The following is a 113,625-nucleotide window of genomic DNA, read 5'->3' on the forward strand; positions in this document are numbered from 1 at the left end:
GCGAGCAGCTTCGACGTCGCCGCCACCATCAGCGCGCGCGCGCTGACGGCCACCCTCAGCAACGCCGGCGTCAGCAAGGTCTACGACGGTTCCACCAGCAGCAGCCTGCTGCCCACCTATCACCTCACTGGCCTGATCGGCGGCGACCTCGACGCCAGCATTGCTGCCAGCGGCGCCCTCTACGATACCGCCCACGTGGCCAGCGCCAGCAAGGTGACCGTCTCTGGCCTGGCGGTCGGCGCCATCGCCGGCAGCCAGGGCTCGCAGGCCAGCGACTACGCCTTGACTTCGAGCAGCGCCGAGGTGGCGGCGGCAATCACGGCGCGCACCGTTACCCTCGGCGCTGGCAAGACCTACGACGGCAATACCAGCCTGACCGGCGCCGTCAGCATCGGCACCGGCGTGGCGGGCGAGACGCTGGCCTACAGCGGCGCGCTCGCCAGCAACGCCAATGTGGCGACCGCTGGCAAATCAATCAGCGCGATCACGCTGGCCGACGCCACCGGCCTGGCCAGCGATTACCGCTTGCCGCTGCTCGACGCGGCCCACGCAGCGCTGACCATCACGGCGAAAACCGTGGCGCTGGCAGCGAGCAAGACCTACGATGGCAGCAGCAGCCTGACGGCTGCGGTGAACATCACCACCGGCGTGGCCGGCGAACTGCTGGCATACAGCGGCGCCGTCGCCAGCGACGCCAATGTGGCCGTCGCCGGCAAGACCATCAGCGCCATCACCCTGCTCGATTCGGCCACCGCCCGCGCCAGCAATTACGCCTTGCCGGCGCTGGCCGCCGCGCCGGTGACGATCACGCCTTTCATCGTCAACTTGACAGCTGCGCGCGCCTACAACGGCAGCACCGTGGTCGATGCGTCGGTGTTCAACTTTGGCATGCTGCCGCACAGCGAGACGCTCGGCCTGACGGGCAGTGCCAGCATCGTCGACCAGCACGTCGGCAGCGCCAAGGCCGTCAACCGCGGCAGCCTGGCGTTGGCCGATGGCACTGGCCTGGCCAGCAATTACACGCTGGCCGGCGGCGTTGCCAGCGCCACCATCGAGCAGGCGCTGCTGACGGTGTCGGCCAGCGTCGCCAGCCGCCGCTACGACGGCAGCACCAGCGCCACCCTGACGGCTCTGGCGCTGGGCGGCGTGGTCGATGGCGAAACATTGCGCGTGGTGGCTGCCGGCGGCGTCGCCTTCGACGACAAGAATGCCGGCGCCGCCAAACGCGCCACCATCAGCGGCATCACGCTGCTCGATGGCGCAGCCGGTGCCGGCCGCGCCAGCGACTACACGGTCGTCGGCAGCGCCGCCACCAATGCCGCCATCGGCCGCGCCGACCTGACGGTCGCTGGCGTGGTGGCGCTCGACAAGGTGTATGACGGCAGCACTGCCGCCACCATCAATGTCAGCGGCGCGGTGCTCAGCGGCGCGTTGCTGGGCGACGACCTGCACGTGGGCGCCATCAGTGGTGTATTCGCTGACAAAAACGCTGGCCTTGCCAAGGCCGTCACCGGCAGCGCCTTTGTCCTGACCGGCGCCGACAGCATCAACTACAGCCTGGTCCAGCCGGCTGGCCTGAGCGCCAGCATCGTGCCACGCAGCCTGGCGGTGACGGCGGCGGCGCTGGACAAGGTCTACGATGGCAGCGTGGCCGCCGCCGTCAACCTGCTCGACAACCGCATCGCCGGCGACCGCCTGAGCGTGGCGGCCAGCGCCGCTTTCCTCGACAAGAACGCCGGCATCAACAAGTTCGTCAGCGTCAGTGGCATCAGCCTGTCGGGTGTTGACGCCGCCAACTACAGCGCCAACAGCAGCACGGCGTCGTTTGCCAGCGTGGCGCGGGCCAATCTGGCGGTGACGGCGGCGGCGCAGTCGAAGCTCTACGACGGCAGCAGCGCCGCCAGCGTGGCCCTGCTCGACAACCGGGTGTTGGGCGATGTGCTCGGCCTGTCCTACGGCAGTGCCGCCTTCGCCGACAAGAACGCCGGCGTCGGCAAGACGGTGACCGTCAACGGTATCAGTCTGAGCGGCGCCGATGCCGGCAACTACAACGTTGGCAGCAGCGCCCTTGGCCTGGCCGATATCGGCAAGAAGGTCTTGACCGTCAATACCGTTGGCCAGTCCAAGGTCTACGATGGTGGCACCAGCGCCAGCGTGACGCTGGGCGACGACCGCATCGGCGGCGACGCCCTCAGCCTCAGTTATGTCAGCGTGGCCTTTACCGACAAGAACGTCGGCGCTGCCAAAGCGGTGACGGTCAGCGGCATCGTCGCCAGCGGTGCTGACGCCGGCAACTACAGTGTCGCCAGCAACGCCAGCACCAGCGCCGCCATCACGCCGAAAAGCCTGACGGTGCGCGCCACCGGCGGCAGCAAGGTCTACGACGGCAACACCACGGCGCCCGTCACGCTGGCCGACAACCGACTCGCCGGCGACAGCCTGGTGCTGGCGGCGAACGCCAGCTTCAGCGACGCCAGCGCCGGCAGCGGCAAGGCGATCGGGGTGAGCGCGATTCGCGTGAGCGGCAGCGACAGTGGCAACTATGCGCTCTCCAGTAGCGTGGCCAGCGCCGTCGGCGCCATCACGCCGCTCGCTGACGTCTGGATCCTGCCGTCGCCGATGCCAGCGCCGGCAGCGCTGCCCGGTTCTACCACGGTGAGCACGGTGAGCACGGCGGCGCTGCCGGCGCTGCCGCTACCACTGGCACCGGCAGCGCCGCTGCCAGCCATGCCGGATGCCGCGGGCGAGACGCCATTGTCGCTGCCGGCCGGGCTTGACGACGCCGACGACCGTCAGCGCGAGGGCGTGGCGATGGCGGCAGCACCGATGGCTCGTCCGTAATCTGGCAACGCAATTTCCGCCAGCGGCCTCGCAAGGGCCGCTGGCCAACTGATTGAAGTAGCTGAAGTAGCACGATGCAAAGGAATTTTATGAAAACGAAGATCATTCAAGGGGCAAACCTGCTCGCCGTTGGGGTCGCCCTGGCCCTGGCCGCTTGTGGTGGTGGTGGTGGTGGTGGCGGCAGCGGCGGCGGCACGGCCAGCGTGCCTGTCACGCCGGCACCGGTGACGCCGGTGACCGACGCCAACGCCCAGGTGCCGCTGGCGCCGGCACCGACCTATCTGGCCGCCAGTGGCAATGCCGCCGTCTACACGGAAGTCAATACCGTGCGCAGCAGCATAGGTTCGGGACAGCTGACCCAGAATGCACCGCTCGATGCGGCCGCGCTGGCACACTGGAACTACATCAACACCGACGACGGCTCGCTGCTCAAGTCACACACGGAGACGGCCGGCGTGGCCGGCTTTACCGGCGTCGATCCGACCGCGCGTGCGCTCGCTGCCGGCTACCGCGGGGTGGTGGCCGAATCGATGTTCGGGCAAAATCTGGCTGCCGACGCCTGGGGTAGCTGCGCGGATGCCTGGGCCAACAGCGTCTATCACGTCGCCGTGCTGTTTTCGAATGCGCGCGACATCGGCATGGCCGCCGGCACCACCAAGGCCTATCCGGCCTACGGCAAGTACACCGTCTGCGTGCTCGAGGTGGGGGTCGCCACGGGCGCAGCCGAACAGCTGCCGCCTGAAGGCACGGTGCGGGTCTATCCGTACGCCGGCCAGACTGGCGTGCCGCTGGTGTTTTTCAACCATACCGAGTCACCCACGCCGCTGCCGGCGTTCGCCGAACTGGGCGCGCCCATTTCGCTCAACTTCAAGGCCAAGCCGGCCACCACGGCGCCGGCCATCATCATCAGTGTGCTCAATGTCGCCCCCACTGCCGGCGGCGGCGCGCTCGATGTGCGCATCCTGGTCAACAATATGGCCAGCAACGGGCCGGCGGTGACGCCCGACAGCAACCAGGATATCTATACGGCCACGCTGGTGCCGACCGCGCGCCTGACGGCGTCGACCAGCTATACCGTCACGTTCGCCGGCACCGTCAATGGCAAGGCCGCCGCCAAATCGTGGTCGTTTACGACGGCGGCGAACTAGTGTGGTGAATCAGCAAGTGTTTGCTGTGTAGGAGAGGGGGCAAGCAGCCTCACTAAACGGCGTGAAGGCCGGGCTTGCTGTTAGTTGCGGTTCGGATTGTTCGGGCGCGCATCGTCGCGGTTGCGCACGCCGTCGCCGTCGTTATCGCCGCGTGCCCAGTTACCGCGCGACATCTGCCATTTGCCATCGCGTTCGGCCCAGGTCGGCTGGTTGTAACGGTAGCCGCGGCGTTCGCGCACCCAGCTGCCCTTGGCCCAGACGTAATGGTTGTTGCGCCATTCCCAGTGACCGTTTTGCCATGCGTAGCCGCGGCGCGCTGGCGGTGCCACTTCATTGCGCGGCGGCGGCGGCGCCTGGCGCACGATGACGACGGCCGCTGCGGCCGGTGCGGTGACGGCGACGCCGGCGCCAAATGATCCGGCGATTATGGTGGCGAGCAAGATTTTCTTGATCATGATGTCTCTCCTTGAGTGGGTGTACCAACGTTATAAAACGTTCTCAGGCACAGGTATGTGCGCTGCCGCGCTTTCGCCTGTAACAGTTGCTACGGTAACATTCTTGTAACAATTGGACAGCTTCTTACTGTGTCACCAGGCTGGCAAAGCGCGCCAGGTCGACATTGCCGCCGCTGACGATGATGCCCACCCGCAGGCCGGCCACTGGCACCGCGCCGCACATGGCGGCAGCGGCGCCCAGGCAGCCGGTCGGTTCGACCACCATCTTCATGCGCTCGGCGCAGAACTTCATGGTCTCGACCAGCTGGGCGTCGCTGACGGTGACGATGGTATCGACGTCGCGCCGGATCACGTCAAAATTGTGGGCGCCCAAGTGGGTCACCATGGCGCCGTCGGCGATGGTGGTGGGCACGGCGATGGTCACCACGGCGCCGCTGCGCAGCGACTGCTGGCCATCGTTGCCGGCTTCCGGCTCGACCCCGATGACGCGGCAGGCGGGGCTCATGGCGCGTGCGGCCAGCGCCGAACCGGCCAGCAGGCCGCCGCCGCCAAGGCACACCAGCAGCACATCGAGCGGGCCGGTTTCTTCGAACAGTTCCATGGCGGCGGTGCCCTGGCCGCAAATGACGTCGCGGTGGTCGTACGGTGGCACCAGGGTCATGCCACGCTCGTGCGCCAGGCGGCGGCCGATTTCTTCGCGGTTTTCCGTGTAGCGGTCATACACGATCACTTCGGCGCCGTAGCCGCGGGTGGCGTCCACCTTCAGGGCGGGGGCGTCGTGCGGCATGATGATGGCGGCCTTGATGCCGGCCAGCCGGGCCGCCAGTGCGATCGCCTGCGCATGGTTGCCCGACGAGTAGGTCAGCACGCCTGCGGCGCGCTGGGCGTCGCTAAAGCGCGCCAGCGCATTGCAGGCGCCGCGAAATTTAAAGGCGCCGGTGCGCTGGTAGTTTTCGCACTTGAAAAACAGCTGCGCCCCGGTGCGCTCGTTGGCGGTGCGCGAAGTCAGTACAGGGGTGCGGTGGGCGATGCCGGCGATGCGGGCGGCGGCGTCCTCGACGTCGCTAAACTGCAGTGGGGTCATGGGACAATCCGGTAGTCGAAAGAAGCTGCAGTATAAACCGCGGCCCTGGCCCCGGCCCTGACCTTACACCACCGCCATCGCCAGCCCGATATGCAGGCCGCCGCCGTCGCGGTTACGCACGCTTAACGTGGCCTGGTGGCGCAGCACCACGCGCTCGACGATGGCCAGACCCAGGCCGGCGCCATTCGCCTGGCCGCGCGCGGTGTCCAATCGGGTAAACGGTTTTAATAGTTGTTCGATCTGCGCTGCCGGCACCCCTTCGCCGTGGTCTTCCAGCGCGATCACGGCGCGCCTGCTGCCGCCGATGACCCGCACATGGCAGCCGATGTCGATCTCGGTGTAGCTGGTGCCGGGCGTGACGCCGTAGCGGCGGGCGTTTTCGATGATGTTATTAAAGACCCGGCGCAGGTCGGTGGCGTTGGCCATCACCACCACCTCGGCCTCGATATCGGTACGCACGCGCATGCTGGGGATGCGCTCGGCGGCGCGGGCGACGTCGGCCAGCAGCTCGCTCATATTGACCGGCACGAAGCTCGACGTCTCGGTCGGCTTGGCGTAGTCGAGGAACTGGCCGATGATGGCGTCCATCTGGGCGATATCCGATTGCATGCCTTCGCGGGCGTCTTGCGACAGCTGCGCCATTTCCACTTCCAGCTGCATGCGCGTGAGCGGGGTGCGCAGGTCGTGCGAGATGCCGGCCAGGATCAGCGCGCGGTCGGTTTCGACCCGCTGCAGGTCGTCGACCATCTGGTTGAAACTGCGGTTCGCTTCGATGATCTCCTGCGCCCCCTTTTCGGGCAGGGCCGCCGGCCGTTTGCCCTGGGCGATGGCGCGGGCGGCGGCGGTCAGGCGCGCCAGCGGCAGGTTGATCAGGCTGGAAATGAGCGCCGCGCCCAGCAGCGAGAGCACACCGACCACGCCGGCCCAGCCCAGCCACTGCACGCCCGACAGCCCTGACAGGCGCTCCCGTTCGAGCATCAGCCAGTATTCATCGCCGTCGATTTTAAAGCTGATCCAAAAGCCGGTGGTGCCGTTGACGTTGCTGGAAAAGCGCGTGTCCTTGCCCAGCTTTTGCTTGATCAGTGCTTCGATCTCCGGCATCAGCGGGCTGTCCGGCGGCGGCTCGACGCTGTCGGTGGGCAGCAGCGGCAGCACGCGGATGCCCTCGTTGCTGACCAGCTCAAAGAGCAGCTCGGTGCGCAGGTCGGGCGCCGAGTGGGTCAGGGCGGCGTGGGTGATGGTGACGACGGAGATGACCAGTTCGGCCGTCTGCTCGACCTGCGGGCCGCGCTGGACCGCGCTGATCATGGCGATCCACGAACCCATCGACAGGGTCGTGAGCAGGCCGAGCAGAAGGAAGGTGCGCCAGAACAGGCCGCTCTTGAACCAGCTCAAACGGGGTGCACGCACGGGCAGGGCGTCGGCGGACAACACTAGCGCGGCTGACCTTCCGGGATGAACACGTAACCGAGACCCCAGACGGTCTGGATGTACAGGGGCGAGGAGGGATCGGGTTCGATCAGTTTGCGCAGGCGCGAGATCTGCACATCGAGGCTGCGGTCAAACACTTCGTATTCGCGCCCGCGCGCCAGCTCCATCAGTTTTTCGCGCGACAGCGGCTGGCGCGCGTGGCGGGCGAACACTTTGAGGACGGAAAATTCACCGGTGGTCAGCGGCACGGTCTCGCCGCTTTTTTTCAGGGTGCGGGTGCCCAGGTCGAGCACGAACTGGCCGAACTCGAAGGTTTGCGGGGTTTCCGATGGCGCGCCGGGAATTTCGTCGGGACCCTTGCGGCGCAGCACGGCGCCAATCCGCGCCACCAGTTCGCGCGGGTTGAACGGCTTGGGCAGGTAATCGTCGGCGCCCATTTCGAGGCCGACGATGCGGTCGACGTCTTCGCCCTTGGCGGTGAGCATGATGATGGGCGTCTGGTCGCCGGCGCCGCGCAGACGGCGGCAAATCGACAGACCATCTTCGCCGGGCAGCATCAGGTCGAGCACCAGCAGGTCATAGCGCTCGCGCAGCCACAGCTTGTTCATGGCGGTGGCGTTTTCGGCGGTGACGACGGCAAAGCCCTGTTCTGTTAAATAACGGCGCAGCAGGTCGCGCAGGCGGACGTCGTCGTCGACCACCATAATCTTGGCAAGGTGACCATTGCCTGTAGTCACCGTTGTATTGTTGCTCGAATTTGAAGGTTGAATCATGGTCATGAGCCTGCTGGAATTGTCATAGTGGTAGCGCTATGGTAACGTCTTATCGCCGTGCAAACAGCGTTGCTTTTAGGTCATTACATACTGTTACAAACTTTACCCAATCTGCCTTATGCCTGCCATCGAATCGACCTACACTGGGGCTATAGCGCAAGTAATGGATACAAGTAATGGCTACCAAGCTTATATGGTAATGCGGCATCGCGGAAGAGGGACACTATGAAAATCGCGCCATCGGAGATTTGGGCACCAGCAGGAACCGGGTTCACCGGCAAGCTTGGCTTGCTGCGCGCGTTGTTCATTGGTGTAGTGCTGGCCGGCGCCGGCGGCGTCAGCCATGCTGGCGGCGCTGATCAGCGCGACTCGAGGGACCAAGCGCGCGATCAACCGCGCGACCAGCGTGATCGCCCGCAGTCGCCGCAGCCATCACGCGAGGCGCCGCAGCAACGGGGCGACGGCCGCGCGTACGAGTTGCGTGCTGACGACGCCCGCCGCTTGCAACAGGCGCAACAAATGCAACAAGCGCAGCAAATGCAACAATCACAGCAAATGCAACAAATGCAGGGCGCGCAGCCGCAGGAGAGCCGCCGCGGCGGCCGCCTGACCCCGGACGAGCGCCGCGAGTTGCGGCGCCAGATCAACGAAGCAGGTATGGACCTGTATCCGAACGCACCGCGCCGTTAATTGCGATCCCTGCCTCGACCAGTGCCCGCGCTGGTTGCCTCCTCAGTGCTACAAAAGCAACATACTGCTGTCTATCCCTGCGCTTGATGGTGCCCTTGCCGCACGCCTCGTGTTACGCTACGAAAACTTGTAGTAAGAAAAACTAACTAACCGATTGAGCAATGTCATCGGATTCGGAGCGTCACTGTGTCGATGGTTTCTCTGGCAGCAGCAAGGCACTATCCGCCGGTGGGCGGACTCGATGCGATTGGTCTTGAACACTGCATTTACAGGCAGGAGGACGGCATCTACGCCGATTGGGCGGCGCTCGGCCAGAGTTGCATGGCCGCCTACGAATACCTGATGCGCGGCAATTTTTACTTGACCGGGATCGACTACGGCGCGCTGCTCGAAGCGCTCTATGAGCTCGGCACTGATGGGGCCGCCGGCCCGCTGCGGCTGGCCAGCGGCATCGACAGCTTCGAGGCCGCGCGCCGCGCGCTGTACGGGCAGGTCAGGCTGACCGATGGCGCGGCCGAATACCTGTTTGAAGCGGCCAGCGCCGCCACCCCCGCCAGCGCACTGACGGTCGACGAATTCGTCGCTCACCTGTGGAGCCAGGGGGTGCGCTTCGGCCTCGACGTCGAGGCCATCGGCGCGGCGATCAGCGCCATGGCCGCTGGCGACAGCGCGTTTGTCACGGTGGCACGGCGCCGCCTGCCGCAGCCAGGCCAGGATGGCCGCATTGTCGAGGTGGCAGCCGAGCTGCACCGCAGCGATGCGCCCCGCCAGCTGGCCAGCGGCAAGCTCGATCTGATGGCCTTCCAGAACCGCTTCCCGCAAATCAAGGCTGGTTCCCGCCTGCTGCAAAAGCTGCCGGCGCGCGCTGGCGTGGCCGGGGTCGAACTGTCGGGCGCGCGCGTGGCCGCCGCCGTCCCGGCCGAAGTGGAGTTGGCGCCGATGGTGGGCGAGGGCACGGCCATCGCGCTTGGCGCTGACGGCCAGTTCCTGGTCGCCCAGCGGACCGGCTATCTCGACCTCGATCCGGCCACCGGCAAGATCGCCATCAGCGACAAGATCATCAGCCGCGATGGCGTCTCGTCGCGCACCACCGGCAACCTGCAGTTAAGCGGCGACTACGAAGAATTCGGCGAGGTGCAGGAAAAGCGCGTGATCGAAGGCGAGGGCATTACCATCCACGGCGACGTGTATGGGCACCTGATCTCGCGCGGCGGCGCCATCGTATTGCGCCGCAACCTGGTCGGCGGCGCCGCCACCAGTGCGCATGGCGCCATCCGCATTCTCGGCCTGGCGTCGAACGCGACGATCGAGTCGCGCCGCGGCGACGTCCTCATTGATCGCGCCGACCACTGCATCATCGTCGGCGCCCGTGTGCGCGTCGAGCACGCGGTCAATTGCGAGATCCTCGGCGACGAGGTGCGCGTCGCTCGCGCCGAAGGCTGCGCCATTGCCGGCCGCCGGGTGATCGCCGACCAGGTCGGCCCGCGCAAGCAAAGCGACATGCTGGTGTTCGCGCTGCGCCCCGACAGCAGCGAAATCGACAAGCTGCTGGCGCTGATGCGTGCGCGGCTCGACAATTTTGCCGCCAGCGCCGCCGCCCTGCAAGAACAGATGGATGCCATGACCGGCCAGCCGGAGGTGCGCAAGTACATGCTGCTGGCCTCGAAAATTCGCAAGAAAGAATTGACCCTGACGACCGAGCAGCTGCCGCAGTTTCAGAAAATGGCGCAAGCGCTGGGGCCGGCCCTGAAAGCCATCGCCAGGGTGTCGCTCGACTTGAAGGCCGCCACCACCGAGCGCGATGCCGGCCAGGCGCTGGTCGACCAACTGTTCGAGCAGCGCCGCAGTTGCGATACCGCGGCGCAGGTGGAAATTACCAGCGTCAGAGGCGAGACCGTGGTGCGCACCATGAAGTACGATCCGAATGCTGGCCTGCCGCACGATATGGCGCTCAAGGATGTCAAGCTGCGCCTGCGCGGCAGCAGCGCCGGCGCGCTCATTTTCGCCGGCAGCGCTGGCACGGTGGCGTGGAGCAGCTGAACCGAATGACGGCCCTTGGACTGCTGAACTGCTGAACTTGCTTAATCCTGCACCTTGCCGCGCAGCGCCTTGGTGGCGCCACTGCGCGTCTTCGATTCCAGCCGCCGCTGTTGCGAGCCGCGCGTGGGCCGGGTGGCGCGCCGGATCAGCGGTGCCACCGCCACGCTGTCGACCAGTTCCTGCAAGCGGCGCAAGCCGTCGGCCTTGTTTTGCTCGAGGCTGCGCGATTGCTGCGCCTTGAGCACCACCACGCCGTCGCGGGTGATACGGCTGTCATGCAGCGCCAGCAGCCGCTCTTTGACCGCCGCTGGCAGCGACGACGGCGCCACCGCAAAACGCAGGTGCACGGCGCACGAGACCTTGTTGACGTTTTGCCCGCCCGGCCCCTGGGCGCGGATGGCGGTGAACGCCACTTCGGCGGCGTCGATGGCGGGGCCGGCCATCTCAGGCAGCGGGGCTGGCGCCGTCGACGGCTGGCGTCTCGAGGCTGGCCAGCAGGCGGTAGGCGTTGCCCGCATACGGCGGCAGGCTGCCAAACAGGGCCGGATCGTTCAACAGCGCGCGCTCGTGCTCGACCAGGGTGCGCAACTGGCCGAGGTAATCGGTGACGGTCAGCAGGCGACCCAGCGGCGACACTTGCGCGCCTTTTTTCACACCGCCCTGTTCGCCAATCGCACGGGTGACGCTGTCGGGAAATTTCCATTCGATGCCGATGGCGCAGGACAGGCTCCTGGACTGGCGCAGCAGTTCGGCGCAAAACAGTTCCGAGCCCAGGCTGCGGTCGTCCTTGGCGATCTGGTCCATCAGGCGCAGGGCGACGATCAGGCCGACGTGCTGCACCAGTCCGGCCAGGAAGGCCTCGAAGGGATCGATGCCGAGCGCCTCGGCCAGCTGGCGGTTGGCCACCGCCACCCGCTCGGACAAATCCCAGATGCGCGGCGCCAGGCGGCGCGTGTAGTGGCCCGAGTGCATATCGATGATGGGGCGGAAGGCGACGCTGGTGATCAGGTGGCGCAAGCCTTGCTGGCCGATTACCATCACCGCGTGCTCGACGCTGGCGATCTGGGTACCGGTACCGGTCAGCGAACTGTTGGCCATGCGGATGACGGCGGCGACCAGCACGACGTCGCCGGATATCGTGCGCGCCAGCTGGGCCCCCGAAAAATTATCGCTGCGCAGGCTTTGCAGCAGCTGCGGCAGCATGCCCGGCATGCGCCGCACCAGCGCTTCGCCTGATTGCTGGGCATTGACGATGGCGCTGAGGGCGTCGAGCACCTGCACTTCGAGCTCGCTGGTGTCGAAGGCAGCGTCGCCGACGGTGTCGAACAGCCATTGGTGGTACAGATGATTGACGCGGTCGAGCTGGTCGAAGGAAACCACGGCGCGCGGCGCCGGCCGCGCGGGCGGCAGCGATACCTGCGCTGGCGCGGCTGGCGGCACCGCTGGCGCGCTGTGATCGCCCGCACTGCTGCGGCCCTTGCCGGAAAATAAACGCTGCAGCCAATCGAGCATCGGTGTCCTTTTTGTTAAGCAATGTTATCGACCAAATATGGCAGGCGCATTGTATCGCCTCGCCGCTGGTAGATGGTGTACGGAAATGTTGAGTACTGTCAATTTCGTACGACGCGATGGGATTAGCATGGGAATTTGCTATCGCAGTGTTTTCAGAACGAAAGGTTTGCCATGACAGTTGCCAGCGCCTGCAGCGGCCGCACCCAGTATCTGCGTTTCCAGCTTGGCGGTCTCGAATATGGTCTTGATTTTAGCAAGGTCAAAGAATTGCGCGTGCTCAAATCGCTGGAACGCTTCGCTTCGGAAGGCGAGATCATCAGCGGCGTGGCGGTCTCGCGCGGGGTCATCATGCCGATTGTCGACATGCGCGTGGCCGTCGACGGCGCGCGCCGGGCGGCCGATCCGCTGACCGATGTCATCATCCTGCAACTGTGCAATAGCGTGATGGGCATGGTGGTCGATGGCGTCACCGATGTGGTGTGGCTCGATGCCGCCGAGATCGAGTCTATCCCCGGCGCGGCGGCGGTCGACTATCTGCTGGGGCTGGGGGTGTGCGAGGGCCGCCGCCTGATCCTGGTCGACATCGATAAGCTGATGTCGATCCGCAAGGCGGCGCCCGCCGGCGCCGTGCAGGCGGCCTGACGGGCTCCTGCAGCGTGCCCGGCGTCAGGCGGCAATGCTCTCGAGCTGCTCCTGCAACACCAACCATTCCGCTTCAAGCTGCGCCAGGTCCTTGGCGAAAAAACTCTGGTCGGCCAGCAGCTGCTTCAACTTGGCCTTGTTGGCGGCGTCATAGATGGTCGATTCGCCCAGCTTGGCGTCGACTTCACCCTTCTGGCCGTTGCGCTTGGCGATCTGTTCTTCCAGGCGCTTGAGCTTGCCTTCGATGGGTTTTTTGAGGGCGGCGACCTTTTGGCGCTGCTCCGCTTCCACCCGCTTTTGTTCCTTGGTATTGACCGCTGGCACGGCACTGGCCGCGCTGGCGGCCGGCACGCTCGACTGTACGGGGAAATCGGTCTTGTTGTCCTTGCCGGCCGCTGGCAGCACGCTGGTGCCCTTGCCCAGCTTGGTCTGGAACAGCCAGTCCTTGTAGTCGTCGAGGTCGCCATCGAACGGTTGCAGGCGACCGTCGGCGACGATGATGAATTCGTCGGTGGTGGCACGCAGCAGGTGGCGATCGTGCGACACCACCACCAGCGTGCCTTCGAACTGCGCCAGCGCCATGGTCAGCGCTTCGCGCGTTTCCAGGTCGAGGTGGTTGGTTGGTTCATCGAGCAGCAGCAAATTTGGCCGCTGCCAGACGATCAGGGCCAGTGCCAGGCGGGCTTTTTCGCCGCCGGAGAAGGGCGCAATCGAGCTGGTGACCATGGTGCCGGGGAAGTTGAAACCACCGAGGAAGTTGCGCAATTCCTGCTCGCGCACGGTGGGGGCGATTTTCGCCAGGTGCCACAGGGGCGATTCGTCGTGGCGCAGCATTTCCACCTGGTGCTGGGCAAAATAGCCAATCGACAGGCCCTTGCCAATGGTGGCGTCGCCGCACAAGGGGGCGATTTCGCCAGCGATGGTTTTGATCAGGGTCGATTTGCCGGCGCCGTTCACGCCCAGCAGGCCAATGCGCTGGCCGATTTGCAGCGAAAACTTGATGTTCGAAACGATGGTCTTGGCGCCCACCTTGTCGCCATGCTCGTCGAGCAGAAGATAGCCGGCGTCGACCTTGTCCATCACCAGGAGCGGATTGGGCGCGGCCAGCGGCTCGCGAAATTCGAAGGAAAATTCGGCCGCGGCGCGCAGTGGCGCCAGCTCTTCCATTTTGGCCAGCGCCTTCATGCGGCTTTGCGCCTGGCGCGCTTTCGACGCCTGCGCCTTGAAGCGGTTGACGAAGGACTCCAGGTGGGCCCGCTGGCGCACCTGCTTTTCGAGGGTGCCGGCGGCGAGGATCATCTGGGCGGCGCGCTGGCGCTCGAAGCCCGAGTAATTGCCCGAATAGCGTTTGAGTTTGCGTTCGTCGATGTGAACGATGACGTTGCAGATCTCGTCCAAAAAATCGCGATCGTGGGAGATGATGATGAGCGTACCGGCATAGCGCTTCAACCAGTCTTCCAGCCAGATGATGGCATCGAGGTCGAGGTGGTTGGTCGGTTCATCGAGCAGCAGCAGGTCGGACGGGCACATCAGTGCCTGCGCGAGATTCAAGCGCATGCGCCAGCCACCGGAAAAGCTGGCGATTGGCTGCTGCATCTGGTCGAGCGAAAAGCCCAGGCCCAGCAGCAGCTGCTCGCCGCGCGAGATCACCGTATAGGCGTCGGCGTCGGCCAGCGCGCTGTAGATCTCGCCAATTGCAATGCCGTTTTCCGTGGTCGCTTCTTCGCCTTCCAGGCGCGTCAGTTCCGCTTCGAGTTTGCGCAGGTTGACGTCGCCATCGATGGCGTAGTCGAGCGCAGCGCGTTCGAGTGGCGGGGTTTCCTGCGCCACGTAGGCCATGCGCCACTTGGCGGGAAAGTCGATCTCGCCCTGATCCGCGTGAATTTCGCCGCGCAGCATGCCGAACAGGCTCGATTTGCCGGCGCCGTTGGCGCCGATCAGGCCGATCTTGTCGCCCGGGTTGAGGGTCAGATCGACACTATCGAGCAGCGGCTTGGTGCCGCGCATCAGGCTGACGTTAATAAAGCGGATCATGCGGTTCTTTTCTTAAAGTGGCTGGGGCAGCCGGTTTACTGAATCACTGCGCTGAATCACTGCGCTGAATCACTGCGCTGAATCACTGCGCTGAATCAATGATTGCTCAATGAATGATTGCGTTGCTGTTGCAACTGCTCGGCCGTCAGCATGAACACCATGTCGTCACCGGCGCTGGTGGTGATCCAGGTCAGGCCCAGGTGGCCGAAGGCCGCTTCAGCGTAGTCGCGCTCGTTGCCGATTTCGACCAGCAGGATGCCCTCTGGCGTCAGGTAATCAGGGGCGCCGGCGACGATCTTGCGCACCAGGTCCATGCCATCGTCGCCGCCGGCCAGGCCGATTTGCGGTTCGTGCAGGTATTCGGGCGGCAGCGCCGCCATCGACGCTGCATTGACGTAGGGGGGATTGCTGACGATCAGATCGTATTTTTTGAATGGCACATTGGCGTACAGGTCGGAGGCGATCGGGTTGACCCGACCTTCCAGGTGGTAGTCGCCGATATTGCGCGCGGCCACTGCGAGAGCGTCGCTGGAAATATCGATGGCGTCGACCACGCTGTTGGGGAAGGCGTCGGCCATCATGATCGCCAGGCAACCGGAACCGGTACACAGTTCCAGGATATTGCTGACGTCAAAGGCATCGGCCACCCACGGCGAGAACGATTCGGGGATCAGCTCGGCGATGAAAGAGCGCGGCACCAGCACCCGTTCATCGACATAGAAGGCGTAGGTGCCCAGCCAGGCCTGGTGTGTGATGTAGGCCGCCGGCACCCGCTCGCTCGCACGGCGCTCGATCACCGCCAGCACCTGGTGCACTTCGGTGGGCAACAGGGTGGCATCGAGAAAGGGGTCGAGCTTGTCGAGCGGCAGGTGGAGGGTGTGCAGGATCAGGTAAGCCGCTTCGTCGAGGGCATCGCTGCTGCCATGGCCGAAGAACAGGCGGGCGGCGTTGAAGCGGGTGACGGCGTAGCGCAGCAGGTCGCGCGGCGTGGTGAAAGGCGTGCTGAAGGGCGTGATGGTCATGACGGGGTCCAGGGTCTCGGTCGGGGCGCTCAGGCCAGCAGGTTTTCCAGCGTGCGCCGGTAAATGTTCTTCAGCGGATCGATGAAGCGCACTTCGATGTGTTCATCGATCTTGTGGATGCTGGCATTCGGAGGGCCGCATTCTATCACCTGCGGACAGATGCGGGCGATGAAGCGGCCGTCGGAAGTGCCGCCCGAGGTCGACAATTCGGTGCGCAGACCCAGCTCGGCTTCGATGGCGGCGGCGACGGCGTCGACCAGGCCGCCGCGCGCGGTCAGGAAGGGCAGGCCGGACAGGGTCCAGTCGAGCGTGTAGTCGAGACCATGGCGATCGAGGATGGCGTGGACGCGCTGGCGCAGCTCGTCGGGCGCGCTGGCGGTGGAAAAACGGAAGTTGAAGTCGAGCACGACGGCGCCGGGAATGACGTTGTTGGCGCCGGTGCCGCCGTTGATGTTGGAGATTTGCCACGAGGTGGGCAGATAGTAAGCGTTGCCCTGGTCCCAGCGTTCGGCCACCAGTTCGGCCAGCGCCGGCGCGGCCTGGTGAATGGGGTTGCGCGCCAGTTGCGGGTAGGCGACGTGGCCCTGCACGCCGTTGATGGTCAGGTGCCCCCCCAGCGAGCCGCGGCGGCCGTTCTTGATGGTGTCGCCCAGGGTGGCGTGGGCGGTCGGTTCGCCCACCAGGCAGTAATCGGGGTGTTCACCGCGCTGTTCGAGGTGCTGGCAAACGAGGGCGGTGCCGTCCTGCGCCGCGCCTTCTTCATCGCTGGTGATCAAAAAGCCGATCGAACCGCGGTGGTCGGCATGGTTGGCGACGAATTCCTGGCACGCCACCACCATGGCGGCCAGCGAGGTCTTCATGTCGGCGGCGCCGCGCCCATACAGCTTGCCGTCACGCAGGGTGGGCACGAACGGCGCCGAGCCCCACTGGGCGGCGGGACCGCTGGGGACGACGTCGGTGTGGCCGGCAAACACGAACAGGGGCGACTGCGTGCCGCGCCGCGCCCACAGATTGGTGACGCCGTTGGCGACGATGGTGTCGCAGATGAAACCGAGTGGCGCCAGCAACGCGATCAGGCGCTGCTGGCAGCCGTGGTCGTCGGGAGTGACCGAGGGCAGGGCGATCAGGTCCATCGCCAGCGCAAGGGTGGGTGACTGCTGGAGCACGGCCGTCATGCGGGGGCGGCAGCCGCGGCCTCAAACAGCGCGGCGTAGCGCCCGGCCGTGAAGCCCACCTGCAGGACGCCGGCGCCAGCGAGCACGGGACGCTTGATCACCGAGGGCTGGGCCAGCATCAGGGCCAGCGCGCTATCCTGGTCCAGTACGGCGGCCCTGGTCGCGTCGTCGAGCTTGCGCCAGGTGGTGCCCTTGCGGTTGACCAGCACGTCCCAGTCGGTGTGCGCCAGCCACCCGCGTACCACGACGGCGTCAAGGCCGTGTTTTTTGAAGTCGTGAAAGGCAAATTCGTGGCCGTGATCGGTCAGCCAGGTGCGGGCTTTTTTGACTGTGTCGCAGTTGGGGATGCCGTACAGGGTCAGAGTCATGGAATGGGCTATCGGGTTCGCTGAAGGGGTATCACACCAGCGTGCAGGATACCATAGCGCCACCCCATGCCGGGGGCATGGGGTGGCTTGCTCGGGTGCTACGCCAACCTCAGCGCCAACGTCAGCGCAGCTGGCAGTTACGGCGCCAGCCGGCCTTCGATCGAATCGTCGAGCGTCTTGCCGAGCGCGGCGCCGATCAGCATCTTGACGCCGGCGACGGCGCTGCCATGCTTGTTGTCCCAGTAATAGCCAGCGCTGGGCGTGACGCGGATGGCGGTGATGCGGGGATCATGGTCGCCTTCGGTGAACCAGGTTTTCAGGTGGGCGTCCCACAGCCGGTCGATGACGGCGCGCTCGCGGGTGATGCTGGCGTTGCCGTCAAGGCTGAGAAATTCCGCGTGCGCGGCGCCCTTGAAGAATAATTTGACGGCGGGATTGGCTGCAATGGCGGCGTTCTTGTGGCTGTCAGATGCGCTCAAAAACCAGATGTCGCCGTTGTCGTCGACCGCGCGCACGCTCATGGGGCGGGTGCCGCCCGTGTCACTGACTGCTTCAGCGGTGGAAAAAAAGCAGGTCTCGTCTGCCGTCAGCGCCTTGAGCTTGGCGATGGCGCTCTGGCCGCTGAGGTCCTGGTGGTTCTGTTCCTGCTGTTGCTGGTTGATTGAATCCATGCTGCTCTCCTGGTGATTTGTCCAAGACAAATGCTAAGGGGAGGCGACAGAAAACAATGTGGTTTACTTAACCAATCAGGCGAAATTCCAGCAATGGCCCTCACGGATTGAGGGTGAATTCGGTGAACGACGGGCCGTCTTCGGACACCGGCGCGACCGGTTCGACTTCGCGGCGCGGGCCTTTTTCGGTGCCATTGTTGAGTAACCAGAGAAGATTGGTGGCCGAATCGGCATTCGCCATCGCTTCTTCCTGCGTCACCAGGCCGTCATGGACCAGCGTGAGCAGGGCTTCTTCGAAGGTTTGCGAGCCGGGCGACAGGCTCTTTTCCATCGCCTCCTTGATCTGGCCGATCTCGCCTTTTTCGATCAGGTCGGACACATAACGGGTGTTGACCATCACTTCGACGGCGGCGTGGCGCATGCCACCCGAGGCCGCCCGTACCAGCCGTTGCGAGACCACCGCCTTGACCGCCGACGACAAGTCTTGCAGCAGCGCGGCGCGGTGCTCGAGCGGATAAAAACTGATGATGCGGTTGAGCGCGTTGTAGCTGTTGTTGGCGTGCAGGGTGGCCAGCACCAGGTGACCCGACTGCGCGTAGGCCAGGGCGGCGGCCATGGTTTCCTTGTCGCGGATTTCGCCGATCAGGATGCAATCGGGCGCCTGGCGCATCGAGTTGCGCAGGGCGACGTCGAAACTGTCGGCATCGCTGCCGATTTCGCGCTGGTTGACGATCGACTTCTTGTGCTTGAACAGGTACTCGATGGGGTCTTCGAGCGTGAGGATATGGCCGGCGCGCAGCTCGTTGCGATGGTCGAGCATGGCAGCGATGGTGGTTGATTTGCCCGATCCGGTGGCGCCCACCAGCAGCAGCAGGCCGCGTTTTTCCATGATCAGTTCGGCCAGAATCGGTGGCAGGCCCAGATCGGCCAGCGGCGGGATCAGCGCCGGCACGAAACGGAACACGGCCGAGATCGAGCCGCGCTGGCGGAACGCCGACAGGCGGAAGCGGCCCAGCTTGGGCACCGAGATACCCATGTTGAGCTCGTTGGTGCGCATCAGTTCGGCGAGCTGCTCGGCGGTGGCGACTTCCTTGAGCAAGCCGATGATCTGCTCCGGCTCGAGCTTTTGCTGATTAATGGGAATCAGATTGCCGTTAATCTTGATGTGAACAGGAGAGTTCACGGCGAAGAACATGTCCGATGCGTTCTTCTCTTTCATCAGGTGGAACAAGCGGTCCATCGCCATGATTGTCTCCTTAGATACCGCGCAATAGTTCGTTGATACCGGTCTTGGCGCGCGTTTTGGCGTCGACCCGTTTGACGATGACGGCGCAGTACAGGCTGTACCTGCCGTCTTCCGAGGGCAGATTGCCCGACACCACCACCGAGCCGGCTGGCACGCGGCCGTAGCTCACTTCGCCAGTGGCGCGGTCGTAAATCTTGGTTGACTGGCCGATGTACACGCCCATCGAAATGACCGAGTTTTCTTCGACGATGACGCCTTCGACGATTTCCGAGCGGGCGCCAATAAAACAGTTGTCTTCGATGATGGTAGGGTTGGCCTGCATCGGTTCGAGCACGCCGCCAATGCCGACGCCGCCGGACAGGTGGACGTTCTTGCCGATCTGCGCGCACGAACCGACCGTGGCCCAGGTGTCGACCATGGCGCCTTCATCGACGTAGGCGCCGATGTTGACGTACGACGGCATCAGGACGACGTTCTTGGCGATGAAGCTGCCGCGGCGGGCGACTGCCGGCGGCACCACGCGAAAACCGCCGCGGGCGAAATCGTCGGCGCTGTAGCTGGCGAACTTGGTGGGCACCTTGTCGTAGAACTGCATGGTGCCGTCGCCGGCCATCACTGCATTGTTTTCGAGGCGGAACGAGAGCAGCACGGCTTTCTTGATCCACTGGTTGACCACCCACTGGCCACTGTCTTTTTGCGCCACCCGCATGCTGCCGTCATCGAGTCCGGCGATGACGTGGCCGACGGCGTCGCGCAATTCGGCGCTGCCATTGGCGGGGTTGATGTCGGCGCGCTGTTCCCAGGCGGCGTCGATGAGGGTTTGCAGTTGTTCGGTCATGGTGATTTGCTTGGTCTACTTTAGGGTTGTTTGGCTTGCTCGGCCCTGAGGGCGTGGCAAAACTGGACGATGCGCTGGGCCGCTTCGAGGCCTTCGTCAACCGGGGCCACCAGCGCCATGCGCACGCGGTCCTGGCCAGGATTGATGCCGTGCGCGCTGCGCGCCAGGTAGCTGCCGGGCAGCACCGTCACATTGTAGTCGGCGAACAGGCGGCGGGCAAATTCGGTGTCCGACAGGCCGCTGCGGCGCACGTCGGCCCACAAATAAAAGCCGGCATCGGGCAATTCGACGTCGAGCACCTGGCGCAGCAGCGGCGTGACGAGGTGGAATTTTTCGCGGTATTTGTTGCGGTTTTCCTGCACGTGTTCTTCATCGCCCCAGGCCGCCACCGAGGCTGCCTGCACGGGCGGCGACATGGCGCCGCCGCTGTAGGTGCGATACAGCAGGAATTTTTTCAGCACGGCAGCGTCGCCGGCGACAAAGCCCGAGCGCATGCCCGGCACATTCGAGCGCTTCGACAGGCTGGAAAACACCACCAGCCGGTGGTAGGGATGGGCGCCTTCGCTGCGGCCGAGTTTATGGGCCGCTTCCAGCGCGCCCAGCGGCGCGGCGCTGGTGTGATAAATCTCCGAGTAACACTCGTCGGCGGCGATCAGGAAATCGTGGCGGTCGGCCAGCGCGAACAGCAGCTTCCAGTCGTCGAGCGAGACGGTGGCGCCGGTCGGGTTGCCGGGGCTGCACAGGTACAGCAGTTGGGTACGCTCCCAGACGGCGGCCGGCACGCTGGCGTAATCGCAGGCGAAATTGCGCGACGGTTCGGAATTGATGAAATACGGTTCGGCGCCCGCCAGGTAGGCGGCCCCTTCATAGATCTGGTAGAACGGGTTGGGGCAGACCACCAGCGGCTTGGCGCCGGCGGTTTTGCCGTTGCTGTCGGTGCTATCGCTGCCGCTGCTATCGATGACGCAGTGGGCGATGCCAAACAGCGCCTCGCGCGAGCCGTTCACCGGCAGGACGGCCGTGGCCGGGTCCAGTGCGGGCACGCCATAGCGCCGTTCCAGCCAGCGGGCGATGGCCACGCGCAGCGGCTCACCACCGAGCGTGCTGGGGTAGACCGCCAGGCCGCTCATGGCGTGCGTCAGCGCGCGCTCGATGAAGGGGGGCGTCGGATGCTTCGGCTCACCGATGCCCAGGCTGATGGGGGCAAAGTCGGCGTTCGGGGTGACACCGGCGAACAGCTGGCGCAGCTTTTCAAACGGGTAGGGGTGGAGCAGGTCGAGATGGGGGTTCACGGCGTTACCAGGCTGAAAGTGACCAAGTGATTATAAACGCCGCGCGCGTGCCGGGGGAACTGGCATGCAAGGGTGGTGGCGGGCAAGTTCGTGCACGGCTGTGCGGCGCTCCCGCGTTTGTCCTACATCATCATGTGGCTGCTGGCCGATTCCCACAGCTGGCCCTCGGCGGTGGTGGCCATCACGCGGTTGCGGCCAGCCTCCTTGGCCGCATACATCATGCGGTCGGCCGCCACGAAAAACTGGTCGATACGATCGTACTGGGTCGGCGTGATGCAGGCAACGCCGACGCTGACCGTCAGCCACGGGCTGGTCGACGAGCGCGGGTGCGGCAGCGCCAGGCTCTCGATCAGGGCGCGGATCGACTCGGCCAGCGTCAGCGCCGCCGCCAGCGGCGTGTCGGCAAACAGCAGCACGAATTCTTCGCCGCCGTAGCGCGCGGCCAGGTCGGTTGCCCGCAGGGCACGCGATTGCAGCGCCGCCGCCACCTGCTGCAGGCAGGCGTCGCCAGCGGCGTGGCCCAGCGTATCGTTGTACAACTTAAAATGGTCAACATCGAGCACCACCAGCGACAGTGGCTGGCCACTACGCATGGCGCGGTGCCATTCCTGGTCGAGGAAGGTGTCGAAGCGGCGCCGATTGGCGATCTGCGTGAGCTGGTCGATCATGGCGGCTTGCTGCAGCGCCGTTTCCGACTGCTTGTGGCGGGTGATGTCGTGCAGCAAACCGACGTAGAGGCGCTCGATGGCATTCATCGGCGTCACCGAAAAATCCATCGCGCGCTGGGCGCCGTCGCGGTGGCGCACCATCACTTCGCAGGCGCTGGCCGCGCTGGCATGACCGGGGTCTTCTTCGCAGGCGGTAAAATAGCGCAGGTAATCGGCCGCCACGGCAGTGCCGAGCAGTTCATGCAGCATCACCCCGGCCAGCTCGTTCGGGCCGTAACCGAGATGCCGTTCGGCGGCCGGATTGGCATACTGCAGACGGCCATCGCCTTCGATCACCATCAAGCCCTCATCCATCGAGTTGACGATGGTGCGCAGGCGGTCAGTTTGCTCCTTTTGCGCCTGGCTGTTGCCGCGCACATGCAGCTGGGCCCGCACGCGCGCGACCACTTCACCCATGCGCAGGGGCTTGCCGATGAAATCAGCGGCGCCGCTGTCGAAGCCGGCGACGATGTCATCGGTGTCGGCGCGCGCGCTCATGAAAATCACCGGGATGTGCTGGGTGTTCGGATGTTCCTTGAGACGCCGGCACGTTTCGAAGCCGTCCATGCCTGGCATTACCACGTCGAGCAGAATCAGATCGGGATAGACGCGGCGGGCGATGGTGATGGCCCGTTCGCCGGTGGTGGCGATAAACGTCTGGTAGCCCTGCTGCGCCATCATCGCGCGCAATGCGCCCAAATGATCCGGGGCGTCGTCGACGATCAGGATGGCGGGCGTGCGCGGCGTTGCGCTCGCGCTAGGAGGGATCAAGTGCATGGCCTGCAAATCATACCCCCATGTCATCTCGTGAGGGAATATTTGTTGCCGTTAAGTTAGGCTTGCATGTTGTTACAATGCAACCGTAAAAGGGAGGAGGCGGCCCCATCAAAAGCCGCCTCTGCTTGCCGTGGCCCGGGCAGCCGGCCTTACACCAGGGCGCTGATCAACTTGCCGAGGATGGCAATGCCCTCATTGATGCGATCGGGCGTTACCGTAACAAACGACAGCCGCAAGGTGTTGGTGGCTGGCGCATTGGCATAGAACGGCGCGCCTGGCACGAAAGCGACGCCGGCGGCGATGGCCTGGTCGAGCAGCTTCATCGCATCGATATGCGGTGGCAGGGTGACCCAGATGAACATGCCGCCTTCCGGTTTGGTCCACTGTACGGCGGCCGGGAAATGGCGCGTCATGGCAGCCAGCATGGTCTGGCACTGGTTGGCGTAGAGGGCGCGGATGGTGGGAATGTGGCGCTCGAGGAAGCCGTCCTTGATGACATCATGGACCACCATCTGGGTCAGCTGGGCGGTGTGCAGGTCGGCCGCCTGCTTGGCCAGTTCGAGCCGGCGCAGCAGCGGCAATGGTGCCACCACGTAACCGAGGCGAATGCCGGGCGTGAGCACCTTGGAGAACGAGCCCATGTAAATGACGCCATCCGGGTTCATGTTGAGCATCTTCGGGAACGGCGCGCCTTTATAGCTGAGGGCGCCGTACGGGTCGTCTTCGATCAGCGGCAGGTTGTGGCGCGCGCAGGTCTCCACCAGTTCCTGGCGGCGGGCCACGGACAGGCTGCGGCCGGTGGGGTTCTGAAAATTCGGCAGGGCGTACAGCATGCGGGCGCCGTCGGCCACGGCATCGATGGAGCTGGGCACCAGGCCATCGTCGTCGGTGTCGACCGAGGCGAATTCGGGACGGTAGACGGAAAACGCTTGCAGCGCGCCCAGATAGCTGGGGGTTTCGACCAGCACGCGGCTGCCTTCATCGATGAGCACCTTGCCCAGCAAATCGAGGGCTTGCTGCGAGCCGGAGGTCATCAACACCTGCTCGGGGGCAATGCGGCAATCGGCCGTCGACAGCGAATCGGCGATCCATTCGCGCAGCGGCGGGAAGCCGTCGGTGGGGCCGTACTGCAGCGCCGTTTTGCCACTGGTGCTGAGCACGCGGTCGAACGAGGCTTTCATTTCTTCGACGGGGAAGGTGGCCGAGGAGGGCAGGCCGCCGGCGAACGAGATGATCTCGGGGCGCTGGGTGATTTTCAGGATTTCGCGGATGAACGAGCTTTGCATGTGCGCGGCCCGTTCGGCAAAGCGCCATTCGATCGGGTTGGGGTTGTTCATTTTCATACTGTTCTCACTGAGGTCACTGAAGGGGCGCCGGGGTACGGGGCCAGGGTCCAGGCTGCCGGGTAGGCCGCCCGTCGGAAGGCGGCGCCGGATCAGCCCCGCCGGAATCTTTCAACCAAGGTGACAATGAACGGCGACGCCGCAAGGTGCTTAGGCGATTTCGACGATCATTTCGATCTCGACGCAGGCGCCACGGGGAATCTGTGCCACGCCGAAGGCGGAGCGGGCATGCTTGCCGGCGTCGCCAAACACTTCACCGATCAGTTCGGAGGCGCCATTGGTGACCAGGTGGTGCTCGGTAAAATCGGCGGTGGAATTTACCAGGCTCATCAGTTTGACGATGCGCTTGACGCGGGTCAGGTCGCCGCCGCAGGCTTCTTGCAGCGTGCCCATCAGGTCGATGGCGATGGCGCGGGCGGCGGCCTGGCCTTCGGCCGTGGTCTTGTTCTTGCCCAGCTGGCCCACATTCGGGGTGCCGTCCGGGTTCTTGGCGATGTGGCCTGACAGAAATACCAGGTTACCGCTCTGGACGTACATGACGTAGGCGGCGACCGGCGCGGCGGGTGGCGCCAGCGTGATGTGCAAGGCTTCGAGTTGTTGATAGACGGTCATGATGATCCTGGCGGGTGGAGAAAGCCGGTATTGTACCCCCGCTGCTGCCACGAAATGTTCCACTTGCCACCCCTTTGATCACGTTTTGCCCTTGAAACCTGCTGCTTGGACCCCACATCGCGTCTACCCGTTCAACTATCCCACGAGGAAATAATATGGCAGTCGCCGAAAAAGAAACCCTTGGATTCCAGGCCGAAGTCAAACAATTGCTGCAGCTGATGATCCACTCCTTGTACTCTAACAAGGAAATTTTCCTGCGCGAATTGATCTCCAATGCGTCCGACGCCGCCGACAAGCTGCGCTTCGAAGCGATCAATAACGACGCCCTGTACGGCAATGACCACGAGCTGAAAATCACCGTCAGCTTCGACAAGGATGCCAAGACCATCACCGTGTCCGACAATGGCATCGGCATGAGCCGCGAGGAAGTCATTTCGCACCTGGGCACCATCGCCAAGTCTGGCACCAAGGAATTTTTTGGCAAGCTCTCCGGTGACCAGCAGGCCGATGCGGCCCTGATCGGCCAGTTCGGTGTCGGCTTTTACTCGGGTTTCATCGTTGCCGACCGCATCATCGTCAATACCCGTCGCGCCGGCGCATTCGCCTCCGAAGGGGTGCGCTGGGAATCGCGCGGCGAGGGCGACTACTCGGTCGAAGCGATCGACAAGCCCGGCCGCGGCACCGACATCATCCTGCACCTGCGCGACGGCGAGGAAGAGTTGCTGTCGGCGTGGAAGCTGAAACAAATCATCCGCAAGTACTCCGACCACATCTCGCTGCCGATCCAGATGCTCAAGGACGAGTGGAACGAAGAGAAAGGCGAAAGCGTCGCCACCACGGAATTTGAGACGGTCAACCAGGCCAGCGCCTTGTGGGCGCGCAGCAAGAGTGACGTCACGCCCGAAATGTACGAAGAGTTTTACAAGCACGTCTCGCACGACTTCCAGCCGCCGCTGACCTTCACCCACAACCGCGTCGAAGGGCGCAGCGAATACACCCAGCTGCTGTACGTGCCGGCGCACGCGCCGTTCGACCTGTGGGACCGCAGCAAGCGCGGCGGCATCAAGCTGTACGTCAAGCGCGTGTTCATCATGGACGACGCCGAGCAGTTGATGCCTGCTTACCTGCGCTTCATCAAGGGTGTGATCGATTCGAACGACCTGCCGCTGAACGTCTCGCGCGAAATCCTGCAAGAGTCGCGCGACGTCAAGGTGATCCGCGAAGGCTCGACCAAGCGGGTGCTGGGCATGCTGGAAGAATTGGCGAATGCCGACGAAGTGGAAAAGAAAGACAAGTACATCACCTTCTGGAAAGAATTTGGCCAGGTACTCAAAGAGGGTATCGGCGAAGACGCCACCAACAAGGACCGGATCGCCAAGCTGCTGCGCTTCGCCTCGTCGAGCGCCGACAGCGCCGAGCAGGCAAGCTCGTTTGCCGATTACATCGGCCGCATGAAGGAAGGCCAGGACAAGATCTACTATGTCACTGGCGAAAGTTACCTGGCGGCGAAGAACAGTCCGCACCTGGAAATCTTCCGCAAGAAGGGCGTCGAAGTGCTGTTGATGACCGACCGCGTCGATGAATGGATGCTGTCCTTCCTGACCGAGTTCGAGGGCAAGGAACTGGTGTCGGTGGCCAAGGGCGGGCTCGACCTGGGTGGCCTGGAAGACGAAGCGGAGAAAAAGCAGCACGAAGAAACCGAGTCGTCGTACAAGGAGCTGGTCGAGCACATGAAGGCAGCGCTGGGCGACAAGGCCAAGGATGTGCGCGTGACGTTCCGCCTGACCGATTCGCCAGCCTGCCTGGTGGCCGATGAGAATGAATTGTCGGGCAACCTGCTGCGCATGCTCAAGGCGGCCGGACAAAGTGCGCCGGAATCGAAGCCTATCCTGGAAATCAACCCGGATCACCCGCTGGTACAACGCCTGAAGTATGAAGATGCGACAGGTGCGCGCTTTGGTGACTGGTCGCACATCTTGTTCGATCAAGCGATGCTGGCGGAGGGCGGCAACCTGGCCGATCCGGCGGCGTTTGTGAAACGCTTGAATGACATGCTGCTGTCGACGACCAAGTAAGTGAAAAAAGGGGGCTGGCGCCGCCGGCGCCAGCCCCCCCCTCCCCGAATTGCCCCTCCGCTTATAGTGCCGTCCGCAAGCTGAACAGCTCGGGAAACAGCACCACATCGAGCATCTTTTTCAAATAACTGACCCCCTCGGTACCACCGGTGCCCGTCTTGAAGCCAATGATGCGCTCGACCGTGGTGACGTGGCGGAAGCGCCAGAAGCGAAACGCGGTCTCCAGATCGACCAGCTTTTCCGCCATTTCATACAACGCCCAATATTTGTCCGGTTGCTGATAGACCGCCAGCCAGGCCTGCTTGACCGATTCGTCGGCCACCGTCGGCAAGGTGGCATCGATCTGCAGGCGCGCCGCATCGATGGCCAACCCGCTGCGCGCGAGCAGCTGCACCGCTTCGTCATACACGGACGGCGTGTGCAGCTCGGCGCTGAGCAGGGCGTGCGCTTCCGGCACCGGCAGGTGCACGCCAAGTACCCTGGCGTTCTTGTTGCCGAGTATAAATTCGAGCTCGCGGTACTGGTGCGACTGAAAGCCCGATGAGGCGCCCAGGAACGGGCGGATGGCGGTGTATTCGGGCGGCGTCATGGTCGCCAGCACATCCCAGGCATGCACCAGCTGGTCCATGATGCGCGCCACCCGCGCCAGCATCTTGAAGGCGGGCGGCAACTCGCCGGCCTTCAGGTGGCGGCGCACGGCATGCAGTTCGTGCAACATCAGCTTGAGCCACAACTCGCTGGTCTGGTGCTGGATGATGAACAGCATCTCGTTGTGGTTGGGAGAGCGGGGATGCTGGGCGTGCAAGATCTGGTCGAGGCCCAGATAGTCGCCATAACTCATGGCGTTGCTGAAATCGAGTTTGGCGCCATGCCAGTCGGTGTTGTCGGGGTCGCTCATCAAGGCTCCTGCAGGAATTAGGTGACGGCACCGCGCGCAGCGGCGCGGTCATAGGCGTGATCATCGAGGATCTCGCGCAGGATTTCTACGGCATTCCAGACGTCGGTGTAACTGGTATACAACGGGGTGAAGCCAAAGCGCATCAGCGATGGCTCGCGGTAGTCGCCAATCACGCCGTGTGCAATGAGCGCCTGCATGACAGCGTAGCCATGCGGATGGCCGAAGCTGACATGGCTGCCGCGCTCGGCGTGCTTGCGCGGCGTCGCCAGCGTCAAGCCGTGCGCCGCGCAGCGCTGTTCCACCAGCGCGATGAACAGATCGGTCAATGCCAGCGATTTGGCGCGCAGCGCCGCCATGCTGGTTTGTTCAAAAATTTCCAGACCACATTCGACCAGTGCCAGCGAGACGATCGGCTGGGTGCCGCACAGGGCGCGGCCGATGCCGTCGACGGGGGCGAAGTCGGCGGCCATGGCGAAGGGCGCCGCATGCCCCCACCAGCCCGTCAACGGATGGGTGAAGCGGGCCTGGTGGCGCTGCGGCACCCAGATAAAGGCGGGCGCACCGGGGCCGCCATTGAGGTATTTATAGGTGCAGCCGACGGCGAAGTCGGCGTTGGCGCCCTGCAGGTCGATCGGCAGCGCACCGGCCGAGTGCGCCAGATCCCAGATGATGAGGGCGCCGTGGGCATGCGCATGGGCGCTCAGGGCGGCCATATCGTGCAGGCGGCCGCTGCGGTAGTTGACGTGGGTGAGCATCACCACGGCGGTGTCGCCATCAATCGCCGCGGCAATCTGCTCGGGCGAATCGACCAGCTTGATGGTGTAGCCGTCATCGAGCCAGCGGCACAGTCCCTGCGCCATATAGAGATCGGTCGGAAAATTCTCGCGCTCGGTGACGATCACCCGCCGGCCGCTGTCCTGTTGCAGATGGACGGCAGCGGCGAGCGCCTTGAACAGATTGAGCGAGGTGGTATCGGTGACCACCACTTCATCGGCGCCGGCGCCAATCAGGGGCGCCAGCTGCTGTCCGAGGCGCTTGGGCAGGTCGAACCAGCCCGCCGTGTTCCAGCTGCGGATCAACTGCGTGCCCCATTCGGCTGCGATGACCTCGCTGGCGCGCGCCAGCGCAGTGCGGGGGCGGGCGCCCAGCGAGTTGCCGTCCAAATAGATCAGATCGGCCGGGATATCAAACAGTGCGCGCAGGGGGGCCAGGGCGTCGCTGGCATCGAGGGCAAGGCAGTCGGAGCGAGTGGTCATGGTGGCGGCGGGAATGGTGGTGGCGACAGGCTGGCAGTGTAGCAAAGATGTCCAGACAAGCAAGGGATGGCCAGGGAGCGAAAAAAACAAAATAAATCCGAAAAGACCCTCAAGTTCTGCCGCGCGCGGACGTTACCGGATCAGACAAAGGGAAATAGACCTGAAGCCGGTCTTGAAAAAATTTCAAAAAAACAAGACAGGCGGGACGTGAAAAATAATTCGATCTTTTTCAAATATTTTCTCGTTTCACCCTAAAGTTTCCAAAAAGTTTGACGTAACAGGTACAAGACGCAAGATTAGAGCCGTCAGGCGGACCGCAGCATGGCAGTCAGCAGCATCCCATCTTCCGCCCCGTCTCATAGGGGCGCGACCCAGAGCGAGCAGTGTTTGTAAGACAAACACTGACGGCGCTCGCTCGGCATTGGCTGACGCAAAATACAGTCCCCCACCTATTCCGCAAAAGTTGCCGCACGGTCAGAATGTATCTCACTGGCAATGCGAAACAAAGCCAGCTTTCAACGGACCTGGAGATGGAAAATGACTGCAAATGACATGATGGCGGAAATTCGTGACGCGAACCTCAGCTACCTGATGCTGGCCCAGCAGATGATCCGCGCCGACAAGGTCACGGCAATTTTCCGTCTCGGCATCTCGGTCGACATCGCCGAGCTGATCGAAGGCATGAGCAATGCGCAAATCCTCAAGCTTGCCGGCGGCAACATGATGCTGGCCCGCTTTCGATTTGACGACAGCGCCATCCTCTCCATGCTGACCAACTACAACAAAGACCGCAGCCTGGCCCAGTCCCACGCCGCCATCCTGATGGCCGGCCAGGCGGTCGAAGAAATCGCCTGACGTTGTTGCTGTTGCTGTTGCTGTAGTGTAGTTGCCCGTCCCAAGCATCCGATCCGCACCAAAGGTATCTATCATGAGCAAGAAAAGCGTCGTCACGGAAGCCCAGGAAATCCAGCTGGCCATCGAACTGATCAAACTCGGTGCCCGTCTGCAATTGCTGGAAACTGAAGTGTCGCTGTCGCGCGAACGCCTGCTCAAGCTGTACAAAGAACTCAAGGGCATGTCGCCCCCCAAAGGCATGTTGCCATTTTCGACAGACTGGTTTCTCACCTGGCAGCCGAACATCCATGCTTCGCTGTTCATCAATATACACAAATTTCTCGTCGATAACGCCGGCGCCACTGGCATCGAAGCGGTGATGAAAGCCTACAAGTTGTACCTCGAACAAATGCCACCGGCTCCCGGTGAAGAGCCCCTGCTGTCGCTGACGCGGGCCTGGACCCTGGTGCGCTTTTTCCAGAGCAATATGTTGACCGTCGCCCCTTGCTCATGCTGCCAGGGCAAGTTCGTGGTCAACGGCCTCGACCTCAACCACGGTTATCAGTGCGGCCTGTGCCATATGCCTTCGCGCGCCGGCAAGACCCGCAAGGTCAAGGACGCCGCCGTGGCTGCCGCTGCCGCCTTGCTGGCAGCCTGAGGCTGGCAGTAAAATGCGGGTGTGATTACCCTACATAATGTCTGCAAGGGCAGGGCGTGAGTCCTGCCCTTTTGCGTATCTGCAAGGCGCCGGCGGTGACGGCGTTGCTGATCCAGCTCGCTTGCCTGCCGGCCAGTTACGTCGCCCTGCGCCTGCTGCTGGGGGCCGGGGTCGACATCGATTACGCTGGCGCCGCCCTGCTGCAGGGCGTGCTGGCGGCCGCCTGCGCCCGGTGGCGCCGGCTGGCGCGCTGGTGGCTGGCGATCGAGTTGCTGTTTCCACTGGCGCTGCTGGGCACACTGGGCCTGCAACTGCCGCCGTCGCTGTTTTTCGTCCTGTTCATGCTGTTCGTACTGGTGTTCTGGTCCACCTTTCGCACCCAGGTGCCGTACTACCCGTCCGGCCTGCGCGCCTGGAATGCGGTGGCGGCGCTGCTGCCAGTGCAGCCGCTGCGCTTTATCGACATTGGCAGCGGCCTCGGCGGCCTGGTGCTGGCGCTGGCCGCGCGCCGGCCCGACAGCACGTTTTGCGGCATCGAACTGGCGCCACTGCCATGGCTGGCCAGCCGTTTGCGCACGCTTCGGCAATCCAATGCCTGCTTCCTGCGCGGTGACTACGAGAGCCTCGATTTTGCCCAGTTCGATGTGGTGTTCGCCTATCTGTCGCCGGCAGTGATGACGGCGCTCTATCACAAGGCCAGCGCAGAAATGCGGCCGGGCAGCTTGTTGCTCAGTTATGAATTTTGTATTGATATAAAGCCACCAAGCTTGACCATTCAGCCACAAGGCGGCGGGCCGCTCCTTTATGGGTGGCACTTTTAGGCCACACCATAGGAGAAATGGGTGGTTTTTGCTTGCCCCATAAGGAAACACCAGTTATTGTAGTTCCGTAAGACAATATTTAGATGGGCGCGAAGGCGAAGCCGACGCGCCCTTGCCATTCTTGGTGCCATTGTTGCCATATAAATACGCCGATATCGTCCTGTCGCGCGCGCATTTTGGGAGTACCCGCTCTTGTTAGTGATCATCGGATATATCGTCGTTTGTGGTAGCGTCTTTGGCGGGTTTGCCATGGCCGGCGGCCACCTGGCCGCCTTGTGGCAGCCGCTCGAAGTGCTGATGATTTTCGGCGGCGCCATTGGCGCCTTCTTCGTTGGCAACAACGCGAAGTCGATCAAGGCCACCCTGGCTGCACTGCCCAGCCTGTTCAAGGGCTCGCGCCATACCAAAGAGCTGTACATGGAAATGATGTCGCTGCTGTTCGACGTTCTCTCCAAGGTGCGCAAGGAAGGCTTGATGTCGATCGAGGGCGACATCGAAAAACCGGAAGAAAGCCCGGTGTTTTCCAAGTACCCAGGGGTGCTGTCGGACCACCATATCGTCGAATTCATGACCGATTATTTGCGCCTGATGGTGTCCGGCAACATGGATGCTTTCCAGATTGAAAATCTGATGGACAACGAGATCGAAACCCACCACCACGAAGGCGCCGTGCCGGCCCACTGCATCGCCAAGCTCGGCGATGGCTTGCCAGCGTTCGGTATTGTTGCCGCCGTGATGGGCGTGGTGCACACCATGGAATCGGTCGGCATGCCGCCTTCCGAGCTGGGGATGTTGATCGCCCACGCGCTGGTCGGTACCTTCCTCGGTATCTTGCTGGCCTATGGTTTCGTCGGTCCATTGTCCGGTCTGCTTGAACAGAAACTGGAAGAGTCGACCAAGATGTTTCAGTGTGTCAAAGTCACGCTGCTGGCCAGCCTGAACGGCTACGCCCCTGCGCTGGCCGTCGAGTTCGGCCGCAAGGTGCTGTACTCGACCGAGCGGCCGACCTTTGCCGAGCTGGAAGAACACATCAAGAAAGCAAAGTCCAAATAACCATGGCTGCACCGAACTTACACGCGCTGCAGCAGGAGCCGGCCCATGGCTGATGAGGGCTTGCGGCCGATTATCGTCAAGCGCATCAAGAAAACGGCGGCCGGCCACCACGGCGGCGCCTGGAAGATCGCGTATGCCGACTTCGTGACGGCAATGATGGCGTTTTTCTTGTTGATGTGGCTGCTGGGTTCGACCGCCAAGGGCGACCTCAACGGCATCTCCGAATTTTTCAAGACGCCCCTGAAAGTGGCGATGGCCGGCGGCTCCGGCTCGGGTGACAGTTCTTCCATCGTGCAGGGCGGCGGCAAGGATCTGACCGCGCGCAGCGGCCAGGCCAAGCGCGGCGACACGCCGTCACCGAAAAAATCGTATGACCTGAAAGCTGCGCGCGAAGCGCTGGCCAAGGAAGAGGCGGCGCGCCTGGGGGCCTTGAAGGCCAAGCTTGAAGCGATCATCGATGCCAGCCCGGTGCTGAAGAAATACAAGAACCAGCTGCTGCTCGACATCACCAGCGAAGGCTTGCGCATCCAGATGGTTGACGAGCTCAATCGTCCCATGTTCAACCTGGCCAAGGCCGACCTGCAGCCTTACACGCGCGAGATCTTGCATGTGATCGGCATGGTGCTCAACGACGTCCCAAACAAAATCGGCCTGTCCGGCCACACCGACTCGACGCCGTATATGAGCGACACCGGTTATAGCAACTGGGAACTGTCGTCGGAGCGGGCCAACGCTTCGCGGCGCGAGCTGATCATCGGCGGCATGGATGAGAAGAAAATCTTGCGGGTCGTGGGACTCGCATCGGCTGCAAATCTGGACCGCAAGGACCCGTTCAATCCGATCAACCGTCGCATCAGCATTATTGTGATGAATAAAAAAACCGAAGACATGATCATGCGCGACAATGCTTCGCAAACGATCGCCGATCCGGCCGCGGCCGATGATGCGCCAGCGCCTGCTGCGGCGGCGACCCGTTCCACCCCGGGAGGAGTCAAATGAGCCGCAAAAAAATTCTCGGATCGCATATGAAGCGCCTGCTGTCCGGGGTGTCTGACCATGGCGGCAAGCATTTGTCGGAAGTGGAAATGGACCTGGTGCAAACCGGCCGCCTGCTTGAAGAAGCGGTCGACCGGCTGACCCAGAGTTTTATGGCGATTCACCAGGCCGTCGATGCGCAGCAACACAGTGTCGACCGCTTGCTGGCTGGCTTGCCGCTGTCGCCCGAAGAAACCACGCGGCTGGGCGACATGGCCGGCGAGATTGGCGAACACGTCAATGCCGCCATCACCAGCATGCAATTCCAGGACATGACCAGTCAGCTGATCGACCGCACCCTCAAGCGGGTGACTGGCTTGCAAGCCTTTCTTGGCACCATCGGCGCGCACGGCGATGGTATTGCCGCCGAGTCGGGCAGCGAGGAGGTGGTCGATTTGCTGGGCAAGGTCAGCATGGCGCTGGCGATCCAGTCGCTCGAACTGAAAAGTGCCTTGCGCAAATCAGTCAACCAGCAGCATCTCGACAGCGGTGACGTCGAGCTTTTTTGACAGCCGATTTTTGAATGACCTCGCTACCCTGTTTCACTAATTTTCACGCATTTTTTACTCACTAACCAAGCATTCCCAGGAGCACACATGGCCAAAACAATTCTCGCAGTCGACGACTCCAGCTCCTTGCGCCAAATGGTCGCATTCAGCCTGAAGGCGGCCGGCTACCAGGTGGTCGAGGCAGTTGATGGCCAGGACGGTTTCGACAAGGCCAAACTGCAGGCAGTCGACCTGGTGCTGACCGACCAGAACATGCCGCGCATGGACGGTCTGGCGCTGATCAAGCTGCTGCGTGGCTTGCCCGCATACCAGAAGACGCCGATCCTGATGCTCACCACCGAGTCGTCCGATGAAATGAAGGCCAAGGGCCGGGCGGCGGGCGCCAACGGCTGGCTGGTCAAACCGTTCGATCCGCAGCGCCTGATCGAAGTGGTCAAAAAAGTCATCGGTTAAACACGGTGGAAAACGGAGTCTTACCCGGAGTTTTACCATGAGCATCGACATCAGCCAGTTCTTCAAGGTCTTCTTCGACGAAGCCGAGGAACTGCTGGCCGAAATGGAAAAATTATTGCTGGCCGTCGACGTCGCCGATCCGGACGCCGAAGACCTCAATGCAATCTTTCGAACTGCCCACTCGATCAAGGGCGGCGCGTCCACGTTCGGCCTGAACGATATGTCCGAGGTGACCCACATCCTCGAATCCCTGCTTGACCGCATTCGGCGCGGCGAGATGCATGTGACCAGTGTGCACGTCGATGCCTTCCTGGCGGCCAAGGACATCCTCAAGATGCAGCTTGACGGCCACCGCAATGGCGCCGCCGTCGACCAGGATGCCGTTGCCAACGTCCGCATGATGTTGCAGGAGCTGTCGGTCGACGCCGTGCCGATGGTCAGCGCGCCCGCTCCGGCCTTTGTGCAGACCGAGGTCAAGGCGCCGATCGCGGTTGGTGGACGGCGCTTCAAGATCGAGTTGCCGAAGGTGGAGCAGCAAGACGTCAATGCCCTCGCAGCCGAACTGGGCCTGCTGGGACGCATCACCGTCACCCCGCTCGACGCCGAGCGCCACGCGCTGATCTTAACGACCCACGAGAGTCTGGAAGACATCGTCGCCATCTGCTCGTTCGTGCTCAACCCGGACGACCTGCGCATTTTCGAAGCACCGGCCTTGACGGCTGAACAGCGTGCCATCGAAGACGCGGCGCGCGCCGCCATCGAAGCCGAACTCGGTTATGGCTTTTTCGATCCCATCGAGCCCGACGACGAGGTGGTGCAAGAGATCGAACAGTCCGACGACGAACGCGGTTACGGTTTTTTCCAGCCGATCGAACAGATCCGTGCTGCCGCCGCCAGCGTCGCCACCGGCCAGGTGTCGCACGTGGCGACGGTCGCCGAGCCTGCCGAAGGGGCGGGCGACAAGAAAGCTGCCAAGAAAGATGAGAAGCCGGCCGCCGGCCACGACGCCGGTTCGATCCGCGTGTCGATTGAAAAGGTCGATCAATTGATCAACCTGATCGGCGAACTGGTGATCACCCAGGCCATGATCGAGCAGCGCAGCGATGGCCTCGATCCGATGGCGCACCAGCGCCTGCTCGATTCGATCAGTCACCTGACGCGCAATACCCGCGATTTGCAGGAAGCGGTGATGTCGATCCGCATGATGCCGATGGACTTCGTGTTCTCGCGCTTTCCACGCATGGTGCGCGACCTCGCTGCCAAGCTGGGCAAGAAAGTCGATTTCATCACGAACGGCGCTGCGACCGAACTGGACAAGGGTCTGATCGAGCGCATCGTCGATCCGCTCACCCACCTGGTGCGCAACAGCATCGATCACGGCATCGAAATGCCAGCCACCCGGATTGCCGCCGGCAAGACCGAGACGGGCCGCCTGTTCCTGTCGGCCGCCCACCAGGGTGGCAACATCATCATCGAAGTGGCCGACGATGGCGGCGGCTTGAACCGCGAGCGCATCCTCGAAAAAGCCCGTCAGAACGGCTTGCAGGTGGCCGACAGCATGACCGACCCGGAAGTATGGCAACTGATTTTCGCACCCGGTTTTTCGACCGCGGAAACGGTCACCGATGTGTCCGGCCGCGGGGTGGGCATGGATGTCGTCAAGCGCAATATCACGGCGATGGGCGGCACCGTCGAGATCCGCTCGGCGCGCGGTTTCGGCACCACCATCTCGATTTCCCTGCCGCTGACCCTGGCCATTCTCGATGGCATGTCGATCCGCTGCGGTGACGAGGTGTATATCCTGCCGCTGGGCTTTGTAATCGAATCGCTGCAACCGCCAATGGACGATATCAAGGACATCGCCAACCGCGGCACCGTGGTCAAGGTGCGCGGTGAGTACCTGCCGCTGGTGTCGCTGTACCAGTTGTTCGATATCGTGCCCCGTTACACCCAGCCGTCCGATGGCATCATCGTGATCCTCGAAGCGGACGGCAAAAAGGCTGCGCTGTTCATCGATGAACTGGTGGGCCAGCAACAGGTGGTGGTGAAAAATCTCGAATCGAATTATCGCAAGGTCAGTGGTATTTCCGGCGCCACCATTCTCGGTGACGGCGGCGTCTCGCTCATTCTTGATGTGCCAGCATTGATGCGTCATGCGCGCCAGCAGTCCGATGAGGCACTGTTGCCGTCGCTGTAATCGAATAAAAAAATAATTGAAGGAAGCAAGCCATGTCGATGACATCCCATTCCCCCCAGGCCGCCGAAGGCGACGGCAGTGAATTTCTCGCCTTTACCCTCGGCTCCGAAGAGTACGGCATCGACATTCACAAGGTGCAGGAAATCCGCGGCTACGAGGCGGTCACCCGCATCGCCAATGCGCCCGACTTCATCAAGGGCGTGATCAACCTGCGCGGCATCATCATCCCGGTGGTGGACATGCGCATCAAGTTCAAGCTGGGCCAGCCGGTGTACGACCAGTTCACCGTCGTCATCATTCTGAACATCAATGGCCGGGTGATGGGCATGGTGGTCGACAGCGTCTCCGACGTGACGACCCTGGCGGCCGAGCAAATCCGGCCGGCACCGGAAATGGGCAGCGGCGTTGCGTCCTTCAATTCCGAGTTCCTGATGGGCCTGGGCATCGTCGATGAGCGTATGCTGATCCTGATCGATATCGATCGCCTGATGTCGTCCGCTGAAATGGGTCTGACGGAAAAAATTGCGGCGTAACTGCCGCTGCAGCCGGTATTATCCGCGCCATCAAGAAAGTCTCGTGTGACCAATAAAGCGGATTCGAATAAGGAATTTAATTTCACCAAGAGTGATTTTGAACGCGTGCGCACGCTCATTTATCAGCGCGCCGGTATTTCGCTGGCCGAGAGCAAGCAGGAAATGGTGTACAGCCGCATTGCGCGGCGCCTGCGGGCCACTGGCCTGACCTCGTTTTCCGACTACCTGAACGACCTCGAGGCGGGCCGCATGGGTGACGAATGGGAAGCCTTCGTCAACGCCCTGACCACCAATCTGACCTCGTTTTTCCGCGAATCGCACCATTTTCCCCTGCTGGCCGAGCACGTGCGCGACTTGACTGGTCCCATCACCATCTGGTGTTCGGCCAGTTCCACTGGTGAAGAACCGTACTCGATCGCCATGACGGTGTGCGAGGCGTTCAACAGCCTCACCCCGCCCGTGCACATCATCGCCACCGACATCGATACCAATGTGCTGGCGACCGCCGAGCAGGGCGTGTATGGCCTCGACCGCATCGACAAGATGTCGCCCGAGCGCATCAAGCGCTTCTTCTTGCGCGGCAAGGGTGGCCAGGAGGGCATGGTGCGCGTGCGTCCCGAACTGCGCAAGCTGGTCAGCTTCAAGCCCCTCAACTTGCTGGCCGACGGCTGGCCCCTGCAGGGGCAGTTCGACGTGATCTTTTGCCGCAACGTGATGATTTATTTTGACAAGGCGACCCAGCGTAAAATCCTGGCGCGCTTCGTTCCGCTGATGAAACCGCATGCGCTGCTGTTCGCCGGCCATTCGGAGAATTTCCTGTACGTCTCCGACGCGCTCAAACTGCGTGGCAAGACGGTGTACGAACTTGAAGCAGGCCGGGCAGCGAGATAAGGCTGCCGGAACAGGACATCATGGAATCAAAAGACCATTTCGCCAACAACGTCTATTACGACCGCACCTTCAATCTCGATGCGGCCAAGATTTTGCCTGGCGAGTACTATCACACCGGCAAGGACATGCTGATCGTTACCGTGCTCGGTTCATGCGTGTCGGCCTGCATCCGTGACCGCGTCAGCGGCGTTGGTGGCATGAACCATTTCATGTTGCCCGACGGTGGCTCCGATCCGAACAGCCCGGTATCGGCGTCGATGCGCTATGGCACCTACGCGATGGAAGTGCTGATCAATGAATTGCTCAAGGCGGGCGCGCGGCGCGAAAATCTGGAAGCGAAAGTGTTCGGCGGCGGCGCCGTGCTCAAGGGCTTTACAGCGATCAATGTTGGCGAGCGCAATGCCGCCTTCGTCATCAGTTATTTAAAGATGGAAAAAATCCGCGTGCTGGCGGAAGACCTCAACGACATTTACCCCCGCAAGGTGTATTTTTTTCCCCGCACTGGTAAAGTGCTGGTCAAAAAACTGATGCAGACGCATAACGATACCCTGGTGCAGCGTGAACGCGATTACGCCAGCCGCCTCAAGGTGGCGCCGGTTGGTGGCGAAATTGATTTGTTCTGATTGAGTGAAGTAACAACGAAAAGACCAACAGGGGCCTGCAACAATGACAATCAAGGTATTGATCGTGGACGATTCGGCGCTGATCCGCAGCGTCATGAGTGAAATCATCTCGAGCCAGCCCGACATGGAAGTGGTGGGCGTGGCGCCCGATCCGCTGGTGGCGCGCGAGCTGATCAAACAGACCAATCCCGACGTCCTCACGCTCGACGTCGAGATGCCGAAAATGGACGGTCTCGATTTCCTCGAAAAGCTCATGCGCCTGCGCCCGATGCCGGTGGTGATGGTGTCGTCGCTGACCGAACGGGGCTCGGAAATCACCATGCGCGCGCTGGAACTGGGCGCCGTCGATTTCGTCACCAAGCCAAAAATTTCCATCCAGAGTGGCATGCGCGAGTACGCCGATCTGATCGCCGATAAAATCCGCGCCGCTTCGCGCGCGCGCGTCAAGGCGCGCACCATCGGCGCTGTCAAGCCGGGCGAGGCGCTGCCGGCGCTGCGCAATCCCCTGATGTCATCGGAAAAACTGATTATCATCGGCGCCTCCACCGGCGGCACCGAAGCGATCCGCGAATTTTTGCAGTGCATGCCCTCCGATTGTCCCGGCATCCTGATCGCCCAGCATATGCCGGAGGGATTTACGACGTCGTTCGCCAAGCGCCTCGATTCGCTCAGCAAGATCTCGGTGCGCGAAGCGGCCGGTGACGAGCGCGTGCTGCCCGGTCACGCCTACATCGCTCCCGGCCACTCGCACCTGACGCTGGTGCGGTCGGGCGCCAATTACATGACCCGGCTGGACCAGAACGAACCGGTCAACCGCCACCGTCCCTCGGTCGATGTGCTGTTCAAATCGGCGGCCCTGGCGGCCGGCAAAAACGCGGTCGGCGTGATTTTGACCGGCATGGGCAAAGATGGCGCCATGGGAATGCTACAAATGAAGATGGCGGGGGCTTATAATTTCGCCCAGGATGAAGCTTCGTGCGTGGTATTCGGCATGCCGCGCGAAGCAATTGCTGTCGGCGCTGTCAACGAAGTTGCTCCTTTGAGTGAATTGCCTGCCAAAGTACTTAATTATCTATCAACGCAAAGCGGTCGAGCGTTGCGCGTGTAAGCGAATACTTGCCATTACGCGCGGCTTTTATCGCCGTGTGGCAACAAAAATGCTATCCTTAATGCTACTTCTCGTTGAGCAGAAGTGTGTCAATAACCAATGTAAAAGAATCAACGGAGTAATTCATGGCAGATCCAAAAATGCGTTTTTTAGTTGTTGACGATTTCTCGACGATGCGTCGCATCGTTCGGAACTTGTTGAAGGAACTGGGATACGCCAACGTTGACGAAGCCGAAGATGGCGTGATGGCGCTGGCCAAGCTGCGCAGCGACACCTTCGATTTCGTCGTGTCGGACTGGAACATGCCGAACATGGATGGACTGACCATGCTGCAACAGATCCGCGCCGATCCCGCCCTGGCCAAGCTGCCGGTGCTGATGGTGACCGCCGAAGCCAAGAAAGAAAACATCATTGCCGCGGCGCAGGCCGGCGCCAATGGGTATGTCGTCAAGCCGTTCACCGCAGCGACCCTGGACGAAAAGCTCAACAAGATTTTCGAAAAACTGGGTAAATAAGGGAGTTCGTATGGTTGAGCAGGATAGTTCCGGCGGCGTGGCGGCGGCAGCGCCGGACAGCAACCTCGAAGTACTCAGCCGCATCGGCCACATGACGCGGGCGTTGCACGACAGCCTGCGTGGCCTCGGCCTCGACAAGCTGATCGAGAAAGCCGCCAGCGACATTCCCGATGCGCGCGATCGCCTCGATTACGTGGCGCGCTTGTCCGAACAGGCGGCGCAAAAAGTATTGAATGCCACCGATGAAGCCAATCCTTTGCAGGACAGCATAGATCGCTCGGCGCACGAGTTGTCCGACGCCTGGCAGGCGGCACTCGCACTGCCTGAGGGCGACGCCGACTGGCGCGCGCTGGCCGAGCACACCATGGCCGAACTGGCTGTTTCGCGCGCTGCTGCTGGCGCCACCAAGGGCTATCTGATGGACATCATGATGGCCCAGGATTTCCAGGATTTGACGGGGCAGGTGATTGGCAAGGTTACCAATATCGCCCAGAACCTGGAAAAGCAGCTGGTGCAAATGCTGGTTGATTTCGCCCCGGCCGACATCAAGCGCGAATTCGACAGCAGCCTGCTCAATGGCCCGCAAATCAACCCTAACGCCGTCGACATTGTTGCCAACCAGGGCCAGGTCGACGACTTGCTCGACAGCTTAGGCTTCTAAGAAAAGACGCTGCGCGTTGTGCCGCACCCCTGAAGCGAAGACATGCATCAAACAAATTTTATCGTTCGTGAGCCGCTGCTCGATCCCAAGCAACGGGTGATCGGTTACGAGCTGGCGTGGCAAGACCACGACACCCAACCCGCCGATGCGGCGGCGCTCGAGGCGCTGGTCGGTTTCGTTGCCGAGCACGTCAATGACAGCGAGCGCGGCTGGCTGTTGCGCGACAAGCTGCTGTTTCTCGACGCCGTTCCGGCCATGCTGTCGACCGATGCGCTGTACAACATGCCGCCCGATCGCACCGTGCTCACGCTCAAGGCGGCCGATCTGGCCGACCCGAATACGCTGGCGGCCGTGCGCGGCCTGCGCGCCGGTGGCGTCGGCATCTGCCTGCGTGGCGGCGACCTGCAGCAGCTGGGGCCCCAGTTGGGCACGATGGCGTCGTTTGTCGAAGTGCGCTTTACCGGCACCGAGGTGGCTGCGCAAGCCCGTTCGTATGCCTCGCTGAAACAGTCGGCGGTGCGCATGGTGGGCCGTCCGGTGGGCACCTGGAGCGATTTCGACGCCTGCGCCGCCCTGGGCCTGGACGCTTTTGTCGGCAAGCTGCACTTGACGCCACGGCCGGGCACTGCCGTCAAGGGCATGAACCCGGCCCAGCAAATCATCTTGCAGCTGATGCAGATGGTGCAGAGAAATGAGGACTTGCCAAAAATCGAGCAGGTCCTCAAGCGCGACCCGGCGCTGTCGTACAAATTGCTGCGTTTTATTAATTCGGCCGGTTTCGGTGCAGGCCGCGATATCCAGTCGCTCAAACAGGCCATCAGCCTGCTCGGCTACACGCCACTGTATCGCTGGCTGGTGCTGTTGCTGGCCACGGCCAGCGCCAGCGGCTATTCGCCCGTGTTGATGGAAACGGCAGTGGTGCGTGGCCGCCTGGCCGAATTGCTGGGCGCCAGCCTGGGCCGGGGCGAGGGTGAGAACCTGTTCGTCGCTGGCATGTTCTCGCTGCTCGACCGCCTGCTCGGCCTGCCGATGAAAGAAGTGCTCGACACCATTCAGCTGCCCGACGACGTCGTCCGCGCACTGCTCACGCGCGGTGGCAAGTACGGTCCCTATCTGGCGCTGGCCGAAGCCTGCGAATTAAATTCGAACCTGGTGGCCTCGCTGGCCCGCAGTGTGAACCTGAGTCCGCTTGAGGTCAACAAGGCGCACCTGTCAGCGCTGGCGTGGGCGCAGAGCGTGTCGACGGAACAGTAGCCGCGTCAGTCCGGGGCGCCGCCGGTACACAGTCAACTCCCGAGTGGTATGCAGGGCGCCGCCGTCAGCGATGACAGCGGCGCCCGCCGTCGCAACTTTCCCTCAGCCCGCCAGTTTGTCGAGCGTGATCGGCAGATCGCGCACGCGCACGCCACAGGCGTTGTAAATGGCATTGGCAATCGCTGCCGCCGTCCCTGTGATACCAATTTCACCAATGCCGCGGGCACCCATCGGCGTGTGCGGATCGGCAATGTCGGTCCACATGACATCGATCTCGGGCACGTCCATCTGCACCGGCAGATGGTAGTCGGCCAGGTTGGCATGCATGATGCGCCCCGTGCGTTCATCGAACAGGGTTTCTTCCATCAGCGCCATGCCGATTCCCATGATCATGCCACTGCGCAGCTGGCTGCGTGCCAGGCTGGCATTGAGGATGCGGCCGCAATCGAAGCAGCCGAGCAGACGCTGGACGCGCGGCTCGCCGCTGATGCAATTGACTCCGACCTCGCAGAAAATGGCGCCGAAAGAATGCTTCGACCAATGTTGTGTTTCCAGCGGTGGCGCCGCACTGGCCTCGACCACCAGCTGCGTGCGGCCCGCCTGCGCCAGCAGGTCGGTGTAGCTGAGCCATTGCTGTGGCGCGTCGCGCCGGCACAGGCCGCCATCACGGGCTTGCACCTCGGCCAGCTGCAGGCCGGCCAGTGGCGACGCGCGCCCGGCTAATTTGAGCAATTCTGCAAACAGCTGTTCCTGTGCCGCGCGCACGGCGGCACCGATGGCGGCGCTCTGTTGCGAACCGCCGGCCAGCACCACGCCGGGCAGACTGGAATCGCCGACAATACATGCCACCTGCGACAGCGGCAGCGCCAGCCGCTCGGCGAGGATCTGGCTGTGCACGGTGGCGGTGCCCATGCCCATCTCGTGCGCGGCGATCTCGACCCGCACGCGGCCTTCTGCGCTGAGGGTCAGGCGGGCAGCACCGCCGGGCAGGCGGTAATACGGATAGGTGGCAGTGGCGCAGCCCATGCCGATACGCCATTCGCCCTGCTGGCGCGCCCCCGGCTGCGGCTGGCGCCGTTGCCAGCCAAAGCGGCTGGCGCCATCCTCATAGGCCTGGCGCAGGTGACGGGTGGAAAATGGTTTGTTGTCGGTGGGATTGCGCGTTGCTTCGTTGCGCAGGCGCAGCGCGATGGGGTCGATTGCCAGTAACAGCGCCAGTTCATCGACCGCGCTCTCCAGGGCAAAGCTGCCCACCGCTTCGCCGGGCGCGCGCATGAAGGTATTGGCCAGCATGTCGACGTTGGCGGTGTGCACACCGAGCTTGATGTGGCTGGCGGCATAGGTGCAGCGTGCCGGCAGGATGAACGGTTCCGGCATGCTCCTGCTGGCCGTGGTCAGCGACAGTCCCGTGTGGATCAGGGCGTCGAAGTGGCCATCGGCCTGCGCGCCCAGCGCCACCCGCTGCACGGTGCGGGCGCGGCCGCCGACGATGCGGTAGACGCCCTGGCGCGACAGGTTCAGGCGCACGGGGCGGCCCGCCAGCTTGGCGGCGGCCGCCGCCAGCACCTGGTGGCGCCACAGGGTCTTGCCGCCGAAGGCGCCGCCGACAAAAGGCGCGCTCACCTGCACCTGCTGTTCGTCGATGGCGAACACGTGCGCCAGGGACCAGGCCGTGTGCGATACGCCCTGCGAGGCGTCGTGGACGAGCAGCTGCTTGCCCTGCCAGGCGACGGTGACGGCGTGCGGCTCGATGGCGTTATGGTTGTGGCAGGGCGTCTGATAGACGGCGTCGACCCGGCAGGGCGCCGCCACCAGCGCGCCTTCGGCGTCGCCGCGATCGAATGTGAGTGGCGTGCCCATGAACGCGCCTGCTGTGCAGCCGCGGGCGATGGCGTCATTGAGCGACGTGACGGCGCTGTCGGCAAGATAGCTCACGCGCACCAGGGTGGCGCCATGGTCGGCCTGTTCCTGGCTGTCGGCCAGCACCACGGCGATGGGCTGGCCGTTCCAGTGGATGAAGCGATCCTGCAGCACCGCCAGTTGCTCGCCACCGGCCGCTTTCGGCGCACTCATGAATACCGGCAGCGGCGCCATGCGCGGCGCGTTCTGGTGCGTCATCACCAGGCGCACTCCAGGAGCGGCGGCCGCCGCCGCCGTGTCGAGCTGGTCGATGCGGCCGCGCGCGATGGTGCTAAACACCAGCGCGCCGTACAGCATGTCGTCGAAGCTGAACTCGGCGGCAAAGCGCGCCTGTCCCTGCACCTTGACGGCGCCATCGATGCGCGCGATGGGCGCGCCGACCAGACCGTCGCGCTGCTCCATCAAGGGATCGGGCCGGCTGGCGCTGCCGGCGTCGGGCGTGGGTTCGACGATTTTTTTGCGCAGGGACTGGCCGACTTCTTGAACGGCGCCGATGAGGCTCATGGCTGCGCTCCTGCTGCTGTTCCCGCCGCTGTTTCTACTGCTGTTTCTGCTGCTGTTTCTGCTGCTGTTATTGACGCTACTCCAGCTTCCGCTCCAGCGTCGCTGGCGCTGGCAGAGGCAGCCAGCGAACCCAGCGTGGCTACCAGTACGCGCTGGACCAGATCAATCTTGAAGGCGTTGTCGCGCAAGGGGCGGGCGGCAGCCAGTTCGGCGGCGGCGGCGGCGCGAAAATACGCGGTGCTGGCAGGGCGGCCGCGCAGCGCAGCTTCAGCCACCCAGGCGCGCCACGGTTTATGGGCGACGCCGCCCAGCGCCAGACGCAGCTCGGTCACCACGCCGCCGCGCACCGCCAGGGCGGCAGCCACCGACACCAGCGCAAAGGCATAACTGGCGCGATCGCGCACCTTGCGGTAAGCGGCATGGCTGGCGCAGGGCAGGGCTGGCAGCTCGACGGCGGTAATGAGTTCGCCGGGCAGCAGGGTGGTATCGCGGTCGGGTCGGCCGCCGGGCAGGCGATGCAGATCGTCGAAGGCGAGGGTGCGGCTGCCGCTGGCGCCTTCGAGGTGGACGATGGCGTCGAGCGCCGCCAGCGCCACACACAGATCGGATGGATGGGTGGCCACGCAGGCAGGCGAGGCGCCGAGGATGGCGTGCATGCGATTGAAACCGTCGATGGCATCGCAGCCCTGGCCCGGCTGGCGCTTGTTGCAGCGGGCGCCCTCGCGGTCATAAAAATAGCCGCAGCGGGTGCGCTGCATGATGTTGCCGCCGACGGTGGCCATGTTGCGGATCTGCGCCGAGGCGCCCGCGGTGATGGCGCGCGTGAGCAGGGGAAAGTGCGCCCGCACGCCCGCGTGTTCGGCCAGTGCTGTGTTTTTGACGGCTGCGCCAATGAGCAGGCTGCCGTCAGGGCGCAGGTCGATGCGCTGCGACAGGCCGGACACATCGACCAGCAGCGCCGGTTGCGCGATGTTTTCGCGCATCAAGTCGACCAGATTGGTGCCACCACCGAGGTAGCTGGCGGCCGCCTGGCCCAGCCGCACGGCATCGGCAGCGCTGGCGGCGCGCGCATAGGTGAACGGCGTCATGCGGCCACCTCGCTGCGGCGCGGCGCATCTACCGCATCGACGAAGGTGGCGACGGCGGCGATAATGCCGTTATAGGCGCCACAGCGGCACAGATTGCCACTCATGCGCTCGCGCAGTTCGTCGGTGGTGGCGGCGATGGTGCCGGCCTGCAGGTCGGCCGTGAGCGCGCTGGGCACGCCGCGCCGCAGTTCGGCCGCCATGCCGATGGCCGAACAGATCTGCCCGGGCGTGCAGTAGCCGCACTGCAAGCCATCGTGGTCGATGAAGGCTTGCTGCAGGGGATGCAGGGCAGCGTTGCTCGCCAAGGCCTCGATGGTGGTGATGCTGCGGCCCTGGTACTGCACTGCCAGCGCCAGGCAGGACAGGATGCGCTCACTGCCATCGAGCAGCACGGTGCAGGCACCACAAGCGCCCTGGGCGCAGCCTTTCTTGGTGCCGGTCAGGTGCAGGTGATCGCGTAGCAGGTCGAGCAGGCAGACGCGTGCATCGCCGGGGACGGCGACGTCGGCGCCGTTGATGGCGATGACGTTCAGGACAGGGGCTGCGATGTTGTCAGGCATGGCACGGTCCTTTCGATTCTGGCGATTCGAATGAGCGGCTCGTGCTATGAACGGTGACATCGGCGCGCTGTTCAACCATCTTAAACAGCGGCCGCAAAAAAGGGCGTTCGATACGGCGCAGAATCTTGTCAGCGCGCCGTCCGTGCGCGGTCGCCCTTGCTTCAGATTTCCAGGTTATCGATCAGGCGCGTGGTGCCCAGCTTGGCCGCAGCCAGCACCACCAGTGGCGCGCCCTGCGCCAGGTCGCCCGCCGAGGGCACCTGCAAATCCATCTGCTTGCGCACCGAAATATAGTCCGGCTGCCAGCCGCGCTGCGCCAGCGTGGCCATGGCTTCGCGCTCGAGACCGGAAATATCGAGGTGGCCGGCGCGCATTTCGCTGGCGACGTGGGTGAGCGCCTGGTACAGCAAAGGCGCCTCGGCGCGCTCGGTCGGCGACAGGTACATATTGCGCGAGGACAGCGCCAGGCCATCGTCGGCGCGCCAGGTCTCGGCGGCGATGATTTCGGTGGGCAGGGCGAACTGGCGGCTCATGTTACGGATGATCATCAGCTGCTGGTAATCCTTCTTGCCGAACACGGCGACGCGGGGGCGCACGCAGGAAAACAGTTTGAGGACGACGGTGGTGACGCCGCTAAAAAAGCCGGGACGGAATTCACCTTCGAGCGTATTGCCGAGGTCGTCGGGCGGACGCACGCGGAATTCCTGCGGCTCCGGATACAAGTCTTTTTCGGTGGGCGCAAAGAGGATGTAGACGCCTTCCTTTTCCAGCTTTTCGACATCGCTCTGGAAGGTGCGCGGGTATTTTTCAAAATCCTCGTTGGGGCCGAATTGCAGGCGGTTGACGAAAATCGACGCCACCACCGGGTCGCCATGCTTGCGCGCCAGGCGCATCAGGGACAGGTGACCTTCGTGCAGATTGCCCATAGTCGGCACGAAGGCCGTGCGCAGTTGCCCGCTCAGGTGGTCACGCAGTTCTTCAATGGAGGAAATGATTTTCATAATAAGACAGTCAAAGTGGTGCCAGCGTTACGCCGGCGAATAGGCCAGGCGCACGTAAATGGGCGCAAACGGCTCGGCCTGGGTGATTTCAATCAGGGTTTCCTTGGCCAGTTCGAGCATGGCGACAAAGTGGACGACGATGATCGGCACTGCGCCCTGTCCCTCGAACAGGTCGGCAAACTCGACAAAGCGGCTGCTTTGCAGGCGCCGCAAAATCGCCGTCATGTGCTCGCGCACCGACAGTTCCTGGCGGCTGATGCGGTGATGCTGGACCAGCGTGGCGCGCCGCATGACGTCGAGCCATGCGCGCTGCAGGTCAGCAGCGTCGACCTGCGGCCAGACGGTGACCTTACTCTGTTCGATGAACAGTTCGGGGCGGATAAAGTCGCGGTCGAGTTGCGGCAGGGCGTTCAGTTCGCGCGCGGCCACCTTGATCTGCTCGTACTCCAGCAGCCGGCGCACCAGCTCGGCACGGGGATCGTCGCCTTCCAGCTCGGGCCCGGCGCTGCGCTGCGGCAGCAGCATGCGCGACTTGATCTCGATAAGCATGGCGGCCATCAACAGATATTCGGCTGCCAGCTCCAGATTGTGCAGGCGGATCTGGTCGACATACTTCAGGTATTGCAGGGTGACCTGCGCCATCGGGATGTCGAGGATATTGAAGTTTTGCTTGCGAATCAGGTACAGCAGCAGGTCGAGCGGTCCCTCGAAGGCATCGAGAAATATCTCCAGCGCATCGGGCGGGATGTACAGATCGCTGGGCATGCGCAGCATCGGCTCGCCGTACAGGCGGGCAGCGCTCGCAGCGGCGGGCGTTGCCAGCGCGTCATTGCCGGCCCCAGGGAGCGCGGCGACGGCCGTTCCCTCGTCTGGCAACATGCTCACTTGCCGCGATGCTTACAGCTTGTTCTGGTACACGTAAGCTTGCTGCTTGACGCGCGAAGCGGCGTTGCGGTCCTGCTCGGACAGGGCCGTCGGTGCTTTTTCCCACAGCAGGGCGCGCCCGGCAGCCTGGCCAGCTTCAATCTGCGGATTGGCCGCCTTGAGTTGCTTGATGAACAGGGTGTGCTCGGATTCGTAGCGGTCAAATTGTTTGGAGAGTTTCATATATGCCAAGTGGGAAAGCGAACGGGTATTTTACAACAGGCGACGCTGCCGCCTGTCGCTGCAGCGCCGGCGGCCTGATTAAGGGTGCAGGGCGTTTAATTGCTTGGCGATGATGTCGTGATTGAGCCACACCACCGGGGCGATTTTCTCGGCCGTGGCATGGAACATCAGCGGGCCGGTGCCTTCCAGTACCAGGCTGGACAGGTGGTCGGTGATCAGTTCCTTGCGGTCCTTGTGCAATTTGGTCATGTCTTGCGAGGTGCTGATCATGACATCGGCCAGCGCCGGCGTGTTGTCCATCGGCCATGCCGCGAAATTGCGGAAGCTTGCACTGGTGGCGTCATTGTTGTACGCCTCGATGCGGTCGAGCAGCGATTGCAGCGACACGCCATCTTCCAGCAAGCCCTGGCAAATCTCCCACTGCTGCTGGGCCCAGGCACCGCCGCCTTCTTTTTTCAAGGCCGTCAGCAGGGGGAACAGCGACAGCTCGACGCCGACAAACAGGTCGGAAGAATTGGTGCGGATTTCCGGGCAGTTGTAGACGGTCGCGCTGATGCCCTTGGCCCAGGCCGCTTCGGCGACGCTTTCCAGGCGCATCTTGGCGTAGCCCTGGGTGTAATTGGTGTAGGTCTGCCACTGGTACTGGCCATCGATGAGGATCTCGGTGCCGTGGTAACCATAGGCCGTGTAGCGCACCTGGCCGCCGCTGCGCTCGGCGCGCTCGCGGATGGCGCTGCTGGCGTGGATCAGGTGGTGCAGGGTATTCGCGGTGACTTCGTCGAAGTTCATCAGAATCAATTTACCCAGATCGCTGTCAAGCAGTGCGCGCGAGGACATGAAGCGCTCGCCGGCGCCCTTGTAGATGCGGTTGGCAATGGCCAGGAAGGCTTTTACGCGCGGGATGCCGCCGGCCATGGTGTGGGCGAACAACACATTGGCGCCATCCGGTACCAGCTTGTCGATTTCATTCATGACGATCGCCGCCGAAGCGGTAAAGCGCTGCACGCCGACCTGGCGGCAGGCTTCGACCTTGTCCCAGTCGAGCGTTTCGTCCTGCCAGTTTTTCAGGGTCAGGCCGGACAGCAATTCGGTGGGATTTTGCTCGCCTGGCGGGGCGTCGAGGTCGAAACCGGCCATCATCGGCACATTGATGATGCGCCCGCCCAGCTTGGCTTCGGCTTCGGCATGTTCCTCGGTTGTTAATTCACGCAGCTTGCCGTCGTCGTCGCGGCGGCCGACCGTGATGCCGACGATGGTCATGCCGGCACGGCGCGCTTCATCGATGAGGCCGTTGACATAGCCACGGCCAAACAGTTCGCCGAACAGCACGAAGACATCGCCCTGGCGATACAGGTCGGAATGGGGCAGGTGGCGCAGGGAAGTACGGTCGGTCATGGCTGGGTCTCGCTTGAATTGGATGGGGCGCGTCGTGGCGCGGGGGTCTCGTCAAACAGCGATTATAAACCTCTGCTTGCTGGCAAAACTACGGGGGCGCCAGGGCAGTGGCGGCGTGCCGACACTGCCCTCGCTTGCTGTGGCCGCTTAGCGAATCCGCATGCCTGGCTTGGCGCCCACCCAGGGTTCGAGCACGTACAAGCCCGGATCGGCCTTCTCGTCGGCCGCCGAGGCGCACAGCACCATGCCTTCGGAGACGCCGAATTTCATCTTGCGGGGCGCCAGGTTGGCCACCAGCACCGTCAGCTTGCCGATCAGCTGTTCCGGCTGATACGCCGACTTGATGCCAGAGAACACATTGCGATGGCGCCCTTCGCCGACGTCGAGCGTCAAGCGCAGCAGCTTGGTCGAGCCGTCGACCTGTTCGCAGTTGACGATGCGGGCGATGCGCAAGTCGATTTTGCTAAAGTCGTCGATGGAAATTTCGGCGGCGAGCGGCTCGATGTCGCCAGCGTCGACCAGGCCGGCTGGCGGCGTTGCCGTCAGCAGCGCCGCCAGCGGCGCAGCAACTGCCGCCGGCGCAACGACGGCGGGACGGTCGAACAGCGCCTCGACCATCTTGGCATCGACCCGCTGCATCAAGTGGCTGTAGGCGCCGATGGTGCGGCCCAGCAGTGGCTGCCAGACGGCGTCGGCGTGCGTGTCGTCCCAGCTCAGGTCGCTGTCACCGAGCATCTCGGCGACCCGTGCGGCAATCTGCGGCAGCACCGGCGAGAGCAAAATGGTCAGTTGGCGGAACAGGATCAGGGCGGTGCTGCAGACGTCGTGCAGCTCGGCCGTTTTGGCGTCGTCCTTGGCCAGAATCCATGGCTTGTTTTCATCGACATACTGGTTGGTGATGTCGGCGATTTCCATGATTTCGCGCAGCGCCTTGCCGAACTCGCGATGTTCGAAATTGTGCGCGATGCTGCTATGACGCTCGGCGCCGTCGACCGTCAAGGCCCTGGCGATCCAGCCGCGCGCGGCCGGTGACAGTGCGCCCGCCAGCTTGCCGTCGAATTTCTTGGCGATGAAGCCGGCGCAGCGGCTGGCGATATTGATGTACTTGCCGATCAAATCGCTGTTCACGCGGGCGACGAAATCGTCGCCATTAAAATCGAGATCTTCGACTTTGGCGTTAAGTTTGAAGGCGATGTAATAACGCAGCCATTCGGGATTCATGTGCAGGTCGAGATACCGCAGCGGCGAAATGCCGGTGCCGCGCGACTTCGACATTTTTTCGTTGTTGACCGTCAGGTGACCGTGCACATTGACCTTGAGTTTGTCGATGATGGGGTGTCGGGCAAAATTGAGCATCGCCGGCCAGAACAGCAGGTGGAAGGAAACGATATCCTTGCCAATAAAATGGACCTGCTCGGTGTCGGGGTCATTGAGCAGGGCGTCGAAATCGATACCCTGTTTGCTGCAATAATTTTTCAGGCTGGCCAGATAACCGACCGGCGCATCGAGCCACACGTAGAAAAATTTACCGGGAGCGTCGGGAATCGGGATGCCGAAATACGGCGCATCGCGCGAGATATCCCAGTCGGCCAGTTTTTCGCCCGCTTCACCCAGCCATTCGGAGACCTTGTTGACCATTTCCGGTTGCAGGCGGCCGGGGGTGTTCAGCCAGGCTTTCAGGAAGGTGTAGCAGCGCGGGTCGGACAGGGCGAAAAAATACTGTTCGGATGGTTTGAGGATGGGCGTCGAACCGGTGAACACGGAAAACGGATTGATCAGTTCGGTCGGCTGGTAAGCGGCGCCGCACACTTCGCAATTGTCGCCGTACTGGTCCTTGGCGCCGCACTTCGGGCATTCGCCCTTGATGTTGCGGTCGGCCAGGAACATCCCTTTGACGGGGTCGAAAAAGCGGTCGACCGTCTTGGTGACAATCAGGCCGGCGTCGCGCAGCTTGCGGTAAATCCCCTGCGACAATTCGACGTTTTCCGGCGAGTCGGTCGAGTACCAGTTATCGAAGCCGATGTGAAAGCCGTCGAGGTATTGCTGGCGGCCGGCGGCAATCTTGGCGACGAATTGCTGCGGCGTGATGCCTTCCTTTTCGGCGGCGATCATGATGGGCGTGCCGTGCGTGTCGTCGGCGCAGACGAAGCTCACTTCGCGGGCGGCGCCGTTATCGCGCTGCATTCGCTGGAACCGCACCCAGATATCGGCCTGGATATATTCCATCATGTGGCCGATGTGGAAGGCTGCGTTGGCGTAAGGCAGGGCGGTAGTGACGAACAGCTTGCGGGTCATGGTCGAAATACGCTTATCTAGTGGGGAAAAGGACCATTTTACCAGCGCTTGCCCGCTTGCTGTACAGGGGCGTTGCCGCCGGCGCCGGCAGCGCTGAGGCGGCGGCCGATGAAAGATGCGATTTTGCGCTACACTGCCGCTTCACATCCGGAGACATTCATGAGCATCACCGCAGAAGACGTCAAGGCGGCGCTGGCCGTCGTTATCGACCCCAACACGCACAAAGATTATGTAACGAGCAAGGCTGTCAAAAACATCCGCGTCAGTGCGGCTGGCGACACCGTCTCGCTCGATATCGAGCTGGGCTATCCAGCCCGCTCGCAGTTTGCCGCCGTGCGCGCCGCCGTTGGCAGCGCCCTGCAAGCCTTGCAAGGGGTGACCCAGGTCGATGTCAACGTGCAGTCGAAAATCATTTCGCACACGGTGCAGCGCGGCTTGAAAATCATGCCGAATGTCAAGAACATCATCGCTGTCGCTTCGGGCAAGGGCGGGGTGGGCAAATCAACCACGGCCGTTAACCTGGCGCTGGCGCTGGCCGCCGAAGGCGCCTCGGTGGGCGTGCTCGATGCCGATATTTACGGCCCGTCGCAGCCGATGATGCTGGGCATCAACGGGCGTCCCGAAAGCGCCGATGGCAAGACCATGGAGCCGCTGGAAAACCACGGCGTGCAAGTGTCGTCGATCGGCTTCATGATCGACCCGGACGAGCCGATGGTGTGGCGCGGTCCGATGGTCACCCAGGCCCTGCAGCAACTGCTGGAACAAACCAACTGGCGCGACCTCGATTACCTGATCGTCGACATGCCACCGGGTACCGGTGACATCCAGCTGACGCTGTCGCAGAAAGTGCCCGTCACCGGCGCCGTCATCGTCACCACGCCGCAGGACATCGCTTTGCTCGATGCCCGCAAGGGTCTCAAAATGTTCGAAAAAGTGGGCATTCCCATCCTCGGCGTGGTGGAAAACATGAGCACCCATATCTGCTCGAACTGCGGTCACCTCGAATCGATTTTCGGCCACGGCGGCGGCGAGAAAATGTGCGCCGACTTCGGTGTCGACTTCCTCGGCGCGCTGCCGTTGACAATGGCCATTCGCGAGCAGGCCGATTCGGGCCGGCCGACGGTGGTGGCCGATCCCGATGGCGCAGTGGCGCAGATTTACAAGGACATCGCCCGCAAGGTGGCCATCAAGATTGCCGAAAAAGCCAAAGACATGACCAGCAAGTTCCCCAGCATCGTGATCAAGAACGACTGATCACCAAGGCCCACCCGGCGCCAGCGGGTGCCAGGTGGGCAAATCATTCCATGAAACTAGAAACCATCCGTGCCGGCCTGCGCGAGCTTGGCGCCTTGCCGCTGCACGAGCAGCGCGTTTTGCGCGACTGGGTACGTGCCGCGCCGCACGACCAGGGCCGCCGCCGGCCGCAGGATTTTTTGCCGAAGGCGCTGCGCGATGCGCTGCCTGACATCGATGCCCGTTTCGATGCGCTGGCGCGCGTGCTGAGCACGCATCCGGCCGAGGACGGCTCCGCACGCCTGCTGGTGGGCTTGCACGATGGTCAGACAGTGGAAACGGTGCTGTTGCCGCGCGCTGGCGTGTGCGTCTCCAGCCAGGTGGGCTGCGCGGTCGGTTGCCAGTTCTGCATGACGGGGCAGGGCGGCCTGGTGCGCCAGGTCAGCAGTGGCGAAATCGTCGCCCAGGTGGTGCTGGCGCGGCGCCTGCGGCCAGTCAAAAAAGTGGTGTTCATGGGCATGGGCGAGCCGGCCCACAATCTCGACAATGTGATGGAGGCAATTGCACTGCTCGGTAGCGAAGGCAATATCGGCCACAAGAATCTGGTGTTTTCCACCGTCGGCGACGTGCGTGCCTTCGAGCAGCTCGGTGCCAGCGCCGTCAAGCCGGCACTGGCGCTGTCGCTGCACACCACCAAACCAGCCTTGCGCGCGCGCCTGCTGCCACGGGCGCCGGCACTGTCGCCGCAGGCGCTGGTGGCGCACGCCGAACACTATGCACGGCTGTCGTCGTACCCGGTGCAATACCAGTGGACGCTGTTAGACGGCATCAACGATGGTGACGATGAGATGGACGCCATCGTCGCGCTGTTAAAGGGCAAGCATGCAGTCCTCAACATGATTCCTTACAACAGCAATCCGGGCTTGCCATTTCGCCGGCCCAGCTGGGACAAGGCGCGCGCCATCGCCGCGGGATTACTGGAACGCGGAATTTTGACAAAGTTGCGCGATTCGGCCGGCCAGGATGTCGATGGCGGCTGCGGCCAGTTACGTGCGCGCGCCACAGGTGAGCAGAGCGTGCGCCTGAACCGTTAATGACACTTTTATGTTAAACATCCATTGGTATTGACGCCGCACGATTGAACAAATTCAACGGCTTTCCGTGGACAGCTTCACAATAGAAGCTTAAAATTTTGCCTTAGTACAAGTGGGGAACGCAGGATGCAACAATTTGGCAATCAGCAGGAACAGCAGACGACGTTTGTCGCCGTCGGCATGCCCTTGCCGCAAGAAGACCAGGCACGCGCGAATATATACGGCTTACTGGCGCGCCTGCTGCTGGCGCCGCCAGACGCCGGCCTGCTCGACAGCCTCGCCGCCAGCGATGCGCTGGTGTCGGAAAGCGGCGCCCAGCCGCTCGATGTGGCGTGGGACCAACTGTCGGTCACGGCGCGTTTGCTGCCGACCGACCATGTGATCGGCGAATACAACGACTTGTTCGTCAGCACCGCTGCACCGCGCGTCAGCCCCCATGGCTCGATCTACCTGGCCGGCTTTTTGCACGAGAAGCCGCTGGTGCTGTTGCGCGCCGATCTCGCCAAGCTGGGCCTGGGCCGTCGTGCCGGCGTGCGTGAGACGGAAGACCACCTGGGCGCCCTGTGCGAAACCATGCGCCAGCTGATCAGCCGCAAGCGCACCGTCGACGACCAGCATGCATTTTTCGACAAGCACATTGGCAGCTGGTACGTCGCCTGCCTACACCATTTGCGGCGCGCCGAGGGCGCGCAGTTTTATGCCCGCGTGGCCGATCTGGCCGAGGCCTTTTTTTCGCTTGAGCAGCAAGCCTTCCAGGTCGCCGAAGACGACGCCTGACCCATCCATTTTTTAAAAGAAGCCCATCATGGAACAGAACACCCTGAAACGCGCCGCGGTCGATGGCCGCCGCCGCCTGTTTTTACGCGCCGCTGGCGGTGCCGGCGCGCTGGCGACCCTGGCCACGGTGGCCGGCGAGAGCGCGGCCGTGGCGCCGGCTGTTGTGGCGCCGACCGTCGTCGCTGCCGCCGAGCCGGCCGGTTATCACGAGACCGAGCACATTCGTCAGTACTATCGCACGGCGAAATACTGGTAGTTGATATCGTTTATCCGGTTTTCACGTTTTGTTTTATTTATCTAGTCCGCGGCTCTCACGCCCAGGAGTGCACCAATGACCGTCGTTAAAAAATCCGCCGCCAGCGCAGGCGCAGCACCAGCAGGCAATGGCGTTGGCCATGCGCTGCGTCAAGGCTTGGCCCGCGCCGCTTCCAGCACCATCAAGCGCCGTTCCTTCCTGCTACGCGCCGGCCTGACCGCCGGCGCCGCCGGCATGGCGCGCCACTTGCCGTTCAACGTCATCGACACCGCCCAGGCGACAGACGCCGCGGCCGCCGCCGCCGCCGCGCCCGTCACCAAGCACACCGTGTGCACCCACTGTTCGGTCGGTTGCTCGGTCGAAGCGGTGGTCAGCAACGGCGTCTGGATCCGCCAGGAACCGGCCTTCGATTCGCCGTTTAACATGGGCGCCCACTGTGCCAAGGGCGCCTCGGTGCGCGAACACGGTCACGGCGAGCATCGCCTGCGTTATCCGATGAAACTGGTGGCCGGCAAGTACGTGCGCATCTCGTGGGAACAGGCCATCAATGAAGTGGGCGACCGCCTGCTGGACCTGCGCGAAAAAGCCGGTCCCGATTCGATCATGATGATCGGCGGCTCCAAGCACAACAATGAGCAGGCTTACCTGATGCGCAAGTGGGCCTCGTTCTGGGGCACCAATAACTGCGATCACCAGGCCCGTATCTGCCACTCGACGACGGTGGCGGGCGTGGCCCAGACCTTCGGGTATGGCGCCATGACCAATTCCTTCAACGACCTGCACTACAGCAAGGCGGTGATGTTCATTGGGTCGAATCCGGCGGAAGCGCACCCGATTTCCATGCTGCACGCGCTGCATGCGAAAGAGCTGGGCGCCAAGATCGTGGTGGTCGACCCCCGCTTTACCCGCACCGCCCGCTTTGCCCACCAGTATTTGCGTGTGCGTCCCGGCACCGACATCCCGCTGGTCTGGGGCATGCTGTGGCACATCTTTGAAAACGGTTGGGAAGACAAGAGCTATATCGACCAGCGCACCTATGGCATGGAAGAGGTGCGCAAGGAAGTGGCGAAGTGGACACCGGACAAGGTCGCTGATGTGACCGGCATCCCGGAAGCGCAAGTGCGCGCTGCCGCCGAGACGCTGGCGAAAAACAAGCCGTCGTCGGTGGTCTGGTGCATGGGCATTACCCAGCACCACGTCGGCACCGCCAATGTGCGCGCGCTGTGCATCCTGCAACTGGCGCTGGGCAACATCGGCAAGTCCGGTGGCGGCACCAATATTTATCGGGGTCACGACAATGTCCAGGGCGCCACCGACGTCGGCCCGAATCCCGATTCGCTGCCCGGCTATTACGGCCTGGCCGAAGGCGCGTGGAAATTTTTCGCCACCGCCTGGGGCGTTGACTATGACTGGATCAAGTCGCGCTATGGTTCCAAGGAATTGATGGAAAAGCCGGGCATGGTCACGTCGCGCTGGTTCGATGGCGTACTGGAAAAGAACCAGTACATCGATCAGCCCAGCAATCTGCGCGCCGTCATTTACTGGGGCCATGCGCCCAACAGCCAGACCCGTCTGCCGGACATGGTTGCGGCCATGAAGCAGCTCGATACCCTGATCGTCATCGATCCGTATCCGACCATGACGGCGGCCATGCACGGGCGCACCGACGGCGTGTATCTGCTGCCGGCGGCCACCCAGTTTGAAACGCAGGGCTCGGTGACAGCCTCGAACCGCAGCATCCAGTGGCGCGAGAAGGTCATTGAGCCGCTGTTCGAATCGAAAACCGATCACGAGATCATGTACTTGTTTGCCAAGAAGTTCGGCTTTGCCGAGCAGCTGTGCAAGAACATCAAGGTGGTCAACAACGAGCCGGTGATCGAAGACATCCTGCGCGAAATTAACCGCACCTGCTGGACCATCGGTTACAGCGGCGCCTCGCCGGAACGGATCAAGCTGCATGCTGCCAACAAGCACACTTTCGATCCCACCACCCTGAAGGCCGAGTCAGGTCCATGCGCGGGCGATTATTATGGCTTGCCGTGGCCGTGCTGGGGCACGCCGGAAATGAAGCACCCGGGCACGCCGATTCTCTACGACATCGATAAGCCCGTGATGGAAGGCGGCATGCCGTTCCGCGCCAACTGGGGCGTCGAACACAATGGCGAGTCGCTGCTGGCGGCCGATGGCTCGGCCACCAAGGACAGCGAAATCGACACCGGTTACCCGGAGTTCGACCACGTGTTCCTCAAAAAGTTGGGCTGGTGGTCGGATTTGACGCCGGCCGAGCAGTTGCAGGCCGAGGGCAAGAACTGGAAGACCGACGCTTCGGGCGGCATCATCCGGGTGGCGATGGCGCACGGTTGCGCACCGTACGGCAATGCACGGGCACGCTGTAATGTGTGGAATTTCCCCGATCCGGTGCCGGTCCACCGCGAACCGTTGCTCTCGCCCCGTCGCGACCTGGTGGTCAAATACCCGACCTACGACGACAAGGCCAGCTTCTGGCGCATTCCCACCCTGTACAAATCGGTGCAGGCGGTCGACTACTCGAAAGACTATCCGCTGATCATGACGTCCGGCCGTCTGGTCGAGTACGAGGGCGGTGGCGACGAGACGCGGTCGAATCCATGGCTGGCTGAATTGCAGCAGGATATGTTCATCGAAATCAATCCGCAAGACGCCAAGAATGTGGGCGCCATCACCGATCACTACATCCATGTGGAAACGCCGACCGGCGCCCGCCTGAAAGTCAAGGCCCTGGTGACGCCGCGCGTGCCGCCCGGCCTGGTGTGGATGCCATTCCACTTCGGTGGCTGGTGGATGGGTGAAGACCTGTTGCCGCACTACCCGGAAGGGGCGGCGCCGATCGTGCGTGGCGAAGCCGTCAACACGGGCTGGAGCTACGGTTACGACGCGGTCACGATGATGCAGGAAACCAAGGTCTCGCTGTGCCGCCTGGCGCGGATTTGAACACCCATGAACAGCAACAAAAATAACAAGGAAGTGCCATGCAAGCACGAATGAAATTTATCTGCGATGTAGAACGCTGCATCGATTGCAACGGCTGCGTTACCGCCTGCAAGAACGAAAACGAAACGCCGTGGGGCGTCAACCGTCGCCGCGTCGTCACCGTTGACGATGGCATGCCGGGCGAGCACTCGATCTCGGTCGCCTGCATGCATTGCACCGACGCGCCGTGCCTCGATGTGTGTCCGACCAACTGTATTTACCACACGGAAGACGGCATCGTCCTGCACAACAAGGACCAGTGCATCGGCTGCGGTTACTGCTCGTATGCCTGCCCGTTCGGTGCCCCGCAGTTCCCGGAAACGGGCCTGTTCAACCACCGCGGTAAGATGGACAAATGCACCTTCTGCAACGGCGGCCCGGAAGTGGACCAGTCGGAAGAAGAGTTCAAGAAATACGGCCGCAACCGTATTTCCGAAGGCAAGTTGCCCGCCTGCGCCGAGCAATGCAGCACCAAGGCTTTGCTGGCCGGTGATGCCGATGTGATTGGCGACATTTACAAGCAGCGCGTCGATACGCGCGGTTATGGTCCGGAACTGTGGGGCTGGGAAATCGCCTACGATCGCAGCAAGCGCACGGCCACGCCCGCCGCACAGCCGGATGTACCGCGCGTCAATCAGTTGAACGAGACGCAGAACCACGGAAGGAAGCCGGCATGAACACACGTCACTGCGCAGTGATCGCGGCACTCGCCGTGAGCCTGACCGGTTGCATCGAGGTCGAGCAGCATCCTGCCTACGTCGATGGCCAGTATGCCGGCAAACGCGACAATCGTGTGGCCGATGTCAGCTTCCATGGTGACAATGCGGCCTGGAAAAAGGCGATCATCGAACGCGCCAGCACCCAGAACGAGTACAACCGGGCCCATCCCTGAAAGGCGTCTGCGATGCAAGCATTATTGATTTCTAAGTTGAGCCAGCGACTGCTGCGCGCCCTGTGCGTGGGCCTGTGCGGCTTGAGCCTGGCCGGTGCCAGCCTGGCCGAAGTGCCGAACAAGGCGGCCAAGCCAGCCTATGCCGAAGAGCAAACCATCATGCAGACGGAACAGCATGATGCCGAGCCCGGCTTCGGTTCCCTGTCCTCTGGCAAGGTGCACATGGACCGCCATTATCTCGGCGCCTACAACGACACCGAGGGCACCGTGCTGCTGCAACGCGGTGGCAACACCTGGCGCATCTTGCGCAATGGGCCGATCGCCATGGCGATGGGCACCTTGCTGCTGGTGACGCCGCTGGTCATCTTCGGCTTCTATCTGGGCTTCGGTCCGGCCCGCACCATCGATCCGCCATCGGGGCGGCGCCTGCAGCGCTTTAGCCGCTGGCAGCGCATGGTGCACTGGGCAACGGCCTACAGCTTCATTGCGCTGGCCTTGACCGGGTTGATCATTACCTTCGGCAAGAAAATCATCATGCCTTGGCTGGGACATGACGCTTATTCGTGGGTCGCCATCATTGGCAAGTACATTCACAATTTCGTCGGCCCCCTGTTCATTGTCTGCTCGGTGCTGCTGTTTATCACTTTTGTGAAAAACAATTTCTTCCGTGCCTGGGACTGGCCATGGCTCAAGCAATTGGGCGGCCTGGTCAACCACAAGCATCCGGATGCAGGCTACTTCAATGCCGGCGAAAAAATCTGGTTCTGGGGTGGCGTTGTTCTGCTGGGCCTGGTGATGTCGGTGAGTGGCCTGGTGCTTGATTTCACCAACTTCGGTCAGACCCGCTACCTGCTGCAGATCGCCAATTATCTGCACATCGGCGGCGCCAGCCTGTATATTTTTGGTGCCATGGGCCATATTTACCTGGGCACGCTGGGTACGCCCGGTGCCTACGAGGCGATGCGCCACGGCACGGTCGATGCCAGCTGGGCCAAATCCCATCACCGCATTTGGCACGATGAGGTAGCGGGGCAAACGCCGCCGCCACCACCGGCGCGGCCAGCCACTGACGCCAGGGGGCGCGCATGAAAATCCTGATCTCGATGATGTTGATCGGCGGCGCGCTGCTGGCAAGCGGCTGCTCGCGCGACGGTGCTTACGAGCAGCGCCAGACCAAGATGCCTGGCATGGTCAGCAGCGGCGGCGCCACTGGCGGTGAAATTATCGCCAGCAAGAAGAAGGCCGTCACCGATGGCAGTTATGCCGGCGGTACACCATTTCACGCCGGTGGTGCTGGCGGCAATACGGGCGGCACCGCCACCGCGGGCGCCGTCGCCGAGTCGGGCCACGGGCCGTCGGGCAGCACGGCGCCGCCAGCGGCCAAGACCACCCCAAGCGGGCAATAAGGAGGGGATATGAAACACACATTCAAGCCAGGCCTGGGCCAACTGTTCGTCGCGCTGACCCTGGCGAGCGCATGCGCGCTGGCCAGCGCCGCGCTGGCACCACCGACGCCGGCAGCCGCACAGGCACAAGCAGCCAAGAAAGCGGCCGCCGACGCGCAAGCTGCGAAGGACAAGGAAGCACTGCTGGCCAGCATGGACACGCTCAGCGCACGCTGGCGCACCAGCGCCAAGGCCAAGGGTTTGACGGTCAACCCGCCGACGCCGATTGCCGCGCCGGTGGTGGCGGTGACGATGGCGGCCAAGGAATCCGGCCCTGCGGGCCAGCCCGACGGCAAGCTGACCGCAGCCGGCGCCGCAGCGCCGAAAACCAGCGAGAAGCAGGGCACCGCCGTGGCCAGTCGCGATATCAAGGCGGCACCGTCGCCAGCGGCGTCAACGGTGAAGACCGTCAAGTGAAGCCGCTCGCCAGCCTTGCCGTCGCCATCGTCATGCAGCGGCGCGTCCTCAAGCACCGCTGGGCCGATGAGTCCTGGGCGGCAGTGGCGGTGATGGCTGATCGCGGTGGTTTGCCGGCCGTGCAGACCCTCAGTGACGACGCCGAGCGCCAGTCTTACCTGGTGTCGGGCTTGAAGCTCGAGCTGTTTGGTGACGAAAACGAGGGCTACCACGAAAACTGGCTGGCCCCCGAAGCGAAGGTCTTTGTGATGTGGCGCATGCAGGATGGCAAGGCGATGCCTTTGCGCGCCTCTGTCAGTTACGTCGAAGGCACCCGCATGTTCGACTCGGGCGAATCGGCCGACGGTGTCGCCATGCCGGCCGAGATCCATGCCTGGCTGGGCGACTACCTGCGCGAGCACTACCAGCCGCGCGCGCCGGGCGGCGAGCAGCGCCACGGCAAGCGTGCGCGCAGCTAGTGGTCGAATTTATTGCTTTTGAGTACATCAGGACCGCGCATGGCTGACGAAGGATTTTTACGCAGGTGGGCGCGCCTGAAGGCGCGGCCTGAGGACCAGGCAGCGCCATTGCCGCTCGCTATGCCCGTGGTCATGCCCGCGGCTGCGGCGCCGTCCGCAGCGCCGGTGGTGCCGGTGTTAGCGCTCGTGCCGGGGGCGCCGGCCGAGGCGCCGCCGCCCACCTTGCTCGATGCCGCCGCACTGACGGGCGAGTCCGATTTTTCCACCTTCGTTGCCAAGAACGTCGACGCCGCAGTGCGCCGGCTGGCCATGAAAAAGTTGTTCGCCGACCCCCATTTCCACGGCCATGACGGGCTCGACATTTATATGGGGGACTACAATTTGCCCAGTCCCGTGTCCGCCGACATGCTCGAGCAGATGAGCCATAACAAGAACATCTTTGCCAGCCTCGACAAGGCCATCGAACAGGTTGATGACCTTGTCGGCAGCGGCCCGCCATTGGCGCTCGACGCCTTGCCGGCCGCCGCCGCGCCTGTCGCTGCCCCGGTGGTTGCGCCTGTTGTTGTGCCTGTCGTTGCCCCATCCATCCCCGATTCTCCCGAGCTGGCGGCCGCGCCGCCGCCTGCTCCCCCTCAGGAAGTGTTATGAATTCACCCGAAGTTGTTCAACAGCGCGCGCGCGCCAAGAGTGCGGCGCTGATCGCCGCTGCCGCCTTGCCCGATCCCGATCCCGTCACTTCCATCAGTTACCACTCCGTGGGACGGACCTTGATGATCGGCGCCGCCGCCGATGTGGCGCCATGGGCCGAGGGTCTGTTTGCGCAGCTGCCGTTGACGGTGCTGCTGACCGACGTGGCCGGCGCGGAGCAGCCTGCGCGCCCGTATCCGGTGCATCGCGTGCAGCGCGTGCACGTCGACGGCTGGCTGGGCGCCTTCGAGGCAGTGTGGGATGCCGATGGCGAAGTGGGCCGTGGCAGTTTTGACCTGGTACTCGATCTTTCCACCGTTGCTGTGCTCAACCGGCACGAAAAACCACCCGGTTATTTCGCTCCCGGCGCCGACATCGGCCAGCGCGCCGACGCCGTGGCCGAACTGGCCGGCATGATCGGCGAATTCGAAAAGCCAACATATTTTACGTACAAGGAGCGCCTGTGCGCCCACAGCCGTAACAAGCTGGTCGGCTGCAACGCCTGTATCGAGATCTGTTCTGCCGCGGCCATTGTCGGTCGTGGCGACAAGGTCTTCGTCAATTCGAATCTGTGCGCCGGTTGCGGCGCCTGCGGCACCGTGTGCCCGACCGGGGCCCTCAGTTACGCCTACCCCAGCGCCGCCTACACCGGCGAGCGCCTGCGCGCGCTGGTGGGCGCCTACCGCGCCGCCGGTGGTGGTGCGCCGTCGCTGCTGTTTCACAACGGTGGCCGCGGCAAGGCCCTGATTGGCGAACTCGAGAGCACCAGCGGTGGCGTCCCGGCCCACGTGATTCCCATCGAGATCGAACATACGGCCTCGGTCGGCATCGATGTCTGGCTGGCAGCATTTGCGTATGGCGCCGGCGCCATTGCCGTGCTGATGACGGACGAAGAAGCGCCGCAATACCGCCTTGGCGTCAGCGAGCAGATGGCGATTGCCAACACGGTGCTCGATGGCCTCGGTTTTTCGACGCTGCGCTGCCAGTTGCTGCAGGCGACCGGGGTCGCCATGCTCGCTGGCCTGGTGGCGGCGGCGCCCGCGGCCGCTGGCGGTTTTCCTGCGGCCGGTTTTCACGTGATGGCTGACAAGCGCAACACGCTCGATCTGGCGCTGACCCACCTGGCCTTGCACGCCACCGTCAAGAGCGAGGCAATCGCACTGCCGCCGCGCAGCCCGTTCGGCAACGTCAAGGTCGATACCAGCAAATGCAGCCTGTGCATGGCGTGCGTGGGCGCCTGCCCGTCGTCAGCGCTGATGGACAGCACCACCGTGCCGCAATTGCGTTTTGTGGAAAAAAATTGTGTGCAATGCGGCCTGTGCGAAACCACTTGTCCGGAAAATGCCATCGTCCTCGAGCCGCGCTTGCTGCTGCTCGATACCTGGAACAAGCCGGTGGTCAAGCACGAGTCGACGCCATTTTGCTGCATCCGCTGCGCCAAGCCGTTTGGCAGCCTGCAAATGATTACCAATATGGTGGCCAAGATGGGCGCTCACGCGGCCTTCGCCGGCCACCTGGACCGCTTGCGCATGTGCGGTGACTGCCGCGTGATCGATATGATGAAAAGCGGTGACAGTGCGCGCGTCACCGGCCGGGCGCCCGGCTAAGGGGTGCGCGCCACGCAGGCTGGAAGGGCAGGGCGTCGACGCTGTAAAATGAGGACTTTATAGCCTTAGATTCCACCGCCATGACAGTCGTCCGCACCCGTTTTGCCCCCAGCCCCACCGGCTACCTCCACCTCGGCGGCGCCCGTACCGCCCTGTACTGCTGGGCGTTCGCCCGCCACTTCGGCGGCACCTTTATTTTGCGCATCGAAGACACCGACCTCGAACGATCGACGCCGGAAGCGGTGCGAGCGATTATCGAAGGCATGGAGTGGCTCGGTCTGCATCATGATGAAGGGCCGTTCTACCAGATGCAGCGCATGGAGCGCTACCGTCAGGTGGTCAAGCAGATGCTGGACGCTGGCACCGCTTACCACTGCTACTCGTCGCCAGAAGAAGTCGAAGCCATGCGCGAGCGCATGCGCGCTTCTGGCGACAAGCCGCGCTACGATGGCACCTGGCGCCCCGAGCCAGGCAAGGCCCTGCCAGCGGTACCGGCCGACCGCACGCCGGTGGTGCGCTTCAAAAACCCCCTCGACGGCGAAGTGAGCTGGGACGATGTGGTCAAGGGCACCATCACCATCGCCAACAAGGAAATGGATGACCTCGTCATCGCCCGGCCGGATGGCACGCCCACCTACAATTTCTGCGTGGCCGTCGATGACTGGGACATGCAAATCACCCACGTGTTGCGCGGTGACGATCACGTCAACAACACCCCCCGCCAGATCAACATCCTCAACGCCATCGGCGCACCCTTGCCAAAGTATGGCCACCTGCCCATGATCCTCGGCGCCGATGGCGAAAAACTGTCGAAGCGCCATGGCGCCGTCAGCGTGATGGACTACCCGGCGCAGGGCTATTTGCCAGAAGCGATGCTCAACTACCTGGCGCGCCTGGGCTGGAGCCATGGCGATGATGAAATTTTCACGATGGAACAGTTTTGCCAGTGGTTTGATTTGAACAACCTGACCAAATCACCGGCGCAGTTCAATCCGGAAAAGCTCAACTGGCTCAACAACCAGTACATCAAACTGGCGGACAACGACCGCCTCGCTTCGCTGGCGCGCCCACGGATGCTCACTGAAGGCGCCGAGTTCAACCACAATCCGCCGCTGGCACCCGTGCTGGGCTTGATGAAGGAACGTGCCAATACCATCAATGAACTGGCCGACGCCGCCATGCTGTTCTACCGCACGCCGCAGGCCGATCCTGCCTTGCTGGCCCAGCACCTCAACGACGCCGTCAAGCCGGCGCTGGCGCAGTTTGCTGAGCGTATTGAGACGGTGGAATGGCACAAGCCTGCGCTGGCCGCCATGATCAAGGAAGTGCTGACCGCGCACAGCTTGAAAATGCCGCAACTGGCCATGCCGCTGCGCCTGATCTTGGTGGGGCAGTTGCAGACGCCGGCCATCGATGCTGTGCTCGAACTGTTCGATCGTGACGTCGTTCTGGCCCGCGTTCGCAAATATCTTTGATTTATCCAATTCCGCATTTGCGGAATGCAAGAGTTTCGTCTATAATTTTGCTTCTTCACCGGACGGGGGTATAGCTCAGCTGGGAGAGCGCTTGCATGGCATGCAAGAGGTCAGCGGTTCGATCCCGCTTACCTCCACCACGTTGAAGAAGCAGTTGTAGTAAAAACGCAGTTGTTTCAAGCAGTGGTTGAAGTAATAAAGCGTAGCGATACGTGTTGTTGGAAGTTCCAGGTCCCCATCGTCTAGAGGCCTAGGACATCACCCTTTCACGGTGAGTACAGGGGTTCGAATCCCCTTGGGGACGCCAGGTTTTAGAGAGTGCAGAAAACGTAGTTGCCAACTATGTGCCCTGACCAGTCAGGGATTTTTTTTGCACCGCTCAATTGGGGGGTATAGCTCAGCTGGGAGAGCGCTTGCATGGCATGCAAGAGGTCAGCGGTTCGATCCCGCTTACCTCCACCAAGTTTTGTTGGAATAGTTCGGGTCCCCATCGTCTAGAGGCCTAGGACATCACCCTTTCACGGTGAGTACAGGGGTTCGAATCCCCTTGGGGACGCCAGCTCGGTTAAGCGCCATGTGCGTCGATGACCAGGGCAAAGTAAGTGTTAAATTAGTGCCCGCATGAAAGCAGTGCGGCGCGACAGGTCAGGGTGTAGTATCTACCCAGGACAGATTTCTGTCCCCATCGTCTAGAGGCCTAGGACATCACCCTTTCACGGTGAGTACAGGGGTTCGAATCCCCTTGGGGACGCCAGTTAAAAACCGGAGCAGACCAGCGCGCATGCGCATAGGTGCTCCGGTTTTTTTACGCCTGTATGTTTTGTGTTGGCCGCTGCAGGCGGGTGCCCCTGCCTTGCGGTCGCTGCACTGCTGGTTCGGTGTGGTCGGTTTGTTTTCATTTTTTTGTTTGATTGTTTTTGGCGTTTTTATTTTTATTTTTATTTTTTATCTTTTATTTTTTATTTTTTTCTGTTTTTTGTCCTTTTTTGCGTGTGCGCGCAACCGTCTGCGACAGGTCGGTGTGACAGGCAGTGATCACCACTCGCTGCCCGCCATGGCAGACCCAGTGCCGGACCCGGCTGTCGCAGCTAGCCAGGCTCGAGCAAAAGACGGGCAGGCTGCAAGCGCCTGCGCGTGAACCGCGCAGGCGCAGCGCTTAACGCCTGTCCCTCAGCCTCGAGCAATACGCTCTCCCGCTACCCGCTCTCCCGCTACCCGCTATCCGCTACTCTCTACCAGCCACCAGAGAAGCGCTACCAATATCCACTACCAAAAATATTCAGATTTCCCAACTGCGCGCCCTGCGCGCCAGAGGCGGCGGCCCAGCGCGGATCGACTGACATCGGTGTAAATGATTGGGGCTGAGGCGCTGTAAAGCCGGCCGGGTAAGCGGACGCATTGCCCATCGTCGGCGCCGCACCGGCTCTGCTTGCGCCGATGTTGCCTTGCATGTAGGGAAAAGCCGCTTGCAAGCCAATGGCAACGAGTACGTCCGGCATGCCATAGCCCGTGTGCTCCGGGTCGGCCAGAGTGACCGGGCGTGCACTCATTTTGATGAGTTGAAACAGCCGTTCCACCCGTTCCGGCCCCCTTGCCTTGAAGGTGGACTGGAAATCAGGGTGATGCGCCAATACCAGTGCTGCCAGGCCGGTGACGTGCGGCGCCGCCATCGACGTGCCATCCCATGCCGCGAAATTATTGGCCGGCACGGCCGAGGTGATTGCCACGCCAGGCGCACAAACCGCCACTTGAGGCCCGAAGCAGCTGAAGCTGGCCTGATAGTAACCGTTGGCATCGACCGTTTGCGTTAGTGTTTGCGCGTGATAACTATCTGGTGGAAATTCGCCCAGTTTGCCGATGGCCGCCACTGCCAGCACATTGGGCGAGGACGCCGGATACTGGACAGGCCCGCCCGAATTGCCAGCGGCGACGATGCAGGCAATCCCGGCACGCTTGGCACGAATGATTTGCTGTTCCAGCGCCTCTGACGGCTGGGCCCCGCCCAGGCTCAGATTGACCACATCGATCTGGTTCTCGATGCAATACTCGAGGGCATCGATGAGTTGCGAAATTTGCCCTCCAGGGAACAGCTTGCATTCGTGCAGTTCGGCTTCCGGGGCAAAGCCGCGCATACCGCTGGCGATGGCGGCGCCGCCAATCACGGCGGAGCAGTGCGAGCCATGACCGAGATCGTCTTTTCGCCAACCCTGGGCATCGGTTTTTTGCAGGATGTCTACACCGGCCCGCAACTGTTCGAGGTTCTGATGGGTGGTGGCCGCCCCGGAATCGATGACGGCGACCTTGATACCCTGTCCCCGCAGCTGTGGTGGCAACTGGTCGAGCCGCATGGCTTTCTGGCCCCAACCGTAGGCGTGGCGCTGCGGGAAGTCTTTCAGGTTCGGCCAGTCCGACAGCGCGCGCAGGGCCACCACGTTCGGCTCGCCAATGCTGATGTCGGGATCGCGCTGATAAAAGCTCCAGTAATCGGCCTTCGGCTTGACGTACAGACCGGAGACCGTGCGCGATGCTTCGCCTGACAGGGCCAGCACCACCTGGCCATTGGCATTGGTGACACCCGAGACGGGTAGCATGGCGCCGAACACCGAGACTTCGGCACCGGCCACCGGCATGTTGTCGCGACCGAGCACGGTGATGAAAACGTCGGTCGTGGGGCCATCGGGCAGCAGGCCGGTGACCAGCCCCGGCATCTGAATGACCGCATCGGTCAGATACAGATGCTGGTCGCGCTCAACGAGCAGGGTACCGGCGCCCTGCTGGTGCAAACGCGCGGCATTTTTGTCCGACATGCGTGCCACCAGCACACCCTGGCCGCCCGGCGCGCCGGTTGACAGGGTACTGAGGTCCTTGCGTGGTCCCACGCTGCCGATGAAGTCGATTTCCGGATGGTCGCGTAGTGCCTGTTCGACGCCATCGAAGGATGGCGCATTGAACACCGCCGGTTGCAGGCCCAGGCTGGCAACGGACAGGCCGCCGGCGCTCTGGCGTGGCGCCACCAGGTAGCGTTTGCGCCGTTCGCCGATGGTGCGGCCGGCCGCGCCCGGTGTGCTGCCAGCGGCGGCGGCGGGAATGTCGGTATTGCCGTCGCGCCGCGAGCGGCCAGCGCCGATGCTGTCGCCAGGGGTTTCTGGATCGGGCGGCAGTTCGCCGCCACTGGAAGATTTGACTGCCATAACAATGTCCTTTCTAGCCCGGTTCGCCGGCAAACATGGACAGCGGGCGATCCGGTTCGATAATGATGGGTTGTTGGGATTGAATGAATTGCTGTTCGAGCGCGCGCGCACGGTCGTGGCTCATTTCTGCCACCACGGTGTGCGCCTGTCCCGGCGGGCCGATGCGATCAACGATGGCAATGGCCGGCTCGTTGGCAATCGTCGCCAGAAAGCCCGTCAGTGGAATCGCATCACCCGCAGCGCGCACGATATAGCGGCCCCGTTCGGGACCAGTTTGTGTCAAGACCATAAGGGTCCTTCTCTTTGCGTGAGAGCGGTCTCCCGCGCAGGCGAAAGACCGCTGTTGATGAAGCCGGGCCGGCACCGCCGGCTCGGGCTTGTCAATGCATGGTTGGCGTGCCGCCCGCCATCATGCCGGGCTGACCCTGCACACCGCCGTAGGCCGATTGTCCATATGGCTGCTGCGGTATTTGCGCGTAGGTCGTTTGGGCGGCGCCATTGGGCAGACCAGCGCCCATGGCTGCTTGTTGTGCGTATTGCAGCTGCTGTAGTTGCTGTAGTTGTTGCAGTTGTTGCAGCTGCTGAAGTTGCTGCAGTTGTTGAAGTTGCTGCAGCTGCTGTGCCTGCGCTAAGTCTGGGCCGGCGGCGAAGGGCAGCATGCGGCCGAGCTGACCAGCGGCTTCACCGAGGGTGCCGCCCAGGCCTGGCTGGCCGAACAGGCCGCCGACGACGTTACCAAGGGGGCGACCGACCTGGCCCAGGATGTTGCCGAACCAGCCTTGCGGGGCGATCTGGCCTTGCTGTGCCAGTTGTGCCAGCTGTGCTTGCTGGGCTTGTTGCGCGTAGGCCGCCGTCACGGGGTCTGCGTCAAACGGCAACATGCGGCCCAGTGAACCGGCGAGGCCGCCGATGGTGCTGCCCAGACCGGACTGGCCGAACAGGCCACCGACGGCGCCACCGAGGGGCCGTCCGACCTGCCCGAGGATGTTACCGAACCAGCCTTGCGGCGCGATCTGGCTAGGCTGTGCCGATTGCGCCAGCTGTGCCAGTTGTGCTTGTTGTGCCTGCTGCGCATAGGCGGCCGTCACGGGGTCTACGTCAAACGGCAACATGCGGCCAAGGGAACCGGCGAGACCACCGATGGTGCTGCCCAAACCGGACTGGCCGAACAGCCCACCGACGGCGCCACCGAGGGGGCGACCCACCTGGCCGAGGATGTTGCCGAACCAGCCTTGCGGAGCGATCTGGCCTTGCTGTGCCAGTTGCGCCAGCTGTGCTTGTTGTACTTGTTGTGCCTGTTGGGCTTGTTGGGCTTGTTGCGCATACGCCGCCGTCACCGGGTCGACGTCAAATGGCAGCATGCGGCCCAGCGAGCCGGCGATACCGCCGATGGTGCTGCCCAAACCTGACTGGCCGAACAGGCCACCGACGGCGCCACCGAGAGGGCGCCCCACCTGGCCGAGAATGTTACCGAACCAGCCTTGTGGGGCGATCTGGCCTTGTTGTGCCAGTTGTGCCAGCTGCGCTTGTTGTGCTTGCTGCGCTTGTTGCGCATACGCCGCTGTCACCGGGTCAACGTCGAACGGCAGCATGCGCCCCAGCGATCCAGCCAGACCGCCGATGGTGCTACCGAGGCCCGACTGGCCGAACAGGCCACCGACAGCGCCACCGAGCGGGCGACCCACCTGGCCGAGGATGTTACCGAACCAGCCTTGCGGGGCGATCTGGCCCTGCTGCGCCAGTTGGGCGTTTTGTGCTTGCTGTGCCTGCTGCAGATAGGCCGCCGAGACGGGGTCTACATCGAACGGCAACATGCGGCTGGCAAAGCCATAGTTGGGATTCTGGCCCCGGTAGTCGGGGATCGCATCGGCGAACGAGCGGGGGATGAGCCCACGCGAGCTGAAACTGCCCGGAATGATGCCGATGCCATGCATGGGCGCCATATTGCCGAACGTGCTTTGCGGCGCCAGTGCCTGTTGTTGTGCTTGTTGCGCTTGTTGTGCCTGCTGCAGGTACGCTGCCGTGACGGGATCGGCGTCAAAGGGCAGCATGCGACCCAGTGAGCCGGCAATGCCACCGATGGTATTGCCCAGGCCCGCCTGGCCGAACAGGCCGCCGACCGCGCCACCGAGTGGGCGAGCCACCTGGCCAAGGATGTTGCCGAACCAGCCCTGGGGATCGAGTTGCTGGGCCAGTTGCGCGTGTTGCAGCTGTTGCAGCTGCTGCAGTTGTTGCTGCTGCTGGGCGTAGGCTTGCGTCACCGGGTCGGCGCTAAATGGCAGCAGGCTGCCGACCAGACCGCCAATGCCAGAACCGATGTTTTGTCCCAGGTTGGAACGGCCAAACAGGCCGCCTATGCCTTTTCCGATCAGGCCGCCCAAGGGGCCGCCCAGTAGTCCGCCTGCGAACAATTGCGGTTCGAGGTCTTGTCCCACACCATATTGCTGTTGTAGTCCAGTCATTACGCTCTCCACTGATATAGATGTTATTCATGACGTGCCGGACAGCGACCAAGCTGGCGAAGCACGTGACGCCACGGACATTCGCACGCAGCGCCGCTCGCGTGCGTAAAACGGCAGGCGCTGCTTGCTGTTCGTTGGTGAGGGTATGACCGGCAGGCACGCAAAGAAGTTTTCGCTCATTTGCGCTTTTTTGGTGCGACTACGAATGGCACAAAAGTGCGTCATAAAAGGGGTAAAATAATGGCCCGAGTTCGCCTGGCGCTCCCCTGCGGCGCGCCCTTGTCACCATGTCTCTGTCCCCCTCCCGTGCCCCGACGCTGGCCCTGTTCTGCAAGGTGGTCGACAATTTCGGCGATATCGGCATCTGCTGGCGCCTGGCGCGCCAGCTGCGCAGCGAGCACGCTATCGATGTCACCCTGTGGGTCGACGACTTGCTGACCTTTCGGCGCCTCTGTCCACAGGTGCTGCCAGCGGCCGCGGTCCAGCAGGTGGCCGGCGTCACCGTGCGTCACTGGCAGGGCGGTGCCGACGCTGACGTTGCCGGTGTCGAGGTCGCCGACACAGTGATCGAGTTTTTTGGCGTCGAGCTGCCTTCTGCGTATGTCGCCGCGATGGCGCAATGCACGCCGCGCCCGGTCTGGCTGAACCTTGAGGGCATGAGCGCCGAAGCGTGGGTGGAAGGCTGTCATACGCTGCCATCGACCCATCCGCGGCTGCCGCTCATCAAGCATTTCTTCTTTCCCGGTTTTACCGCGCACACCGGCGGCCTGCTGCGCGAACGGGGTCTCGACGAGGCCCGCCGCGATTTTCAGGCAGCGCAGGGCGCCAGCGCGGCGTTTCTTGCCGATCTTGGCGTCAGCGATGCCGAACAGGCGGCCTTCAAGGTGTCGCTGTTCTGTTACCCCCATGCGCCAGTCGCGGCGCTGTTCGCCGCCTGGCAGCGCAGTGCCACGCCGATCACCTGCCTGGTGCCGCAGGGCGTGGCCAGCGCGGCGGTCGGCGCTTTCCTCGGCGCTCCGGCGGTGCCGGGCGCGGCCGCCACGCGCGGCGCGCTGTGCGTGCGGGTGCTGCCATTTTTGCCGCAGCCCGACTACGACCGCTTGCTGTGGGCGTGCGATCTGAACCTGGTGCGCGGCGAGGATTCGATTGTGCGGGCACAGTGGGCGGGCCGGCCGTTTGTCTGGCACATTTATCCGCAGGATGAGAATTTGCACCATGTCAAACTGCGCGCCTTCCTGCAGCGCTTTTCGCCCCAGCTGGCGGCGGCCAATGCCTTGAACCTGCGCTGGAACGGCGCCCTGGACGGCCAGCAGCATGGCGGCGGCGCCGCCGATGCCGACGACAGCGACGGCTGGCACCGCACCTGGGCCGACTACCGCGCTACCATCGCCGCCAGTACTGAGCGGGTGCAGCAGTGGCATGCCGAAATGGTCGCGCATGGCGACCTGGCCGCGAATCTGTTGCGTTTCGCGCAAACTGTGCGGGCCGCAAACGGTTCTGCGCACCAATAACATGCGGTATAATGCGCGGTTGATTCTGAGCGCTTTACAAGACGCCCATGGTGTCACGCGATCACGGTGCCTTGCGCGTGCCGCGCCGCACGACTCCGCCCTGAACGTCTTGTCAGGCGCTCTGTTGAGTATGGCCCTCTTCACTTGAGATCAAACGCGCTTCAGGCGATTCGAGCCAGGCGGCGGCAGATGATTTTTTAGCAAACCACTTTTTAGAACTATTTATTATGAAACCTGCAAAAGAAATTCGCGTTGGCAATATCATCATGGTCGACAGCAAACCCATGATCGTGCTGCGCTCTGACGTCAACGGTTCGAGCCGGACCGGCTTTACCTACAAGTGGAAGATGAAAAATCTTCTGACCAATAGCCCGATGGAAAACGTGTTCCGCGGCGACGACAAGTTCGACGTCGTCGTCCTCGATAAGAAGCCGGTCACCTATTCGTACTTCGCCGATCCGCTGTTTGTCTTCATGGATGAAGAGTACAACCAGTTCGAAATTGAAGAAGAAAACCTGGGCGACGCCTTGCACTACCTGAAAGACGGCATGGAATGCGAAGCCGTGTTCTACGACGGCAAGGCCATCTCGGTCGAACTGCCTACCACCATCCAGCGCGTGGTCGCTTACGCCGAGCCTGCCGTCAAGGGCAATACCTCGGGTAACGTGCTCAAGGAAGCCAAGCTGGAAAACGCCATCGAAGCGAACCGTCACACCATCTCGGTGCCGCTGTTCGTCAGCCAGGACGACACCATCGAAGTCGACACCCGCACCAACGAATACAAGCGCGTCATCCGTAACTGATTGACCCGCCTGTGTGCAAAAAACGCTGCCCGTATGGCAGCGTTTTTTTTCGTCTGAGCATTGTTTATGCGATACCATCAGTGCATCAACCAAACACGGAGCAAGCATGGATCGCAGGGATTTTGTGGGACTCGGACTGGCGGCGACGGCACTGGCGGCAGCCGCAAACGGCACTGCCAAAGCCGCTGCCGGCAGCCTCACCGGTAGCGGCATTCTCGACGCCGGTGTCGTCGAGCAGCAGGCGGCGATGGCGGCCGGCACGCTCAGTGCAAGCACGCTGGTAAAGCAGTACCTGGCGCGCATCGCCGCCATCGACAAACGCGGTCCTGCCATCAACGCCATCATCGAACTTAATCCGGACGCCCTCGACATCGCGCGCGCGCTCGACCGCGAACGCGCCGCCGGCAAGCTGCGCGGCCCCCTGCACGGCATTCCGGTGCTACTGAAGGACAATATCGCCACCGCCGACAAGATGAGTACCAGCGCCGGTTCGCTGGCGCTCGACGGTGTGCGCGCCAGCCGCGACGCCTTCGTGGCGGCGCGCCTGCGGGCCGCTGGCGCCGTCATCCTCGGCAAGACCAATCTGAGCGAGTGGGCGAATATGCGCTCGACCCATTCGGTGAGCGGCTGGAGCGGGCGCGGTGGCCTGACCCGCAATCCGTATGCGCTCGACCGCAATACCAGCGGCTCGAGTTCCGGCTCGGGCGCGGCGATCGCCGCCAGTCTGGCCACGCTGGCAGTTGGTACCGAGACCGACGGCTCGATCGTCTCGCCCGCTTCCACCTGCGGGCTGGTCGGACTGAAACCCACGCTCGGCCTGATCAGCCGCAGCGGCATCATTCCGATCGCCGCCTCGCAAGACACGGCCGGCCCGATGACGCGCAGCGTCAGCGACGCCGCCCTGATGCTCACCGCCATGGCCGGCGCCGATGCGGCCGATAGCGCCACTGCGGTCGCTGGCGCTGGCGCCGCCCAGCGGACGGACTATGGCAAGGCGCTGGTGGCGGGCGGCCTGCGCGGCAAGCGCCTGGGGGTGGCGCGCAATTTCTTTGGCAGCGCCGACGGCGTCGACGCCGTCATCGAAAAAGCGCTGGCGGTGCTCAAGGCCGAAGGCGCCATCCTGATCGACGTCAGCGTGCCCAATACCGACAAGTACAACGACAGCGAAACGGCGGCGCTGCTGTACGAATTCAAGCCCGGCCTGGCAGCCTACCTGGCCGACTACGCGCCACATGCACCGATCCACAACATGGCCGAGCTGGTAGCATTCAACCTGAAAAACAGCCATGAAATGCGCTTTTTTGGCCAGGAACACCTGCTCAAGGCACAACAGCAGGGCCCGCTGAGCGACCAGGCGTATCTCGATGCACTGGCCAACAACCGCCGCTACGCCCGCGCCGAAGGCATCGACCAGGTGCTCAAGGAACACCAGCTCGACGCGCTGGTGGCGCCCACCGGCGGCGTCGCCTGGCTGACCGATTTCATCAACGGCGACCACTACGGCGGCAGCTTTTCGTCGCCAGCGGCAGTGGCCGGCTACCCGCACATCACGGTGCCGGCCGGTTTCGTCAATGCGCTGCCGGTCGGCCTGTCGTTCGTCGGCACCGCGTTTACCGAGGCGGCCCTGATCGGCATGGCCTACGGCTACGAGCAGGCCAGCCGCCAGCGGCGCGCCCCCACCTTTGCCGCCAGCGTCAATCTGCGCGCCTGATCACATCAGCAGGGCTTGACAGGTATGCGACAGTTGTCGCATACTTGATTCCATTGTCACATGGAGAGCCCCCGATGCTGCCGTCGATCGTTGAACTGCGCTTGAACTGCGCCTGTGTCCAGGCATATGCGGCAGCGTGCTGCCGGGCGCCGGGCGCCGTGTGGAGGGGGCGATGAACGCTGATCTGTTCGCCCTGCAGTTTGCCCAGGCCAGCGCCGGTTGCGCAGCCGTGGGTCTGCTAAATATGGCCGTGCTGGCGCTGGCGGCGCGCCGCTGGCCGGCGCTGCGGGTGGCGCGCGCGCCGTGGCTGGTGGCGCAGTTGCTGTGTGCTGCGGCGCTGATGCTGGGCCTGATGCCGCAGCGGGCGGTGGTGAGCCTGCTGCCGGTGATTGCGCTCACCAGCGGGGCGCAGGCCGATCCGGCGCCATTGCCAGCGGCGGCGCTGGCAGTGGCGCCGCCGCCACCTGCTGCCAGCGACTGGCCGCTACTGGTGGCGCGTGGCTGGTGCGCCGTCTATCTCGCCGGTCTGTGCGCTGCGCTGCTGCGCCTGGCCAGGGCGGGGCAGGCCGGGCGCGCACTGCTTGCTGCCGCCGTGCGCGATGCTCACGATGACACAGATGAGGGCACTGGCCACGCGCTGCCGGTCTATCGCACCGGGCTGCCCGTCTCGCCCATGCTGCTGGGGGTGTGCAAGCCGGTGCTGCTGTTGCCGCGCCATTTCGATGTGCTCGGCGCTGCCCAGCGCAAATTAATCCTTGCCCACGAGCGTACCCACCTGGCGCGCCGCGATCCGCTGCTGCTGCATGCGCTGCTGTGGTTCAATCCGGCCATGCGGCGCTTGCAGGCGGGTCTGTTCTGGGCCCAGGAAGCTGGCTGCGACCGTGCCGTACTGGCCGCACGCGGCGCCAGCGAGCGACGTCTGTATGCAGCCACCCTGATCGACCAGTTTCGCCGTCAACAGGTCGGTGGCGGTGCGGACGACGGCGCGCTGGCATTTGGCACCGCCAGCGTGGCCGAGCGCCTGCGCCTGATTCGCGATGGCCAGGGCGCCGCCGCCAGCGCGCTGGCGCGCGGCCTGCTGCCGGTCGCTGCTGCTGCCGCCGTCGGCGCCGTGCTGGCACTGCAGCCGGCCTACGCCTGGCGCTTGCCGGCAGCGGCTGCCAATGTCACGTCGACCGCCGCGGCCACGACGGCCGTGCCGGATACGCAAACGCTCGTGTGGCAGCCGCCGCTGGCCGTCATGCGCGTCTCGAGTGCCTTCGGTGACGTGTCGGCGCGGCGCACCCACAGCCATGCTGGCGTCGATCTGCGGGCGCGCCGCGGCACCCCGGTGCTGGCGGTTGCCGACGGCGTCGTCGACAGCTCGACCGACCTCGATGCCGGCGGCGCCAAGTACGGTAAAACCATCACCATCTTGCATGCCGACGGCCACCGTTCGTTTTATGCGCACCTCGATGTACGTCAGGTCGCCAGCGGCGAGCCGGTGCGCGCCGGCCAGGCAATCGCGCTGTCGGGCGCCACCGGCAAGGTCAGTGGACCGCACCTGCACTTCGAGCTGCGCGAAGGCGCCAGCGCCGTCGACCCGGCGCGCATGCCGGGCGTGATGGCCAGCGTGAGCGCCGCGGTCGCCGCCGCCGCGGTCGTCGCTGCCCCTTCCCGGCACTAGATTGACCACGCTAGCTGCCTGCCATCCCGCGCCGCCTGCACGGCGGGCGGGCCACCGATTGCCCGAACCATCGCACCATGCATCCTGATCCCTGTTTTCCGCCGCGCTTGCTGTCTTCCCTGCTGTATTGGCTGCCTGCCTGCGCGCTGGCCCAACAAGTCGCCGCGCCGCCAGCGCCCGCCGCCGCCAGTGTCGACATTGTCGCCACCCGCGACCGTGCGCGCCAGCTCGACACCGCAGCGATGACCGTCATCGGGCGCGACGAGCTGCAGCGCTTCGGCGACCAGAGTGTGGCCGACGCCCTGCGCCGCGTGCCCGGCATCACCGTCAGCGCGGTGGCCGGGCGTGGCGGCGAGATTCGCATGCGCGGGCTGGGCAACGGCTATACCCGCATGTTGCTCAATGGCCAGCCGGCACCGAACGGCTTTGCCATCGACAGCATCTCGCCCGAGCAGATCGAGCGCGTCGAGGTGCTGCGGGTGGCCACTGCCGAAACGGGGGCGCAGGCCATCGCCGGTACCATCAACATCATTTTGCGCAAGGGCGCAGCGCGCACCGAAGGCGAGTGGAAGGGGGCGCTGGCGCTCAGCCACGATCGTCTTGCGCCCGATGTGGCCGGCCAGTTCAGCGCCACGGGCGCGAGCTGGCAAGCCGCGCTCGGCGTGGTGGCGGTCGACGCCCGCAGCAGCGTCATCTCGACCGACGACGACAGCGGCAGCGACGCCAGCGGCGCCGTCGATCTGCGCCGGCGCACCGGCGTGCGCACCGACGCCCACCGGCCGACGCTGAACCTGACGCCGCGCCTGGCATGGACGCTGAGCAACGGTGACACCCTGACGTCGCAGAATTTTCTGCGCTTTCTTGACCTGCACAATGCCAATGCCAGCAGCGAGCGCACCACGCTGGGCGCGCCCACCAGTTTTCCCGATAACCGCGCGCTGTTTCGCGCCAACGCCGTCACCTTGCGCCACGACCTGGTCTGGCTGCACCAGATGGCGCAGGGCGCACGCCTCGAAGTGCAGCTGGGACTGAGCCACTTTCAGCGCGGCGCCGTCAACGTTTTCAACGGCGACGCCGTGCTTGCCAGCGACAGTGTCACCCGCGTGGTCAATTCGAGCGCGCTGGAAAATAGCTGGACCCTGACGGGCAAATGGACGCTGGGGCGCAATCAAGCGAACGAGCGGGATGGGCGCGATGCGCCCAATGACGGCCACGCCGTGGTGGTCGGCTGGGACAGCGGCATGGGGAAGCGCCGCGAAACGCGCCAGGAAGACGACAGTGCAGCACCAGCGGCGGCGCCCGAGATGTCGACGGCGCGCCTGGACCGGCTGGCGCTCTACCTGCAGGATGACTGGACCGTGACCCCAACTCTCGCACTCTCGCTCGGTGCGCGTTACGAAGTATTTGACATCGCCAGCGGCGGCAGCATGGTCGATGGCGCAAGCCGGCGCCTGCATGCGGGCGGCCCGCTGTTGCAGGCGCGCCTGGCCACCTCGCCGCACGGCCAGCTGCGACTGGGTGTAACGCGCACCTTCAAACTGCCCACGCTGACCAATCTGGCCATGCGCCGCTACACCATCGACAACAACAATTCGCCGCTGACGCCGGACGAGCAGGGTAATCCGGCGCTGCTGCCCGAACGCGCCTGGGGCCTCGATCTGGCGTATGAACATTATTTTGCCAAGAACGTCATGGCCAGCGCCAGCCTGTACGGGCGCCGGATCGCCGACGTCATCATCGATCAGATCGGGCTACTGGGGCAGCGCTGGATATCGACACCGGCCAACGCCGGTCGCGCCGACGCTGGCGGCATCGAGCTCGAGGCCAAGACAGTGCTGCTGGGGATGGAACTGCGCGCCAATGCGGCGCGCAACTGGTCGCGCGTGGCGCGCTTGCCGGCGCCCGACAACCACCTGCCGAATCAGGCGCCGTTCAGCGCCGGCATCGGCGTCGATCGCCGCTTCGAGGGCGTGCCTTTGAGCGTGGGCGTCAACCTGGCCATCCAGGGCGGCGCCCGCACCGGCCAGTCCGAGCGCGTCAGCGTCGATAGTGGCAGCGGGCGTGATCTCAGTGTGACAGCAGTGTGGCGGGTGGACGCCCGCAGCAGCTGGCGGCTGGCGGCGGCCAATCTGCTGGCGGCACGCCACCAGGAGAGCGCGCGCTACCGTGATGGCCTGGCTGGCTTGACGACGCTAACGAGCAAGCCTGCCTGGGCCAGCATCCGGCTGGCCTACGAGATCAAGCTGTAAGGACGGCGTGCGGCTAGACGCTCAGGCATCAATAAAGCGCATCTTGAAGCTGCGCCCCTTGATGTTGCCGAAGTCCGGTCCCAGCCGGTTGCCGGCATTGAGGCGCTCGAACGCATGGTCGGCGACGTGGCGGTCGAGCGCGACATAGGTCTGGAATTCGGTGACATTGATCTTGCCCACCTGCTCCTTGGTCAGGCCGGCGTCGCCGGTCAGTGCGCCCAGCAGATCGCCCGGGCGCAGCTTGTCCTTCTTGCCGCCCATGATCACCAGGGTGACCATCGGCGCCGCTTCGGCTTCCAGCGTTTCGCCGTCGAGCGCCTTGAGGTCATACCACTCGGCCTTGGCGCCCTGATAGTCTTCGATCAGGCGCACCCATTTTTTTTCATTCGGTGCGCACAGCGACAGCGCCAGACCCGATTCGCCGGCGCGGCCGGTGCGGCCGATGCGGTGGATGTGGATCTCGGTGTCCTTGGAGACGTCGACGTTGATGACCGCGCCCAGGTTGGCGATATCGAGTCCGCGCGCTGCCACATCGGTGGCCACCAGCACCGAGCAGCTGCGGTTGGCGAACAGGATCAGGATTTCGTCGCGTTCGCGCTGTTCGAGTTCACCGTACAGGGCCAGCGCCGTAAACCCTTGGCTGCGCAGTTCGGCGGCCAGCTCGCGGCAGTGGACCTTGGTGTTGCAGAAGGCGAGGGTGGAGGCAGGCTTAAAATGCTTGAGCAGCTTGCCGACGGCGGCGTCGCGCTCGTCGAAGCCCACTTCGTAAAAGCGCTGCTCGATCTGGCCGGCATCGTGGCGCACTTCGACCGTTACTTCGAGTGGATCGCGCAAAAATTTTTCGGTGGCGAAGCGGATATCGTCGGGGTAGGTGGCCGAGAACAGCAAGCTCTGGCGGCGCAGCGGGCAGGCGCTGACGATGCCGGCGATTTCGTCGTAAAAACCCATGTCGGTCATGCGGTCGGCTTCGTCGAGCACCAGGGTTTGTACGTGGCCCAGATTGAGGGTACCGCGTCCCAGGTGATCGCGGATGCGGCCCGGGGTGCCGACGACGATGTGGGCGCCGTGTTCGAGCGAAGCGATTTGCGGGCGCATCGGCGCGCCGCCGGTCAGCGTGAGGATCTTGACATTGGCTTCACCACGCGCCAGCCGGCGCAATTCGCCGGCCACCTGGTCGGCCAGTTCGCGCGTCGGGCACAGCACCAGGCCCTGCACGGCGAACCAGGCCGGATTGAGTTTATGCAGGATGCCGATGCCAAAGGCGGCGGTCTTGCCGCTGCCGGTCTTGGCCTGGGCGATCAGGTCGCGCCCTTCCAGCACGGCCGGCAGGCTGGCCGCCTGGATGGCGGTCATCTCGGTGTAGCCAAGCGTGTCAAGATTGGCCAGCATGGAGGGCGCCAGCGGCAGGGAGGAGAAGGCGGTCGAAGTCATGGTGGGCCGATACTGGAATGGAATAACAGGTGAAGGGAAGTGCCCGCAACAGCCAGGCCAGCTGGCCGGCACCGCTTGCGGGAGGCGTGCCTGCGCCGGTCCGCAGACCCGCAGCGACCGGCAGCGCGCGCCGCTTACCGCCGGCAGTTTATCAGGCGGCAGCCCAGATCGGCAGGCCGCTCAGGTCGAGCCCTTCATCGCGCTGCCAGACGGGCAGGCCGGAAGCGTCGGTGGCGTCGAGCAGTTCGAGTTGCTGTTGCTGGAGGGCGGGGCCGCGCGGGCGCAGCGCCCGCTTGGGCGCGGCCGGCACTGCCGCTGTCGCCAGGGCCAGCTTGGGCAGACTGTCGTGGTCAAAGCCAACCAGGTCCAGCGTCGCGTTGTCTTTTTTGTCTCTCATGGTACGTCGGTGGTGCTTCGCTGCTGCAGGTTTGCCACGGCGCCTTTTCGGTCCGCAGAAAACAAAAGCCCGGCTGCAAGAGTCGGGCTTCGGTTACACATTGTTTGGTTGCGGGGACAGGATTTGAACCTGTGACCTTCGGGTTATGAGCCCGACGAGCTGCCAGACTGCTCCACCCCGCAGGAACGATTATACAGAGGTGAAGGCTGCAGCGCAATGGCTGGTTTTTCTATCGTGTCGACAGGCGCCACAAGGAGGTCAGCTCGGCCGCGCGGGCGGCATGCAGCGGGTCGCTGGCATCGCTGGCGCGCGGGTGCACCGGGCGCGTGTCGATGCGTTCGATGACTTGCAGGCCGCCCTGGTCGATCCACTCGAGCAGGGCGGCGCGCGGGCGCAGGCCCAGGTGTTCGGCCAGGTCCGACAGGATCAGCCACGCTTCGCCGCCTGGCGCCAGGTGGGCGCCAACACCGTGCAGGAAGCCCTTGAGCATGCGGCTGTCGGGATCGTAGATGGCGTGTTCAATGGCCGAGCTGGGGCGCCCCGGCAGCCACGGCGGATTGCACACCACCAGCGCGGCGCGGCCGGGCGGGAACAGGTCGGCCTGCTGCAGTTCGACCTGGGTGTCGAGCTGCAAGCGCTGCAGGTTTTCGCGGGCACACGACAGCGCGCGCGGATCGAGATCGGTGGCGACGACCTGGGCGAGGCCGCGCCGCGCCAGGATCGCCGCCAGCACGCCGGTGCCGGTGCCGATGTCGAAGGCGAGCGTGGCGCCAGCCGGCAGCGGCGCCTGTTCGACCAGCTGCAGATACTCGCCACGGATGGGCGAGAACACCCCGTACCACGGGTGAATGCGCGCGCCCAGCGCGGCGACGTCGACACCGTTCTTGCGCCACTCGTGGGCGCCGATCACGCCGAGCAGCTCGCGCAGCGAGGCGACGAACGGTTCGGTGGGGCGGCCATATGCTTCATTGCAGGCCAAAGCGACGTCGGGGGCGCGGCGCAGGGCGATGCGGTAATCGGCTTCGAAGGGAATGACCAGCATGGCCAGCGTGCGTGCCCGCTGCGACTGCGCCTGGCGGTGCAGGTGGAATGCTTCGGCCGGGCTGGCGGCCACTTTGGGCGCGCGTGCGCGCTTGCCGGTCGGCCTGGCATCGGCGCGCCGCGCCAGCGCCTGCAGCAGCTGGCGGGCATTCTGAAAATCGCCGCGCCACAGCAGCGCCGTGCCTTCGCACGCCAGCCGGTAGGCGGTATCGGCTGCGGTCTGGTCATTGGCGATGACGACGCGACGTGGCGCCGGCATGCCGCTTTGCGAGCGCCACAGCGCCGCGTGCGCGGTGTCGCCCTCAAGCCATTCGATGCGGGTGGTGGCGGGAGCGGCTGAAATCATGGCGGGCAATCGGTGACGGGCAATCGGCCATTATAAAGGGACCATCAATGGCTGTGCGACCAGTCGAGGCCATTCGAGGCGAGGAAGGATGCCACTGCTGCCTGGTTGCCGGTGGCGTGCAGCCGCACTTCGCCGCAGGCACACACCCCCATATAGGGCTGGATGTGCGAGCAGGCCGAGACCTTTTGCAGGTTGACCTTGACGGCCTTGGCGCACTTGGCGCATTTGAAGGTGAGGGTGCGGGCAGCTTTGAGCATGGTTGGTCCGGTATCTTGGTAAGTGGTGATTGATCAGTGGTGCGTGGTCAGTGGTGCGTGGTCAGTGCGAGGAGGGGGCACATGTTATCAGCCCGTTATCAGCCCGTCGTTTTATTCGACACTGACGCTGCTGCTGCCGCCACCGGACGGCTGCACCACGATGCGGGTGGCGATCCGCTCCGTCATTTCCTGGACGTGCGAGATTACCCCCACCTTGCGCCCCATCGCCTGCAAGCCGTCGAGAGCGTCCATGGCGACCCGCAGGGTGTCGCTATCGAGGCTACCGAAACCTTCATCGATGAACAGCGACTCCACCTTGACGCGGTTCGACGACAGCGAGGCCAGGCCCAGTGCCAGCGCCAGCGACACCAGGAAGGATTCGCCGCCCGACAGCGAATTGACGCCGCGCACCTCGCCGCCCATGTCCTGATCGCGCACCATCAGCCCCAGCGACGGGCCGGACTCGCCGCTGACCCGCTCGAGGCGATAGCGGCGCGCCAGCTGGCGCAGGTGGGCATTGGCGTAGCCGAGCAGGACGTCGAGGGTGAACTGCTGGGCGTAATTGCGGAATTTTTTGCCATCGGCCGAGCCGATCAGTTCTGCCAGCTGGCCCCAGCGTCGCTCGACCCCTTGCTGGCTGTCGATGCCAGCCAGCGCCGCCTGCGCATTGCTGCGGCGCACATCGTCGTGCGCCAGTTGCAGGCGCAGCGCGCTGGCTGCTTCGCTGGCCTGGCTGCGTGCCACTGCCAGCGCGGCGAGGTCGTCGGCCAGAGTGTCGAGCTGACCCGCTGGCAGCTGGGCGAGGTGAATGGCACTGCGCTGGCGGCGCTCATCTAACACCGTCAGCGCGGCCTGCGCGTGCTGCGCCAGGGCGGTCAGCGCCGCCCGCTCGTGCTGGCGCGCCGCCAGCGGTTCAGCCAGCAGCGCAAGCAGGGCGTCGACGTCGGCCGGCGCCGCCAGTTGCGGCTGGCGTTCGCCAAAGCCGTGCAGCCAGTCCACCAGCGCGCTGCGGGCAGTTGCGGCGGCAGCGCCCAAACTTGCCAGCGCGGCGCGCTGTTGCGCCAGCTGGTCGCGCGCCCGCGCGCTGGCCATGCGCGCCGCTTCGGCGTCGGTGGCGGCGCTGGCAGCGCCATTGCGTGCGCCCTCGATGGCGCCGTGCAGGCGCGCTTCGACGCTGGCCACGCTGGCGCCTTCGCACAAGGCGGCGCGCTGGCGGCGGCGCGCGCTGATGTCGTCGTCTTGGCGGCTATATGCGCTGTGCGCCTCGGCCGCCAGCCGCGCTGCCTGCAGCGCTGCGAGCAGGGCGCCCTGGTGCTGTTGCTGCAGCTGGTCGAGGCTGGCCTGGCGCGGCGGCGCGCTGGCCGCCTGCGTTTCGAACTGCATCGCCTCGCCGGCGCGCCGGCTGCGAAAGCGCGCAGGATCGGCCTGCCAGGCGGCGCGCCAGCCGCCGGCGGCAGCAAAACCGAAATCGTAGCATGGCGGCGCCGCTTCACCTTGGTGCCACTGTTCATCGTCGGCGGCGGCGCCATCGAAGGCACCTTCGAGGTCGTCGAGCAGTGCCACCAAGGCGTCGGCTGCCTGGCTGCCCTGGTCGGACAGTGCTGCCAGCGCGGCCGCTGCGCTGCTGGCGTCCAGTCGCGCGCCGCTGGCGCGCTCTAACGCGCTGACATGGCGCATGCTGGCCGCATCGAAGTCGTGCCGGGCCGCCTCGCGCGCGGCCAGCGCCGTGCGCGCTGCCTGTTCGCTGTCGTCGATGCGCTGCAGCTGCGCGGCCACTGCCTGCAGGTGGTCGTCGAACCAGGCCAGAATGTCGCTGTCGCTGCCCTGATTCTGCAGTGGCGCCTGCGCCTGCCATTGCACCGTCAGCTGCGCCAGTTGTGTCTCCAGTGCCGCGCTGGCCGGCAGCAGCGTGGCGGCCTGCGTTTCGCTGGCCGCCAGCCGGGCAGCTGCGCTGGCCTGGCGTGCCAGGTTGGCGGCGGCGGCGGCGCGGCAGCTGTCGACTTGCTGGCGCAGCTGGTGGAGCACCGCGTGCAGGGCGGGGCTGGCATGCCGATAGGGATGCTCGAGGCCGCCGCAGACGGGACACGGCGCGTCGTCGCTCAAGCGCGCGCGCAACTGTTCAACGCTGTCGGCACACGCCAGTTCAGCCGCGCGCAGGCAAGCCTCGGCCTGCGCGGCCGCGGCGCCGAGCGCGCCGGCGGCGCCGTCGGCCTGCAGCAAAGCGGCCCGCGCCTGCGCGGCGTCGGCGCTGGCGCCAGCGAGCTCGCTGCGGGTGCTGGCAACGCGCTGGCGCAGCGCACTGAGCTCCAGCCACAGCGTGCGTGCGCTACGCATTTGCTCGTGCTGCGCGCTGGCCTGGCGGCGGGCCACTACCAGGGCCGGCTGGTCGATGCAGGCCAGCGCTGCGCCGGCCTGCTGGCGCGCCTGTTCGGCCGCCTGTACGGCCTGCAGGGCCTGCGCCGCCGCGCTGCTGGCCGCAGCTGCCAGTGTCGTCGTCGTCTGCGCCGCCTGTTCGGCGGCGCCCCGTTGCTGTTCGAGCGTGCGCCAGCGCTGCTGCGCCTGTTCTGCCAGCTGCAGCAGGCGCTGCCAGCGGGGCCACTGCTGCGCCAGCGGTTTAAGACACTGGTGGGCGCGCAGCCAAGCGGCGCCGTCGGCATGCGCCTGCTGCAGCGCGGCCAGTAAGGCGCCCAGGCGCGCCGCCTCGGCGTCGGCGTGGTCGGCGGCCGCGCGGGCGTCGTCGCGCGCCTGCACGGCCTGCGCGTGGGCTGGCGCCAGCGCTGCCAGTGCCGCATCTTGCGCCTTGGCCTGGTCGAGCATGGGCGCCGCCGCGCGCAGCGCCTGCTCGGCCGTTGCCAGGGTGTGCCGCGCGCTGTCGGCGGCCAGTGCGGCGGCGCCGGCGGCGCCGTCGGCCAGCAGCAAGGCCCCTTCAGCGCTGGCCAGCGCCGCCTGCGCTTGCAGCTGCTCGCGCTGCAGCCGTTCGACTTCGGCCTGCAACGGGCGCGCATCGTCGACGGCGTCGAGCACGGCCAAACGCTGCCGCCGGGTGGCGGCTGCTGCCGCGGCCAGGCGCGCTGCCGCCAGCGCCTGTTCGGCCGCCGCCTCGGCCTGTTGCAGCCCGGTCGCCGTCTGCTGCCAGCCGGCCAGCTGGTCGAGCTGGCGCTGGCGCTGCTCGAGCGCGTACATGGTGGCGCTGGCGGCGGCACTGTCGGCGTCGAGCGCGGCGCGCGCTGCCGCTGGCAGCGGGGCCTGATCGGCGAGCCGCGCCTGCAGGGCGCGCAGGCGCTCTTGTTCGAGCCGGTAACGCTCGTAGGCGCGACGCGAAATGGCGCTGTAGATGACGCTGCCGGTAAGCGTTTCAAGCAGTTCGCCGCGTTCGTTTTCATCAGTTTTGAGAAACGCCGAAAACTCGTTTTGTGCCAGCAGCACGGCGCGCGTAAACTGTTCAAACGACAGGCCGATGCGCGCGCCGATTTCGCCGGCCACTTCGGTGCGGGTGGCGCCGATGGCCAGCAGGTCGGGCAGGCGCTGCAGCGTCATCACCGCTGGCTGCAGGGCGCCGGCGGCGCGCGCGCGCGCCCGCCGCACGCTCCAGCGGGCGCGGTAGCGCACACCGTCGTTGCCGACGAAATCGACTTGCGCATGGCCTTCGCCGGCGCCCCGTCGCAGCAGGCTGCGCGGGTCGCCGCTGGTGACGGTGTCGCTACCGACATCGGGTACCAGGGCACCGCTGCGCGCCGTTTTCAGGCGCGGGGTGGCGCCGTACAGGGCCAGGCAGAGGGCGTCGAGCAGGGTCGACTTGCCGGCGCCGGTGGGACCACTGATGGCGAACAGGCCGCTGGTGGCCAACGGCGCCGCTTCGAAGTCGACGCAGAAGGGGGCGGCCAGCGAGGCCAGATTGCGTCCGCTGATGGCCAGGATTCTCATACCGCCTCGCCGGCGCCCGGCAGCAGCAGTTCGGCAAAAGCGGCCAGCTGGTCGGCCGGCGCTTCGGCGCCGAAGCGCTGCAGGTAGAGGCGGCGGAAAATGTCGTCCGGCTGCAGCTGCGCCAGCTGCTCGAGCGATAGCGCGGCCTCGACAGCGTCGGCATCGGCGCCGGCCACGCTCTTGCGGGTCGGTTCGATCTTCGCCAGCCGGACCGGTTTGCCGGCCAGCGCCGTTTCGATGCGCGCGCGCAGGCCTGGCTCGGGGGCCTCGAGCAGCACCCGCACTTCGAGCAGCGGCTGGCGTTCGGGCGGCAGCTCCGCCAGCGTCAGCTCCGCCAGCGCCAGCAACACCGCATCGAGCGGCTGCGGGGTGGCCGGCACCCGCAGCAGCTCGACCGCGCGCGGCACCAGCAGCGGCTCGACCAGCGCCGCGCTGCCGTCGGCGCCGAGATCGACCCGCAGCACCTGGTGGCGGTAGCCCACTTCGGCAAACGACAGCGGCAACGGGCTGCCGCTGTAGCGCCGCAGCTCACTGCCGCCGACGCGCTGGGCCAGGTGCAGGTGGCCCAGCGCGGTGTAGGCGATGCCGGCATCGAACACCGCCGCCGGCAGCGCTTCGCTGCCACCGATGACGATGCGGCGCTCGGAGTCGAGCGAGCCCTGGCCGTCGACCATGTGGCAGTGGCCCATGGCGACGATGGCCTGGCCGCCGCTGCAGCGCGCTGCTGCCAGCGCATAGGCTTGCTGGTAGAGCAGGGCAATTCCTTCCAGGTAGGGATCGCCGGCCGCGCCGGCAGCGATGCGCGGGACATCGCCCGGACGCAAAAAGGGAATCGCCAGGCACCAGGCCGCTACTGCGCCGCTGGCGTCGTGCAGCGGCACGATCATGCGCGCGATGTCGATGTCGCCGTCGGCGCTGCGCAGCACGTGGCCGATGACGCTGGTGCCGTGGTCCTCCAGCAGGGGACCAGGTGCTTCCAGCCGCCCCGGCGAATCGTGGTTGCCGGCGATGAGCACGATGTCGAGCGCCGGCGCCCGCTGGCGCGCCTGCTGCAGAAAGCGATACAGTTGCTTTTGCGCTGCTGCCGACGGGTTGGCGGTATCAAAAATATCGCCGGCGATCAGCAAGGCATCGACCTGCTGATCGATTACGGTGGCCAGCAGCCAGTCGAGAAATTGCTGGTGCTCGTAGCTGCGGTCATAACTATGCAAGGTCTGGCCAAGATGCCAGTCGGACGTGTGCAGCAGGCGCATGGGCGGAGAGTGTATGGGCGGGAACGTGTAGGGGCGGGTGAGCGCAGGCGATGGTTAACTATAACGCATGGTCGAAGGAGCTGCGGCGCCGCCAGCGGATGACACTTTCGGCCAATACAAGCCCGGAGAGTTTGCGCTAGATCAAACTCTGCGCCCCGGTCTGTCTTTACACTGTTTCTTCGAGCTCAAGACTAACAATCACAAGGGGCCCGGTCCCACGTCACAATTTGGTCTTTGTTTACCCGGTTTTAACCTGCTTTTTTATTCGTATTGTCCCGCGTTGACTGTTTTGTTGGCAAGCGGGCGCTCACCCACGCAAGGCCGCCGTTCCGTCAGGAGAATTCATGCTCACTGCAACTTATACGCTCGTGGCATTGTCAGTAGAACAAGCAAGTTTGCGCGCCAGCCTGCAGTCGCTGCAAAAAGTTGTGCACAGCCATTTCGCCGAGCAGGCCAGCCTCAGCGAAGGGCGCGTCGATTTCGCCTGCGATACGCTGGCGCGCGCGGTGCAGGCACCCCACTGGGCCAAGGTCGACCAGCATGTCGGCCCCGCCATTGCCGCGGCCAGCGATCCCGCTGCCAGCGCTGCCGCCGATGTGCTGCAACAGTTGCAGCGCTTGCACCAGGACGCCGAACGGCAACTGGCCGCCATCGACGCTGACTATGCGGGCCGGGCGCTCGACGGCGCCGCCGCAGTGGCGGCGTTTTGCGCCCGCGTCGACGTCGTCTGCGTGGCCCTGCTCGAGCGGCTCGAGCGCGAAAGGCAGGTGGTGTTTCCGCTGGCGCGCGCGGTGGTGTCGGGCGAAGCCTGGTTTGCCATCGCCAACCGCATGCTGGCCGACGACGCTTATAGCAAGGAAAACAAGCCGCTGCGGCGGGCGCCGGCGGCGGCGATTGCGCGGGCGGTGCAGCAGGCAACGCTGGTGCATTGAAGGGCGAGCGCGCCGGCGGCGTCGATTGCGCGGGCCGGGTCCAGCCGAGTGCAAAAAAATAGCGGCACCCTCACGTAGCAGCGCGGCAGCGTGGCGGCCGCGGCGAATCCACGGCGTGCGCGCCTTCTTGCTATCATGACGACTTTGAGCAATCGAGCCGACGTCATGCTGAAATTCCTCTTTAAACGTCCGGGCGACAAGTCCACCCAGACGCCTGCCGTGAGTGCCCTGTCCGAACAAAAAGCCGCCGCCGCCGCGACCGCCGCCAGCACGACGGCGCAGCGCAGCGCGCAAGCGGCGCAGTTGCAGGCGCTCGGCGCCGATGAGGCGCAAGCTGCCGACTTCATTTTGCGCTGCGATTTTTCCGAATTGCGCCTGACCGCCGCCGACCTGATCACAAGCCGCGCACAGCTCGAGCGCGTGCACGCCGCCATCCGCAATACCGACCGTCGGGTCGCCAAGCTGCTGCAGGGACGGCTTGACGCCATCCGCCACCATGATGCCGAGCTGCTGCGCGGCCAGGCGTGCCTGGCGCAGGCCGCCAGCCTGCTGGCCGATGACAAGCTGACGCCGAATCAGGTGGCCGAACTGGACCGGCGCTGGGCGGTGATCGCCGCCGCCGAACTGGGCGGCGCCTTCGATGCTGTGCGCCAGCAGCTGGGACGTCGCCTGGAAGCCCAGGTGGCCCTGCAGCGCGCCATGATCGATCGCCTGGCGGCCCTGCGGCAGCTGGGAGTGCCCGGTGCGGACGGGGAGGGCGCCGATGGCGACGCACTGGCCAGGCAATTTGCACGCATGCAGGCCGAGCAGCAGGCCGCCGTCAGCGGCGCCGAACAGGGCTCGCTGCCGCGTCCCCTGGTGGCCGAATTTGCCGTCCAACAGGCGCGCGTGCAAGCGTTGCTGGCTGCTAGCGAGCAGGGCCGCAGTGCCCTGGCCGCGCGTCGCGCCGCGCTCGATGCTTGGACGGCGGTGGCCGCTGCTTCGGCCACTGCTGCTGCAACTGCTGCTGTAACTGCTTCTACTACTTCTGCAACTGCTTCTGCTGCCGCTGCCGTAAACACCGCGGCGCTTGCCGAGACTGCAAGCGTCGATCTTGGCGCCAGTAGCGCTGCGCTGCCGGCAAGCGATATCGCTCAAGTGGCCGCGCCAGTGGCCGCCGACGCCCCAGAAGCGAGCGCCGCGTCAGCCACCACCCCAGCCGCCCCCCCCGGCGCGCTCAATGCCGACCTCCTGCGGCGCGAGTGGCAACGGCTGCCGGCAGTGCCCGCCGGCGCCGGCGCCGACGCCTTGCAGCAGCGTTTCGATGCCTTGCTGGCCAGCCTCGCCCGTAGCAGCCCAACGGGCAAGGGCGCTGCCAAAGCGCAGACCGGGCAGGCCAGCCATGGCGGCCCGAGTGGCCAGGCGGCGGCCTCGCCGTCGAATCCGTTTGGCGCCGGCGAACACGCCCGACCAGCGCGCGCCGCGCGGCCGGTCGGCCATGCCGATCCCCTGTTCCTCGACCAGCTGGCGGCGATGGAAGCGGCGCTTGAACAGGGCTCGCTGCACAGCGCAGCCGAATCGGACAAGGCGCTCAAGGATCTCAAGGGCGGCAAGCTCAGCCCGGCGCAGGCCGAGCGCCTGGCCCATGCGCGCGCTGAGCTCAAGCGCCTGTCCGACTGGGCCCGCTGGGGCGGCAATGTCTCGCGCGAAGAATTGATCAAGGCCGTCGAACAGCTGGCCGTGCAATCGCTGCCGATGGCCGAACTGGCCAAGAAGGTGGGCAGCATGCGCGAACGCTGGAAGGCGCTCGACACCCTGTCCGGGGCGGCGCCCAAATCGCTGTGGGAGCGCTTTGATGGCGCCTGCAGCAGCGCCTACGCACCGGCGGCAGCCCACTTCAAGCAGCTGGCCGAAGAGCGCCATACCAATGCCGCCAGGGCGCAAGCGCTGATCGATGAGGCCAGCGCGCAGGCCGCGAGCATCGAGGCCGCCGGCCTCGATGCCGATGCCGCTGCCGCCGCCCGCATCGACTGGAAGCAGATGGCCGCCAGCGTGCAGCGTTTGCGGCTGGCCTGGAGTCATCTGGGAGCGATCGACCGCAAGGACAAGAAGCGTCTCGACCAGCAGTTTGCCGCCGCCCTGAACATCATGCAAAGGCCGCTCGAGCAGCAGCGCAAAACCGAGGTCGGCCACCGCGAAGCGCTGATCGAGCAGGTCGCCAGCCTCGATCCGGGTGAACGCGGTGCGCTCGATGCCCTGCGCGCGGCGCAGGAACGCTGGCAGGAGCTGGCGCGCGCGCTGCCGCTCGAACGCAAGGCCGAGCAGGCCTTGTGGCATCGCTTCCGTGCCGCCTGCGACGCCGTGTTCGCCAAGCGCAAGGAAAGCGCCAGCGCGCTTGACCACGAACGGCGCGCCCACCAGGCGGCCAAGGACGCCATTGCGGCGCAACTCGAAGAGGCGGTCGCCACCATCGATGCCGGCGCTGCCCGCAAGCTGCTGCAGGAAGCGGCCAGCCAGTGGCAGGCGATCGGCGCGGTGCCGCGCGCGCTCGAAGCGAAACTCGAGCAGCGCTATCACGCCGCGGTGGCGGCCGTGCAGGCGAAGATCGACGACGACAAGCGTGCGGTCAGCATCGCCAAGGCGGGCGCGCTGCGCGACAAGCTGCGTCTGTGCCAACAGCTCGAGACGGCGTTGAGCGGTCTTGATGGCAGCGATGCCATCGATGGCGCCGCCTGGCAGCAGCGCTGGGCCGCCTTGCCGGCGCTGGCAGCCGAGTTTGAACAAGCACTGGCGGCGCGCTTCGCCGCCGCACTCAAGGCTGCGGGCGGCGAGCGCGCCGCCTATGTGCGCCTGCTCGAGCAGAATCGCACCGTGGTGCTGCAGGAAGTGCTGCGCCAGGAAATCGCCGCCGGCATCGATAGCGGCAGCGAGTTTGCCCGCGACCGCCTCAAGTTGCAGGTCGAAGTGCTGCAGTCGTCGCTCAAATCTGGGCAGAAGGGCGCCAATCAAGCGGCCCGCTTCGAGCAGCTCGCCGCCATGCCAGCGCTGGTTGACGAGCGCACTGCCAGCCGCATCGAGCAGCTGTTCGCCCGCGTCGGCAAGGTGGTGCGGTGATGGCCGCTGCTGCCGGCCATGGCAGCGTCGCCGCGCTGCGCCAGGTGCGCGTGCAGACTGCCGATTTCGACCTGGGCGCTGAAGTGGCGCTGCTGCGCGCGGGCGACCCGAAAGTGGGCGCGGTGGTCACCTTTGTCGGCACCGTGCGCGACCTGAACGATGGCGCGGCGGTCGCCGAGATGGAGCTCGAACACTATCCCGGCATGACCGAAGCGGCGCTGGGGCGCATCGTCGATGAGGCTTGCACGCGCTGGCCGCTGGCTGCCGCGCTGGTGATCCACCGGGTCGGTCCGCTGCTGCCGCAAGAGCAGATCGTGCTGGTGGCCGTCAGTGCGGCACACCGTGGCGAAGCGTTCGCCGCCTGCGAATTCATCATCGATTACCTCAAGACCGATGCGCCGTTCTGGAAAAAAGAGCAGACCCCGGCCGGCGCCCGCTGGGTCGACGCCCGCAACAGCGACGACGCCGCCATGACCAAGTGGGGACGCACCGGCGCTGCTGCGGCGGCAGGAGCAGACGCGTGACGTCGCCGCTGGCCTGGCTGGCGGTCGGCTTTGGCGCTGCCTGCGGTGCCTGGCTGCGCTGGGGCTTTGGATTGTGGCTGGGTACGGCCAGCGCGCGGCTGAACCTGGGGACGCTGGCGGCCAACCTGGTGGGCGGCTACCTGATCGGGCTGGCGCTGGGGTTTTTTAGCAGCCACCCCCAGCTGTCGCCCGAGTGGCGGCTGTTTGCCGTCACCGGCTTTCTGGGTGGCTTGACCACCTTTTCCACTTTCTCCGGCGAATCGATGCTGATGCTGCAGCGCGGCGATTATGGCTGGGCGCTGACGCACAGTGCGCTCCACCTGTTGGGTGCGCTGACCCTGTGCATGGCCGGCTTTGCCAGCTGGCGCGCGCTGGCCGCAGCGTAGCGATTTAAACACGGCGGCGGCGCTTGAATTCGCGCCGCCGTGGCCCAATCTGCTAGTGATCGAACATCATCTAGCGGAGCAGTCATGCGGCAAGATAAACTCACCACCAAGCTTCAGGAAGCCCTGTCCGACGCCCAAAGCGTGGCGGTTGGCAATGATAACCAGTACATCGAGCCGGTCCACCTGCTCACCGCCCTGCTGGCGCAGGATGACGGCGGCACCCGCTCACTGCTGCAGCGCTCTGGCGTGAATATTGGCGCCTTGGGCAATTCACTGCGCAGCGCCATCGACCGCCTGCCTAAAGTGTCGGGCACGGGCGGCGAAACCCAGGTGGGGCGCGAGCTGATGGCCATGCTCAACCTGGCTGACCGCGAAGCGCAAAAGCGCGGCGACCAGTTTGTCTCCAGCGAAATGATCCTGCTGGCGCTGACCGAAGACAAGTCGGAAGCGGGGCGGGTGGCGCGCGAAGCGGGCTTGAGCCGCAAGGCGCTCGATGCAGCGATCGACGCCGTGCGCGGTGGCGATGGCGTCAGTTCGCAGGACGCCGAAGGGCAGCGCGAGTCGCTCAAAAAATACACCATGGATTTGACCGAGCGGGCCCGCCAGGGCAAGCTCGACCCTGTCATTGGCCGCGATGACGAGATTCGCCGCACCATCCAGATTCTGCAGCGGCGCACCAAGAACAATCCGGTGCTCATTGGCGAGCCGGGGGTCGGCAAGACCGCCATCGTCGAAGGGCTGGCGCAGCGCATCGTCAACAATGAGGTGCCCGATTCACTCAAGGGCAAGCGCGTGCTCTCGCTCGACATGGCGGCGCTGCTGGCGGGCGCCAAGTACCGCGGCGAATTTGAAGAGCGCCTCAAATCCGTGTTGAAGGAACTGTCGCAGGACCAGGGCCAGACCATCGTCTTTATCGATGAGCTGCACACCATGGTCGGCGCCGGCAAGGCCGAAGGGGCGATGGACGCCGGCAACATGCTCAAGCCGGCGCTGGCGCGCGGCGAACTGCACTGCGTGGGCGCCACCACGCTCGACGAATACCGCAAGTACATCGAGAAGGATGCCGCCCTCGAACGGCGCTTCCAGAAAATCCTGGTCGATGAACCGACCGTCGAAGCGACCATTGCGATCCTGCGCGGCTTGCAGGACAAGTACGAACTGCACCACAAGGTCGACATCACCGACGCCGCCATCATCGCCGCCGCCGAGCTGTCGCATCGCTATATCAGCGACCGCTTTCTGCCCGACAAGGCGATCGACCTGATCGATGAAGCCGCTTCGAAGATCAAGATCGAAATCGATTCCAAGCCGGAAGTGATGGACCGGCTCGATCGCCGTATCATCCAGCTGAAAATCGAGAAGGAAGCGGTGCGCAGGGAAAAGGACGAAGCGTCGCTGCGCCGTCTGGGCCTGATCGATGAAGAAATCGCCCGGCTTGAGCGCGAGTACAACGACTTCGAAGAAATCCTCAAGGCTGAAAAAGCCATGGTGCAGGGGACCACCCACATCAAGGAAGAAATCGAAGCGGTGCGCCTGCAGATGGATGAAGCGAAGCGCCGCAGCGATTATGCCCGCATGTCCGAGCTGCAGTACGGCCGCCTGCCGGCACTGGAAGCGCAACTGAAGGACGCCGAGCTGGTGGCCACGCGCGAGCAGGCTGGCGCCCGTCCCAAGCTGCTGCGCACCCAGGTGGGGGCGGAGGAAATCGCCGAGGTGGTCTCGCGCGCCACCGGCATTCCGGTCTCGCGCATGATGCAGGGGGAGCGTGACAAGCTGCTGCACATCGAAGACAAGCTGCATGAGCGGGTGATCGGCCAGGACGAAGCGATCCACGCGGTGGCCGACGCCATCCGCCGCTCGCGCGCCGGGCTGTCCGACCCGAACCGGCCGTATGGCTCCTTCATGTTCCTTGGCCCCACCGGGGTCGGTAAAACGGAGCTGTGCAAGGCGCTTGCCACCTTCCTGTTCGATACCGAAGAATCGATGATCCGCATCGACATGAGTGAATTCATGGAGAAGCACTCGGTGGCCCGCCTGATCGGCGCGCCGCCCGGCTACGTCGGCTACGACGAGGGCGGCTATCTGACCGAAGCGGTGCGCCGCCGGCCGTACAGCGTGATCCTGCTCGATGAAATCGAAAAGGCCCATCCGGACGTCTTCAACGTGCTGCTGCAGGTGCTCGACGACGGCCGCATGACGGACGGCCAGGGCCGCACGGTCGATTTTAAAAACACCGTGATCGTCATGACGTCCAACCTCGGTTCGCACAAGATCCAGTCGATGGACAGTGACGATCCGGGCGTCGTCAAACTGGCGGTGATGGCGGAAGTGCGCAGCCATTTCCGGCCCGAGTTCATTAACCGCATCGATGAAATCGTGGTGTTTCACGCGCTCGACGAAAAAAACATCGGCGCCATCGCCAAAATCCAGCTGCGCCAGCTGGAAGAGCGCCTGGCCAAGATGGACATGGCGCTCGACGTCTCCGACGAAGCGCTGCAAAAAATCGCCGAGGCCGGCTACGATCCGGTGTATGGCGCGCGGCCATTGAAGCGGGCGATTCAGCAGCAGATCGAAAATCCCCTGTCCAAGCTGATTTTGTCGGGCAAGTTCGGCGCCAAGGACACCATCCCCGTGCGCGTCAGCCATGGCGCGCTGGTGTTCGAGGAAGCCCGGCCGCAGCTCGATAAAGCATAAGGGCAGCTCAGCCGCTGGCAACCCGCACCGCCGTCAGGCCGTGCGGGTTTTTTTACGGCTGCCGTCGGGCCTCGCCGAATATTGCTGATAGTCAACACTTAAAACGGCAAATACCCCGACCATGGATCGCGCTTGGGGCGGCTTTTCACCAGACGATAATCGCATTTCGCATCGTGAAATTGAGATGGCGCGCCACTCACCCATCCGTCTCACGACAAGGAAAATGATTTCGCATTCCGAAAAAGAAAAACTAAGTGATTGAATTTATTGATAAAAAATTTGGTTATATGTCTTATATAAGAGTGTGCTGCGCTGCGCCATCCGGGCTATGATAGATCCAAGGAAGCAGCACGTTGATCGCATTTTTAACGCATTTTTTACCCTACTCAGGAGAACACCATGGCAACTCGTGAACAGCAAATTTCGGCCCTCCAGCATGACTGGGACAGCAACCCGCGCTGGAACGGCGTCACCCGCTCGTACACCGCCGAGGACGTCGTGCGTCTGCGCGGCTCCCTGAAGATCGAGCACACCATCGCCCAGCGCGGCGCCGAAAAAATGTGGGATCTGCTTGAAACCGAACCGTTCGTCGCCACCCTCGGCGCGCTGACGGGCAACCAGGCCATGCAACAGGTGAAGGCTGGCTTGAAGGCGATCTATCTGTCGGGCTGGCAAGTTGCCGGCGATGCCAACCTGGCCGGCGAAATGTATCCCGACCAGTCGCTGTACCCCGCCAACTCGGTGCCGATGGTGGTCAAGCGCATCAACAACACGTTCCAGCGCGCCGACCAGATCCAGTGGTCCGAAGGCAAGGACGATATCGATTATTTCGCTCCCATCATTGCCGACGCCGAAGCGGGCTTTGGTGGTGTGCTCAACGCCTATGAACTGATGAAGTCGATGATTGATGCGGGCGCCGCCGGCGTCCACTTCGAAGATCAGCTCGCTTCGGTGAAAAAATGCGGCCACATGGGTGGCAAGGTGCTGGTGCCGACCCGCGAATTCATCGAAAAACTGACTGCCGCCCGCCTCGCCGCCGACGTCATGGGCACCAGCACCCTGGTGATCGCCCGTACCGATGCGGAAGCGGCCGACTTGCTGACCTCCGACGTCGATCCCATCGATAAACAATTCTGCACGGGTGAGCGCACCATCGAAGGTTTTTACCGCGTCCGCAATGGCCTCGAACAGTCGATCGCCCGCGCCCTGGCATATTGCCCGTACGCCGACCTGGTCTGGTGCGAGACAGGCAAGCCCGACCTCGAATTCGCCAAGGCGTTTGCCGATGCCGTGCACGCCAAGTTCCCCGGCAAAATGCTGGCGTATAACTGTTCGCCTTCGTTCAACTGGAAGAAAAACCTCGACGACGCCACCATCGCCAAGTTCCAGGTCGAGCTGGGCGCGATGGGTTACAAGTTCCAGTTCATTACCCTGGCCGGCTTCCATTCGCTCAATTACTCGATGTTCAATCTGGCACACGGCTACGCGCGCCGCAATATGACGGCCTTCGTCGAAATGCAGGAAGCCGAATTTGCCGCCGCCGACAAAGGTTTTACCGCCGTCAAGCACCAGCGCGAAGTCGGTACCAGTTACTTCGATGCCGTCACCCAGACCATCCAGCAGGGCCAGAGTTCGACCACGGCCCTGCACGGTTCGACGGAAGACGAACAGTTCTTCGACGAGAAAAAAGTTGCCTGAGTTACTCTGAAGTAAGTCTCTGAGAGCGGGGTCGAATCGCAGGATTCGACCCCGTTTATGCTTTGTGTGTGCTTTGTAGTGGATAATGGCGGAAATATTCGCGCCGCCATGTGCGCTCCCGCAGTCGCCGGGGACGTCTGGCCTGCCGTTCGATCCACTGACTGGAAACACCATGCTTAGCTACCGCCACGCCTTCCACGCGGGTAATCACGCCGACGTTCTGAAACATTTTGTGCAGACCCAACTGCACGAATACATGAATCAGAAGGACACCGCCTACACTTATATCGACACCCACTCGGGCGCCGGGGTGTACGCCCTCGACAGCGGCTACGCATCGAAAAATGCCGAATACGAGACCGGCATCGCCCCCCTGTGGGAACGCAGCGACTTGCCGGCACCGTTGGCCGAGTACGTCAACCTGGTCAAGGGTCTCAATCCCAGCGGCAAAATGCGTTACTACCCAGGTTCGCCTTATGTCGCCGACAAGCTCATGCGCGATCAAGACCGGTTGCGCCTGTTTGAGTTGCACCCTGCCGACGCCAAGATTCTCGCCGACAATTTCCGCAAGGTGGCCGAACACGCTGCCGCCCAGGGCCAGCTGCCCGTTGGCCGCGGCAAGCGCGTGCTGGTTGATCGCGGCGATGGCTTTCACGCCCTCAAGACCTTGCTGCCGCCACCATCGCGGCGCGCTCTGGTGCTGATCGATCCTCCGTATGAAGACAAACAGGACTACCGCAAGGTGCGCGATGCCGTCGATGAAGCGCTCGGGCGTTTTCCCACTGGCACTTACGCGATCTGGTACCCGGTGCTGCAGCGCATGGAATCGCGCTCCTTTTCCGACAAGCTCAAGCGGCTGGGCGGCAAGGACTGGCTCAACGTCAGCCTGACCGTGTCGACCCCGGGCCCGGACGGTTTTGGTTTGCACACCAGCGGCATGTTCATCGTCAATCCGCCGTACACGCTCGAGCCGATCCTGCGCCAGGTGATGCCCTACCTGCTTGAGGTGCTGGGCAAGGACGCCGACGCCACCTACCTGATCGAGTCGGGCATACCGCTGACGGGGGCCAGTGCAGCACGGCCCAGCGCTGGTGGCGTCGTCCGTATTCCAGTTGGCAATGCGCGGCGCGCCAGCCCGCTGTCGGGCACGGGCAGTTTGCGCCTGCCAGGCCAGGCACCGGCCGGCACGCCCGGTGCGGCCGGCGCCGTGGGGCCGCTGGGGCGCCCAGGCGGTGCCAAGCCCGCTGCAAAAGCCGGCCCGAAAGCAGCCGCCAAGACCAGCGGCCGCCCCGTCGCCCAACCGGGGCAGACCAGCAGCGGCCGTCCGGTCACCCGGCTGGGGCAGTCGGCCAGCGCCCGCCCCAGCGGTCCCAAGACCCCCGGTTCACGCCGGCCATAAGGGCCGGCGGCAGTCGTCCTGGATGTTGAAATATAAACAAGTCGTGGATTTATAGTATAGTCGAGCCCTGGAAAGCGCTGCTTTCCTGGAGCGCCGCTCACCGGTTCAAGTTTGCCGGCATGATCAGCGTGCCCGATACAGGGGGTGCTCCGTGCTCAATGATGTAGATAAAATCCAGATGTCCTTGCCTTTCGATGAGTTTTTCCTCGCGCGCCAGCCAATTTTGGGGCGCGACCAGCATCTGGTGGCATTCGAACTGTTGTTCCGCACGGCGGGCGCAACCGAAGCGAATGTCACCGATGACGAAGCCGCCACTGCCGCCGTCATCTCCCACGCGTCGCAACTTGGCATGGAGCATGTGGTCGGAGCCCAACTGGCGTTCGTCAACGTCAGCGAGGCAGCGCTGATGAGCGACTACGTGCGCTTCCTGCCGCCCGACAAGGTGATTCTTGAAATTCTCGAGACCGTCAAGGCATCGCCAGCGCTGATCGCCCGCATCGAGCAATTGCGCGCCCTCGGTTTCAAATTTGCCCTGGACGACATCGTCGCTGAATCGGACGATTTTCTGGCGCTGGTGGCGCTGGTCGATGTCATCAAGGTCGACATCAATGCGGTCGAGCCGCGGCGCCTGCCTGGCCTGACGGCGTCGCTGCATTTGCTGGGCAAGACCCTGCTGGCCGAAAAGGTCGAGACGCTGGAAGAATTCCGCAGTTGCCTGGCGCTGGGCTTCGAATATTTCCAGGGATATTATTTTGCCCGCCCCACCATCATGAGTGGCCGCACCATTGCGCCGAGCGAGATGGCGATCCTGCAGTTGCTCAAACTGATCGACTCCGACGCCGATAATGTGACCATTGAAGTGGCGGTCAAGCGCGACGCCCTGATCAGCCTCAATCTGCTGCGCCTGGTCAATACGGCAGCGGCCGGCGGCGGCGATCGCATCGACACCGTTGGCCAGGCCCTCGCTTCGCTGGGACGCCAGCAGTTGCAGCGCTGGCTGCAAATCCTGCTGTACGCGGCGCCCGGCGCCAAGGTCGAGATGAATCTGCCCCTGCTACAAATGGCGACGGCGCGCGGCAAGCTGCTCGAACTGATGAGTTTGAAACTCCACCCGGGCCAGCGCGCAGCCGCCGATACTGCCTTTACGGTCGGCATCCTGTCGCTCACCGACGCCCTGTTTTCGCTGCCCCTGCATGCCATTCTCGACACCGTCGACGTCGCCGACGACGTCCGCGCCGCCTTGCTCGAACGCGAAGGCGAGTATGGCGACATGCTCAAGGTGATCGAGCTGGTGGAAAAAGCGAAATCGGGCAAGCCGCTGGCAGCGGCCCTGCGGCGCATTGACATGAGCGTCAAGCAGCTGCGGGAAATCGAGATGGCCGCTTTCGAGTGGCTTAATGTGCTGGCCCAGGAAGTGCATTAAGCACCTGCCCACCCAGGTTCTTCATCGCCCGCCTGCTCCGCTTGGGAGGCAGGCATGGCACATTCGACGCCGCCTCTAGAAAAACTCGGCGGTATCGTTTGACGCCGGCAACTGCAGTTCACCGGTGGCGATGATGTCGTCGTAATGGCAGGTGCGATTGCGACCGTGGGTCTTGGCGTGGTACAGCGCCTGGTCGGCGTGGCCCAGCGAGGCCACCGGCGAATCGCCCGGCCGCACCCGCACATAGCCCAGGCTGACGGTGACGCTGCCCACCTGCGGAAACACATGGGCCGCCACATTGGTGCGGAAACGCTCGATGATCGCATGCGCCTGTTCGCTCGTTGCCGAGCGCAGCAGGATGACGAATTCTTCGCCGCCGAAGCGGAACACGCGGTCGTCGGCGCGGAACGACGACACCAGCATGTTCGCCACCAGGATCAGCACCTCGTCGCCATAGACGTGGCCGAAGCGGTCATTGACCGACTTGAAGAAATCGATATCGGCCACCACCAGCCACTGGCCCGCTTCGCTGGCCCGTTCTTCGGCGGTGGGGGCATGCAGGGCTTCGGCGCCGCCACCTTGCAACATGCGGCTCAACTGGCCATCGAAGGTCTTGCGGTTGAGTAAGCCCGTCAGGGAATCGCGTTCGCTGTAGTCGAGCAGATTCTGAAAATTGCGGTACACCCCGACGATGCCCACCACCATCGGCACCATGTCGGCGGCGAACTGGTCGCTGCGCACGATTTCCAGGATGGTTTCGGCTTTCTCACCGATCCAGATCGGCATCCACAACACGCTGTCACCCTCGTCGGTAGTGGCGCTGGCGCTGGCGCCGTGGCTGGCCAGGCAGGCGGCGAGGGCGGCAATCTGTTCGAGCGGGACGTCGCCGGGACTGGTGGTCGAGGGGGTGGCGCTGCTGCCGGCGATGCAGGCGCGCTGGCGGATCATGGGGCCATTGGCCCCCTCCACCTGGCTCAAGACCCGCGTCTGCTTGGCGGCTGACAATTCATGCACTGCGGATATAACGGCAACATCGAGCATAGCGTGATCGCGATGCCCGGTGATGTCTACCATGTGTTTCAGTAACGAATCCATCTCACTCTTGTTCCCAAAGCCTGCTGCCATCAACGGCCATGCTCCCGACAGCCCGACGGGCGAGCCGGGAGCTCGTTGTAACCTACTTTCGCAACCGTTTATTGTCGACAGATCGATTCTTTAAGGCAAGTTAATTTGGTTTATTCGGCGAACTTGTGTATTTTCCGCGTTTCCTACGCGGATAAAAGCAAAAACACCGTCGGTTTTTTATGAAAATCGGGAGTTTTGCCAGCGCTTACATGGCGCTTCCACGCCGCGCCATTCATTGTCTGTATCGATTCCGTCACCAAAGTGATGTCGGTGGCGACACAGATCAAGGTTGAATCATTGCAATTGGCAATCAAGGCTTCCAGCATGGCGCCATTGCGGTAGGGCGTTTCAATGAAAAGCTGGGTTTGACGCTCCTTGGCGGAGCGCTGCTCGAGTTCCTTGATGCGGGCCCGGCGCTGGGCTGCATCGGTGGGCAGGTAGCCATTAAAGGCAAAACTTTGGCCGTTCAAGCCGCTCGCCATCACCGCCAGCAGCAGTGACGACGGTCCCACCAGCGGACGCACGCTGACGCCATGCTGGTGTGCCAGGCGCACCAGGTCGGCGCCCGGATCGGCGACCGCCGGTACCCCCGCTTCCGACACCAGGCCACAATCGCGGCCAGCCAGCAGGGGAGCGAGCAGGCCGGCGAGGGCGGCTGGTGGGGTGTTCACGTTCAATTCGGCAATCTCGATTTCTTGCAGGGACCTCGCCAGCGGATGGTCGATCGCCACCAGTTTTAGAAACGCCCGCGCGGTCTTGGCATTCTCCGCGACAAAATAATCGAGGCCCGCCGTCAGCGCCTGTACCTGACCGGGTATCACGTGATTGAGGGCGCCGGGATGGGCATCGGTGGGGCCAAGGGTGTTGGGAATCAAGAACAGGGTGCCGGACATGGGTGCAGTCGAAGTGGGGTGGTGAGCCGCAGTATACCGAATGGCCGCCGTTTGTTCGATTGCAAAGGCGAGCGGGTCAGCCTGCTGGGTATTGATTCGATAATTCAATGATGATAGAATCATCGAACTAATGGAGACGCCCATGCACACCCCCGACGCGCTCATTGCGCTATCCGCCCTGGCGCAGGAATCACGGCTGGCGATTTTTCGCCTGCTGGTCACCCTGGGGCCATCTGGTCTGGCGGCCAGCAAGATTGGCGAGCAATTGAGCATTGCCCCCTCATCATTGTCGTTTCACCTCAAGGAGCTCAGCCATGCTGGCCTGATCACGGCGCGCCAGGAAAGTCGTTTTGTCATTTATGCCGCCAGCTTCACGCGCATGAATGGCTTGATTGCTTATCTCAATGAAAACTGTTGCGGCGGCCAATCTTGCATGCCGCAACAGCCAGCGTGCGGCGTCGATGCCGGTCCGCTGGTTTGATTACTTCACTGAAAGTTCTTTGATGCATATTCTTTTTCTTTGTACGGGCAATTCGTGCCGCTCGCTGATTGCCGAAGCGACCTTTAACCATCTGGCGCCGGCGGACTGGAAAGCAATCAGCGCCGGCAGCCAGCCGGCCGGCAAGCTCCATCCACGGGCGCTGGCACTGCTGCACGGCAAAGGCATTTCCACCGAGGGTTATTACAGCAAGTCGTGGGACGCCTTGCCCGTCACGCCCGATATGGTCGTCACCGTGTGTGGCAGCGCGGCGGGCGAAACCTGTCCCGCGTATCTGGGGCCGGTGCTGCGCAGCCATTGGGGTGTCGACGATCCCGGTCATGTGGTGGGGACGGACGAGCACATCACGGCGGCCTTCGAGCGCACTTACCGAATTTTGCGCGCGCGCATCGAGGCGTTTTTGGCGTTGCCGCTGGCGCAGCTGGCGGGAGACAGGGCGGCGCTGCAAGTTGAGCTCAACCGGATCGGCGCGCTGCCGGGCTGATTTTGCTGGCCGTTTTCATGCCGTTCTGCGAGGGGTCAATGGGACCGGCACGCTGCGGCGCCAGTCCCATGGGTGCCTCATCGATCGTCGTCACTTTCACTTATCCCAAGGTTTTCCGTGCTCATCGCTTTCCTGATTTTTCTCGCCACCCTGGTCCTCGTCATCTGGCAACCACACGGACTGGGCATCGGCTGGAGTGCCGCTGGCGGCGCCGTCGTCGCCCTGCTCGCCGGGGTGATCCACACCAGTGATATTCCGGTGGTCTGGCACATCGTCTGGAATGCCACCGGCACCTTCGTCGCCGTCATCATCATCAGCCTGTTGCTGGACAAGGCTGGCTCGTTTGAATGGGCGGCGCTGCACGTGGCGCGCTGGGGGCGCGGCAATGGCCGGCGCCTGTTCGTGCTGCTGGTGTTGCTCGGTGCTGCGGTCGCTGCGCTGTTCGCCAACGATGGCGCCGCCCTGATTCTCACCCCCATCGTCATCGCCATGCTGCGCGCGCTGCGCTTTTCCGCCAGGGCCACGCTGGCCTTTGTGATGGCGGCCGGCTTCATTGCCGATACCGCCAGCCTGCCGCTGGTGGTATCAAACCTCGTCAATATCGTCTCGGCCGACTATTTCAACATCGGCTTTGGCCGCTACGCCGCCGTCATGGCGCCCGTCAACCTGGTCTCGGTAGCGGCCACCCTGGGCATGCTGATGTGGGTATTCCGCAAAGACATTCCTGGCAACTACGACGTCGCCCAGTTGCGCGCGCCCGGCCAGGCCATCCATGACCGCGCCACTTTCGTGACGGGCTGGTGGGTGCTCGCCATGCTGCTGGTGGGTTTTTTCTGGCTGGAGGGGCGCGGGGTGCCAATCAGTGCAACGGCGGCCGTCGGCGCTGCCGTGCTGCTGCTGGTGGCGGCACGTGGGCAGCGCATCGCCACCCGCGCCGTGCTGGGCGCCGCGCCCTGGCAGGTGGTGATCTTCTCGCTGGGCATGTACCTGGTCGTCTACGGCTTGCGCAACGCCGGCTTGACCAGTTACCTGACGGCAGCGCTCAATGCCTGCGCAAGCTACGGCGTATGGGGCGCCGCGCTGGGTACCGGCCTGCTCACGGCGCTGCTGTCGGCCGTCATGAACAATATGCCCACCGTGCTGATGGGCGCCTTGTCCATCGACGACAGCACCGCGCACGGGGTGGTGCGTGAGGCGATGATCTATGCCAACATCATTGGCAGCGACCTGGGTCCCAAGATGACCCCGATTGGCAGCCTGGCCACGCTGCTGTGGCTGCATGTGCTGGCCAGCAAGGATATCAAGATATCCTGGGCTTACTACTTTCGCATCGGTATCGTCCTGACCTTGCCGGTGCTGTTATTGACACTGGCGGCACTGGCCGTGCGCCTTTCCTGAAGGAGAACATGATGGTTGTCACCATTTATCACAATCCCGCTTGCGGCACCTCGCGCAACACGCTGGCCATGATCCGTCATGCCGATATCGAACCCGTCATCATCGACTATCTGGCAACGCCGCCCGACCGTGCCACGCTGACCGGGCTGATCGCCAGGTCGGGTCTGGCGGTGCGCGATGTCGTGCGCCACAAGGAAGCCGTGTATGCGGCCCTGCAGCTGGCCGATCCTGCGACCAGCGACGCCCAGTTGATCGACGCCATGCTGGCCCATCCGGTCCTGATCAATCGTCCACTGGTGGTGGTCGATGGCCAGGTGCGCCTGTGCCGGCCGTCCGAACTGGTGCTCGACCTGTTGCCGGCCCCGCAGCACGGGGCGTTTAGCAAAGAAGACGGCGAGCGCGTCATCGACGAACAGGGACAGCGCGTACCACATGGATAAGATCGCCAACCTGCCAAATATTCGCCCGGCGCAGTTCGACAGGCCCGTGCTTGACAAGTTGGCCCCGCTGGGTGACTTGACCCACCCGCCGCGCATCTTGCTGTTGTACGGCTCGCTGCGTGAACGTTCGTTCAGCCGCTTTCTCACGGAAGAGGCGGCGCGTATTCTGGAGCAGTTCGGCGCCGAGGTGAAGATGTTCGATCCGCTCGCATTGCCGATGGCAGGCAGCGTTGCCGACGACCATCCCAAAGTGGTCGAGCTGCGCGCATTGTGCCTGTGGTCGGAAGGCCAGGTCTGGTGCAGCCCCGAGCGGCACGGCACCGTCACGGCGGTGATGAAAAACCAGATCGACTGGATTCCCCTCGAGCAGGGCGCGGTGCGCCCCAGCCAGGGCCGCACGCTGGCAGTGATGCAAGTGTGCGGCGGCTCGCAATCGTTCAATGTCGTCAATACCCTGCGCCTGCTGGGACGCTGGATGCGCATGGTGACCATTCCCAATCAGTCGTCGGTGCCGAAGGCTTACCAGGAGTTCGACGAGGCCGGTCGCATGAAGCCGTCGGCATACTACGACCGCGTGGTCGACGTGATGGAGGAGTTATACAAGTTCACCTTGCTGTTGCGCGGGCGCAGCGATTACCTGACCGATCGCTACAGCGAGCGCAGCGCGGCGGCGCGCCAGGCGATCGACCGCCAGCTGGGCAAGATCTGAGTGCCTTACAGGCCGAACAGGCGTACGCCGGCGCGCCGCAGCATGCCGGTCAGGGCGATCATGGGCAAGCCGGTGAGGGCGGTGGGGTCGCTGCTGTCGATGCGCTCGAGCAGGGCAATGCCGAGGCCTTCGTTTTTGGCGCTGCCGGCGCAATCATAGGGTTGCTCGATGCGCAGGTAGGCGTCCAGTTCGGCGTCCGCCAAGTCGCGAAAGCGCACCACGGTCTGGATGTTTTCCAGCTGCACAGCAAGGGTGGGGTCGAAACGCCGGCCATCCCATAAACACAGCGCGGTGTGAAAGACCACTTCGCGTCCGCGCATCAGTTGCAGCTGGGCCAGGGCGTTGGCGTGCGTGCCCGGTTTGCCGATCTGGACGCCATCCAGGGTGGCGACCTGGTCGGAACCGATCACCAGCGCCGCCGGGTGCTGCATCGCCACCGCCTGCGCCTTGGCGCGCGCCAGCCGCAGCGCCGTCTGCGGCGGCGCTTCGCCGGGCACGGCGGTTTCGTCGATGTCGGGGCTGATGGTCTCGAACGGCAGTTGCAAGCGAGAGAGCAATTGGTGACGGTAGGGCGAGCCCGAAGCGAGAATCAGCGGCGCAGTGCTGGTATTTAGTCGATTACTTGGTATCATGGCGAACTTCATCAGGCGTGATCGAAAAAATGGTCTGCGCGCAGGGTAGCCTAAGCAAGGCATTGCGGGCAAGCTGTGCAAGCTTAGAAACTGCGGGCACATGGCGTTATTCCGTATAAATAATCGGTTCAAGTCTTTGACGAGCTCCACAAAACCCTGCTATCATCGCTGGTTTTCCGGGGAAATTTTCTCATATGAGCGCTCTTGTCATCGACGCCTTTGAATTTGGTCGAAGCAATGGCCACCGCGACGGCACGATGCCGGTCGCCCGCATGGCCCGGTTGAGCAAGGATTGCGCCGACGATAGTGGCGAGTTGTCCTGGTCGGTCGATGGTTCGACCATCAGCCATGGTCACGCCGCCTTGACCGTCGCCGTCGCCGGCAGCGTGCAGCTGGTGTGCCAGCGCTGCCTCAATCCGTATGTGTTTGCGTTCGAGGCTTCGACCATGCTGGTGCTGGGCAAGGACGACGATCAGGCGGACGAGATCGAGGACATGCTCGATGACGAAAGCATCGACGTCATCGTCGGCAGCCGCACCTGCGATATTGGCGACCTGATTGAAGACGAGGCCTTGCTGGCGCTGCCGCAGGTGCCGAAGCACGATGTCTGTCCGGACACGAAATTGCTGGACGCGCTGAATGCCGACAAGCCGTCGCCATTCGCCGGCCTCAAGGATATTAAAACCGATACACCGAATCAGCAGTAAAGAATTGGACTGTCACTGCTGGGTACAGCCCGGCCGTGACAGCAGCAAGAACGTGGCAAACGCGTGTAGCAATCGAGTATTGAGCAGTTGTAGCAAAATGTAGGACAAGCGTTAACATGTCGGTAAAGAAATTTATTTGCCGCTGGGATACTCGATTTGCAAGTTTTTGCTGATCGAATGTGTTAGAATTTTAGAACTTATGTATTAGGAGTTATCATGGCAGTCCAGCAGAACAAGAAATCCCCTTCGAAGCGCGGTATGCACCGCTCGCACGACTTCCTGGTCGCGCCACAGTTGGGCATCGAGCCAACCACGGGCGAGACGCACCTGCGTCACCACATCAGCCCGAACGGTTTTTACCGTGGCCGTAAAGTCCTCAAGACCAAAAACGACGAGTAATCGACGTCCAAGTCTGAGGCGCTCAAAAGCGGTGCGACGTATGTTGTGTGCGTGGCGCCGCTTTTTCTTTGCCCTGGCTGCGTTTCCGCACGCACCGTCATTTTGATTCACGCTGACTCTGGCTGGCGCCTGTCCACCGAGCGCATCTTGCCGCCTGGTCGCCTGGTCTTTACGTCGCGGTTTGCTCCTACTAAATGACAATAACTCTATCGATCGACTGCATGGGCGGCGACCACGGTTGCGCCGTGACCATTCCCGCTGCCGTGTCCTTTCTGCGTCAGCATCCTGACGCCACCCTGATCCTGGTGGGACTGGACGCTGATATTCGCGCCGAGCTCAAACGCGCCAAAGCCGATACCGATCCGCGCCTGATCATCGAAACCGCCACCGAGGTGGTGGCGATGGACGACCCCATCGAAGTGGCCTTGCGCCGCAAGAAGGATTCGTCGATGCGGGTGGCGATCGAGATGGTCAAGGCGGGCCGCGCCCACGCGGCTGTGTCTGCTGGCAACACGGGCGCGCTGATGGCCATTTCGCGCTACGTGCTCAAGACCATGCCCGGGGTCGACCGGCCGGCGATCTGCTCGATCCTGCCGAACCAGAACAACGGCCCAACCTATATGCTCGACCTGGGCGCGAATGTCGATTGCGAACCGGAGCACTTGCACCAGTTCGCCGTGATGGGCTCCGTGCTGTTTTCCGCGATGGAAAAAGTGGCGCGGCCCACCATTGGCCTGCTCAATGTCGGCACCGAAGATATCAAGGGCAACGAAGTGGTCAAGGCCACTGCCGAATTGCTCAAGGCCGACCATGCGCGCGGTTTGCTCAATTTTTACGGCAACGTCGAAGGCAACGATATCTTCAAGGGCACCACCAATGTCGTCGTCTGCGACGGCTTTGTCGGCAACGTCACCCTGAAAGCGGCTGAAGGTCTGGGCCGCTTCATGAAAGACGTGCTGACGACCGAATTCAAGCGCAACCCCATCACCATGCTCGGCGCGCTGATCGCCAACAGCGCCTTGAAGCGCATCGGCGACCGCTTCAATCCTTCGCGCTACAACGGCGCCAGCCTGCTCGGATTGCGCGGGCTGGTGTTCAAGAGCCACGGCGGCGCCGATGCCTATTCGTTCGAGTGGGCACTCAAACGCGCCTACGACGCGGCTGCCTATAATGTCCAGGAACAGCTCTCGAGCATGATTGCCGAATTGATGCCCAGCGCGCCCGACCGGGCGCTGGCACCCAGCGCGCCCGACGTCCCCCTCTAAATCACCACGAATGGCCAGCACATGACTTTGTATAGCAAGATTATCGGCACCGGCAGCTATTTGCCACAGCGGCGCGTGACGAACCAGGACCTGACCGAGCAGCTGGCCGCGCAGGGCATCGAAACCTCTGACGAATGGATCGTCTCGCGCAGCGGCATCAAGGCGCGCCATTACGCTGCGGCCGACGAACTGTCGTCCGACCTGGCGGTGCACGCGGCGCGCGGCGCGCTCGAGATGGCGGGCTTGCGTGCCGCTGATATCGACCTCGTCATCGTCGCCAGTTCGACCCCCGATTTTTACGGCAGCTTTCCCAGCACCGCCTGCGTCGTCCAGCGCAAGCTGGGCATGGCCAACGGCAGTGCCGCCTTCGATGTGCAGGCGGTGTGCAGCGGTTTTGTGTACGCCATGTCGGTCGCTGACGCGTTCATCAAGGCAGGCTCGAACAAGAACGTGCTGGTAATCGGTGCCGAAGTGTTTTCGCGCATTCTCGATTTCAATGACCGCAGCACCTGCGTGCTGTTCGGCGACGGCGCCGGCGCCATCGTCATGACCGCCGCCAAAGAACCAGGTGTACTGGCCTGCAAGCTGCACGCCGATGGCAGCCACGCCAACATCCTCTCGGTGCCGGGCACGCTGGCCAACGGCGCCATCGCCGGCAGCGGTTTTCTGTACATGGACGGACCGGCGGTCTACAAGCTGGCCGTGTCGGTGCTCGAACAGGTCGCCACCGAGGTGCTCGAACACGCCGACATGGCGCCCTCGCAACTGGACTGGCTGGTGCCGCACCAGGCGAATATCCGCATCATGAAGTCGACCGCGCGCAAGCTCAAGCTGCCTGAAAGCAAGATGGTGGTGACGGTCGACGAGCACGGCAACACCTCGGCCGCCTCGATCCCGCTGGCCCTCGACACCGCCGTGCGCGATGGCCGCATTCAGCCGGGTCACAACGTGTTGATGGAAGGCGTTGGCGGTGGCTTTACCTGGGGCGCCGTGCTGGTGCGCATGTAGTTGATCGTGGCCCGCCTGCGGGCGGGCCGACCCCCTTACCTTTTCTGGAGCGCAGCGTTTCCATGACAAAATTTGCTTTCCTGTTCCCTGGCCAGGGCGCGCAAGCGGTCGGCATGCTCAACGGCTTTGCCGGCAATGCCGTGGTCGACCACACCGTGGCCGAAGCGTCCGATGCCCTCGGTTTCGACCTCAAGCGCATGATCGCTGAGGGGCCGAAAGAAGAGCTCGACCTCACCACCAATACCCAGCCCGTCATGCTCACCGCCGCCGTCGCCATTTACCGCGCCTGGATCGCCGCCGGCGGCCCGGCGCCCGCCATGGTCGCCGGCCACAGCCTCGGTGAATACTCGGCGCTGGTCGCCGCCGGCGTGATCGCCTTCAAGGATGCGGTGCCACTGGTGCGTTTTCGCGCCGGCGCCATGCAGGATGCGGTGCCGGTGGGGCAGGGCGGCATGGCCGTCATCCTCGGCCTTGCTGCTGCCGACGTTGCTGCCGTCTGTGCGCAGGCGGCTGGCGAACAGCCGGGCGCGGTGGTCGAGCCGGTCAATTTTAACGAGCCCACCCAGATCGTCATCGCCGGCCATAGCGCCGCTGTCGAGCGCGCCTGCGAACTGGCCAAGGCAATGGGCGCCAAGCGCGCCATGAAGCTGGCGGTGTCGGCGCCGTTCCACTCGTCGCTGCTGCAACCGGCCTCCGACCGCCTGAAGGACTACATGCAGGGCATCGCCTTCAGCGCGCCCGTGATCGAGCTTGTCAATAACGTCGATGTCGCCATCGTGCGCGAGCCGGACGCCATCAAGGACGCCCTGGTGCGCCAGGCGGCGCGTCCCGTGCGCTGGGTCGAATCGATGCAGCTGATGGCCACGCAGGGCGTCGAACTGGTGATCGAAAGCGCCCCCAGCAAAGTGCTGATCGGCATGGCCAAGCGCATCGATGCGCGCCTGGCGGGCGAGGCGCTGGTCGATCAGGCCGCCCTCGAACGGGTCCTTGCCAGCTTGCAGGCATGAGGCGGCCAGCGCACTATCCGGAACACGATTTATTGAAAGGATTCGCATGACCCATCCAAAACATCTCGACCAGCAGGTCGCCCTCGTCACCGGCGCTTCGCGCGGTATCGGCAAAGCCATCGCCCTCGAACTGGCGCGCCAGGGCGCCATCGTGGTGGGCACCGCCACCAGCGACAGCGGCGCCGCCGCCATCAGCGAGTATCTCGGTGAATTTGGCGGCAAGGGCGTGGTGCTCGACGTCACCGATGTGGCCGCGTGCAGCGCGGTGGTGGCCGATACCGCCGCCAGTTTCGGCAGCCTGTCTATCCTCGTCAACAATGCCGGCATCACCCAGGACCAGCTGGCAATGCGCATGAAGGACGAGGAGTGGGACAAGGTCATCGCCACCAATCTGTCGGCAGTGGGGCGGCTGTCGCGCGCCGTGTTGCGCGGCATGATGAAGGCCAGGCATGGTCGCATCATCAACATCACGTCGGTGGTGGCATCGTCGGGCAATCCCGGCCAGATGAATTATGCGGCCGCCAAGGCTGGCGTCGAAGGCATGACGCGCGCGCTGGCGCGTGAAATCGGCAGCCGCAACATTACCGTCAACAGCGTCGCCCCCGGCTTCATCGACACCGACATGACCAAGTCGCTCGGCGCCGAACAGCATGCCGCCCTGCTGGGCCAGATCCCGCTGGCACGGCTGGGCAGTCCCACCGATATCGCTTATGCGGTGGCCTTCCTGGCCGGCCCGCAGGCAGCCTATATCACTGGCACCACCATGCATGTCAACGGTGGCATGTACATGAATTGATGCAGTTTTACCGGAACTGGGGCAGAATTGGCAGGCAGGCCGCGCCCCGATGAAGGAAATTCTCATCTTTTAGCAGTGGTTTCGGCAGAGTTGGTGGCACACGCCGAAAATCATTTATCGTCGCGCAAACCTGATAAAATGCGCGCACTTTCCGTAACAACTATTTGGAGCCAATAACATGTCGGATATCGAACAACGCGTTAAAAAAATCGTCGCTGAGCAACTGGGTGTTGCCGAAGCCGACATCAAGATCGATTCCTCGTTCGTCGATGACCTCGGTGCTGATTCGCTCGACACGGTCGAACTGGTGATGGCGCTGGAAGACGAATTCGAAATGGAAATTCCGGATGAGCAGGCAGAAAAAATCACCACCGTGAAACAAGCCATCGACTACGCTACCGCGCACGTCAAGGCCGCCTAAGAAGTCGTCAGCATCAGGAGAATCGCTTGAGCCGTTCACGAAATCGTCGTGTCGTCATTACCGGCCTCGGCTGCGTTTCCCCTATCGGCAACAATCTTGCCGATACCTGGAGCGCAGCGCTGGCCGGGAAATCCGGCATCGCCAACATCACCCGGTTTGATGCCGAGCAGTTTTCGACCCGTTTCGCGGGCGAAGTCAAAGGTTTTAACATCGAGGACTACATTTCCGCCAAAGAAGCACGCCATATGGATACCTTCATCCATTACGGCATGGCGGCGGGCATCCAGGCCCTGCAGGATTCGGCCATCGAAGTGACGGACGAAAACCGCGACCGCATCGGTGTCATCGTCGGCTCCGGCATCGGCGGTCTGCCGATGATCGAAGAGCAGAAGCAGGATTACGACAAGCGGGGACCGCGCCGTATCTCGCCGTTCTTCGTGCCGGCCTCGATCATCAACATGATCTCGGGCGACCTGTCGATCAAATTCAATCTGCGTGGGCCGAATCTGGCCATTGTCACCGCCTGCACCACCGGTTTGCATTGCATCGGTGCAGCTGGCCGCCTGATCAGCTACGGCGACGCCGATGTGATGATCGCTGGCGGCGCCGAATCGACCGTCTCGCCGCTGGGCCTGGGGGGCTTTGCGACGGCCAAGGCTTTGTCGTCGCGCAACGACGATCCGGCCACCGCCTCGCGTCCGTGGGACCGCGACCGCGATGGCTTTGTGCTCGGTGAAGGCGCCGGCGTGATGGTGCTGGAAGAGTATGAGCATGCCAAAGCACGGGGCGCGCGCATTTATGCCGAGCTGATCGGCTTTGGCATGAGCGCAGACGCCTATCACATGACCTCGCCGGTCGAAGATGGCTCGGGCGCCAGTCGCTGCATGGTCTCGGCGCTCAACGATGCCGGTATCAACAGTGACCAGGTCGATTACGTCAATGCGCACGGCACCTCGACGCCGCTCGGTGACCTGGCCGAAGTGCAGGGCATCAAACGCACCTTTGGCGAGCATGCCAACAAGTTGGTGGTCAACTCGACCAAGTCGATGACCGGCCACCTGCTCGGTGGCGCCGGCGGCCTCGAAGCGGTGTTTACTGTCATGGCGATGCACCACCAGGTATCGCCGCCGACCATCAACATCTTCAACCAGGACCCTGCCTGCGACCTCGACTTCTGCGCCAACACGGCGCGCGACATGAAGATCGATTACGCCGTCAAGAACTCGTTTGGCTTCGGCGGCACCAACGGTACGCTGGTGTTCGGCAAAGCACCTTAGTGCGGCGGCGCATGCCGTCCTGAACTGGCGGCCAACGCCAGCCTCCCCGCAACGCCCGACCGTCCGACGCTCGGGCGTTGTGTCGTTCATGGTCAGGCATTTACCTGGCATGACAGTTTGACAATCCACAAAAATTGTCCACGAATCGACCCTCCACAGCTGAACTGGCCGCGCCCGCGCCGGTCTAATTTTGCTAATGGCGACGACACCGGGCTATGCCTTTCAGTTGTCGTCCCCCTACGTTGGCGTCGCATTCAAGCGGGGTTTGACTATGCCTGTCACGGTGTCGGTACCGATCGTCCCATCGCGCCTGCTCAGGGCGCTGATGTCCGCTTACGGCAGCCTCTGTCTTGCCATTGGCATCGCCGCCGGTACCGGCCTGCTCGGTCCCATGCACTGGCCGCTGCTCACGGCGGCGCTGTGCACGGCCGGCGGCGCTGGCGTGCTGCTGGCCGCGTGCCGGCGGCCAACCGCGCGCACGCTTGACGTACTTGGACCCGGTGCGCTGGTGCTGACGGTACAACAGGGGACCGGTCCGCCAAACCGGCTGCCCGTGACGCTGCTGGCGCAATCGACGTTGTGGCCGCAATTGCTGGTGTTGCGCCTGCGCACTGCCGATGGCGGCGTGCTGGCGCTGCTGATATTGCCCGACAGCGTGGCGCCGGGCCAGTTTCGGCGGCTATCGATGGCGCTGCGCGCCGTGGCGGCAAGGTCGGCCGAAAAATAATATAAAAATCATTGAACTTATTGCAGCGCGGGAACTCTTATACATAAGAAGACAACGCCGGCACAACCTACGGGACCGTTGCAGTGACAACAGAACGCGAGTGTGATCAGTTGCTGGTGGAGCGCGTGCAAGCCGGTGACCAGCAGGCTTTC

The 113,625-nt window shown here is 63.8% G+C and carries 103 protein-coding genes and 6 tRNA genes (1 of these 109 only partly in view); 69 read left to right on the forward strand and 40 right to left on the reverse strand.

Annotated features, from left to right (window positions below):
* Together ACP7BZ_RS11435 and ACP7BZ_RS11440 are read left to right on the forward strand one after the other, a co-directional pair.
* Positions 1-2,841, forward strand: a 2,841-nt coding sequence (locus ACP7BZ_RS11435; protein ID WP_426113165.1) for a beta strand repeat-containing protein, incomplete at its 5' end; no start/stop codon positions are given.
* An 89-nt stretch (positions 2,842-2,930) separates the two neighbouring features.
* Positions 2,931-3,989, forward strand: coding sequence for an Ig-like domain-containing protein (locus ACP7BZ_RS11440; RefSeq protein ID WP_426113167.1), 1,059 nt, complete (start codon positions 2,931-2,933; stop codon positions 3,987-3,989).
* A gap of 80 nt (positions 3,990-4,069) precedes the next feature.
* On the opposite strand, the gene ACP7BZ_RS11445 is transcribed toward ACP7BZ_RS11440, so the two are convergent.
* The 4 genes from ACP7BZ_RS11445 to ompR form a co-directional block, all read right to left on the reverse strand.
* Positions 4,070-4,444, reverse strand: a complete 375-nt coding sequence (locus ACP7BZ_RS11445; RefSeq protein WP_426113168.1) for a YXWGXW repeat-containing protein — start codon at positions 4,442-4,444, stop codon at positions 4,070-4,072.
* A 124-nt stretch (positions 4,445-4,568) separates the two neighbouring features.
* Complete coding sequence (locus ACP7BZ_RS11450) at positions 4,569-5,528, reverse strand: threo-3-hydroxy-L-aspartate ammonia-lyase (protein ID WP_426113170.1); 960 nt, start codon at positions 5,526-5,528, stop codon at positions 4,569-4,571.
* Positions 5,529-5,591: 63 nt separating this feature from the next.
* Entirely contained in the window at positions 5,592-6,962 is a 1,371-nt protein-coding gene (locus ACP7BZ_RS11455) for an ATP-binding protein (RefSeq protein ID WP_426113172.1), read from the reverse strand.
* Positions 6,962-7,732 (reverse strand): two-component system response regulator OmpR, encoded by a 771-nt coding sequence (ompR, locus tag ACP7BZ_RS11460; protein WP_426113175.1) that lies wholly within the window; start codon positions 7,730-7,732, stop codon positions 6,962-6,964. The genes ACP7BZ_RS11455 and ompR overlap by 1 nt, the downstream gene beginning before the upstream one ends.
* A gap of 225 nt (positions 7,733-7,957) precedes the next feature.
* On the opposite strand from ompR, the gene ACP7BZ_RS11465 reads away from it, so the two are divergent.
* Entirely contained in the window at positions 7,958-8,422 is a 465-nt protein-coding gene (locus ACP7BZ_RS11465) for a hypothetical protein (RefSeq protein ID WP_426113176.1), read from the forward strand.
* Positions 8,423-8,614: 192 nt separating this feature from the next.
* Positions 8,615-10,462 (forward strand): flagellar assembly protein A, encoded by a 1,848-nt coding sequence (locus ACP7BZ_RS11470; protein ID WP_426113717.1) that lies wholly within the window; start codon positions 8,615-8,617, stop codon positions 10,460-10,462.
* Between the two features lie 41 nt (positions 10,463-10,503).
* Here ACP7BZ_RS11470 and arfB read toward each other — a convergent pair whose 3' ends face one another.
* Entirely contained in the window at positions 10,504-10,905 is a 402-nt protein-coding gene (gene arfB / locus ACP7BZ_RS11475; protein WP_426113178.1) for an alternative ribosome rescue aminoacyl-tRNA hydrolase ArfB, read from the reverse strand.
* Position 10,906: 1 nt separating this feature from the next.
* Positions 10,907-11,974: an HDOD domain-containing protein gene (locus ACP7BZ_RS11480; RefSeq protein ID WP_426113180.1), complete on the reverse strand. Its 1,068-nt coding sequence runs from the start codon at positions 11,972-11,974 to the stop codon at positions 10,907-10,909.
* A 171-nt stretch (positions 11,975-12,145) separates the two neighbouring features.
* Here ACP7BZ_RS11480 and ACP7BZ_RS11485 point away from each other — a divergent pair, with 171 nt between their 5' ends.
* Complete coding sequence (locus tag ACP7BZ_RS11485) at positions 12,146-12,616, forward strand: chemotaxis protein CheW (protein ID WP_426113182.1); 471 nt, start codon at positions 12,146-12,148, stop codon at positions 12,614-12,616.
* A 24-nt stretch (positions 12,617-12,640) separates the two neighbouring features.
* Here ACP7BZ_RS11485 and ACP7BZ_RS11490 read toward each other — a convergent pair whose 3' ends face one another.
* The 11 genes from ACP7BZ_RS11490 to ACP7BZ_RS11540 form a co-directional block, all read right to left on the reverse strand.
* Positions 12,641-14,650 carry an ATP-binding cassette domain-containing protein gene (locus ACP7BZ_RS11490; protein WP_426113184.1) on the reverse strand — a complete coding sequence of 670 codons (2,010 nt, stop codon included), beginning with the start codon at positions 14,648-14,650 and terminating at the stop codon, positions 12,641-12,643.
* A gap of 95 nt (positions 14,651-14,745) precedes the next feature.
* Positions 14,746-15,672 carry a 50S ribosomal protein L3 N(5)-glutamine methyltransferase gene (gene prmB, locus ACP7BZ_RS11495; RefSeq protein ID WP_426113186.1) on the reverse strand — a complete coding sequence of 309 codons (927 nt, stop codon included), beginning with the start codon at positions 15,670-15,672 and terminating at the stop codon, positions 14,746-14,748.
* Positions 15,673-15,701: 29 nt separating this feature from the next.
* Positions 15,702-16,847 carry a succinyl-diaminopimelate desuccinylase gene (dapE, locus tag ACP7BZ_RS11500; RefSeq protein ID WP_426113187.1) on the reverse strand — a complete coding sequence of 382 codons (1,146 nt, stop codon included), beginning with the start codon at positions 16,845-16,847 and terminating at the stop codon, positions 15,702-15,704.
* The gene (locus ACP7BZ_RS11505; RefSeq protein ID WP_426113189.1) at positions 16,844-17,215 is read right to left on the reverse strand and encodes an ArsC family reductase; all 372 of its coding nucleotides are present in this window, start codon (positions 17,213-17,215) and stop codon (positions 16,844-16,846) included. Before ACP7BZ_RS11505 ends, dapE begins: the two co-directional genes overlap by 4 nt.
* 137 nt (positions 17,216-17,352) lie before the next feature.
* Entirely contained in the window at positions 17,353-17,886 is a 534-nt protein-coding gene (locus tag ACP7BZ_RS11510) for a pyridoxamine 5'-phosphate oxidase family protein (protein ID WP_426113191.1), read from the reverse strand.
* A 100-nt stretch (positions 17,887-17,986) separates the two neighbouring features.
* Complete coding sequence (locus ACP7BZ_RS11515; protein ID WP_426113193.1) at positions 17,987-19,132, reverse strand: PilT/PilU family type 4a pilus ATPase; 1,146 nt, start codon at positions 19,130-19,132, stop codon at positions 17,987-17,989.
* A 10-nt stretch (positions 19,133-19,142) separates the two neighbouring features.
* Positions 19,143-19,970: a 2,3,4,5-tetrahydropyridine-2,6-dicarboxylate N-succinyltransferase gene (dapD, locus tag ACP7BZ_RS11520; protein ID WP_426113195.1), complete on the reverse strand. Its 828-nt coding sequence runs from the start codon at positions 19,968-19,970 to the stop codon at positions 19,143-19,145.
* A 20-nt stretch (positions 19,971-19,990) separates the two neighbouring features.
* Entirely contained in the window at positions 19,991-21,262 is a 1,272-nt protein-coding gene (gene dapC / locus ACP7BZ_RS11525) for a succinyldiaminopimelate transaminase (protein ID WP_426113197.1), read from the reverse strand.
* Between the two features lie 122 nt (positions 21,263-21,384).
* Positions 21,385-22,740 carry a diguanylate cyclase gene (locus ACP7BZ_RS11530; RefSeq protein ID WP_426113199.1) on the reverse strand — a complete coding sequence of 452 codons (1,356 nt, stop codon included), beginning with the start codon at positions 22,738-22,740 and terminating at the stop codon, positions 21,385-21,387.
* 155 nt (positions 22,741-22,895) lie between these two features.
* Positions 22,896-24,089: a PLP-dependent aminotransferase family protein gene (locus tag ACP7BZ_RS11535; protein WP_426113201.1), complete on the reverse strand. Its 1,194-nt coding sequence runs from the start codon at positions 24,087-24,089 to the stop codon at positions 22,896-22,898.
* Between the two features lie 150 nt (positions 24,090-24,239).
* Positions 24,240-24,701, reverse strand: coding sequence for a RidA family protein (locus ACP7BZ_RS11540; protein ID WP_426113202.1), 462 nt, complete (start codon positions 24,699-24,701; stop codon positions 24,240-24,242).
* 155 nt (positions 24,702-24,856) lie between these two features.
* Here ACP7BZ_RS11540 and htpG point away from each other — a divergent pair, with 155 nt between their 5' ends.
* Positions 24,857-26,776, forward strand: a complete 1,920-nt coding sequence (htpG, locus tag ACP7BZ_RS11545) for a molecular chaperone HtpG (protein ID WP_426113204.1) — start codon at positions 24,857-24,859, stop codon at positions 26,774-26,776.
* A gap of 61 nt (positions 26,777-26,837) precedes the next feature.
* Here htpG and kynA read toward each other — a convergent pair whose 3' ends face one another.
* Positions 26,838-27,674 (reverse strand): tryptophan 2,3-dioxygenase, encoded by an 837-nt coding sequence (kynA, locus tag ACP7BZ_RS11550; RefSeq protein WP_426113206.1) that lies wholly within the window; start codon positions 27,672-27,674, stop codon positions 26,838-26,840.
* A 17-nt stretch (positions 27,675-27,691) separates the two neighbouring features.
* Positions 27,692-28,930 (reverse strand): kynureninase, encoded by a 1,239-nt coding sequence (gene kynU, locus ACP7BZ_RS11555; RefSeq protein WP_426113208.1) that lies wholly within the window; start codon positions 28,928-28,930, stop codon positions 27,692-27,694.
* Between the two features lie 537 nt (positions 28,931-29,467).
* Between kynU and flhD the strand changes: the two genes are divergently transcribed.
* From flhD to ACP7BZ_RS11630, 15 genes are all read left to right on the forward strand, one after another.
* On the forward strand, positions 29,468-29,785 hold the full coding sequence (flhD, locus tag ACP7BZ_RS11560) for a flagellar transcriptional regulator FlhD (RefSeq protein ID WP_426113210.1): 318 nt from the start codon (positions 29,468-29,470) through the stop codon (positions 29,783-29,785).
* Positions 29,786-29,858: 73 nt separating this feature from the next.
* Positions 29,859-30,422: a flagellar transcriptional regulator FlhC gene (gene flhC / locus ACP7BZ_RS11565; RefSeq protein ID WP_426113212.1), complete on the forward strand. Its 564-nt coding sequence runs from the start codon at positions 29,859-29,861 to the stop codon at positions 30,420-30,422.
* A gap of 56 nt (positions 30,423-30,478) precedes the next feature.
* Positions 30,479-31,243 (forward strand): class I SAM-dependent methyltransferase, encoded by a 765-nt coding sequence (locus tag ACP7BZ_RS11570; RefSeq protein ID WP_426113214.1) that lies wholly within the window; start codon positions 30,479-30,481, stop codon positions 31,241-31,243.
* Between the two features lie 192 nt (positions 31,244-31,435).
* Complete coding sequence (motA, locus tag ACP7BZ_RS11575; protein ID WP_426113216.1) at positions 31,436-32,296, forward strand: flagellar motor stator protein MotA; 861 nt, start codon at positions 31,436-31,438, stop codon at positions 32,294-32,296.
* A gap of 45 nt (positions 32,297-32,341) precedes the next feature.
* Complete coding sequence (motB, locus tag ACP7BZ_RS11580) at positions 32,342-33,295, forward strand: flagellar motor protein MotB (protein WP_426113218.1); 954 nt, start codon at positions 32,342-32,344, stop codon at positions 33,293-33,295.
* Positions 33,292-33,840, forward strand: coding sequence for a chemotaxis protein (locus ACP7BZ_RS11585; RefSeq protein WP_426113220.1), 549 nt, complete (start codon positions 33,292-33,294; stop codon positions 33,838-33,840). Before motB ends, ACP7BZ_RS11585 begins: the two co-directional genes overlap by 4 nt.
* An 87-nt stretch (positions 33,841-33,927) precedes the next feature.
* A complete protein-coding gene (locus ACP7BZ_RS11590) occupies positions 33,928-34,293 on the forward strand; it encodes a response regulator (RefSeq protein WP_426113222.1) in 366 nt (121 codons plus the stop codon).
* A 37-nt stretch (positions 34,294-34,330) separates the two neighbouring features.
* Entirely contained in the window at positions 34,331-36,490 is a 2,160-nt protein-coding gene (gene cheA / locus ACP7BZ_RS11595) for a chemotaxis protein CheA (RefSeq protein WP_426113224.1), read from the forward strand.
* A gap of 32 nt (positions 36,491-36,522) precedes the next feature.
* A complete protein-coding gene (locus ACP7BZ_RS11600) occupies positions 36,523-37,023 on the forward strand; it encodes a chemotaxis protein CheW (RefSeq protein ID WP_426113226.1) in 501 nt (166 codons plus the stop codon).
* 45 nt (positions 37,024-37,068) lie between these two features.
* Positions 37,069-37,914, forward strand: a complete 846-nt coding sequence (locus tag ACP7BZ_RS11605) for a CheR family methyltransferase (protein WP_426113228.1) — start codon at positions 37,069-37,071, stop codon at positions 37,912-37,914.
* Positions 37,915-37,934: 20 nt separating this feature from the next.
* The gene (gene cheD / locus ACP7BZ_RS11610; protein WP_426113230.1) at positions 37,935-38,537 is read left to right on the forward strand and encodes a chemoreceptor glutamine deamidase CheD; all 603 of its coding nucleotides are present in this window, start codon (positions 37,935-37,937) and stop codon (positions 38,535-38,537) included.
* Positions 38,538-38,580: 43 nt separating this feature from the next.
* Positions 38,581-39,645 (forward strand): protein-glutamate methylesterase/protein-glutamine glutaminase, encoded by a 1,065-nt coding sequence (locus ACP7BZ_RS11615; RefSeq protein WP_426113232.1) that lies wholly within the window; start codon positions 38,581-38,583, stop codon positions 39,643-39,645.
* Positions 39,646-39,770: 125 nt separating this feature from the next.
* Positions 39,771-40,160: a chemotaxis response regulator CheY gene (gene cheY, locus ACP7BZ_RS11620; RefSeq protein WP_426113234.1), complete on the forward strand. Its 390-nt coding sequence runs from the start codon at positions 39,771-39,773 to the stop codon at positions 40,158-40,160.
* A gap of 10 nt (positions 40,161-40,170) precedes the next feature.
* The gene (cheZ, locus tag ACP7BZ_RS11625; RefSeq protein ID WP_426113236.1) at positions 40,171-40,821 is read left to right on the forward strand and encodes a protein phosphatase CheZ; all 651 of its coding nucleotides are present in this window, start codon (positions 40,171-40,173) and stop codon (positions 40,819-40,821) included.
* Positions 40,822-40,863: 42 nt separating this feature from the next.
* On the forward strand, positions 40,864-42,075 hold the full coding sequence (locus ACP7BZ_RS11630; protein ID WP_426113238.1) for an EAL and HDOD domain-containing protein: 1,212 nt from the start codon (positions 40,864-40,866) through the stop codon (positions 42,073-42,075).
* 102 nt (positions 42,076-42,177) lie between these two features.
* Here the strand turns inward: ACP7BZ_RS11630 and ACP7BZ_RS11635 are convergent, their stop codons facing one another.
* The 8 genes from ACP7BZ_RS11635 to metG all read right to left on the reverse strand — a co-directional run bounded on the left by ACP7BZ_RS11635 (position 42,178) and on the right by metG (position 51,945).
* Positions 42,178-44,499, reverse strand: a complete 2,322-nt coding sequence (locus ACP7BZ_RS11635; protein ID WP_426113240.1) for a xanthine dehydrogenase family protein molybdopterin-binding subunit — start codon at positions 44,497-44,499, stop codon at positions 42,178-42,180.
* On the reverse strand, positions 44,496-45,587 hold the full coding sequence (locus ACP7BZ_RS11640; protein ID WP_426113242.1) for an FAD binding domain-containing protein: 1,092 nt from the start codon (positions 45,585-45,587) through the stop codon (positions 44,496-44,498). Before ACP7BZ_RS11640 ends, ACP7BZ_RS11635 begins: the two co-directional genes overlap by 4 nt.
* On the reverse strand, positions 45,584-46,147 hold the full coding sequence (locus tag ACP7BZ_RS11645; protein WP_426113244.1) for a 2Fe-2S iron-sulfur cluster-binding protein: 564 nt from the start codon (positions 46,145-46,147) through the stop codon (positions 45,584-45,586). Before ACP7BZ_RS11645 ends, ACP7BZ_RS11640 begins: the two co-directional genes overlap by 4 nt.
* Before the next feature lie 161 nt (positions 46,148-46,308).
* On the reverse strand, positions 46,309-47,148 hold the full coding sequence (panC, locus tag ACP7BZ_RS11650) for a pantoate--beta-alanine ligase (protein ID WP_426113246.1): 840 nt from the start codon (positions 47,146-47,148) through the stop codon (positions 46,309-46,311).
* Positions 47,149-47,175: 27 nt separating this feature from the next.
* Positions 47,176-48,027, reverse strand: coding sequence for a segregation and condensation protein A (locus ACP7BZ_RS11655; RefSeq protein ID WP_426113719.1), 852 nt, complete (start codon positions 48,025-48,027; stop codon positions 47,176-47,178).
* An 18-nt stretch (positions 48,028-48,045) separates the two neighbouring features.
* Positions 48,046-48,255 carry a DUF3460 family protein gene (locus ACP7BZ_RS11660; RefSeq protein WP_426113248.1) on the reverse strand — a complete coding sequence of 70 codons (210 nt, stop codon included), beginning with the start codon at positions 48,253-48,255 and terminating at the stop codon, positions 48,046-48,048.
* 78 nt (positions 48,256-48,333) lie between these two features.
* Complete coding sequence (locus tag ACP7BZ_RS11665; RefSeq protein WP_426113250.1) at positions 48,334-49,650, reverse strand: enoyl ACP reductase FabMG family protein; 1,317 nt, start codon at positions 49,648-49,650, stop codon at positions 48,334-48,336.
* A 147-nt stretch (positions 49,651-49,797) separates the two neighbouring features.
* Positions 49,798-51,945, reverse strand: a complete 2,148-nt coding sequence (metG, locus tag ACP7BZ_RS11670) for a methionine--tRNA ligase (RefSeq protein ID WP_426113252.1) — start codon at positions 51,943-51,945, stop codon at positions 49,798-49,800.
* Between the two features lie 159 nt (positions 51,946-52,104).
* Here metG and apbC point away from each other — a divergent pair, with 159 nt between their 5' ends.
* The 20 genes from apbC to ACP7BZ_RS11770 all read left to right on the forward strand — a co-directional run bounded on the left by apbC (position 52,105) and on the right by ACP7BZ_RS11770 (position 66,433).
* Positions 52,105-53,199: an iron-sulfur cluster carrier protein ApbC gene (gene apbC / locus ACP7BZ_RS11675; RefSeq protein WP_426113254.1), complete on the forward strand. Its 1,095-nt coding sequence runs from the start codon at positions 52,105-52,107 to the stop codon at positions 53,197-53,199.
* A gap of 50 nt (positions 53,200-53,249) precedes the next feature.
* Complete coding sequence (locus ACP7BZ_RS11680; RefSeq protein ID WP_426113256.1) at positions 53,250-54,272, forward strand: RNA methyltransferase; 1,023 nt, start codon at positions 53,250-53,252, stop codon at positions 54,270-54,272.
* A 126-nt stretch (positions 54,273-54,398) separates the two neighbouring features.
* Positions 54,399-55,049 (forward strand): TorD/DmsD family molecular chaperone, encoded by a 651-nt coding sequence (locus ACP7BZ_RS11685; RefSeq protein WP_426113258.1) that lies wholly within the window; start codon positions 54,399-54,401, stop codon positions 55,047-55,049.
* A gap of 28 nt (positions 55,050-55,077) precedes the next feature.
* A complete protein-coding gene (locus ACP7BZ_RS11690; protein WP_426113260.1) occupies positions 55,078-55,305 on the forward strand; it encodes a formate dehydrogenase in 228 nt (75 codons plus the stop codon).
* Positions 55,306-55,380: 75 nt separating this feature from the next.
* The gene (locus ACP7BZ_RS11695) at positions 55,381-58,275 is read left to right on the forward strand and encodes a molybdopterin-dependent oxidoreductase (protein ID WP_426113262.1); all 2,895 of its coding nucleotides are present in this window, start codon (positions 55,381-55,383) and stop codon (positions 58,273-58,275) included.
* A gap of 38 nt (positions 58,276-58,313) precedes the next feature.
* Complete coding sequence (gene fdh3B / locus ACP7BZ_RS11700) at positions 58,314-58,991, forward strand: formate dehydrogenase FDH3 subunit beta (RefSeq protein ID WP_426113264.1); 678 nt, start codon at positions 58,314-58,316, stop codon at positions 58,989-58,991.
* Positions 58,988-59,206 carry a hypothetical protein gene (locus ACP7BZ_RS11705; protein WP_426113266.1) on the forward strand — a complete coding sequence of 73 codons (219 nt, stop codon included), beginning with the start codon at positions 58,988-58,990 and terminating at the stop codon, positions 59,204-59,206. Before fdh3B ends, ACP7BZ_RS11705 begins: the two co-directional genes overlap by 4 nt.
* A gap of 12 nt (positions 59,207-59,218) precedes the next feature.
* Positions 59,219-60,295, forward strand: a complete 1,077-nt coding sequence (locus tag ACP7BZ_RS11710; protein ID WP_426113268.1) for a formate dehydrogenase subunit gamma — start codon at positions 59,219-59,221, stop codon at positions 60,293-60,295.
* The gene (locus ACP7BZ_RS11715) at positions 60,292-60,612 is read left to right on the forward strand and encodes a hypothetical protein (protein WP_426113270.1); all 321 of its coding nucleotides are present in this window, start codon (positions 60,292-60,294) and stop codon (positions 60,610-60,612) included. Before ACP7BZ_RS11710 ends, ACP7BZ_RS11715 begins: the two co-directional genes overlap by 4 nt.
* A 9-nt stretch (positions 60,613-60,621) precedes the next feature.
* Positions 60,622-61,068: a hypothetical protein gene (locus ACP7BZ_RS11720; protein ID WP_426113272.1), complete on the forward strand. Its 447-nt coding sequence runs from the start codon at positions 60,622-60,624 to the stop codon at positions 61,066-61,068.
* On the forward strand, positions 61,065-61,526 hold the full coding sequence (locus ACP7BZ_RS11725; protein ID WP_426113274.1) for a DUF3305 domain-containing protein: 462 nt from the start codon (positions 61,065-61,067) through the stop codon (positions 61,524-61,526). Before ACP7BZ_RS11720 ends, ACP7BZ_RS11725 begins: the two co-directional genes overlap by 4 nt.
* 39 nt (positions 61,527-61,565) lie before the next feature.
* Positions 61,566-62,174 (forward strand): DUF3306 domain-containing protein, encoded by a 609-nt coding sequence (locus tag ACP7BZ_RS11730; protein WP_426113276.1) that lies wholly within the window; start codon positions 61,566-61,568, stop codon positions 62,172-62,174.
* Positions 62,171-63,820, forward strand: coding sequence for a 4Fe-4S binding protein (locus ACP7BZ_RS11735; RefSeq protein ID WP_426113278.1), 1,650 nt, complete (start codon positions 62,171-62,173; stop codon positions 63,818-63,820). The genes ACP7BZ_RS11730 and ACP7BZ_RS11735 overlap by 4 nt, the downstream gene beginning before the upstream one ends.
* Positions 63,821-63,900: 80 nt before the next feature.
* A complete protein-coding gene (gene gltX / locus ACP7BZ_RS11740) occupies positions 63,901-65,295 on the forward strand; it encodes a glutamate--tRNA ligase (RefSeq protein ID WP_426113280.1) in 1,395 nt (464 codons plus the stop codon).
* A gap of 64 nt (positions 65,296-65,359) precedes the next feature.
* A tRNA-Ala gene (locus tag ACP7BZ_RS11745) sits at positions 65,360-65,435 on the forward strand.
* A 91-nt stretch (positions 65,436-65,526) separates the two neighbouring features.
* A tRNA-Glu gene (locus ACP7BZ_RS11750) sits at positions 65,527-65,602 on the forward strand.
* A gap of 79 nt (positions 65,603-65,681) precedes the next feature.
* A tRNA-Ala gene (locus tag ACP7BZ_RS11755) sits at positions 65,682-65,757 on the forward strand.
* Positions 65,758-65,778: 21 nt separating this feature from the next.
* Positions 65,779-65,854: transfer RNA gene (locus ACP7BZ_RS11760), tRNA-Glu, on the forward strand.
* 119 nt (positions 65,855-65,973) lie between these two features.
* Positions 65,974-66,049, forward strand: a tRNA-Glu gene (locus ACP7BZ_RS11765).
* A gap of 27 nt (positions 66,050-66,076) precedes the next feature.
* The gene (locus tag ACP7BZ_RS11770) at positions 66,077-66,433 is read left to right on the forward strand and encodes a hypothetical protein (RefSeq protein WP_426113282.1); all 357 of its coding nucleotides are present in this window, start codon (positions 66,077-66,079) and stop codon (positions 66,431-66,433) included.
* Between the two features lie 115 nt (positions 66,434-66,548).
* Here ACP7BZ_RS11770 and ACP7BZ_RS11775 read toward each other — a convergent pair whose 3' ends face one another.
* From ACP7BZ_RS11775 to ACP7BZ_RS11785, 3 genes are all read right to left on the reverse strand, one after another.
* Positions 66,549-68,486 carry a S8 family serine peptidase gene (locus tag ACP7BZ_RS11775; protein ID WP_426113284.1) on the reverse strand — a complete coding sequence of 646 codons (1,938 nt, stop codon included), beginning with the start codon at positions 68,484-68,486 and terminating at the stop codon, positions 66,549-66,551.
* A 13-nt stretch (positions 68,487-68,499) separates the two neighbouring features.
* Complete coding sequence (locus tag ACP7BZ_RS11780) at positions 68,500-68,775, reverse strand: hypothetical protein (RefSeq protein ID WP_426113286.1); 276 nt, start codon at positions 68,773-68,775, stop codon at positions 68,500-68,502.
* 91 nt (positions 68,776-68,866) lie between these two features.
* Entirely contained in the window at positions 68,867-70,948 is a 2,082-nt protein-coding gene (locus ACP7BZ_RS11785) for a hypothetical protein (RefSeq protein WP_426113288.1), read from the reverse strand.
* Positions 70,949-71,235: 287 nt separating this feature from the next.
* Between ACP7BZ_RS11785 and earP the strand changes: the two genes are divergently transcribed.
* From earP to ACP7BZ_RS11810, 5 genes are all read left to right on the forward strand, one after another.
* Positions 71,236-72,459 (forward strand): elongation factor P maturation arginine rhamnosyltransferase EarP, encoded by a 1,224-nt coding sequence (earP, locus tag ACP7BZ_RS11790; protein ID WP_426113289.1) that lies wholly within the window; start codon positions 71,236-71,238, stop codon positions 72,457-72,459.
* A gap of 227 nt (positions 72,460-72,686) precedes the next feature.
* Positions 72,687-73,262 (forward strand): elongation factor P, encoded by a 576-nt coding sequence (locus tag ACP7BZ_RS11795; RefSeq protein WP_426113291.1) that lies wholly within the window; start codon positions 72,687-72,689, stop codon positions 73,260-73,262.
* Positions 73,263-73,368: 106 nt separating this feature from the next.
* Positions 73,369-74,973, forward strand: coding sequence for an amidase (locus ACP7BZ_RS11800; protein WP_426113293.1), 1,605 nt, complete (start codon positions 73,369-73,371; stop codon positions 74,971-74,973).
* 172 nt (positions 74,974-75,145) lie between these two features.
* Entirely contained in the window at positions 75,146-76,639 is a 1,494-nt protein-coding gene (locus ACP7BZ_RS11805; protein WP_426113295.1) for a M23/M56 family metallopeptidase, read from the forward strand.
* A gap of 77 nt (positions 76,640-76,716) precedes the next feature.
* Positions 76,717-78,888, forward strand: coding sequence for a TonB-dependent receptor plug domain-containing protein (locus ACP7BZ_RS11810; protein WP_426113297.1), 2,172 nt, complete (start codon positions 76,717-76,719; stop codon positions 78,886-78,888).
* A gap of 21 nt (positions 78,889-78,909) precedes the next feature.
* On the opposite strand, the gene dbpA is transcribed toward ACP7BZ_RS11810, so the two are convergent.
* The 7 genes from dbpA to ACP7BZ_RS11845 all read right to left on the reverse strand — a co-directional run bounded on the left by dbpA (position 78,910) and on the right by ACP7BZ_RS11845 (position 87,537).
* Positions 78,910-80,319, reverse strand: coding sequence for an ATP-dependent RNA helicase DbpA (gene dbpA, locus ACP7BZ_RS11815; protein WP_426113299.1), 1,410 nt, complete (start codon positions 80,317-80,319; stop codon positions 78,910-78,912).
* Between the two features lie 151 nt (positions 80,320-80,470).
* Positions 80,471-80,716, reverse strand: coding sequence for a hypothetical protein (locus ACP7BZ_RS11820; protein ID WP_426113301.1), 246 nt, complete (start codon positions 80,714-80,716; stop codon positions 80,471-80,473).
* Positions 80,717-80,821: 105 nt separating this feature from the next.
* Positions 80,822-80,898, reverse strand: a tRNA-Met gene (locus ACP7BZ_RS11825).
* A gap of 47 nt (positions 80,899-80,945) precedes the next feature.
* Complete coding sequence (locus tag ACP7BZ_RS11830; RefSeq protein ID WP_426113303.1) at positions 80,946-82,103, reverse strand: methyltransferase; 1,158 nt, start codon at positions 82,101-82,103, stop codon at positions 80,946-80,948.
* A gap of 44 nt (positions 82,104-82,147) precedes the next feature.
* On the reverse strand, positions 82,148-82,360 hold the full coding sequence (locus tag ACP7BZ_RS11835; protein ID WP_426113305.1) for a hypothetical protein: 213 nt from the start codon (positions 82,358-82,360) through the stop codon (positions 82,148-82,150).
* Positions 82,361-82,471: 111 nt separating this feature from the next.
* Positions 82,472-86,284 carry an AAA family ATPase gene (locus ACP7BZ_RS11840; protein WP_426113307.1) on the reverse strand — a complete coding sequence of 1,271 codons (3,813 nt, stop codon included), beginning with the start codon at positions 86,282-86,284 and terminating at the stop codon, positions 82,472-82,474.
* Entirely contained in the window at positions 86,281-87,537 is a 1,257-nt protein-coding gene (locus ACP7BZ_RS11845; RefSeq protein WP_426113309.1) for an exonuclease SbcCD subunit D C-terminal domain-containing protein, read from the reverse strand. The genes ACP7BZ_RS11840 and ACP7BZ_RS11845 overlap by 4 nt, the downstream gene beginning before the upstream one ends.
* A gap of 344 nt (positions 87,538-87,881) precedes the next feature.
* Between ACP7BZ_RS11845 and ACP7BZ_RS11850 the strand changes: the two genes are divergently transcribed.
* The 8 genes from ACP7BZ_RS11850 to ACP7BZ_RS11885 all read left to right on the forward strand — a co-directional run bounded on the left by ACP7BZ_RS11850 (position 87,882) and on the right by ACP7BZ_RS11885 (position 99,686).
* Positions 87,882-88,469, forward strand: a complete 588-nt coding sequence (locus tag ACP7BZ_RS11850; RefSeq protein WP_426113311.1) for a hypothetical protein — start codon at positions 87,882-87,884, stop codon at positions 88,467-88,469.
* Positions 88,470-88,634: 165 nt separating this feature from the next.
* A complete protein-coding gene (locus tag ACP7BZ_RS11855; protein WP_426113313.1) occupies positions 88,635-91,562 on the forward strand; it encodes a DUF349 domain-containing protein in 2,928 nt (975 codons plus the stop codon).
* Positions 91,562-92,086, forward strand: a complete 525-nt coding sequence (gene moaE / locus ACP7BZ_RS11860; protein WP_426113721.1) for a molybdopterin synthase catalytic subunit MoaE — start codon at positions 91,562-91,564, stop codon at positions 92,084-92,086. The genes ACP7BZ_RS11855 and moaE overlap by 1 nt, the downstream gene beginning before the upstream one ends.
* 8 nt (positions 92,087-92,094) lie before the next feature.
* Positions 92,095-92,472, forward strand: coding sequence for a fluoride efflux transporter CrcB (crcB, locus tag ACP7BZ_RS11865; protein ID WP_426113722.1), 378 nt, complete (start codon positions 92,095-92,097; stop codon positions 92,470-92,472).
* Between the two features lie 84 nt (positions 92,473-92,556).
* Positions 92,557-95,166 (forward strand): ATP-dependent chaperone ClpB, encoded by a 2,610-nt coding sequence (gene clpB / locus ACP7BZ_RS11870; RefSeq protein ID WP_426113314.1) that lies wholly within the window; start codon positions 92,557-92,559, stop codon positions 95,164-95,166.
* A gap of 399 nt (positions 95,167-95,565) precedes the next feature.
* Positions 95,566-96,864, forward strand: a complete 1,299-nt coding sequence (gene aceA / locus ACP7BZ_RS11875; RefSeq protein ID WP_426113316.1) for an isocitrate lyase — start codon at positions 95,566-95,568, stop codon at positions 96,862-96,864.
* A gap of 172 nt (positions 96,865-97,036) precedes the next feature.
* Positions 97,037-98,263: a 23S rRNA (adenine(2030)-N(6))-methyltransferase RlmJ gene (rlmJ, locus tag ACP7BZ_RS11880; protein WP_426113317.1), complete on the forward strand. Its 1,227-nt coding sequence runs from the start codon at positions 97,037-97,039 to the stop codon at positions 98,261-98,263.
* 178 nt (positions 98,264-98,441) lie between these two features.
* Positions 98,442-99,686, forward strand: coding sequence for an EAL and HDOD domain-containing protein (locus ACP7BZ_RS11885; RefSeq protein WP_426113319.1), 1,245 nt, complete (start codon positions 98,442-98,444; stop codon positions 99,684-99,686).
* A gap of 75 nt (positions 99,687-99,761) precedes the next feature.
* On the opposite strand, the gene ACP7BZ_RS11890 is transcribed toward ACP7BZ_RS11885, so the two are convergent.
* Both ACP7BZ_RS11890 and ACP7BZ_RS11895 read right to left on the reverse strand, forming a co-directional pair.
* Positions 99,762-100,781, reverse strand: coding sequence for a GGDEF domain-containing protein (locus tag ACP7BZ_RS11890; protein ID WP_426113321.1), 1,020 nt, complete (start codon positions 100,779-100,781; stop codon positions 99,762-99,764).
* A gap of 173 nt (positions 100,782-100,954) precedes the next feature.
* Positions 100,955-101,704 carry an SAM-dependent methyltransferase gene (locus ACP7BZ_RS11895; RefSeq protein ID WP_426113324.1) on the reverse strand — a complete coding sequence of 250 codons (750 nt, stop codon included), beginning with the start codon at positions 101,702-101,704 and terminating at the stop codon, positions 100,955-100,957.
* 142 nt (positions 101,705-101,846) lie between these two features.
* Between ACP7BZ_RS11895 and ACP7BZ_RS11900 the strand changes: the two genes are divergently transcribed.
* The 5 genes from ACP7BZ_RS11900 (at position 101,847) to arsH (ending at position 105,234) form a co-directional block, all read left to right on the forward strand.
* Positions 101,847-102,185: an ArsR/SmtB family transcription factor gene (locus ACP7BZ_RS11900; RefSeq protein WP_426113326.1), complete on the forward strand. Its 339-nt coding sequence runs from the start codon at positions 101,847-101,849 to the stop codon at positions 102,183-102,185.
* Between the two features lie 22 nt (positions 102,186-102,207).
* Entirely contained in the window at positions 102,208-102,687 is a 480-nt protein-coding gene (locus ACP7BZ_RS11905; protein ID WP_426113328.1) for an arsenate reductase ArsC, read from the forward strand.
* A 117-nt stretch (positions 102,688-102,804) separates the two neighbouring features.
* Positions 102,805-104,085 (forward strand): arsenic transporter, encoded by a 1,281-nt coding sequence (locus tag ACP7BZ_RS11910; protein ID WP_426113330.1) that lies wholly within the window; start codon positions 102,805-102,807, stop codon positions 104,083-104,085.
* An 11-nt stretch (positions 104,086-104,096) separates the two neighbouring features.
* Positions 104,097-104,525: an arsenate reductase (glutaredoxin) gene (arsC, locus tag ACP7BZ_RS11915; protein WP_426113332.1), complete on the forward strand. Its 429-nt coding sequence runs from the start codon at positions 104,097-104,099 to the stop codon at positions 104,523-104,525.
* Positions 104,518-105,234 (forward strand): arsenical resistance protein ArsH, encoded by a 717-nt coding sequence (gene arsH / locus ACP7BZ_RS11920; RefSeq protein WP_426113334.1) that lies wholly within the window; start codon positions 104,518-104,520, stop codon positions 105,232-105,234. Before arsC ends, arsH begins: the two co-directional genes overlap by 8 nt.
* A gap of 5 nt (positions 105,235-105,239) precedes the next feature.
* Here arsH and ACP7BZ_RS11925 read toward each other — a convergent pair whose 3' ends face one another.
* Complete coding sequence (locus tag ACP7BZ_RS11925; RefSeq protein WP_426113336.1) at positions 105,240-105,866, reverse strand: Maf-like protein; 627 nt, start codon at positions 105,864-105,866, stop codon at positions 105,240-105,242.
* A gap of 194 nt (positions 105,867-106,060) precedes the next feature.
* Here ACP7BZ_RS11925 and ACP7BZ_RS11930 point away from each other — a divergent pair, with 194 nt between their 5' ends.
* From ACP7BZ_RS11930 to rpoE, 10 genes are all read left to right on the forward strand, one after another.
* The gene (locus ACP7BZ_RS11930; RefSeq protein ID WP_426113338.1) at positions 106,061-106,573 is read left to right on the forward strand and encodes a YceD family protein; all 513 of its coding nucleotides are present in this window, start codon (positions 106,061-106,063) and stop codon (positions 106,571-106,573) included.
* A 216-nt stretch (positions 106,574-106,789) separates the two neighbouring features.
* The gene (rpmF, locus tag ACP7BZ_RS11935) at positions 106,790-106,972 is read left to right on the forward strand and encodes a 50S ribosomal protein L32 (RefSeq protein WP_008449924.1); all 183 of its coding nucleotides are present in this window, start codon (positions 106,790-106,792) and stop codon (positions 106,970-106,972) included.
* A gap of 194 nt (positions 106,973-107,166) precedes the next feature.
* On the forward strand, positions 107,167-108,237 hold the full coding sequence (gene plsX / locus ACP7BZ_RS11940) for a phosphate acyltransferase PlsX (RefSeq protein WP_426113340.1): 1,071 nt from the start codon (positions 107,167-107,169) through the stop codon (positions 108,235-108,237).
* Between the two features lie 21 nt (positions 108,238-108,258).
* Entirely contained in the window at positions 108,259-109,245 is a 987-nt protein-coding gene (locus tag ACP7BZ_RS11945; RefSeq protein WP_426113342.1) for a beta-ketoacyl-ACP synthase III, read from the forward strand.
* 62 nt (positions 109,246-109,307) lie between these two features.
* Positions 109,308-110,252 (forward strand): ACP S-malonyltransferase, encoded by a 945-nt coding sequence (gene fabD, locus ACP7BZ_RS11950; RefSeq protein ID WP_426113344.1) that lies wholly within the window; start codon positions 109,308-109,310, stop codon positions 110,250-110,252.
* A gap of 46 nt (positions 110,253-110,298) precedes the next feature.
* Positions 110,299-111,048 carry a 3-oxoacyl-ACP reductase FabG gene (gene fabG, locus ACP7BZ_RS11955; RefSeq protein ID WP_426113346.1) on the forward strand — a complete coding sequence of 250 codons (750 nt, stop codon included), beginning with the start codon at positions 110,299-110,301 and terminating at the stop codon, positions 111,046-111,048.
* Between the two features lie 178 nt (positions 111,049-111,226).
* Positions 111,227-111,469 (forward strand): acyl carrier protein, encoded by a 243-nt coding sequence (acpP, locus tag ACP7BZ_RS11960; RefSeq protein ID WP_426113348.1) that lies wholly within the window; start codon positions 111,227-111,229, stop codon positions 111,467-111,469.
* Between the two features lie 26 nt (positions 111,470-111,495).
* A complete protein-coding gene (gene fabF / locus ACP7BZ_RS11965) occupies positions 111,496-112,746 on the forward strand; it encodes a beta-ketoacyl-ACP synthase II (RefSeq protein ID WP_426113350.1) in 1,251 nt (416 codons plus the stop codon).
* A 271-nt stretch (positions 112,747-113,017) separates the two neighbouring features.
* Positions 113,018-113,473 carry a protein YgfX gene (locus ACP7BZ_RS11970; RefSeq protein WP_426113724.1) on the forward strand — a complete coding sequence of 152 codons (456 nt, stop codon included), beginning with the start codon at positions 113,018-113,020 and terminating at the stop codon, positions 113,471-113,473.
* Positions 113,474-113,556: 83 nt separating this feature from the next.
* A protein-coding gene (gene rpoE / locus ACP7BZ_RS11975) for an RNA polymerase sigma factor RpoE (protein ID WP_426113352.1) crosses the window boundary here: on the forward strand, positions 113,557-113,625 show its 5' portion. Its footprint extends 534 nt past the window's final position; the window shows 69 of its 603 coding nt (coding positions 1-69); the start codon lies at positions 113,557-113,559; its stop codon lies off the right edge, out of view.

The sequence above is a fragment of the Massilia sp. PWRC2 genome (genome assembly GCF_049896725.1).
In the GTDB taxonomy this organism is placed as follows: domain Bacteria; phylum Pseudomonadota; class Gammaproteobacteria; order Burkholderiales; family Burkholderiaceae_D; genus JAFCUW01.

Coding starts and splice junctions, on each gene's coding strand:
- ACP7BZ_RS11440 (WP_426113167.1), top strand. CDS start 2,931: ATGAAAACGAAGATCATTCAAGGGGCAAACCTGCTCGCCGTTGGGGTC.
- ACP7BZ_RS11445 (WP_426113168.1), bottom strand. CDS start 4,444: ATGATCAAGAAAATCTTGCTCGCCACCATAATCGCCGGATCATTTGGC.
- ACP7BZ_RS11450 (WP_426113170.1), bottom strand. CDS start 5,528: ATGACCCCACTGCAGTTTAGCGACGTCGAGGACGCCGCCGCCCGCATC.
- ompR (WP_426113175.1), bottom strand. CDS start 7,732: ATGATTCAACCTTCAAATTCGAGCAACAATACAACGGTGACTACAGGC.
- ACP7BZ_RS11465 (WP_426113176.1), top strand. CDS start 7,958: ATGAAAATCGCGCCATCGGAGATTTGGGCACCAGCAGGAACCGGGTTC.
- ACP7BZ_RS11470 (WP_426113717.1), top strand. CDS start 8,615: ATGGTTTCTCTGGCAGCAGCAAGGCACTATCCGCCGGTGGGCGGACTC.
- arfB (WP_426113178.1), bottom strand. CDS start 10,905: ATGGCCGGCCCCGCCATCGACGCCGCCGAAGTGGCGTTCACCGCCATC.
- ACP7BZ_RS11480 (WP_426113180.1), bottom strand. CDS start 11,974: ATGCTCGATTGGCTGCAGCGTTTATTTTCCGGCAAGGGCCGCAGCAGT.
- ACP7BZ_RS11485 (WP_426113182.1), top strand. CDS start 12,146: ATGACAGTTGCCAGCGCCTGCAGCGGCCGCACCCAGTATCTGCGTTTC.
- ACP7BZ_RS11490 (WP_426113184.1), bottom strand. CDS start 14,650: ATGATCCGCTTTATTAACGTCAGCCTGATGCGCGGCACCAAGCCGCTG.
- prmB (WP_426113186.1), bottom strand. CDS start 15,672: ATGACCATCACGCCCTTCAGCACGCCTTTCACCACGCCGCGCGACCTG.
- dapE (WP_426113187.1), bottom strand. CDS start 16,847: ATGACGGCCGTGCTCCAGCAGTCACCCACCCTTGCGCTGGCGATGGAC.
- ACP7BZ_RS11505 (WP_426113189.1), bottom strand. CDS start 17,215: ATGACTCTGACCCTGTACGGCATCCCCAACTGCGACACAGTCAAAAAA.
- ACP7BZ_RS11510 (WP_426113191.1), bottom strand. CDS start 17,886: ATGGATTCAATCAACCAGCAACAGCAGGAACAGAACCACCAGGACCTC.
- ACP7BZ_RS11515 (WP_426113193.1), bottom strand. CDS start 19,132: ATGGCGATGGACCGCTTGTTCCACCTGATGAAAGAGAAGAACGCATCG.
- dapD (WP_426113195.1), bottom strand. CDS start 19,970: ATGACCGAACAACTGCAAACCCTCATCGACGCCGCCTGGGAACAGCGC.
- ACP7BZ_RS11535 (WP_426113201.1), bottom strand. CDS start 24,089: ATGAAAATGAACAACCCCAACCCGATCGAATGGCGCTTTGCCGAACGG.
- ACP7BZ_RS11540 (WP_426113202.1), bottom strand. CDS start 24,701: ATGACCGTCTATCAACAACTCGAAGCCTTGCACATCACGCTGGCGCCA.
- htpG (WP_426113204.1), top strand. CDS start 24,857: ATGGCAGTCGCCGAAAAAGAAACCCTTGGATTCCAGGCCGAAGTCAAA.
- kynA (WP_426113206.1), bottom strand. CDS start 27,674: ATGAGCGACCCCGACAACACCGACTGGCATGGCGCCAAACTCGATTTC.
- kynU (WP_426113208.1), bottom strand. CDS start 28,930: ATGACCACTCGCTCCGACTGCCTTGCCCTCGATGCCAGCGACGCCCTG.
- flhD (WP_426113210.1), top strand. CDS start 29,468: ATGACTGCAAATGACATGATGGCGGAAATTCGTGACGCGAACCTCAGC.
- flhC (WP_426113212.1), top strand. CDS start 29,859: ATGAGCAAGAAAAGCGTCGTCACGGAAGCCCAGGAAATCCAGCTGGCC.
- motB (WP_426113218.1), top strand. CDS start 32,342: ATGGCTGATGAGGGCTTGCGGCCGATTATCGTCAAGCGCATCAAGAAA.
- ACP7BZ_RS11585 (WP_426113220.1), top strand. CDS start 33,292: ATGAGCCGCAAAAAAATTCTCGGATCGCATATGAAGCGCCTGCTGTCC.
- ACP7BZ_RS11590 (WP_426113222.1), top strand. CDS start 33,928: ATGGCCAAAACAATTCTCGCAGTCGACGACTCCAGCTCCTTGCGCCAA.
- cheA (WP_426113224.1), top strand. CDS start 34,331: ATGAGCATCGACATCAGCCAGTTCTTCAAGGTCTTCTTCGACGAAGCC.
- ACP7BZ_RS11600 (WP_426113226.1), top strand. CDS start 36,523: ATGTCGATGACATCCCATTCCCCCCAGGCCGCCGAAGGCGACGGCAGT.
- cheD (WP_426113230.1), top strand. CDS start 37,935: ATGGAATCAAAAGACCATTTCGCCAACAACGTCTATTACGACCGCACC.
- ACP7BZ_RS11615 (WP_426113232.1), top strand. CDS start 38,581: ATGACAATCAAGGTATTGATCGTGGACGATTCGGCGCTGATCCGCAGC.
- cheY (WP_426113234.1), top strand. CDS start 39,771: ATGGCAGATCCAAAAATGCGTTTTTTAGTTGTTGACGATTTCTCGACG.
- cheZ (WP_426113236.1), top strand. CDS start 40,171: ATGGTTGAGCAGGATAGTTCCGGCGGCGTGGCGGCGGCAGCGCCGGAC.
- ACP7BZ_RS11630 (WP_426113238.1), top strand. CDS start 40,864: ATGCATCAAACAAATTTTATCGTTCGTGAGCCGCTGCTCGATCCCAAG.
- ACP7BZ_RS11635 (WP_426113240.1), bottom strand. CDS start 44,499: ATGAGCCTCATCGGCGCCGTTCAAGAAGTCGGCCAGTCCCTGCGCAAA.
- ACP7BZ_RS11640 (WP_426113242.1), bottom strand. CDS start 45,587: ATGACGCCGTTCACCTATGCGCGCGCCGCCAGCGCTGCCGATGCCGTG.
- ACP7BZ_RS11645 (WP_426113244.1), bottom strand. CDS start 46,147: ATGCCTGACAACATCGCAGCCCCTGTCCTGAACGTCATCGCCATCAAC.
- panC (WP_426113246.1), bottom strand. CDS start 47,148: ATGAAAATCATTTCCTCCATTGAAGAACTGCGTGACCACCTGAGCGGG.
- ACP7BZ_RS11655 (WP_426113719.1), bottom strand. CDS start 48,027: ATGTTGCCAGACGAGGGAACGGCCGTCGCCGCGCTCCCTGGGGCCGGC.
- ACP7BZ_RS11660 (WP_426113248.1), bottom strand. CDS start 48,255: ATGAAACTCTCCAAACAATTTGACCGCTACGAATCCGAGCACACCCTG.
- ACP7BZ_RS11665 (WP_426113250.1), bottom strand. CDS start 49,650: ATGACCGACCGTACTTCCCTGCGCCACCTGCCCCATTCCGACCTGTAT.
- metG (WP_426113252.1), bottom strand. CDS start 51,945: ATGACCCGCAAGCTGTTCGTCACTACCGCCCTGCCTTACGCCAACGCA.
- apbC (WP_426113254.1), top strand. CDS start 52,105: ATGAGCATCACCGCAGAAGACGTCAAGGCGGCGCTGGCCGTCGTTATC.
- ACP7BZ_RS11680 (WP_426113256.1), top strand. CDS start 53,250: ATGAAACTAGAAACCATCCGTGCCGGCCTGCGCGAGCTTGGCGCCTTG.
- ACP7BZ_RS11685 (WP_426113258.1), top strand. CDS start 54,399: ATGCAACAATTTGGCAATCAGCAGGAACAGCAGACGACGTTTGTCGCC.
- ACP7BZ_RS11690 (WP_426113260.1), top strand. CDS start 55,078: ATGGAACAGAACACCCTGAAACGCGCCGCGGTCGATGGCCGCCGCCGC.
- ACP7BZ_RS11695 (WP_426113262.1), top strand. CDS start 55,381: ATGACCGTCGTTAAAAAATCCGCCGCCAGCGCAGGCGCAGCACCAGCA.
- fdh3B (WP_426113264.1), top strand. CDS start 58,314: ATGCAAGCACGAATGAAATTTATCTGCGATGTAGAACGCTGCATCGAT.
- ACP7BZ_RS11705 (WP_426113266.1), top strand. CDS start 58,988: ATGAACACACGTCACTGCGCAGTGATCGCGGCACTCGCCGTGAGCCTG.
- ACP7BZ_RS11710 (WP_426113268.1), top strand. CDS start 59,219: ATGCAAGCATTATTGATTTCTAAGTTGAGCCAGCGACTGCTGCGCGCC.
- ACP7BZ_RS11715 (WP_426113270.1), top strand. CDS start 60,292: ATGAAAATCCTGATCTCGATGATGTTGATCGGCGGCGCGCTGCTGGCA.
- ACP7BZ_RS11720 (WP_426113272.1), top strand. CDS start 60,622: ATGAAACACACATTCAAGCCAGGCCTGGGCCAACTGTTCGTCGCGCTG.
- ACP7BZ_RS11730 (WP_426113276.1), top strand. CDS start 61,566: ATGGCTGACGAAGGATTTTTACGCAGGTGGGCGCGCCTGAAGGCGCGG.
- ACP7BZ_RS11735 (WP_426113278.1), top strand. CDS start 62,171: ATGAATTCACCCGAAGTTGTTCAACAGCGCGCGCGCGCCAAGAGTGCG.
- gltX (WP_426113280.1), top strand. CDS start 63,901: ATGACAGTCGTCCGCACCCGTTTTGCCCCCAGCCCCACCGGCTACCTC.
- ACP7BZ_RS11770 (WP_426113282.1), top strand. CDS start 66,077: ATGCGCATAGGTGCTCCGGTTTTTTTACGCCTGTATGTTTTGTGTTGG.
- ACP7BZ_RS11775 (WP_426113284.1), bottom strand. CDS start 68,486: ATGGCAGTCAAATCTTCCAGTGGCGGCGAACTGCCGCCCGATCCAGAA.
- ACP7BZ_RS11780 (WP_426113286.1), bottom strand. CDS start 68,775: ATGGTCTTGACACAAACTGGTCCCGAACGGGGCCGCTATATCGTGCGC.
- ACP7BZ_RS11785 (WP_426113288.1), bottom strand. CDS start 70,948: ATGACTGGACTACAACAGCAATATGGTGTGGGACAAGACCTCGAACCG.
- earP (WP_426113289.1), top strand. CDS start 71,236: ATGTCTCTGTCCCCCTCCCGTGCCCCGACGCTGGCCCTGTTCTGCAAG.
- ACP7BZ_RS11795 (WP_426113291.1), top strand. CDS start 72,687: ATGAAACCTGCAAAAGAAATTCGCGTTGGCAATATCATCATGGTCGAC.
- ACP7BZ_RS11800 (WP_426113293.1), top strand. CDS start 73,369: ATGGATCGCAGGGATTTTGTGGGACTCGGACTGGCGGCGACGGCACTG.
- ACP7BZ_RS11805 (WP_426113295.1), top strand. CDS start 75,146: ATGAACGCTGATCTGTTCGCCCTGCAGTTTGCCCAGGCCAGCGCCGGT.
- ACP7BZ_RS11810 (WP_426113297.1), top strand. CDS start 76,717: ATGCATCCTGATCCCTGTTTTCCGCCGCGCTTGCTGTCTTCCCTGCTG.
- dbpA (WP_426113299.1), bottom strand. CDS start 80,319: ATGACTTCGACCGCCTTCTCCTCCCTGCCGCTGGCGCCCTCCATGCTG.
- ACP7BZ_RS11820 (WP_426113301.1), bottom strand. CDS start 80,716: ATGAGAGACAAAAAAGACAACGCGACGCTGGACCTGGTTGGCTTTGAC.
- ACP7BZ_RS11830 (WP_426113303.1), bottom strand. CDS start 82,103: ATGATTTCAGCCGCTCCCGCCACCACCCGCATCGAATGGCTTGAGGGC.
- ACP7BZ_RS11835 (WP_426113305.1), bottom strand. CDS start 82,360: ATGCTCAAAGCTGCCCGCACCCTCACCTTCAAATGCGCCAAGTGCGCC.
- ACP7BZ_RS11840 (WP_426113307.1), bottom strand. CDS start 86,284: ATGAGAATCCTGGCCATCAGCGGACGCAATCTGGCCTCGCTGGCCGCC.
- ACP7BZ_RS11845 (WP_426113309.1), bottom strand. CDS start 87,537: ATGCGCCTGCTGCACACGTCCGACTGGCATCTTGGCCAGACCTTGCAT.
- ACP7BZ_RS11850 (WP_426113311.1), top strand. CDS start 87,882: ATGCTCACTGCAACTTATACGCTCGTGGCATTGTCAGTAGAACAAGCA.
- ACP7BZ_RS11855 (WP_426113313.1), top strand. CDS start 88,635: ATGCTGAAATTCCTCTTTAAACGTCCGGGCGACAAGTCCACCCAGACG.
- moaE (WP_426113721.1), top strand. CDS start 91,562: ATGGCCGCTGCTGCCGGCCATGGCAGCGTCGCCGCGCTGCGCCAGGTG.
- clpB (WP_426113314.1), top strand. CDS start 92,557: ATGCGGCAAGATAAACTCACCACCAAGCTTCAGGAAGCCCTGTCCGAC.
- aceA (WP_426113316.1), top strand. CDS start 95,566: ATGGCAACTCGTGAACAGCAAATTTCGGCCCTCCAGCATGACTGGGAC.
- rlmJ (WP_426113317.1), top strand. CDS start 97,037: ATGCTTAGCTACCGCCACGCCTTCCACGCGGGTAATCACGCCGACGTT.
- ACP7BZ_RS11885 (WP_426113319.1), top strand. CDS start 98,442: ATGTCCTTGCCTTTCGATGAGTTTTTCCTCGCGCGCCAGCCAATTTTG.
- ACP7BZ_RS11890 (WP_426113321.1), bottom strand. CDS start 100,781: ATGGATTCGTTACTGAAACACATGGTAGACATCACCGGGCATCGCGAT.
- ACP7BZ_RS11895 (WP_426113324.1), bottom strand. CDS start 101,704: ATGTCCGGCACCCTGTTCTTGATTCCCAACACCCTTGGCCCCACCGAT.
- ACP7BZ_RS11900 (WP_426113326.1), top strand. CDS start 101,847: ATGCACACCCCCGACGCGCTCATTGCGCTATCCGCCCTGGCGCAGGAA.
- ACP7BZ_RS11905 (WP_426113328.1), top strand. CDS start 102,208: ATGCATATTCTTTTTCTTTGTACGGGCAATTCGTGCCGCTCGCTGATT.
- arsC (WP_426113332.1), top strand. CDS start 104,097: ATGGTTGTCACCATTTATCACAATCCCGCTTGCGGCACCTCGCGCAAC.
- arsH (WP_426113334.1), top strand. CDS start 104,518: ATGGATAAGATCGCCAACCTGCCAAATATTCGCCCGGCGCAGTTCGAC.
- ACP7BZ_RS11925 (WP_426113336.1), bottom strand. CDS start 105,866: ATGATACCAAGTAATCGACTAAATACCAGCACTGCGCCGCTGATTCTC.
- ACP7BZ_RS11930 (WP_426113338.1), top strand. CDS start 106,061: ATGAGCGCTCTTGTCATCGACGCCTTTGAATTTGGTCGAAGCAATGGC.
- rpmF (WP_008449924.1), top strand. CDS start 106,790: ATGGCAGTCCAGCAGAACAAGAAATCCCCTTCGAAGCGCGGTATGCAC.
- plsX (WP_426113340.1), top strand. CDS start 107,167: ATGACAATAACTCTATCGATCGACTGCATGGGCGGCGACCACGGTTGC.
- ACP7BZ_RS11945 (WP_426113342.1), top strand. CDS start 108,259: ATGACTTTGTATAGCAAGATTATCGGCACCGGCAGCTATTTGCCACAG.
- fabD (WP_426113344.1), top strand. CDS start 109,308: ATGACAAAATTTGCTTTCCTGTTCCCTGGCCAGGGCGCGCAAGCGGTC.
- fabG (WP_426113346.1), top strand. CDS start 110,299: ATGACCCATCCAAAACATCTCGACCAGCAGGTCGCCCTCGTCACCGGC.
- acpP (WP_426113348.1), top strand. CDS start 111,227: ATGTCGGATATCGAACAACGCGTTAAAAAAATCGTCGCTGAGCAACTG.
- ACP7BZ_RS11970 (WP_426113724.1), top strand. CDS start 113,018: ATGCCTGTCACGGTGTCGGTACCGATCGTCCCATCGCGCCTGCTCAGG.